Origin of the sequence: Kitasatospora sp. NPDC015120 (assembly GCF_043080305.1) — a bacterium.
GTDB lineage: Bacteria > Actinomycetota > Actinomycetes > Streptomycetales > Streptomycetaceae > Kitasatospora.
In genome coordinates this window covers 173014-257013 of the sequence record NZ_JBIBVJ010000010.1, presented here as the reverse complement: position 1 = coordinate 257013, position 84000 = coordinate 173014, and the positions used below count along the sequence as shown (strand labels likewise).

Genomic DNA, 84000 nt, shown 5'->3' with positions numbered 1-84000 from the left:
GGGCGCCGCCGCCCCCCCGCCCGCCCCCGCCCCCCCCCCCCCCCCCCCCGCGGGGGGCGGGGGGGGGGGGGGGGCGGGGGCCCCGCCGGGGGGGGGGGGCGGGGGGCCCCCCCCCGCCGCTCTGTCGACGGCTCTCGGTGGGCGGTGGCGCGGTCAGCACCACCCGAGGTCGGCGAACGCCTTCCAGGCGGCCTTGGTCTTCGAGCCGGCGATGCCGTCGATGCCGCCGGTGTCGTAGCCGAAGTCGGTCAGGAAGCGCTGGAGGGCGCGGATGGTGTTGGGGCCGACCGCGCCGTCCACCGTTCCGGCGTTGTAGCCCTGGTCGTTGAGGAAGCTCTGCCAGGCCTTCCAGCTGGCGGTGCCGAGCTGGCCGTCGATGGTGCCCGGGTCGTACCCGGCGTCGCGGACGAAGCACTGGACGCTCTTGCCCTCGGCGGTGTTGAGGCCGAGGTTGTTGACGGCCCGCAGGCCGGCCGTGCGGGCGGGGGCCTGCTGGGCGGGCGCGACGGCGGTGGCCGCGGTGGCGCCGGCGAGGGTGCCGAGGCCGAGGGTGGCGGCCGTGAGGATTCCCACCAGCGCCTTGGTGAGCCTGTTCGATGCCATGGGATCTACTCCCTCGTACGGGAATCGGGGCAAGCCGGAAGCTATCACCGATCGCATGCGAAGAACCATGACCTTTTCCGGCCTCCGGCCAGCACCCCGACAGGATCCGGAAAGGCCGGAGCGGGCCCGGTGAACACCGCGTTCCAGCAGGTCGGAAGGGACTGTCCGACGCCGGCCGGGAATCCCGGGAGCAATCCGTACACGGATCGCGAACCGGCGGTCCGCCGCCGCGAATCCCCCGTTCGGCCGAGCGTGCGGCAGGGCGGCTGCGCGCCGGTTGTCCGCCGCGCACCGGTGCACCTACCCTGCTGCTGTGTCCTCGTCAGCGCGGGGTGCCGCAACCACGACCTTCGTGCACGGGAAGCTGCCCGGGGCGGTGCCGGTGCTCGGGCACCTGCCGGCACTGGCACGGGACCCGGCGCGCTTCCTCGGGCAGGTGCACCGCCACGGCGACCTGGTGGAGATCCGGCTGGGACCGCACCGGCTGGTGGTCCCCTGCCACCCCGAGCTACTGCGCCAGGTGTACGCCGACGACCGCACCTTCGACAAGGGCGGCCCGATCTACGCGCGGTTCCGGGAGATCCTCGGCAACGGGCTGGCGACCTGCGCCCACGCCGACCACCGACGCCAACGCCGCATGCTGCAACCGGAGTTCCGGCCCGAGAGGCTGGCCGCCCACGCCGTCGTGATGAGCCGGGAGGCGGACACGCTGGCCGGCTCCTGGCGCCACGGCGAGGTGGTGGACGTCTTCCCCGCCTGCTACCGCTTCACCCTGCGGGTGGTGACACGCACCCTGCTCGGCGCCGAGGTGCCGGACGCGTCGGCCGAGCGGCTGCAGCAGGCCTTCGAGACGGCGTTCGCCGGTGCGCTGCGCAAGCTCTGGATGCTGCCCGCCGGCCCCGGCTACCGGACGGCGGTGCGCACCCTGCGGCGGACCGTCGCCGGGCTGGTGCAGGACCACCGGGCGCACGGCCCGGGCCGCACCGACCTGCTGGCCGGGCTCGTCGCCGCCCGCGACGAGGACGGCTCGACGCTCTCCGACGCCGAACTGCACGACCAGGTCGTCGCCATGCTGCTGGCCGGCACCGAGACCACCGCCTCCCAGCTCTCCTGGACGCTGCGCCTGCTGACGGGCCATCCGGCCGCGCTGGCCGCCGTGCAGGAGGAGGTCGACGCGGTGCTGCCGGACGGCCGGGCCGCCGGATGGGACGACCTGCCGGGGCTCCCCCGCACCGCCCGGGCGCTGACCGAGGCCCTGCGGCTGCGCCCGCCCGGCTGGGTGCTGCTGCGCACCTGCGCCCGGGAGGCCGAGCTCGGCGGGCGCGCCCTGCCGCGCGGCAGCCAGGTGCTGCTCAGCCCGTACGTCGCCCACCACAATCCGCGGATCTTCACCGACCCGGCCCGCTTCGACCCCGACCGCTGGCTGCCCGAGCGGGCCGCCGCGCTGCCGCGCTGGGGGTTCGCCGGGTTCGCCAACGGCCCCCGGCAGTGCCTCGGCGCCGACTACGCCCGCGCCGAGGCCGCGATCGCGCTGGCCACCGTCCTCGCCCGCTGGCACCCCGTCCCGGTGCCGGGCCGGCGCGGGGACGACCGGCCGGTGCGGCTGACCACGGTCCTGCGCCCGCAGCGGCTGCGGATGCGGATGCTCGACCGCGCCCGGAGCGGGGCGGGGAAAGGCGGCTGACGCCGCACCAGGCGGCGATGTCGGACGTCTCCCCTAGCGTCCTCGGCATGACTCCTGTGAGCACCACACCACCGGCCGACAGCACCGCTCACGCCCACCGGGACGGCAGCGGGCACCCCGCCCTCGACGGCGCGCCCGTCGCCCGGCTCTCCGGCAGCCTGCGCGCGGCGCTGCTCGCCCTGGCCGCCCGCCTCGATCCGGCGGGCACGGCGGCCGACCCCGGCTGGGCGGTGTGCCTGGCGCTGCGGCTGGTGGTGGCCGGGGCCTACGACACCGCCGAGCCCGGCGAGGAGCCGGGGATGCTCTACGTCACCCCTCCGGTCGCCGAACTGGGCAGCCGGCCGGTGTGGCTGGAGCGGACCCGGCCCGGCGGGCCGATCACCGCCAGGTTCCCGGCCGACCGCTGCTGACCGGCGGCCACCGGCTTCCACCGGCCACCGGGCCGGGGCCGAGCCGGTTCAGGCCTTCTTGACCACGCTGGACTTGAGCTGCATGGCACCGAAGCCCTCGATCCGGCAGTCGATGTCATGGCCGTCGACGCCGTCGACCAGGCGGATGTTGCGCACCTTGGTACCGGCCTTGATGCCGGAAGCGCTGCCCTTGACCTTGAGCGCCTTGACGACCGTCACGGTGTCGCCGTCGGCCAGCACGTTGCCCACCGAGTCCTTGACCACCCGCCCGCCGGACGCCGCCCCGCCGTCACCGGCGGCGGGGTCCCACTCGTGGCCGCACTCCGGGCAGACCATGAGGGCGTCCATCTCGTAGGTGTACTCGCCGGAGCACTGCGGGCAGGCGGGGAGGTTGTCGCTCATGTGATCGGGGCTGTCCAGTCGTTCGGAGGGCGGTCAACGGGATGAAGGAGGGCCGGTGAGGGGCCGGGGTCGACGACCCGCCGACGGCTCGCCAGCATGTAGGAACATGAAGAATTTTTCAAGTCGCTGATTGCACACCCGTTGGATCCGCACCGTAGCGACGGGGGGTCCGGCCCGGGTGCACCGCTCAGCGGCGATGGCGGCCCCGCCGGCCGCGGGGGCGCAGGGGCGGGGGCGGGAGCAGGGCCCGGACCGGGGCCCTGGCCGCACTCCTGGCCGCGGTCCCGGTGCGGCCCGGAGCGCCGGTGCGGGTCGGAGACGGGGTGCGGGCCGGAGTCCGGGTGCGGGCCGGGAGGAGGAGGCGGGCGGCCTCGCGGCCGAGGTTGACGCCGATGGCGAGTGCCATGGCCATGGCACTGGCCTGGGCCATGCCCCGCAGGCCCGCCTCGGCGTCGCCGCGGACGAAGGCGAGCAGGGCGAAGTAGAGCAGCGAGCCGGGCAGCAGCGGCCCGAGCGCCGCCGTCACGTGCGGGAGTGCCGGGCTGCCGCGGTGCCGGGCCATCACCTGGCCCGCCAGCCCGACCAGCCCCGCAGCCAGGGCGGCGGCGGCGATCGGCTGCTGGCCCGCGCCGACCAGCACCCCGTACGTCGTCCAGCCCGCCGTACCGTTCAGCATCACGGCGGGCAGCGCCCCCGGCTCGGTGTTCAGCATCACCGCGAAGGCCAGGGCGACCAGGACGGCCGCCGTCAGCTGGACCGGCGGGTTCGACGCGCCGACCGGGAGGTCCCGGGCGGCGAGGTCCGCGCCGTGGTTGATGCCCACGTAGAGCACGGCCGTCACCCCGATCACCACGCCGGCCATCAGGAACAGCGCTTCGAGCATCCGGGCGGCGGCCGTGAGGTAGAAGCCCGCGAGCCCCTCCTGCGCCGCGGCGACCAGGCGCCAGCCGGGGAGCAGCGCGTACAGCCCGCCGGTGATCACCGCCGAGCCGCGCAGGTGGAGGCCGTTGAAGGAGAGCAGGATGCCGATCAGCGCGGCCGGGGTGGCGGCCAGGACGAACTGGTAGAACTCCGGGAGGTCGTGGCGCGCCACCAGGGCGGCGAGCCGGTCGCCCACCGAGGCCGCGACGAAGGCGCTGGTGAACACCAGTCCGGCCCGGGCGTCGGTGCGGCCGCCGACCAGCACCGTCGCCGCCCCGGCGAGCAGGCCGCAGGACAGCGCGACCAGCCACCCGGGGTAGCGGTGGCCGGTCCGGAGCCCGGCCGCGAGCCGGCGGTGGGCCTGCTCGACGTCGATCCCGCCCGCCGAGATCCTGGTGACCAGCCGGAAGAGCAGGGCCAGCCGGGCGTAGTCGCCGGCGGGCCGGCGCACCGACCGCTCCGCCGTCAGCGACGGCTCGGCCGGGCCCGGGCGGTAGGAGACGGCGACCCGGGTAAAGGTGACCTGCGGGTCGCACGGGTGGACGCCGTAGGCGCGGGCCACCGCGAGCATCGCCACCTCGACGTCCTCCGCCGCCTCGCCGCTCGCCAGCAGCAGTTCCCCCACCAGCAGGGCGAGGTCCAGCACCGCCGCCACCTCGGCCGGGCCCGGCCGGTGCGCGCCGAGCGGCTCCGGGAGCAGCGGGCGGGCGGCGGTGGGCGTGCGGAGCAGCGGCAGCATCCGGTCGGGCCAGGAGGTCGCGCCGACGCCGGTGACCGCCGGGCCGTCGAGGTCGGCGGGCGGGCGGGGGGCACGGGTCTGGAGCGGCACCTTGTCGGGGCGCGCCGGAAGTTCGGCCGGTCCGGGGTCTTCGGGGGCTTCGGCAGGCCCCCCGGGCTCGGCGCGTGGGCCCAGCTGTTCGTGTTCCGGCATCGCCGCTCCCTGGCCAGAACCCCCCTTTTCGGGTCGCCCAGTGTATGCGAACGGCTACCCGCTGCGACCGTCCGGGAACGCGCCACGCGCACGCAGGCGCGCCGGGGTGGAGTGAGGGCGGGCCGTTCGCGCCGGTCAGGTCCGGACGCGCCACGGTCGCCGCCCTCGCCACCCCGGGGAGACCGCCGGCGGGCGGGGCCGCCGGGGAGCGGCGGGCCGTCAGCCGAGGTGGCGGCCGTCCCGCGCGACCACGCGCCCGCCGCGCACCACGAGCTCGCGCGCCGGGAGGTCCACGACCACCTGCGGCAGGCACTCCCCGGTGACCAGCATGAAGTCGGCCGGGGAGCCGGGCCGCAGGGTGACGCGCGGCAGGCCGAGCAGGTCGGCGCCACCGTCGGCGGCGAGCGCGAAGCAGTCGCCGAGCTCCTGGTCGGTGCGGGCGTCGGTGGTCCAGCCGAGCAGGTGGGCGCGGTGCAGCATGTCGGCGTTGCCGTAGGGGCTCCAGGAGTCGCGCACGCCGTCCGAGCCGAGCCCGACGCGCACGCCGCGCGCCTGCAGCTCGCGGAAGGGCAGCACCTGGTGGGCCGAGGGGGCGACGGTGGTGAGGCCGACGCCGGCCCCGGCCAGTTCGTCGGCGAGCGCGGCGAGCCGGTCGCCGGCGAGCTCCGGCACGCAGAAGGCGTGGCTGACCACGACCCGGCCGGCCAGGCCGGCGGCCCTGGTCCGCGCGACGATGTCGCGCAGCGGGTCCAGGCCGCGTTCGCCCCGGTCGTGCAGGTGAATGTCCAGCCGCAGGCCGTGGCGTTCGGCCAGGCCGAAGACGAGGTCCAGCTGGGCGGGGCCCTCGCCGTCGGGCCCGCCGTCGAAGCCGGCCGGGTCGATCCCGCCGACCGCGTCGATCAGCCCGCTCGCCGCCGCCTCGGCGAGCAGGTCGCCCGCGCCGGGGGTGCGGCGGACGCCGTGCTGGGGGAAGGCGACCAGCTGGACGTCCAGCGCCCCGGCCAGCCGCTCGCGGGCCTCGGCCAGTCCGGTCACCCCGGCGAGTCCGTAGGCGGGGGCGACGTCGACGTGCGCCCGCACGGCCCGGGTGCCGGAGGCGACGGCGTGGGCCAGCAGCCGGTGGGCGCGTTCGGCGAGCGGGGTGGCCTGGTGGCGGTGGAGGTCGACGTCGCCCTCGACGTACTCGGGCAGCGAGGCGGCCGGGCGGCGGCTGTACCAGGGCTCGCCCCAGGCGGTCTTGTCCGGGTGGATGTGCGCGTCCACCAGGGTGGGCAGCGCGATCCGGCCCCCGCCCTCCACGACGACCGGCTCGGCGCCGTCCGGCAGGCGCTCGGCCAGCACGCCGTCGACGGCGAACAGGTCGACGGGCCGCTCGGCGCCGTACGGGCGGACGTTGCGGAAGACGGTGGCGGCGGTTCCGGCCATGGGGGGTCAACCTTCTCTGCGGGCATGGTCGCTGGGGGCGTTCCGCCGCCGCCACGGACCACGGTCCGTCCACGGAGTGTCCGACCATCGTCCAACTGGCGAAACATCCCACCTTTTCTGACAGCAGTCTGTCTATCATCCCCGGGTCCCCCGTTCCCCACCCGGAGCCTCTCCCGCATGACCACGCCGCCCACCGCCAAGGCCCCCGGCCGCATCCGCTGCACGCCCTGCGGGCGTCCGCCTTCGCCATCGGAGCGCTGCTCCTGCTGGCCGGCATCGGTGTGCTGGTCCACCAACCGCTGCTGATCCCGCCGGTCGCGGCCAGCGCGGCCCTGGTCCACGGCGCACCCGGGCTGCCGATCTCCCAGCCCCGCAACCTGATCGGCGGTCACCTGCTGGCCGGTGCGATCGGCTACGCGACGCTCGCCGTCACCGGCAGCACCGCCTGGGGCGCGGCGATCGCCGCCGGACTCGCCCTGGGCGCGATGATGCTCTGCCGCGTCTCGCACTCCCCGGCCGCCGCCAGCGCGGTGGTGGTGGTCCTCCAGGCTCCGCACGCCTGGCCGTTCCTGCCGCTGCTGGCGCTCTCCACCGTCCTGCTGGTGGCGATCGGCCTGCTGCCGGGCCGGATCGGCGGGCATCCGGTGCGCTACCCGCTCTCCTGGTGACGGCGGACCCCGGGGGTCATCCGATCGGATGACCCGTCGGTCCGACGACCGGCCCGCTCGAAGGGGCCGGGCCTCCGATCCCGCGCCGGTCGCCGGGGGCGCAGGCTGGGACGGGTCCGCCCCGTGCCCCCGGAGGAGCCCCGCGATGACCGACCGCCCCTCGCCCCCGGCCGCCGTCGCCGCCGTGCTGGCCGCCGCCGTGCTGCTCGCCGGCTGCGCCGCCGGGACGGCACCCGCGCCCGCGCCCTCGGCGGCCCCCGTCACCGCGACCGCCCCCGCGCCGCCGTCGGCGTCGGCGACAGCGACAGCGACGGCGACGGCGACGGCGACGGCCGCCGGTCCGATGCCCGCGCCGGACCCCTCCTCCCCCACCCTCCTGGTGACCGACTTCGGCGCGGACACCGTCACCTTCGTCGACCCGGCCCGCCCCGGCGCCGCCGCGCTCGGCTCCGTCCGGGTCGGCACCGCCCCGTACGGGCTCGCCGTCGCGGCCGACGGCACCGCCTGGGTGGCCACCGCCGAGGGGGTGGCCGCCGTCGACACCGCCACCCGGACCCGCACCGCACTGATCCCCTACCGGACCCGCACCGGCCCGGTGACCACCGGCGAGTACCGGGGCGGCGGCATGGGCCTCGCGCTGTCCCCGGACGGCCGCCGGGTCTACGTCGGCGTCAACGTGCCGGGCGGCAACGGCACCCTGGAGGTCGTCGACACCGCCACCCGCACGGTCACCGAGGTCGTGCCGGTCGGCCGGCGCCCCTTCGACGTGGACGTCTCCGCCGACGGCGCCCGGGTGTACGTCACCGGCCACGACTCCTTCGACGTCACCGTGGTCCCCACCGCCACCTGGCGGCCCCGCCGCATCGAGGTCGCCCCGTACGGCACCGAGGGCGGCCTCGGCTCCTGGCTCAAGCCGCACTACACCGCCGTCCGGCCGTCCGACGGGGCGCTGCTGCTGCCCTTCGAGGGCGAGCGGCTCGCCGTCGTCGACCCGGCCACCGGCCACGTCGGCGTCGAGCCGATGACCGCCGGCACCCATCAGCACGGCGCCGCCACCGCCCCCGACGGCACCCTCTACGTGGTGGGCACCGGGCCGGCCGGCCCCGCCACGGACGCCGGCCCGTCCCTCACCATCCGCTCCCCCGACGGCGGCGAGCGGGTGGTCCCCCTCGACGGCCCCCACGAGACCGTCACCCTCTCCCCCGACGCCCGGACCGCCTACGTCTCCGGCGGCTTCACCCGTGAGGGCGGCTGGGACGGCCTCACCCTCGTCGACACCGCCACCGGCCGCACCACCCGCCTGCCCGTCGGCCGGCTCCCGCTGGCCGTCGCCGTCCTCCCGGCCCGCACCGGCGGCTGAGCGCGGCGCCTCCCGGCCGACCGCCCTCCGGCCCCGCCGTCGTGATCACGCCGGTCATTGACGTTAATAATGCCCAGTATTAATCTGGGCCGCATGGCAAGGACGTCGGCGGGCCACGAGACCCGCGAGAGGCTGCTGCGGGCGGCGGAGGAACTCTTCGCCACCCGGGGCGTGGAGGCCTCGCTGACCAAGGACATCGTCCGGCAGGCCGGGCAGAGCAACCCCTCGGCCGTGCAGTACCACTTCGGATCCCGCGAGGGACTGCTCGACGCCATCATGGCCGCCCGTCAGGAGCGCACCGAGCGGGCCCTCGCACCCCGGCTGCCCGCCCTCGGGGACGCGGACCTGCCCGCCCTGCTCGGCGCGCTGATCGCCGCCGAGGCCACCGAGCTGCGCACCGAACAGGGCCGGCACTGCCTGCGGATCTCCGCGCAGATCAGCCGCAACAGCGGGGTGCGCACCCGGACCCCGCACCCCACCCTGGCCGGCGGCGGCTACTGGCGGATCATCGAGCGCGCCGAGGAGCGGATCTCCGCCCTGCCGGAGCCGATCCGGCTGGAGCGGCTCGACCTGGTCCTCACCCTGATCGGCGCGGCGCTCGCCGACCGCGCGCAGCAGTACCTCGACGGGTCCGTGCCGCTGACGGACGAGGAGACCTTCCTCGCCGACCTGGTGGCGGTCTCCGCCGCCGTGCTCTCCGCCCCCGCCCCCTCGTCCCCCTCCCCCGCCTCATGAAGGAGCGCGTCATGAACGACCTGACCGGCAAGACCGTCATCATCACCGGAGGCGCCCGGGGTCTCGGCGCCGAGGCCGCCCGGCTGGCCGTCGCGGCCGGCGCCAACGTGGTGATCACCGACGTCCTGGCGGACGACGGCGAGGCCATCGCCGCCGAACTCGGCGAGCGGGCCCGGTTCACGGCGCACGACGTGACCTCCGAGGAGGACTGGCAGCGGGTGGTGGACTTCGCGGTGGCGGAGTTCGGCGCGGTGCACGGCCTGGTCAACAACGCGGGCATCTCCACGGGCACCCCGCTGGTGGAGGAGAGCGTCGAGCACTTCCGGCGGGTCCTGGACGTCAACCTGACGGGGGTGTTCATCGGCATCAAGACCGTCACCCCGGCGCTGCGCGCCGCCGGCGGCGGCTCGATCGTCAACATCTCCTCCGCCGCCGGGCTGATGGGCATGGCGCTGACGGCCGGCTACGGCGCGTCCAAGTGGGCCGTGCGCGGTCTCAGCAAGATCGGCGCGGTCGAGCTGGGCGCCGAGCGGATCCGGGTCAACTCGGTGCACCCGGGCATGACCTACACGCCGATGACGGCCTCGGTCGGCATCCGGCGCGGCGAGGGCAACTTCCCCAACACGCCGATGGCCCGCGTCGGCGAGGCCCCCGAGATCGCCACCGCCGTGGTCTTCCTGCTCTCCGACGACGCCTCCTACGTCACCGGCGCCGAGCTGGCGGTGGACGGCGGCTGGACCGCCGGACCGACCGTCAAGTACATCATGGGCCAGTAGGATCGCCGCCGCCCTCGTGCCGCCCCGCGTGCTCCGCTCCGGAAAACCCGTGGGGCGCCGGGGCGGGTCTCTGCTTGGATGACGGCCATGACTGACGGAGGATCCCGCCGGATCGCGATCGTGCTCTTCCCGGGCGTCGAGGAACTGGACGCCATCGGGCCGTGGGAGGTGCTCGCCTATTGGACGCGCAACTTCCCCGAGGACGGCTGGAGCGTCGGCTGCGTCTCGCGGGACGGGGCCGCGGTGGAGTGCGCGAAGGGCCTGACGGTCCTGCCGCACCACTCCCGGGAGACCATGCCGCCCGCCGAGGTCGTGCTGCACCCCGGCGGACGGGGCACCCGGCCGCTGATGAAGGACGCCGACCACCTCGACTGGGTGCGCGAGCTCTCCGCGAAGGCGTCGCTCACCACCAGCGTGTGCACGGGGGCGCTGGTGCTGGCCGAGGCGGGCCTGCTGCGCGGCCGCGCCGTCACCACCCACCGGACCTCCCTCGACCTGCTCGCCGAGCTGGAGCCCACGGCCGAGGTCCGCCGGGACTCCCGCTTCGTCGACGACGGCGACCTCATCACCTCGGCGGGCATCTCGGCCGGGATCGACATGGCGCTCCACCTCGTGGCGCGGCTGCACTCGGTCGAACGCGCGCGCCAGGTGCGCCACGGCATCCAGTACGACCCCGAGCCGCCGGTCTAGGGGACGGGGCCGACCGCGGCCACCTGCCTCCCGTGCGGCAGCGCGGGCGGGGGTCATTCACCCGCGGCACGGGGCCCTGCTGTTAGAGTGACGGGACCATCGAACTTTCGTCGAGGAGACCGGACATGGTGGTGGACGACGACATCTCCGGGTGATACCCGGACCGACAGGCCGCTCGCCGGTGCGCTGAAGCACCGCTGCCGCGGCCCGGCTGTCGTCCCCTCCTCCCCCCTGTCCATCCAGGGGACAGGTGTGTCCTTCCCTGCCCCTGGCGCCTTCACCCCGTGAGGTCACCTCCATGTCCGGCGCTTCCGTCGTCTGCTCCCACCTGTCCTTCTCCTGGCCCGACGACACCCCCGTCTTCCAGGACCTCTCCTTCGCCGTCGGCTCCGGCCGCACCGGCCTGGTCGCCCCCAACGGCAGCGGGAAGAGCACCCTGCTGCGGCTCGTCGCCGGGGACCTGCGGCCCACCGCCGGGTCGGTCACCGTCGACGGCACCCTCGGGTACCTGCCGCAGACCCTCCCGCTGACCGCCGGCCTCACCGTCGCCGAGGTGCTGGGCGTCGCCGAGGTGATCCGCGCCATCGACGCGGTGGAGTCCGGGGACGTCGACGAGCGGCACTTCACCACCATCGGCGACGACTGGGACATCGAGGAGCGCACCCGCGCCCAGCTCGACCGGCTCGGCCTGGGCGCCCTCGCCCTCGACCGCACGCTGCACACCCTCAGCGGCGGCCAGATCGTCTCGCTCGGCCTGGCCGGCCAGTTGCTCCGGCGGCCCGACGTGCTGCTGCTCGACGAGCCCACCAACAACCTCGACCTGGACGCCCGGCACCGGCTGTACGACACCCTGGAGGACTTCCACGGCTGTCTGCTGCTGGTCAGCCACGACCGCGCGCTGCTCGACCGGATGGAGCGGATCGCCGAACTCGACCGGGGCGAACTGCGGCTGTTCGGCGGCAACTTCACCGCCTACGAAGAGGCCGTGCGGGCCGGGCGGGAGGTCGCCGAGAAGAACGTCCGCAACGCCGAGCAGGAGCTCAGGCGGGAGAAGCGGGAGATGCAGCTGGCCCGGGAGCGGGCCGACCGGCGGCAGAGCAACGCCGCCCGCAACCTGAAGAACGCGGGCCTGCCGAAGATCTTCGCCGGGACCATGAAGCGCGGCGCCCAGGAGGCCGCCGGACGGGCCGGCCAGGTGCACGCCGGGCGGGTCGGCGAGGCGAAGGCCCGGCTGGACGAGGCGGAGCGGGCGCTGCGCGAGGAGCAGCGGATCGTGCTGGACCTGCCGGACACCCTGGTCCCCGCCGGGCGCACCCTGTTCCTCGGCGAGGGACTGCGGGTGCGGCTCGGCGAGCGGGAGGTCTTCGCCGGTCCCGGCGTCGACCTGACCGTCCGCGGCCCCGAACGGATCGCCCTGACCGGTCCCAACGGCGCGGGCAAGAGCACCCTGCTGCGCCTGCTCACCGGTGACCTCGCCCCGGAGGGCGGGGAGCTGCGGCAGGCCGACGGGCGCATCGCCCACCTCTCGCAGCGGCTGGACCTGCTCGACCCGGACCGCAGCGTCGCCGAGAACTTCGCCGCGGCCGCCCCGGAGCGCCCGGAGGCCGAGCGGATGAACCTGCTGGCCCGCTTCCTGTTCCGCGGTGCCCGCGCCCATCTGCCGGTCGGGGTGCTGTCGGGCGGCGAGCGGCTGCGCGCCACGCTGGCCTGCGTGCTGTGCGCGGAGCCGGCCCCGCACCTGCTGCTGCTGGACGAGCCGACCAACAACCTGGACCTGGTCAGCACGGGGCAGCTGGAGAACGCCCTGAACGCCTACCGGGGCGCCTTCGTGGTGGTCAGTCACGACGAGCGGTTCCTGAGCGGGATCGGCGTCACCCGCTGGCTGCACCTGGCCGGGGGCGAGCTGCGGGAGACGGCGGCACCCGTGCGCTGACGGCCCGCCGGCGCCGGGGGAAGGGGCCGTGCCGGACGGCGGCCGGCCCCTTCCCCCGCCCGGCCCTCCCCCCGGTCCGGGCCGCGCACCGCCGGCGGGGCGACTACCCGGCGGTAGCGGTGGGCGGCGCGGTCCGCGGGGGAACGCTGCGCCGGATCGGCGCGGCGCCGCGCCGAAGAGCCCGGGAGCCGTCCATGCCGCCGTCCACCCGCCGCGACCGCCCGGCCGCCGAGCCCGCGGCCGACCGTGCCGGCCTGCGCCGCCTCGGCGAGTGGTGCGCACGCCACTCGCTGCTGGTCGTCGTGCTGTGGATCGTGGCGCTGGCCGGCGTCCAGGCCGCGAACAGGACCGTCGGGGGCACCTACTCCGACGACTTCTCGCTGCCCGGCACCCAGGCGGCGCAGGGCAAGGACGTCCTCCAGGCGCACGAGCCGGCCGCCGCGGGCACCAGCTCCCAGGTGGTGCTGCACGACGCCCAGCAGCTGACCGGCTTCCAACCGCAGATCACCCAGGCCGTCTCCGCGCTGCAGCAGCTGCCGCACGTGCTCGGCGCGCAGAGCCCGCTGCCGCCGCCCGGTCAGCCCGCGCCGCCCGGCGGCCCGCTGTCCACCGACGGGCTGACCGGCTACATCACCGTCCGGTTCGACACCAACCCCACCCTGCTCGGCGACGCGTACCTGACCGGGGTGGACGCCGCCGTCACCCCGCTGCGGCAGGCCGGGGTGCAGGTGGAGTACGGCGGGCCGCTGGGCGAACTGGCCCGGCCGGCGCCGGACGACCGCTCCAGCGAGGCGATCGGCTTCGCGGTGGCGATCGTGGTGCTGCTGGTCGGCTTCGGCAGCCTCCTCGCGGCCGGGCTGCCGCTGCTGACGGCGCTGTTCGCGGCGGTGGTCGGCCTCGGCGTGCTGGGACTGATCGCGGCGCTGTCCACCTTCGCCACGGTCGCGCCCACCCTGGCGACCATGATCGGCATCGGCGTCGGCATCGACTACGCGCTGTTCCTGCTCACCCGGCACCGGCAGAACCTGATGGACGGGGTGGACCCGGTCGCCTCCGCCGGGCAGGCGGTGGCCACCAGCGGCCGCGCGGTGCTGGTCTCCGGCTGCACCGTGATCATCGCGCTCTCCGGGCTGTCGGTGTCCGGCATCTCCTTCATCGCCAAGCTCGGGGCCGCCGCCGGGGTCACCGTGGTGTCGGCGGTGCTCGGCGCGCTGACCCTGCTGCCCGCGCTGATGGGGTTCATCGGCCCCCACATGGACCGCATCGCGATGCGCCGGCCGGTCGCGGAGACCGGCGGCGCCCGGGGTGAGGAGACCACCGGTGCCTGGCACCGCTACGCCCGGCGGGTCGAGGCCCGGCCCTGGCGCTACCTGGTCGCCGGGGTCGTCGTGCTCGGGGTGCTGTCGATCCCGCTGTTCTCCATCCAGCTCGGCCACGTCGGCGACGGCGCCGACTCCACCGACTTCACCGACCGGCGCGCCTACGACCTGATGTCCGAGGCCTTCGGCCCCGGCTCCAACGGGCCGCTCACCCTGGTCGTCGACCAGGGCGCGGTCGCGGCCGGCGACCGTCCCGCCGTCCAGGCCTCGGTGCAGCAGGCCCTCACCGGCCTGCCCGGCGCGGCGAGCGTCGGCCCGCTGCAGACCAGCCCGGACGGCGTGGTGCTGTTCACCACCGTCGTCCCGGCCACCGCGCCGCAGGACCGCGCCACCACCGACCTGGTGAACCGGCTGTCGGACACCGTGCTGCCGGACGCGGTGGCCGGCACCGGCGCGAAGACCTACGTGACCGGCACCACCGCCGCCCAGGTGGACTTCCTGGACATCGTCTCCAGCCGGCTGGTGCTCATCATCGCGGTGGTGGTCGGGCTCGCCTTCCTGATCATCCTCGCCGTCTTCCGCGGCCTGCTGGTCGCCGTCAAGGCCGCGGTGCTCAACCTGCTGTCGATCGCCGCCTCGTACGGGGTCGTGGTGGCGGTCTTCCAGTGGGGCTGGGGCGGGCCGGCGCTCGGGGTGTCCGGGAAGGTGCCGATCGAGAGCTACGTGCCGATGATGATGTTCGCCATCGTGTTCGGGCTGAGCATGGACTACGAGATCTTCCTGCTCTCCCGCGTCCACGAGGCCTGGCTGCGCACCGGCCGCCCCCACGACGCCGTGGCGCACGCCCTGGAGATCACCGCCCGGGTGATCTCCTGCGCCGCGCTGATCATGGTCAGCGTGTTCGCCGCGTTCATCGTCAGCGACAACGTCGTGATCAAGATGATGGGCCTCGGCCTGGCCGTCAGCGTGCTGGTGGACGCCACGATCGTCCGCCTGCTGCTGGTGCCCGCCGTGATGACCCTGCTCGGCGCCTCCGCCTGGTGGACCCCGCGCTTCCTCGACCGGATCCTGCCGCACATCGACACCGAGGGCACCGGCGAGCAGGTGTAGGGCGTGGCCGGCGGATCGGCCCGGATGCGCGACCGACGGGCGTGGAACGGACGGTTCCGGGTAGCGGAGGGGGCATGCTGACACTCGGAGTCGAGGAAGAGTACCTGCTGATCGATCCCCGGGACGGCACCCCGCTGCCCCGGGCGGCCGAGGTGCTGGCCGCCGCCGACCTGGCACCGGCGCTGCGGCCGAGCGAGGCGCAGCACGAGCTGCTCCAGGTCCAGGTGGAGTCGGCCACGCCGGTGTGCGAGGACCTCCCGGCGGTGGTCCGCCACCTGTCGCGGGTGCGCGCGGGGCTTGCCTCGGCGGCGGCGCAGCACGGGTGCCGGGTGGTGCCGGTCGGCGCGGCGCCGTTCGGGCTGGACGACCCGGTGCCGGTCACCGAGGGCACCCGCTACCGCCGGGCCCACCGCCAGGCGCCCGCGCTGGTCGACGACCTGATGCTCAACGGCATGCACGTGCACGTCGGGGTCGAGGACGAGGAGGAGCGCCTCGGCGCGCTGATGCGGGTGCGTCCCTGGCTGCCGGTGCTGATCGCGCTCTCCGCCAACTCGCCCTACTTCCGCGGCCGGGACACCCGTTTCGCCAGCTGGCGCACGGTCCACTTCGACCAGTGGGCGGTGAGCGGCCCGCCGCCCGCCTTCGCCGACGCCGCCGACTACCGGCAGCGGGTGGCGGCCCTGGGGGCGGCCGGTGCGATCGCCGACGAGGGCCAGCTCTACTGGCACGCCCGGCTCTCCGCCCGCTACCCGACGGTGGAGGTGCGCGCGGCCGACGTCCAGCTGACCGTCTCCGACGCCGAACTGTTCGCCGGCCTGGTGCGCGCCCTGGTGGCCCGGGCGCTCCTGGACGAGCGGGCCGGGGAGCCGCGCCCGGCCGTGCCGGAGGAACTGCTGCGTGCCGCCACCTGGCACGCCGCGCGCACCGGGCCCCGCGGCCGGCTGGTCTCGCCGCTCAGCGGGGCGGCCCGGCCGGCGGCGGAGGTGGTGGCGGAGTTCCGGGCCCACGTCGCCCCGGGGCTGCGGGCCGCCGGGGACTCCGAACGGGTCGCCGGGCTGTGGAAGGACTTCGTGCGCGCGGGCACCGGCGCCGACCGCCAGCGCCGCTGGTACGCCGACGGGGGCCGGGAGGGCCTGGCCGAGCACCTGGTGGCCTCCACCGTCCGCCCGGAGCAGTGAGGCGAGGCGGTGAAGCGGTGAGGCGGTGAGGCGTCCGCCGGCCGGCGGCCCGCGCGGGCGGCCGGTCAGCGGACGCCGGTGCCCGTGGGGCCGACCGGGTCTCCCGGGGCGGCCGGCTGCCACTCGATCATCATGATGGTGGCGTCGTCCGAGAGCTTGTTCTCCTGGTGCGCCAGGATGGCGTGGATGAGCCGGCGCAGCGCCTCGGGAGCCTCCTCACCGGCGGCGGTGGCGCGGATGACGAAGTCGGCGAAGCGCTCCAGCCCGAAGAGCTCGCCGGCCGTTCCCCTGGCCTCGGTGACCCCGTCGGTGTAGAGCAGCAGCCGGTCGCCCGGGCGGAGCCGGAAGGTCTGCACGGCGCGCGGCGCCTCGCCGAGCGCACCGAGGCCCAGGGGTGACTCCGGGGTCTGCGTCAGCGCCTCCGTGACGACGTGCTGGTCGCGGATCAGCAGCGGCGGCGGGTGCCCGCAGTTGATCCATTGCAGGGCGCCGTCCGCCACGTCCAGGCGCAGCAGGATGCCGGTGGCGAAGCGGTCGGGCAGCCAGTTCTGCAGGCAGTCGTCGATGACGTCGGCCAGGGCGGGCAGCTCGGCGCCGTTGCGCCGGGCGTTGCGGCCGGCCGCGAGGGCGACCGCGGCGGTCAGTCCGGAGGCGAGGTCGTGACCCATCGCGTCGAGGACGGCGGCGTGCAGCATGCCGTCGGCCAGCGAGTGGTCGAAGGCGTCGCCGCCGAGGTCGTAGGCGGGTTCCAGGACGGCCGTCGACACCACCTGCCGGGTGCGGACGGTGCGGGGCGGCAGGAAGGCGCGCAGCATCTCCGCCGGCAGGCTCATGGTGTCGGCGCGGGTGCCCAGGGCGTAGCTGTCGCTGGTGTCGCGCTTCGAGGTGATCACCATCGCGAGCAGGGCGGCGAGCATCCGGCAGCGGCGCAGTCCCTCGTGGTCCAGCCGCTCCGTGCGCAGGCAGAGCACGCCGAGCCGCACGGCGCCGTCGGTCAGCGGGAACCAGGCCAGCAGTCCCGCGTCGTGGTCCTCGATGACGCGCAGGGTGCCGGTGCGGAACGCCCAGCCGGCGACGGTGCCGTCGATCGGCAGGGAGGGCCCGCCGCCGATCGGGACCAGCCGGTACTGCTGGATGTCGGTGAGGTAGACGACGCTCGACCCGATCCCCAGCTCCCGGGTGTACCGCTCGGCGATCACCGGAACGTCCCGGGGGTCGAGCGTGCACCCCGTGGTGAGGAACTGTTCCAGCAGCCGCTCCCCGAGATTGAGCTGTGGTGTCGCGTCGGCCGATCCTCCGGGCAACCGCATGGCGCACCCCTGTGCTATCCGGTGGACCCGTCCGGCGGCGGGGCCGCGGCCCTCCGGGGGCCGCACCCGAGCACCGCCGTCCGGCTCCACAGCATCGTGGACCGCCTCCTTCCGGGCCCGCGCCCGTCGCACGGCCTGCGTCTGCCCCGGATCGGGAGCGGGAACCGGGCCGCCGCCGTTCGACCCGTCCGGTCCGTTCGACTACGGGACGTGCACACCGGGAACCGGTTCCCGGTGTGCCCCGGCGGCGGGGTCGTGGCGTCTTCCGCCGAGGGCCCGGGGGGACCACCGCTGCGGTGGTCCCCCGGGCCCTCGGCGTTCCGGCGCACGGTCAGGACGTGTCGTCCGGCTCCTCGTCCGGTTCACCGCCATCAGGATCGCCCTCCGGGTCGTCCGCCTCGGACTCGTCGGACTCCTCGGGGTCCAGGCGGCGGGCCCGGCCGGGCTCGACGGTGGTCGCGTCGCCCCCGCCGTCGCCGCCGCCCCCGCCCCGGCCCGGGGCCCGGGGGTCGTGGGTGTTCTCGTCGTCCGGGTCGTGGTGCAGCGGTACTCCGCCCGCGCCGCCCTGCGGGATCTCCTCCACCGTCGTCTCCTCGCCTCGTCGCGGATTCCTCCGGTCGCTTCGCGGGTGCCCGCACCGGCCCGGGTCAATCGGCCTTCCGGCAGCCGCGCAACAGGCCGAAGGACGCCCCCAGGAGCACGGCCCAGCCGCCGACCGCCGGCCAGAACACCCCCGGGGCGCAGCCGCGCAGCCCGGCCGCCAGCAGGCCCAGGGCGAGCAGCCCGAGGGTCAGCACGCTCCGGGGGCGCGCACCGCAGAGCGTCTCCCAGGCCCGGCCGCGCAGCCGCAGTCCCACGCCCCGCAGCACCGGGTGAGGCTGGTACCGGGGCCCGGTCCCCGCCCGGACCGCGAGCACGCCCGCCCCGGCGCTCCCCGCCCCCGCCACCCGTTCCCGCTCGTCCACCGTGTCCGCCTCCTCGCGGTCGCCCTGCGTGCCGGCGCTCGGTTTCCCCGGTTCTCCGGGCGCTAACGTGCGGATCCTGCGGGTTCGCCGGCCCGTGGGCGTACGCGGAGGTGTCCCCGCGCGCGGCGGGGGCAGACGCGCGGCGTGAATCCGGTCGAACGCGTCCTTCGCGCGCTGGACGGCCTCCAGCAGCGCCACCGTCCGCCCGCCGTCGTCTTCGGGGTCGTCAAGAAGTACGGGGACGACCGCGGCGGACTGCTCTGCGCCCTGCTCACCTACTACGGCTTCGTCGCGCTCGTCCCGCTGCTGCTCCTGCTCAGCACCGTGCTCGGCTTCGTCCTGCACGGCCATCCCGGGGCCCAGCGGGCCGTCGTGGACTCCGCGCTCGCCGACTTCCCGATCATCGGCGACCAGCTGCGCCAGAGCACCCACTCGCTCCAGGGCAGCGGTCTGGCGCTGGTCATCGGCGTACTCGGCCTGCTCTACGGCGCGCTCGGCGTCACCCAGGTGCTCCAGCACGCGATGGCCGAGATCTGGAACGTGCCGGGCGTGCGGCGGCCCGGCTACTTCCCCCGGCTGGCGCGCGGACTGCTGCTGTTCGTCGTCCTCGGCACCGGGCTGGTGCTGACCACGGCCGGCGCCGCGCTGGTCGGCACCACCCTGGGCGGGCTGCCCGCCCGGATCGGCGCCCTGGTCGTCTCGGCGCTGCTGAACAGCGCCCTGTGCCTGGCCTGCTTCCGGGTGCTCACCCCGCACGACGTGCCGACCCGGGCGCTGTGGCCGGGCTGTCTGCTGGCCGGACCGCTGTTCACCGCGCTGCAGGCGTTCGGCTCGCTGCTGGTCGCGCACGAGCTGCGGCACGCCGGCCAGGTGTACGGGTTCTTCGCGACGGTGATCGGACTGCTCTCCTGGCTCTACCTCACCGCCCAGGTCACCGTGTACGCGGCGGAGACCGACGTGGTGCTCGCCCGCCGGCTGTGGCCGCGCAGCCTGCTCCAGCCCCCGTTGACGGAGGCTGACGAGCAGGTGCTCGCCTCGGTCGCCCGGCAGGAGGAGCGCCGGCCCGAGCAGCGTGTCGACGTCTCGTTCCACGACCCGGACCCGGACCAGGCCGACGCCGGCGAGGGCGAGGGCCCCGGCCGGCCCAAGGACGCCCCGGAGGGGGTCTAGGGGACGGGGCGCTCCGCGTCCGGGCGGGCGCCGGGGGCGTCCGTCACCGAGACCCGCGGCAGCGCGTACGCGTGGTGGTCCCGCAGGTAGCCGATCAGGTGCTCGCGCAGCTGGCAGCGGAGTTCGTAGGCGTGGTCCGCGTTCGCCGCGGTGGCCAGCGCCCGCACCACGATGGTGGTGGGCGTGGTGTCGACCACCTGGAGGGCGCTGCCCTCGCCGTCCCACAGCGGGTTGCCGGCCAGGTAGGCGTCGAACTCCTCGCGCAGCTTGCCGACCGGGGCGTGATGGTCGAGGTGCAGCAGCGCCGTGCCGGTGATCCGGCTGGAGCGGCGGGACCAGTTCTCGAACGGGCGGCCGACGAAGTACGACATCGGCATCACGATCCGCCGCTGGTCCCAGGTCGCGATCACCACCGCCGTGAGGGTGATCTCCTCCACCGTGCCCCACTCCCCCGCCACCACGACGACGTCCCCGATCCGCGCGAGGTCGCCGAAGGCCATCTGCACGCCGGCGAAGACGTTGGCGAGGGTGCTCTGCGCCGCCACCCCCGCGACCACCCCGACCAGGCCGGCCGAGGCGAGCAGACTGGTGCCGACGCCGCGCACCGCCGGGAAGGTCATCAGGACGGCGCCCAGCGTCACCAGCCCTATCACGGCCTGGCATATCCGGCCGAGCAGGTCGGCCTGGGTCCGGGCGCGCCCCGCCCACGCCGGGTCCCGCCGGTGCACCGCGAGCCGGACGGTGCCGTCCACCAGCAGCGCCACCACCCGGGCGCAGAGCCAGCCGCCGCAGCCGATCGCGGCGATCAGCACCAGGTGCCGCAGGCCGTCACGGGCGGCGGGCGGCGCGTCGATCCACGGCATCGCGCCGAGCACCAGCAGACAGGCCGTCAGCGACAGCAGCGGGCGGCGGCACCGGGCCAGCACGCGCGGCACGCCGGTGCCGCGGCCCCCGGTGGTCAGCCGCCGGGCGGCCGCCCGCGCGGCCCGGTCCGCGCCGTACGCCAGGAGCACCGCCGCCAGGCCCGCCAGCGTCAGCCGTACCAGACTCCACCCCATGTCCCCGCTCTCCTCTCCGTGCTCTTCCGCGCTCTCTCGTGAGCGCCGGGGCGCGAGCACCCGGCCCGCGGCCCGTCTTTCCCGGCTCGGCGCGCCCACACCTGCATGGATCGCCCGGCGCGGGGCACCCGACCACCGGTCCTACGACGGAAGGGAGAAGAGCACATGAACGAGGGCGTCAACCTCTGGCAGTTCCGCGACACGGCCGGCCACACCGCCGGCACCGACCTGATCGGGTTCGACGTGGAGGCCGTCGACGGCTCCGTGGGCAAGGTGGACAAGCTCTCCGAGGAGGTGGGGTCGCAGTACCTCGTCGTCGACACCGGCCCGTGGATCTTCGGCCGGCTGGTGCTGCTCCCGGCCGGAACGGTCATCCGCATCGAGATCGGCGAGCAGAAGGTGTACGTCGACCGCACCAAGGACGACATCAAGAGCAGCCCCACCATGGGCGCGGGCGAGGACGACCTGGGCCCCGACTTCCGCGACCGCTACGCGCTCCACTACGCGCCCTTCTACAGCGGCCGTCTGATGTGACGCCGGCCCGGCCGCCGCGGCTCCCCGGCCCCGCGCCGCTCCCCGCGGTCCGGTGACCGGCCGGGCGGAACCGTTCGAACCGTTCCGCCCGGCCGCCGGGACCGGCATCCTTGGAGCATGCGAGGAACTCCCGGATGACGCGGATCACGGACAGCGACCTCGTCCAGGCGGCGCTGTACGGCGGCCTCACCCTGGTGCTCGACGTGTGGCTGCTGGCCCGCACCGGGTACGACGGGCGCGTCGTGGCGGCGCTCGCCGCGCTGGTCACGGCCGGGGCGCTGGCCGGCCTCGGTCTCGGCCGCGCGAGCGCACGCCGCGCTGCGCGCACCCGCCGCCCCGGGCCGCCCGCGCCGGGCGGCGCGGTCCGCGCGCTGCGGAGCGCGCTGACGGGAAGCCTCTACTTCCACCTCGCGCTGCCGGCCGCCGCGCTGGCCGACCTCGCCCTGCACCGGGACCATCTGCTCGGCTACCTCGGCGGCACCTTCTAGTACTCGGCCGTGGTCCGCGGACCGTGGTCCCGGAGGGGATGGTCAGGCCCGGGGCGCTCCGAGGAAGCGCAGCACGGCCAGCACGCGGCGGTGGTCCACGTCGACCACGGGCAGGTCGAGCTTGGCGAAGATGTTGTTGATGTGCTTCGCCACGGCGCTCTCGCCGACCACCAGCGCCTGCGCGATGCCGGCGTTGGAGCGGCCCTCGGCCATCAGGCCGAGCACCTCCCGTTCGCGCGGGGTCAGCCGCGCGAACGGGTCGTTGTCGCGCCGCAGCAGCAACTGGGCGACGACCTGCGGGTCCAGGGCCGTGCCCCCCTCCGCCACCCGCCGGACCGCCGCCACGAAGTCGGCGACATCGGCAACCCGCTGCTTGAGCAGGTAGCCCACCCCGCTGGTGTTCGCCGACAGCAGGTCGGCCGCGTACCGCTCCTCCACGTACTGCGAGAGCAGCACCACCGCCGTCCCCGGCCAGCGCCGGCGGATCTCCAGCGCCGCCCGCACCCCCTCGTCGGTGAAGCCGGGCGGCATCCGGACGTCGATCAGGGCGAGTCCGGGCCGGTGCTCCGCCACCGCCGCCAACAGCCCCTCCGCGTCGCCGGCCTCCGCGGCGACCTGGAACCCGCCCATCTCCAGCACCTTGATCAGGCCGACCCGCAACAACACCGAGTCCTCGGCGATCACCGCACGCACGGCAGCTCCGCGGTGATGGTGGTGGGCCCGCCGGCCGGGCTGCTGACGTGGAAGGCCCCGTCGAGTGAACCGACCCGCTTGGCCAGGCCGACCAGCCCCGTGCCGGCGGCGTCGGCACCGCCCAGCCCGTCGTCGGTGACGCGCACCCGCAGCACCTCGCCGACCTGGCGGACCATCACCTCCGCACGCATCGCCTTGGCGTGCTTCGTCGCATTGGTCAGCGCCTCCGAGATCACGAAGTACGCGACCGACTCCACGCGGGGCGCCACCCGCTCCTCCAGATCGACCCGCAGCCGCACCGGCAGGGGCGTGCGGGCGGCCAGCCCGGACAACGCCGCGTCCAGACCCCGGTCTTCGAGCACGGCCGGGTGCAGCCCCCGCACCAGGTCGTTGAGTTCGGCGATCGCCTCCTTCGCCTCCAGGTGCGCCCGCGCGATCACCTCGCGGGCATCACTCGACAGGTCCGGGCGGGTGGCCATGGCCAGACCCAGGTTGACCGCGAGGGACACCAACCGCTGCTGGGTGCCGTCGTGCAGGTCGCGCTCGATCCGGCGGCGCTCCGCGTCGACCGCCTCGATCAGGTCGGTCCGGCTCACGGCCAGCTGGTCGACCCGCTCCTGGAGCCGCTGGGCCCGGCTGGGCCCGAGCAGTCCCGCCGCCAGCCGCGCCTCGGCCCGGGCCACTGCCCGCGCGGTCCAGGGCAGGGCGCACAGGAGGAGGAGTCCGGCCGCTGCGCAGGCCGGCAGCCGGGCCGGGAGGCCGGGCCAGTCCTGGCGGATGGCGGTGGGCAGCGCCCATGACCAGGCGCAGGCCGTGACGGCCGCCAGGCACGCCGCTGCCATCGCGAGCACCAGCAGCTCCAGCAGCGCGAGCAGCGGGCCCAGCAGGAGGTGGTAGCCGATCCTGCGCCAGGGCCGCTTCGCCGCGAGCCACCGGGCGGTCGAGGCCCATGTCCGCCGTTCCGGCGCGGTGGGGGTGAGCCGGGGGACGTCCACGCCGATGAGCACCCGGTAGCGGGCCCGCTGAACGGCCGTCAGCACCGGGGTACCGAGCAGGACCAGGGCGGCGGACACGGGAACCGTGAGGAGCCAGTCCCCCGTCCGGGCGGTGGTCGTCGCCGCCCACGCCCACACGGGCACCAGCGCCAGGTGCGGCAGCACACCGGCGGCAAGGAAGCCGGTGTCCCTCCGCGCCCGGAGAACCGTGCGTCTCAGTCCGGCCGGAATCGTCATGGCACGACGCTAGAACACCGCAGGTCGGCGGCGCCATGAATCCTGCACCCGATCTCATGGTGAACCTAGTACCCCAGCCGGCGCGGGTGGCCGGCCCCGGGCGCATGGCGGTTCAGGCCGGGCCGTACCGGTCGGCGTCGCGCGGGCCCTGCGAGGCCTGGCCGACCGCCTTGTGCAGGGTGCGCAGGGCCACCAGGAGCAGCCCGATGTCGTCCAGCAGAATCGGGTCCGGGAGCAGGTCGACGGGGCTGATCAGGTAGGCGATGGACGCCCAGAACAGGACCTTGGCCGACATGGGGACACCGGTCGCCACCAGGAGCCTGCGCACCCGGACCAGCTTCACGACCAGGACCACCGCGACCACCAGGGACACCACCGCCAGGGCGGCGAGGACCCACCACAGAACGTCGCCACCGTTCACCGGCGCACCTCCGCTCTCTTCGCACGACGCTGCCCAGGGTACGGGAGCCGCGCGGAGCAGCCGGTCCGGAGCGCGCTCCGGACCGGCTGCTCGGGGGCCGGCCCGCGTCAGGCGTCGAGGACGCCGCCCGCGCGCCGGACGACCGGCTCCTGCGTCGACCACGGGAAGTTGATCCAGTCGTCGGTCCGCTTCCACACGTACTCGCACTGCACGAGGCTGTGCGACTTCTCGTAGATGACGGCCGAGCGCACGTCGGCCACGTGGCCGAGGCAGAAGTCGCGCACCAGCTTCAGCGTCTTCCCCGTGTCGGCGACGTCATCGGCGATCAGGACCTTCTTGTCGGTGAAATCGATCGCCTCGGGAACGGGCGCCAGCATCACCGGCATGTCGAGGGTCGTGCCCACCCCGGTGTAGAACTCGACGTTCACCAGGTGAATGTTCTTGCAGTCCAGCGCGTAGGCCAGACCCCCTGCCACGAACACCCCGCCACGGGCGATGCTCAGGATGAGATCGGGCTCGAACCCGTCATCCGCCACCGCCTGCGCCAGTTCGCGCACTGCCCGACCGAACGTCGGATAATCCAGGACTTCACGTACATCGCTCACCCGCACATTCTCCACGGTCAACGCCCCGCGGACGAACAACGCACCGGAAGGCCAGGCCCTCCGGCTCGGACCGGCCCCACCGCGACAGGAAATTCTTCGGCCACGAGCGGCTCAAATGAGGTGGCGCCGCCGTCCGGGGACGAAGATTCTTTCGTCCTGCCCCGTCGGACCGTCCCGGCGCGGGCCCCGCTCGGCGGCGTTACCCTCGGCGGTATGGAAGCCTCCGACGCCAGTGCCCCGGAACGCCCCGCCGGCTCCGCGGAGCTCGCGGACCTCACGGGACTGGTGGGGACGCTGGAGCGGCGCGGCGCGGTGGTGCTCAGCGGGGCGGGGCTGTCCACCGAGTCCGGCATCCCCGACTACCGGGGGGCCACCGGTCTCCGCCGCACCGGTACGCCGATGACCTACCAGGAGTTCACCGGCGGCGAGGCCGCCCGCCGCCGCTACTGGGCCCGCAGCCACACCGGCTGGCCCGCCTTCGCCCGGGCCCGCCCGAACGCCGGGCACCGCGCGGTGGAGCTGCTGCGGCGCTCGGGGCACATCGGGGCGGTCATCACCCAGAACGTCGACGGACTCCACCACGCGGCCGGCACCCGTGGGGCGGTGGAGCTGCACGGCGGGCTCGGCCGGGTCGTCTGCCTCGACTGCCGCCGCATCAGCTCCCGGGCCGAACTCGACCGGCGCCTGGAGGAGTTGAACCGGGGATTCCGGGGGGCCGACCCCGTGCTGCGCCCCGACGGTGACGCCCTGCTGCCGCCGGCGCTGGTGGACGGCTTCCGCGTCGCGCCCTGCGCGGACTGCGGCGGCGTGCTCAAGCCCGATGTGGTGTTCTTCGGCGAGAACGTGCCCGCCGCCCGGGTCGAGCACTGCTACGACCTGGTCGACGCCGCCGGCTCCCTGGTGGTCCTCGGCTCCTCGCTCACCGTCCTCTCCGGCCTGCGCTTCGTGCGCCGCGCCGCCCGCGCACGGCTGCCCGTCGTCATCGTCAACCAGGGCCCCACCCGCGGTGACGACCTCGCCGCCCTCCGCCTCGACCTGCCGCTGGGACCGACCCTCACCGAGGCCGCCCGGCTGCTCGGCGCCCACTGAACCGAGCACCCGGGCACGTCCTCGGAGGCCGTCGACGGCCGGCCGGGCCCCCGGGGAGGGTGGTGATCACCGCACCGCGGGGCCGGCACGCACCACCGATGACCACGGGACCGCCGGGCGCCAGGGGCCCGGCGCCCCGGGCTCAGCCGATCGCGCGGCCGGCCGGGAGGACGTTCGCGCACCGGCAGTCCGCCGCCGGCCGGTGGTGCGGCGCGGCGGACCCCCGGGCGCGGCGTTCGCGGTCGCGGTGCGCGCCCTCGACGACCGCCCGGTGGACGGCGCGGGCCAACCGGGCGCCCCACCGGGACCGCGGGCCGCCGAAGGGATCGGCCTCCCGGCGGCCGTCGGGCGTGCGGACGGCCACGCACACCGCGTCGGAGGGGGTGCCGGAGCATGCGTAGCCGGCGTCCAGGAGGGCCTGGACCTTGGCCTCGGTGGCGGTCGCGAGCAGGTTGACGAGACCCGCGTCGGTCACCGGCGCCGGGACCACGGCGAGGATGTTGATCGTGCCCGGAACGTACCGGGCGGGCGCCGGAACGGCCGGCACCCGACCAGCGGGCACCACGGCCACGGGCGGCACGTCGGGCGGCGCGGCGGCCCAGGTCGGCACGCCGATGCCGGTGGTCACCAGGGCGAGGGCGCCGCCGTCCTCGCCCCAGGTGCAGTCGTCGACCTCGGCGGCGGTCATCAGGCCCACCCCCGGGCCGCGCAGCCCCTCGGCCCGCGCCAGCTCCGCCAGGTGCCGGTCCGGATCCAGCCGGTCGTAGCCGGGCCGGACCTGGGCGTTCAGGACCCAGCCGCGCTCGCCGATCCCGCCGCCCAGCACCCCGCTGCTGACCATCCGCCACCCCGGGCCGGCCTCCCACACCAGCAGATGGCGGCAGGAGCCGTCCTCCGTCCGCGCGCCGCGCCGCACGACGGGCGGCCGGCCCTCCGGCGCCGCCCCGGTCACCGGTCCGCGCTCCGGGCACCCTCGGCGCGCCGCTCGATCAGCGCCTCCAGGCCGTCGAGGATGCGCTCCAGGCCGAAGTCCAGCGCCCGGTCGTGGCCGTCCTGCGCGGTCAGGGCCGCCGCGAGGGCGGGGAAGCGGTCGGCGTGCCGGTGCACCAGCGGGCCGAGGACGGCCAGGAACTCCGCCTCGGGCGGGCTGTCCGGTCGGGCCGCGCGGGCCTGCTCGGCGATGCCCCGCACGTGCCCGGCCAGCAGCACGGCGGCGTCCATCCGCTCGGGGCCGGTCAGCCGCCGGCCGTCCAGGGCCGCGACCACCCCCTCCAGCCAGCCGAGTTCCCGGGGGCCCATGACGCGCGGTCCGACGGTGGCGTCCAGCAGCCACGGGTGCCGGGTGAAGGAGGCCTCCAACTGCCGGGCCCAGGCGATGAGCCGCTCCCGCCAGCCGAGCGCGTCCAGCGCCGTCGGCGGCTCGTCGATCGCGGTCTCCACCATCAGCGCGACCAGCTCCGCCTTCCCGGGCACGTAGCGGTAGAGCGACATCTTGGTGAAGTCGAGCAGCCCGGCCACCTTCTGCATCGAGACGGCGCCCAGGCCCTCGGCGTCCGCGATCTCGATGCCCGCCGCGGCGATCCGCGCCAGGCTCAGCGCGGGCTTCGGCCCCCGGGACGGTGTGGCGGGCGGCCCCCAGAGCAGCCGCACCGCCGCGTTCGCTTCCTCGCCCATGCCCGCTCCGTCCGTGGTCCCGGCCGCCCCTTGCGGGGCGGGCCAACTGTGTCTACCGTACACAGCAGTGAACAGTGTCCACCGGACACAGTTCACGGATCCCGCATGGACGACCCCGGATGGAGCGGTCCGCATGAGCACGAAGGTCCTGATCTCGGGCGCGAGCATCGCCGGCCCCGCCCTGGCCCACTGGCTGGGCCGGTACGGGTTCGAGACCACCGTCGTCGAGCTGGCCCCCGCCCTGCGCGGCGGCGGCCAGCCGGTCGACTTCCGCGGCGCGACCCACCTGGGCGTGCTGGAGCGGATGGGCGTGCTCGACGAGCTCCGCGCGCTCGGCACCGGCGGCAGCCCGATGACCTTCGTCGACCCGCGCGGCCGCCGGCTCCTCCACCTGCCCGCCGACTTCGCGGGCGGAGACGTCGAGGTCCCGCGCGGGGAGCTCGCCCAGGTGCTCCACCGGCACAGCCTCCCGCACACCGAGTACCTCTTCGGCGACTCGATCACCGCCCTGGAGCAGACCCCCGCCGGCGTCCGGGCGGCCTTCCGGCACGGCGCCCCGCGCACGTTCGACCTCGTGATCGGCGCGGACGGGCTGCACTCCAACGTCCGCCGGCTCGCCTTCGGCCCGGAGGAGCGCTACGTGCGCCACCTCGGCTACTACGCCGCCACCTGGCAGCTGCCCAACTACCTGGACCTCCCGCCCGGTTCGGTCGGCCTCAACGTCCCCGGACGGCTCGCCTCGGTCGGCGCCGACCCCCGCGACCCGGCCCGGGCGGGGGCCTTCCTCCTCTTCGCCTCGCCCGGACTCCGTTACGACCGCCACGACACGGCGCAGCAGAAGGCGCTGGTCCGGGAGGCCTTCGCGGGCCTCGGCTGGGAGGTGCCCCGGCTGCTGGAGAGCCTGGAGCAGGCCCCCGAGCTGTACTTCGACTCGATCAGCCGGGCCGACGTCCCCGCCTGGTCCACCGGCCGGATCGCCCTGCTGGGCGACGCCGCCTGCGGGGCCACCATCGGCGGGATGGGCACCGGGACGGCCGTGGTGGCGGCGTACGTCTTGGCCGGCGAGCTGGCCCGGGCCCGCGGCGACCACCGCACCGCCTTCACCCGCTACGAGCGGATCCTGCGCGCGTACGCCCGGGGCTGCCAGAAGGGCGGCGACCGCACCGGCCCGTTCCTGGCGCCCGGCACCGCGACCGGGCTGCGGGTGCGCAACGGGCTGCTGAACCGCCGCTGGGTGCTGAACAGGATGCTGGAGCTGGGCAGGCGGGTCAGCAGCCTCGACCTGCCGGACTACCCGGCCGAGCTGTCCGGCGCCCGGCGGGCCTGAGCCCCCCGGCCGGGGCCGCTGGGGCGCCCCGGCCGGGCGGCCGGTCAGAGCTTGCGGGCCGCGTGGACCTCGTGGAGGTGGACGAGGACGTCGTAGGCCCGGCCGACGGCGAGCTCCGGCATCGGGTCGCTGATGAACACCGAGCCGGCGTCGTAGGTGGGGCGGCTGACGTCCAGCCAGTCGCGGGCCGCCCCGGGCACGGTGCGCAGGTCGACGTAGTAGTCGCGGTGGCGGACCCGGTCGAGGGTGTACTCGTTCATCCCCGCGGTGGCCGGCGGAACCGTCACGGACTTCCAGCCGCCGGTCATCACCTCGTCGTTGGTGAGGAAGGCGCCGCGGTCGAAGGTGAAGCCGATGGCCACGTAGCCGCTGCCGTAGGCGTCGCGCAGGTGGGCGCCCTGCGGCTCGGGGTACAGGAAGGTGTCGGTGGCCAGGTACCCGGCGTGCCCGTTGTGCGCCGACAGCAGCACCTTGCCGCCGGTGCGCCGCTGCCACCAGGCGGTGTTGTCGGCCATGGCCCGGTCGCGCAGCTGCTCCGCGGCGGAGACGGACTCCGGGTCGGCCAGGTCGAGGGCGGCGAAGGCGAAGGTCTGGGCGATGTTGCGGGCGTGCTGGACCGCCCATTCGTACGCCTCCTCGCCGGGAGTGCCGCTCGCGGTGACCAGGTCGAGCGCCTGCTGGGCCCGGGCGGCGTTCTCCCGGCGCTCGGCGACCGGGCGGCCGATGTAGGCGATGGTGTCGTCCAGGGGGCGCAGGGCGGCGTAGAGGCCGTCGAGCTGCGGCACGGCGTCCGGCCTGGTCCGCCGGACGGAGGAGACGACCCGTTCGAAGATCCCGTCGCCGAGCTTCGGCGCACCGATGTCGTCGCCCAGGAAGCGGACCGGGCGCCGCGGGTGGCTCCGGTTGTACGCGCGCATCCAGGAGAGGAGGTCGGCGAACTCCTCGCGTTCCCAGGGGCTGCCGCCGAACGCCTCCTTGACGATCCGCCGCGCGTCGCCGGAGCCGCCGCCGAGGACGTACTCGTCGACCAGCAGGCCGCTGGTCCAGCTCGTCTCCAGGGCGAAGGTGGTGAAGCCCTTCTCCTCGACGAGGTGGCGGAAGAGCCGGTGCTTCATCGTGAAGAACTCGTGGGAGCCGTGGGTCGCCTCGCCGAGGCCGACCACCTCGGCGTCGCCGATCATCGCGTCCAGGGCGCGCAGGTCGACGCTGCCGCCGCCGGGTTCGGTGGTGCGCAGCGGCTGGGCGACCCGGTCCAGGGCGCGGACGGCCGCCGCCGCCCGCGCGTCCGCAGGTGCGGCGCCCGCAGGGGCGGCGCCCGCCGTCACCGGGGCCAGCACGGCCGCGGCCGCCGCGGCCGCCGTCGCCGCCAGCAGTCCCCGCCGCCCGATCCGCTTGCTCGCTGCCATCGCTCCGACCACTCCTCACCTCATGGGGCCCGGGAACTCCCCGGTGAGTTGATCATCGCGGTGGCGACGGCGGCGGCGCGCTGGGGACGGCCACCGACTTCCCCGGGGGAAGCCCCCCGGCCGGATTCGGTGGCGGGCCCCCCGCCCGGCGGCGGCCCGCCGTCCGTTACCGGGCCCGCAGCGCCCGTTCGCACTCCCGGCAGCGCTGCTCGGCAAGCGCCGGCGGGTACCACGGCTCGCCCAGGCCCGGCCGGAAGTGCGCGTGCTCCATGTCGGCGGTGTCGCGCCCGCACAGGGTGCGCGGCAGCGGGTCCTCCGGCACGTCCGGGTCCGCCCCGGCGGCGTGCACGGCCACCACGGCGGGCTCGACCCCGTCGGGGCCGAGCGCCCGGGCGGGTTCCAGCTCGTAGAGCACGACGATCGAGGCCATGGCACGAGGATCGTCCGCCCCGGCCGCCGGGACACCCCGGGTGGGCTGTTCGTGGGCCCGCGGTCACCGCCGGGACGCCCCCCGCGGCCCTCACCGGGCCCCTGCGGCCCTCACCGGGGCGCCCGGGCCCTGCCCAGCGGCAGAACGGCCGAAACCGGGACCAAGCGCCCGGCCGGCCCGGGACCTCCGGTCCTCGATCGGGTCCCGGTGGACCGGTCCGCCGCTCCCCCGCCCGGGAGCAGGGTGGTGATCACGGCCCGCGGTGGCCGGTCCGCGGGGTGTCACCCGTCCGGTCCAGCCGCGTTGCCGTCGCAGGGACCGTTGGCGAGCGTGGGCGAGGTCCGCCCGGGCGCGTGAGCGGCTGTTCACCGATCGAAGGAGTGCACGTGTACTGGAGCAGCGGGAACTACGAGGCGTTCGCCAGGCCGCGCAAGCCCGAGCGGGCCGACCGGGCGAGCGCCTGGTTCGTCGGGGCGGGGCTGGCGTCGCTCGCGGGTGCGGCGTTCCTGGTACGCGACGCACAGGTACCCGGCGAGCGGATCACCGTCCTGGAGCGGCTGCGGCTGCCCGGCGGCGCGCTGGACGGCATCAAGGAGCCGGAGAAGGGCTTCGTGGTGCGCGGCGGCCGGGAGCTGGAGGACCACATGGAGTGCCTGTGGGACCTCTTCCGCTCGGTGCCCTCGCTGGAGGTCGAGGGCGCCTCGGTGCTCGACGAGTTCTACTGGCTGAACAAGGACGACCCGAACTTCTCCCTCCAGCGGGTCACCGAGCAGCGCGGCCGGGACGCCCGCACCGACGGCCTGTTCGCGCTGAACGACCGGGCGCAGAAGGACCTGGTGCGGATCTTCCTCGCCACCCGCGAGGAGGTCGAGGGCAAGCGGATCGACGAGGTCTTCGGCCGTGACTTCCTGGACAGCAACTTCTGGCTGTACTGGCGGACCATGTTCGCCTTCGAGGAGTGGCACGGCGCCCTGGAGATGAAGCTCTACCTGCACCGCTTCGTCCACCACGTCGGCGGCCTGCCGGACCTCTCCGCGCTGAAGTTCACCAAGTACAACCAGTACGAGTCGATGGTGCTGCCGCTGACCCGCTGGCTGATGGACCAGGGCGTGACCTTCCGCTACGAGACCGAGGTCACCGACATCGACTTCGACCTCACGCCCGGGCGCAAGCGGGCCACCCGGATCCACTGGACCGAGGCCGGCAAGCCCGGCGGCGTCGAACTCGGCGAGGACGACCTGGTGTTCACCACCATCGGCTCGCTCACCGAGAACTCCGACAACGGTGACCAGCACACCCCGGCCCGGCTGAACGAGGGTCCGGCCCCGGCCTGGGACCTGTGGCGGCGGATCGCCGCCAAGGACCCGGAGTTCGGCCGCCCGGAGGTGTTCTGCGGCAACATCCCGCAGAGCAAGTGGGAGTCCGCCACCGTCACCACCCTGGACCCGCGCATCCCCCGGTACATCCAGCAGGTCGCCAAGCGCGACCCGTTCAGCGGCGGGGTGGTCACCGGCGGAATCGTCACCGCCCGGGACTCCTCCTGGCTGCTGAGCTGGACGGTCAACCGCCAGCCGCACTTCAAGCAGCAGCCGGCCGACCAGATCGTGGTCTGGCTGTACTCGCTGTTCGTCGACCGGCCGGGCGACTTCGTCCGCAAGCCGATGCAGGACTGCACCGGCGAGGAGATCACCCAGGAGTGGCTGTACCACCTGGGCGTCCCCGAGGCGGAGATCCCCGAGCTGGCCGCCGGGGCCGCCCGCTGCGTGCCGGTGATGATGCCCTACGTCACCTCGTTCTTCCTGCCGCGCAAGGCCGGTGACCGGCCGCAGGTGGTACCGGACGGCGCGGTGAACTTCGCGTTCATCGGCCAGTTCGCCGAGACCGGGCGGGACTGCATCTTCACCACCGAGTACTCGGTGCGCACCGGCATGGAGGCCGCCTACCGGCTGCTGGACGTCGAGCGCGGGGTCCCCGAGGTGTTCAACTCGACCTACGACGTGCGCAAGCTGCTCGCGGCGACCAGCCGGCTGCGCGACGGCGCCGAACTGAGCCTGCCCGGCCCGGAGTTCCTGCGCAGGCGGCTGCTCCACCGGATGGAGGCGACCGAGGTCGGCTCGCTGCTGGAGGAGTTCGGGCTGATCGACGAAGGACGGTAGCGGCACGGCACGGACCCGGGGGGGGGCGCCGCCCCGCAGGGGGGGCGGCGGCCCCCCGCGCGCGGCGCCCCCGGCCGGGGGGGGGGGGGGGGGTGGGGGGGGCGGTTCCCTCGGGGGGGGGGCGGCCCGGCCCCCGCGGGGGGGCGGGCGGGGGGGGGGGGGGGGGGGGGGGGCGGGGGGGCCCCCCCCGCGGCCGGAGGTCGGTCGTGGGTCAGTAGTAGTGGCGGCGTCCGCCGACGGCGTGGCCGAGGGCACCGGCCACCCACAGCACGAGGCCGATCACGGCGAGGACGAGGCCGATGGTCCACAGCACCGAGATGCCGGTGACGAAACCGATGATGAGCAGTATGACGCCGAGGACGATCACGGATACCTCCCGGTGGATGCGGACGGGCGGGGCCTCGGAGGGCCGGTGACCTGCCGTTCTCCGGTCAGGCCCTGGCGCTGCGTGTACCACCCTTCCGGGCGGGCAAACACGGCCGGTGCGCGCGGGCCGGCAGCGGCGGCCCGGGGCCGCGCTACGCGGCCCGGCCGCCCGGCGCCGAGGCGTCGGTGAACAGCGCACGCCGGTCCTCCTCCGTCAGCCCGCCCCACACCCCGTAGGGCTCCCGGGTGGCGAGCGCGTACCGGCGGCACGGCACCCGCACCGGGCAACGCGCGCAGACCGACTTGGCGTGCTGCTCGCGCTCCTTCGCGGCGGCGCCGCGCTCGTTGACCGGGTGGAAGAAGATGCTGCTGTCGACGGTGCGGCAGGCCCCCTCCAGCTGCCAGTTCCACTCGTGGTCCACGGCGCCGGGGAGGCGGGAGATGTCGGTCACGGAAGGCCCTTCCTGGTCGCACGACGGCGGTCGGTGTCGGCCTCCGTCTAACCGCGATGCGGAGGTTCATGCGCACCGTCGTCACGGCCGCGCAGCCGCTCCACCGCGTCGAGCGGCACCGGCGGCGGCTGCTTGCGGGCCCGGCGGCGGCTGCCCCACACGAAAGCGGCCAGCAGGGCGCCCACCACCAGGACGGCGGGCAGGACGGTGACGAACAGGACCGGCCCCTGCAGGCCGGCCGCGAGCGAAGCGGTCGTCTCGGACATCGGTTGCACCTTCCGGTCGACGGGGCCCGCCGGCGCTCGGCCCGGGCCGTTACGAACCGCCCGCCTACCCGGGCGCCGCCGCCCCACACCCGGCGCCGGCGGAGGGCGCGCACCGCGCCGGGCCGGGCGGCGGCGGGTTTCCGGCCGGAGCGGCGGGGCAGCCGCCGGACCATGGACCAGTCGCAGGCACCCGTGCTGGAGGCCCTCGCGGCCTACCACGCCAATCCGCTCACCACCTTCACCCCGCCCGGCCACAAGCAGGGCCGCGGCGCCGACCCGCGCACCCTGGCCGCGCTCGGCGCGGACGTCTTCCGCTCGGACGTGCTGGCCACCGGCGGGCTGGACGACCGCACCGCCTCGCGCGGCATCCTGGAGCACGCGCAGGCGCTGATGGCCGAGGCCGTCGGAGCCGACCACACGTTCTTCTCCACCTGCGGCAGCTCGCTGTCCGTGAAGTCCGCGATGCTCGCCGTCGCGGGCCCGCACGAGAAGCTGCTGGTCGGCCGGGACGCCCACAAGTCCGTGGTGGCCGGCCTCGTCCTCGCCGGGATCCGCCCGATCTGGGTGGATCCGCAGTGGGACGCGCAGCGGCACCTGGCGCACCCGCCGTCCGCGGCGTCCTTCCGTGCCGCGTTCGCCGAGCACCCGGACGCCCGTGGCGCCCTGGTCACCTCCCCCACCCCCTACGGGACGTGCGCCGACCTGCCGGCCGTCGCCGAGGTGTGCCACGCGGCGGGCCGGCCGCTGATCGTCGACGAGGCGTGGGGCGCCCACCTGCCCTTCCACCCCCGGCTGCCCACCTGGGCGATGGACGCGGGCGCGGACGTCTGCGTCACCTCCGTCCACAAGATGGGCTCGGCGCTGGAGCAGAGCTCGGTGTTCCACCTGCGCGGCGACCTGGTGGACCCGGCGGTCCTCAAGCAGCGCGAGGACCTGCTCGGCACCACCAGCCCCTCCGCGCTCGTCCACGCCGCCCTGGACGGCTGGCGCCGCCAGATGGTCCAGCACGGGCGCGCCCTCTACGACCGGGCGCTCGACCTGGCCGGCGAGGTGCGCGCGCGGATCGCGGCGCTGGACGGCATGCACGTGCACGGGCGCGAGGACTTCTGCGGCGACGGTCTCGCCGCCGACCTCGACCCCCTGCAGGTGATCGTCGACATCTCCGCCCTCGGCACCACCGGCTACCGGGCCGGGGACTGGCTGCGCTCGCACCACCAGCTGAGCCTGCACCTGTGCGACCACCGGCGGATCAGCGCCCAGCTCACCCACGCCGACGACGCCACCACCGCCGACGCCCTGCTCGCCGGCCTCTCCGAACTCGTCGCGGCGGCGGCCGACCTGCGGCCCGCGGCCGCGGTCCACGTGCCCCGCCCCGACCGGCTGCGCCTGGAGCAGGTCCTGCTGCCGCGCGACGCGTTCTTCGGCCCGACCGAGCAGGTGCCGATCGAGAAGGCGGCGGGCCGGATCGCCGCCGAGATGCTCACGCCCTACCCGCCGGGGATCCCGGCCGCCCTGCCCGGCGAGCGGCTCGACGAGGACGTGGTGGAGTACCTGCGCAGCGGGCGGGCCGCCGGGATGCTGGTGCCGGACTCGGCGGATCCGGCGCTGGGAAGCCTGCGGGTGACCGTCGAGGACGGCGGGCGCTGACCCGGCGGCTCTCCGCCCGGGGGCGCGCCCCTCAGGCGGAGAGCAGGTCGCTGATGCAGCGGTCCCAGTCGATCCGGCAGGACTCCGAGCCGACCGGCACCGCCCGGCCGGTCGCCCGCAGGAAGCGGGCCAGCGGGCGCGCGGGGGCGTTCAGCAGTGCCACCCCGGACAGGCCGCCCAGGGCAATGAACACGTGCTCGCCGGTGCCGCTGGGCTCGATGTGGACGTCGCCCTCGCCCACCGGGCCGCGCAGCCCGGCCGCCAGCAGGTCGCGGGCCACCACCCAGACGGCCCCCTCCTCGGCGCCGAAGTCCAGGTGGACGGCGAACGGGTCGGCGCTCTCGTAGCGGCACTCGACGTCCAGGTCCCGCCCCTGTGCCTCCCCCGTGATCAGACGCATCCTCAGCTGTGCCGCCACCTTCTCCGACATCGGCCTCGCCCTCCCTCGTACCGTCCTGCCGAAACGTTGTGGGCACCGTCTGCCCCGGCGGACCCCGGTCATGCCACGGAATCGGCGGGCGCGCCACCCGGCGGGCGCGCGGACCGCGGCGGACCGGGCGGAGCCGGACGGTAACGGAGGGTTCGCCCCGGTACCGCACGATTCGCCCGCCGCGCAGCGGGCAAGGAAGGCGTATGGAAGACACGCGCAACCGTGAGGTGGACGCCGCGGTCGACCGGGCCGACGCGCGGCGGGTGACGGACGAGCTGCGAGCGGCGGTGGCGGAGCCCCGCACCGCCGCACTGGTACTGACCCGGCGGGTGCGCGCCGCGCACCGGGGCCGGGCGTGGGCGGTGCTGGGGCATCCCTCGTGGGACGCCTACGCCATGGCCGAACTCGGTGTCCCACGGGCCACGGCCTACCGTTTGCTGGACCTCGCGGCCACCGCCGCGGTGATCGAGCAGACCGTGGCCCGCGAGGCCGGACCCTCGCTCGCCCACGCCTGGGACACCTGGGCGGTGCTGGACGTGGGGGCGGTGGTGGACCTGCGCGGCCGGCTGTCCGAGCTGACCGACCTGCTCGCCGAGCGCCTGGGCCGGCTGCGCGCGGACGCCGGCGGGGAGCCCCGGGAACCCGCCCGGGTGGCCGCCGCCGTCGCCGACGCCATCGCCGAGCTCCGCGAGAGCCCGGACGTCCCGCCCGCGGATCTGCGGCGCGTCCCCGGGCCCGACGGCATCGACGTGGAGGCCTGGCGCACCACGGTCGCCGAGGGGCTGGGCGTCCAGCGGCGGCTGCGGGGCGGCTACCGGGAGCTGGGCCTGCTGGCCCTGCGCGTGGCGCCGGGCTACGTCTCGGACCACGACGCCGAGACGGTGCTGCACCTGCTGGGCGAGGAGATCGGCAGCACCTGTGACGAGCTGCTGGCCTGCCGCCGCTACGCGCTCACCGGCGACGCCCGCGCGGTCGAGGGACTGTAGGCGGAGCAGCCGGGCGCCGGTGCGCCCGGCTGCGGTCAGTCACCCCGGCGCAGCCGCGCCGCGTCGACCTCGGCCCAGATCGTCTTGCCCTGGCTGTGCGGCTCGGCGCCCCAGCGGTCGGCCGTGCGCTCCACGATGAACAGGCCGTGACCGCCCGGCAGCGCCGGATCGTGCGGCCGGCGCGGGACGGGCATGACCGGGCTGCGGTCGCTGACCTCGACCCGCAGCCGGGCGCCGGTGACCTCCAGGACCATCTCCAGCGGGCCGTCCCCGTGCAGCATCGCGTTGGCGACCAGCTCCGCCGCCAGCAGCACCACGTCCTCGGCGACCTCGTCGCGGGGGCCGGGCACGGCGGCGGGCGGGAACCAGTCCGCGAGGGCCCGGACGGTGAAGGTCCTGGCGTGCGCGACCGGCTTGGGGAGCCCGGCCAGCGTCAGCCGCCTGCGCTGGCCGCCCGGCGGCGTCACGGGTCCGGCCTGCTGGGGTTCTCCGTCCAGGGTTCCCCGGCTCAGCGTCATTGGAGGGCACCCTTTCGGATCGACGGCGTGGTCCGGTGGTCGGTTTCCCGGCGGTTCCGGAATTATGCCTGCCGCCGGATCCGGAGGGCACCACGGGTGCGCCCGTCCGGATCCGGCGTGCCGGACGGGCCGGCGCGAGCCCTGGCTCATCCCGCCAGGGCCGCGTCGACCGACTCGTGAATGGCGAAGACCGTACGCGCCCCGGTCAGGTCGAGGACCCGCATGACCGTGGCCGGGACGGCGGCGAGCCGCAGTTCCACTCCCGCCCGCTCCGCCGCGAGGCGGGTGCGCAGCAGGACGTTCAGCCCCGAGGAGTCGCAGAAGCCGACCCCGTGCAGGTCGACCACCACGGCCGCGGGCCGCTGGGCGACCAGGTCGGCGAGCGCCTCGGCGGCCGGCGCCAGCGTCTCGACGTCGAGATCCCCGGCCAGCGCGCAGAGCATCACCCCGCCGGCCCCGGAGCGGGTTTCCACCACCAGCTCGGGACGGGGTTGGGAGGCCGCCAGCACAGTCTCTCCCTGGTCGTTGGATGGCATCATCGTCATTCCCCTCCATGTCCGTGCCTTCCGACCATACGGAGGTCACGCCCGCAGGCCAAGTGAGGGGTGGTCGTGCGGGGCCCTCGCGCCCCGGGCGGGGAGCCGCACCGCGTGGCACGCGCGGCACGCTCAGGCCGCCTCCAGGCCCTGGCGCAGATGTCGCAGGGTGCGGCTGAGGAGCCGGGAGACGTGCATCTGGGACAGGCCGAGCCGGGCGCCGATCTGGGACTGCGTCATGTCCTCGCAGAAGCGCATGGACAGGATCAGCCGCTCCCGTTCGGGCAGGGTGGCGATCAGCGGCTTGAGCGCGACCAGGTCCTCGACCAGGGCGAGTTCGCGGTCGTCCTCGCCGAGGTGGTCGCCCAGCGGGCCGGGCCCCTCGCCGTCGTCGTTGCCGCCGTCCAGCGAGCCCGCGGTGTGGGCGTTGGCCGCGGTCAGGCCCTCGACCACCTCCTCGGGGGAAATCCCGACGTGCTCGGCCAGCTCGGCCACCGTCGGGGCGCGGTCCAGCCGCTGCGCGAGGCGTTCCTGGGCCCGGGCCAGGGTGATGCGCAGTTCCTGGAGGCGGCGCGGGACGTGCACGGCCCAGGTGGTGTCCCGGAAGTGCCGCCGGATCTCGCCGAGCACGGTCGGCAGGGCGAAGGTGGTGAACTCCACACCCAGCTCGGGGTCGAAGCGGTCGATGGCCTTGATCAGGCCGACCGCACCGACCTGGAGGAGGTCCTCCTTGGGTTCGCGGTGCGAGTCGAAGCGGCGGATCGCGAACCGTACCAGGGAGAGGTTCATCTCGACCAGTGTGGAGCGGACGTAGGAGTACTCCCGGGTGCCCTCCTCCAGGGTCGCCAGACGGCGCAGCAGCACCTTGGTCAGTTCCCGGGCGTCCGCGGGCGCCACCTCCCGGGGGTCCTCGACCGCCGCGAGCTCGGGCGGCAGCAGGTCCCGCAGTCCGGCCGTGGTCGGGGCAGCGGCGGAGGCGAGCAGTTCACCGGTGGGGGCCACCATGGGAATCCTTCCGTCGTGTTGGTACGGTCCTGCCCCGCTACCCCGGAAGCGCGAAAGGATGCAGTTGCCGTCTGTGAAGGTTTCATGGAGACGGTCTGCGGCGTCCGGAACGGCGGGACCCTGGAAAGGTTGCCCCGGGCATCAACTGTTTTTCAACCGCGGGTAAGGGCTGGGGTAGCCTCCGGGGCGGTACCCACCACGCCCGGGGACCGGTCCGACGACCCGTGCTCGCGGCGTCCAGGATCGGAGGCGAGCGTTCGATGGCCGGCCCCACGACCTTTCAAGGACCCCCGCGGGGGCCCCAGCACGAACCGGACCGAGGGCCCGACAGCGCGCGCGTGGGCGAGCCCGAGCTGAGGCTGCTCCTCGCCGGGCTGACGGCGGTGCGCGACGGCGACTTCGGCACCGAGCTGCCGGACGACGCCGACGGCCTGCTGGGCGAGATCGCCACGGTGTTCAACGGCATGGTGGACCAGCTGTCCCGGTTCACCTCCGAGGTGACCCGGGTCGCCCGGGAGGTCGGCACCGAGGGCCGGCTCGGCGGCCAGGCCCAGGTGGACGGCGTCTCCGGCTCCTGGGCGGACCTCACCGACTCGGTCAACGCGATGGCGGGCAACCTCACCACCCAGGTCCGCGACATCGCCCAGGTGGCCACCGCGGTGGCCAAGGGCGACCTCTCGCAGAAGATCACCGTCGACGCCCGGGGCGAGATCCTGGAGCTGAAGAACACCGTCAACACGATGGTCGACCAGCTCTCCGCGTTCGCCGGCGAGGTGACCCGGGTGGCCCGCGAGGTCGGCACCGAGGGCATCCTCGGCGGCCAGGCCGACGTGAAGGGCGTCTCCGGGACCTGGCGCGACCTCACCGACTCGGTGAACTTCATGGCCGGCAACCTCACCGGCCAGGTCCGGGCGATCGCCCAGGTGGCCACCGCGGTGGCCGGCGGCGACCTGTCGCAGAAGATCACCGTCAACGCGCGCGGCGAGATCCTGGAGCTGAAGGAGACCATCAACACGATGGTCGACCAGCTCAGTTCCTTCGCCGACGAGGTGACCCGGGTCGCCCGCGAGGTCGGCTCCGAGGGCCGGCTCGGCGGCCAGGCCCAGGTGGAGGGCGTCTCCGGCACCTGGAAGCGGCTGACCGAGAACGTCAACCGCCTGGCCGGCAACCTCACCCGGCAGGTCCGGGCGATCGCCGAGGTCACCAGCGCCGTCGCGGCCGGGGACCTCACCCGCTCCATCACCGTGGACGCCTCCGGCGAGGTCGCCGACCTCAAGGACAACGTCAACTTCATGGTCCAGTCGCTGCGCGAGACCACCCGCGCCAACGAGGAGCAGGACTGGCTGAAGACCAACCTCGCCCGCTTCTCGGCGCTGATGCAGGGCCGGCGCGACCTCGTGGTCGTCGCCGAGTCCGTGATGGACGAGCTCGCCCCGCTGGTCGCCGCGCAGTGCGGCGCCTTCTACCTCGCCGAGGAGGGCCCCGAGGGGACGGTGCTGCAGCTCGTCGGCTCCTACGCGTTCCCCGACGGCGAGCGCCCCACCCGCTTCCGGCTGGGCGAGTCCTTCGTCGGCCAGGCCGCGCGCAGCCGGCGGACGATCACCGTCGACTCGCTGCCGGCCGGGTACCTGGCCGCCTCCTCGGGGCTCGGCCGCACCGGCTCGCTGTTCCTGGTGGTGCTGCCGATCGTGGTCGAGGAGCAGGTCCTCGGCGTGATCGAGCTGGCCTCCGTCCAGCCGTTCACCCAGGTCCACCGGGACTTCCTCGACCAGCTGATGGAGACCATCGGCGTCAACGTCAACACCATCATCGCCAACGCCAGGACCGACGAGCTGCTCGGCGAGTCCCAGCGGCTGACCGCCGAACTCCAGGCCCGGTCGGAGGAGTTGCAGGCACGCCAGGAGGAGCTCCAGGCCTCCAACGCGGAGCTGGAGGAGAAGGCCGAGCTGCTCGCCGCGCAGAACCGCGACATCGAGGCCAAGAACCTGCAGATCGAGCAGGCCCGCCAGGAGCTGGAGGACCGCGCCCACCAGGTCTCGCTCGCCTCGACGTACAAGTCGGAGTTCCTGGCCAACATGAGCCACGAGCTGCGCACCCCGCTCAACAGCCTGCTCATCCTGGCCCAGCTGCTCGCCCAGAACCCCACCCGCAACCTGACCGCCAAGCAGGTCGAGTACGCGGGCATCATCCACTCGGCCGGCTCCGACCTGCTCCAGCTGATCAACGACATCCTCGACCTGTCCAAGGTCGAGGCGGGCAAGATGGACGTCAACGTCGAGGCCGTGCCGCTGCGCGCGCTGCTCGACTACGTCGAGGCCACCTTCCGCCCGATGACCGGACAGAAGAACCTCGCCTTCGCCGTCCAGACGGGCGACGGCGTACCCGCCGAACTCGTCACCGACGACTACCGCTTGCGCCAGGTGCTGCGCAACCTGCTGTCCAACGCGGTCAAGTTCACCGAGCAGGGCCGGATCGAGCTGCGGATCGAACCGGCCGCCGCGGCCGAACTCCCGGACGGCATGCGGCGCGACGGCGGCGCGGTGCTCGCCTTCCGGGTGAGCGACACCGGCATCGGCATCGCGCCCCAGCACCTGGAGACGGTGTTCGGGGCCTTCCAGCAGGCCGACGGCACCACCAGCCGCAAGTACGGCGGCACCGGTCTCGGTCTGTCGATCAGCCGCGAGATCGCCTACCTGCTCGGCGGCGCGATCACCGTGGAGAGCACCCTCGGCCGGGGCAGCACCTTCACCCTCTACCTCCCCGCCGCCCGGCCCGGGGCGGCGGCCGGCGCCGACAGCGGTGCGCGCAAGGCCCTGACCGGCGCCCCGGAGCCGGCCGGGGACGAGGACCGCGGCGGCCGGCCGGCCGCCGACGGCCCGCGCCGTCTGCTCGTGGTGGAGGGGCGCCCCAACGGCCTGCTGTCGCTGGTGGCGGAGAACGCCGTGGCCGACCTGGCCCGCTACGCCGGTGCGCAGCGCCAGGTGGAGATCGTCACCGCGGTCGGCGCCCAGGAGGCCGCCGCCGCGCTGGCCACCTCCGCGTGCCACTGCGTCGTCCTGGAGCTCGACCTGCCCGACGGCACCGCCACGAAGCTCCTGGAGGAGATGGAGCGCGACCCGGCGCTGCACGCCGTCCCGGTGCTGGCGCACCACAACCAGGGCGTCGGCGCCCAGGACGAGCACACCGTGCGCCGGGAGGCCGGCCGTCCGCTGGAGTTCCTGTCCAGCCTGGACGAGCTGCGCGAGCGCGTCGCGCTGCACATGAGCGCCGACCGCCCCGGGGCGGTGCTGCCGCTGGTGCGGGGCGCCGAGCGCGACACCTTCTGGAGTCCGCAGGCCGACCCGGTGCTGGCCGGGCGCACCGCGCTGGTGGTCGACGACGACGACCGCAACCTCTACGCGCTCACCAGCATCCTGGAGCTGCACGGCCTGCGGGTGCTCCAGGCGGAGAACGGCCGGGCGGCGCTGGAGGCGCTGGCCGCCCACCCGGGGATCGACGTCATCCTGATGGACGTGATGATGCCCGAGATGGACGGGTACACGGCCACCGCGGCGATCCGCGCGATGCCCGAGCACGAGGGGCTGCCGATCATCGCCGTGACCGCGAAGGCCATGATCGGCGACCGGGAGAAGAGCCTGGCCTCGGGTGCCAGCGACTACATCACCAAGCCGGTCGAGCCGGCCGAGGTGATGGCCCGGATCAAGCACCACCTCGCCCGGTAGCCCCCGCCGCCGGCCCCGAACCCGAGGAGTCACCACCGTGCAGCAACCGCAGGATCCCCCGACCACGGGTCTTCCCGCGCCGTCCGAGCGCGCGCCGAGGGTCGGGCCCCAGCGCGGGCCCGCCCCGGACGGCGCGGCATCCGGCGCGCCGTCCGCCGCGGAGGCGACGGCGCGCGGCGAGGCGACGGCGGTCGGGCGGCTCGCCGGCACGGTGGAGCGGCTGCGGCTGGAGCTCGAACGGGCCCAGGCCCACTCGGCGGGCCGGGCGGTGGTGGAGATGGGCGTCGGCGTGCTGGTCGAGCGGCTGCGCTGCGGGCCCACGGAGGCCGCCGGGCAGCTGGAGAGCCTCGCCGAGCAGGCCGGGGTGTCGACCCTGGCGCTCGCCGCCGACCTGGTCAACCAGGCCGCCGCGGACCAGATATCGGCACTGGCCCGGGCGTTCGTCGAGGGGGCCGCGGTGCCCCCGGACGAACCGGACGAACCGGTGGCGGTCCGGCTGCGCAGCACCGAGGCGGACGCCCTGGCGGGCGGGGACGCCGCGGCGGCCGCCCGGGCCATGCTGGACCACGCGCTGCGCCCGCTGGGCGTCACCGCCGTCGCGGTCTGGGCGGCCCACCCGGACCTCTCGCTGTCGCTGGCCGGGAGCGCCGGCTTCCACGAGGAGGAGGCCCGCCGCTGGCGCCACGTGCCGCCGGGCGTGCCCACTCCGGCCCGCCGCGCCCTGGACGAGCGGGCGGCGGTCGGCTACCCGACCCTCGCCGAGGCCTCGCTGCCCTCCGTCGGCCAGCACGAGATCCGCGGCGGCCGGCTGGCCGTCCCGGCCGGCAAGGGCGGGCGGCTGATCGGGGTCCTGGAGCTCTGCTGGCCGGAGGAACTGCCGGAGCTGTCCCAGCCCCTGCAGCGGCAGTTCGAGGCGCTCGCCGAGGTGGCCGCCGCCACCCTGGAGTCCGCGGGCGGGCGGGAGCCGCGCGTACCGGAGGCCGTCGACGGCCAGTTCGACGAGCTGCGGCAGCTGACCGACGGCCTGCTCGACCCGTGCATGGTGCTGCGGCCGGCGCCCGACGGCGACGACCTGCCGCCGCCCTTCGTGATCCGGCACGTCAACCCGGCGTTCGTCGACTTCGCGGGGCGCCCGACCGGGGTGATCGCCGGTGCCCGGCTGCTGGAGGCGTACCCGCTGGCCGCCGAGCCGGGCGGGCTGGCCGAGAAGGTCGAGCACGTCTTCGCCACCGGCGAGCCGTTCCGCACCCCCGCCCTGCGGCTCGCCGCCCTGGTCGACGGGGTGCCGCTGGTCACCCGGGCGCAGGTGAGCGTCAGCCGCCACGGCAGCCACGTCGCGGTGGTCTGGCGGCTGGACGACGGCACCCCGCGGGTGGCCCGGCTGCTCCAGCACGCGCAGCGGCTGGGCCGGATCGGCGGCTTCGAGGAGGACCTGCGCACCCGCCGGATCGCCTGGAACGACACCGTGTTCGAGCTGCACGGGCTGCCGCCCACCGCGTCGCCGATCGCGCTCGACCAGCTCCCCGACCACGCCCACCCGGACGACCGGCACGCCCTCGGGCGGTTCCTGCGCACCCTGCTGCACCATCACCGCCCGGCGTCCACCGCCTTCCGGCTGCAGCGCCCGGACGGCGTCACCCGGCACATCCGGGTCGTCGCGGAGCCGGTGCACGAGCCGGACAGCGGGCTGCGCACCGTACGCGGTGCCTACCAGGACATCTCCGCCCAGCACTGGACGGAGGTCGCGCTCGCCGCCACCCGGGACCAGCTCGCCCAGAGCGAGCAGCAGGCGGCCGAGCGCAGCCGGCTCGCCCTGCAGCTCCAGCACGCGATCATGCCGCCGGCGCGCGGCCCGCTGGACCTGCCGGACCTGCGGGTGGGCGTGCGCTACCGGCCGGCCGAGAAGGGCCACCTGGTCGGCGGCGACTGGTACGACGCCCTGCCGCTGCCCTCGGGGGACGTCCTGCTGTGCGTGGGCGACGTCGCCGGCCACGGCATCGAGGCCGCCACCGGGATGGTCGCGCTGCGCAACGCGCTGCGGGGGCTGGCGGCCACCGGCGCCGGGCCCGCCCAGCTGCTGGGCTGGCTGAACAGTGTGACCCACCACCTGACCGACAACGTCACCGCCACCGCCGTCTGCGGCCTCTACCGGCCGGGGGCGCGGCGGCTGCGCTGGGCGCGCGCAGGCCACCCGCCGCCGGTGCTGCTGCGCGGGGGGCGGGCGACCACGCTGCCGCAGCTGGGCGGGATCCTGCTGGGCGCCGTCGACCAGGCGGACTACGAGGAGGGCGAGCTGGTGCTGGAGCCGGGCGACCAGCTGGTGATGTACACCGACGGGCTGATCGAGCGCCGCGACGAGTCCTTCCAGGCCTCGCTGGCGGGCCTGATGGCCCTCGCCGAGCAGGCCCGCGGTGCCTCGGCCGGCGGCGCGGACGGTCTGGAGGAGCACCTGGACCACCTGCTGCGGTACAGCAACGCCGACACCGACGACGACACCTGCCTGGTCGGGATCGCCGTCCGCTGACCGGGCGCCCGGCGCGCCGTCCCGTCCTGCCGACGGGACGGCGCGGAGGGTCAGTAGCGCAGGACGGCGGCGATCCGTCCGGCGTCGGACAGGGTGCCGTCGGGCACGAAGCTGACCCGGCCGCCGGTGTCGAGGGTGCGCTCGACCACCTCGTCGACGATGTCCTCGCGCGCGCCGGACTCCTCGGCCGAGGCCGGCACCAGGTGCTCGCCGTCGTCGCGCACGGTGGTGCGGAAGTTCTCCTCGACCACCAGCCGGCCGAGCCGCCCCTCACCGGCGGCCCGCCAGACCTCGTCCAGGCCCGCGGCGAAGGTCTGGCGGCCGCGCGCGGCGTCGAGCTGGGCGAGCGCATCGGTGGTCTCGCGCTCGGCCTGCGCGCGCACGGCGGGCTCGACCGCCTTGCGGACCGTCTCGGCGTCCGCCTGGGCGAGACCGCCGTGCGGAAGCTGCTCGGTGGCCTCCTTGGCGATCGGGCCGACGGCGTCCAGCAGGGCGAGCGCGGCGGCCTCGCCGGTGACGTAGAGCGGGCGGCGGTCGGCCGCGAGCAGCTTGCCGACCTCGGTGTCGGCCTGGCGGAGGAAGGTCTTGGTCTCCTCGTCGCGGAAGGTGCTGGGCGTGTCGCCGATCCGCTCCTGCCGCTCGGGGTCGGGGTTGTCGAAGACCCGTACCAGCGGGAAGCCGTGGTCGTGGACCTCGGTGACCCGTTCGTGGTCGCCGTCCCACAGCACCACCCGGTCGGCGGCGACCGCGAGCACCCAGTAGGGACGCTCGGCGGCCTGGGCGGCGACCAGGTTGCGGGTGAGGTAGGTGTCCGACAGCACCACCCGGGCGGGCGCGGTGCGCCCGAGCGACCAGACCTGGTGCTCGCCGGGGCTGGCGAGGATCGCGAGGCCGTCCTCGGCGTGCACCAGGTCGACCTCGGCGACGGCCCGGTCGAGCTGCTCCAGCACGTCGATCCGGTCCGCACGGGAGACGTCGGGATCGGCCTGGACCTTCTCCTTGGCCTCGGCCAGCAGGTTGCGCAGCCGGACCGGGTCCTGGGCGTTGTCCGGCTCCCGGCGGTGCGTGGGCATCAGGATGGACACCGCCGGGTACGGCCTCGGCCGGCGCAGCTCGGCGAGGACGGCGGGGCTGAGGGCACGCTGCATGGAGACCCTTTCCGAAGGCGGCTCGGCCTTCTTTGCGTGAACACGCTTGGCCCGGGACTGCTCCCGAATGTCCGTGATGCCCTCAATGTACCGACATGCCCCTTCACTCGCCGCCCGCCCGCCGCCCGCCCTCCGGCACTCGGCACGCGTCACGCGTCACGCGTCACTCGATCCAGACCAGCACCCCGTGCCGCCGGGTCGCCACCGCCCGCAGGAAGTCCGCGAGGGCCCGGTACTCCGCCGTCACCAGGTGCAGCGCGTCCTCCTCCGCCCACAGGCCCTGCGGGTACACCCGCGCCCCGGCGAGGTCCGCCGCCGTGACGCCCTCGGTCAGCCGCCCCGGGTCGAGCCCGGCGAGCGCCCCGGCGGCGAGCCGGACCCGCTCCGGCATGATCAGGGACGGCGGCCCGTAGCCCCAGTCGTCCGCCCCCGGCAGCTCCCCCTCGCCGTGCACCAGGTCGACCGGGAACTCCCGGCGGCGGAGCAGGAAGTCCAGCGCCTGCCACGCCTTGCCGGTCTCGTGCAGCCGCGCCCATCCGCCGCCCGCCCGCGCCCCGTCCGCCGCCCCGTCCAGCTCCTCGACGAACTCCTGCGCCCACTCCGGCTCCCGCAGGGCCCGCTCCAACTCCCCGGCGCTGAGCCGGAGGTACCGCCCGATCATGCTCATGGCCGGAGCCTAGGCCAGGCCACCGACAGCGCCCGGGCGGAGGGCTGCCGCGGCCGGCGGGCTCAGGCGGGGTGACCGGCCTCGATGCCGGCGACGTCCCGGAAGGACAGCACCGCGGCGTCGCCGGCGGGCGGGGCCTCCACGGCCACCGGGGCCAGCAGCAGGCCGGTGTGGTCGCCCCAGTCGGCGCAGTCCAGCACCCGGCCGACGAACCAGGCGGGCGCCTCCGCGAGCACCGGCACCCCGTACGGCCCGTGGTACCACTCGATCCCGGCGAACTTGTCGGTGTCGTCCCCGCTGCGGCCGCCGAACAGCGCGGCCAGCCCGTGGCCGTACGGCAGCAGGTGGACGCCCAGCGCGTCGGCCGCCAGGGCCGTGTCATGGGTGTGGTTCGCCTTGGACATCCACACCACGAACCGCACCGGGTCGATCGAGCACTGACCCGCGAACCCGACCAGGCACCCCGCCGGCGGCGGCCCCGGCGCGGTGACCACGTACACCGGGTAGTCCAGCAGGGCCGTGAACCTGTCGAAGTCGCCCATGCCTCCAGCCTAGGAACGCTCCCGCCGGTTCGCACCCGGCCCGGCCTCCCCTCCCCCGGTCCGGCGTGCCCCGGACCGTACAGGGCTTGCCTGACGGTGCACAGGACGGCTGCGGGCCGTGCCGACCGGTGCCCGGGGGGTCCATGCTGGGGTCAGCCGGCCGGAACGCCCCCGATCGCGACCCGGCCGCCCCCCGTCCTCCCTGCTCCACGAGCACGACCGAAAGGCCGTCATGCCCTTCATCACCCTCTCCGACAGTTCCCAGAAGTTCTACAAGGACTGGGGCAAGGGACGGCCCGTCGTCCTGTCGCACGGCTGGCCGCTGAACGCCGACGCCTGGGAGGGCCAGGCCGTGGCCCTCGCCTCGGCCGGCTTCCGGGTCGTCGCCCACGACCGGCGCGGCCACGGCCGCTCCACCCAGACGTGGGACGGCAACCACATGGACCAGTACGCCGACGACCTGGCCGAGCTGATGGACCAGCTCGACCTGACCGACGCGGTGCTGGTCGGCCACTCCACCGGCGGCGGCGAGGTCGCCCGCTACCTGGGCCGGCACGGCAGCTCCCGGGTGCGCAAGGCCGTACTGCTGGGCGCCGTCCCGCCCCTGATGCTGCGCACCGACGCCAACCCCGAGGGCACCCCGCTCTCGGCCTTCGACGGCATCCGCGCCGGTGTCGCCGCCGACCGCTCGCAGTTCTACTACGACCTGAGCGAGGCCTTCTACGGCTTCAACCGCCCGGGCGCGGAGGTCTCCGAGGGCAAGCGCCGCGAGTTCTGGCTGCAGGGCATGCAGGCCGGCCTGAAGAACGCCCTGGACTGCGTCGAGGCGTTCTCGGAGACCGACTTCACCGAGGACCTCAAGAAGATCGACGTCCCGGTCCTGGTCGCCCACGGCGACGACGACCAGATCGTGCCGATCGCCGCCTCCGCCGAGAAGGCCGTCAAGCTGCTCCCCCAGGGCACCCTGAAGGTCTACCCGGGCGCGCCGCACGGCCTGGTCGGCGCCTACGAGGCCGCGTTCACCAAGGACCTGGTGGAGTTCGCCGCCTCCTGACCGTCCGCCCCGTTCCCCGGCCCCGGCCGTGCGGCGTCCTCACCGGCGCCGCACGGCCGGGGCCGCGCGTCAGCGGCCCGACAGCCGTCCGGCCAGGGCCCGCACGGCCTCGGAGCCGGCCGCCTCCGCCACCCGGTCGAGCAGCCCCAGCACCGCCGCGTACTCGCCGCGGGTCAGCGTCACCGGGGCGCCCTCGGCGGCCAGTCCCGCCCGGATCGCGGCCTCGGCGCCCTCGACGGCCGTGCCGGGGTCCGGCCCGGTCGACAGGGTGCCGGTCTGGATCACCCGTCCCGCGATGTGCACCGTGCCCGCGATGCTGTTGGAGACCTCCATCGCCCTTCCCCCTTCCGGTACCGGCTTCCCCCGATCCCGCCCCGGCCCGGTTGTCGGTGCCGGATGGTAGGACACCGCCCATGCCTATCGATCCCACCATCTTCACCGAACCGACGGCCACCGGGCTGAACGACTTCGTCGTCCGCGCCAAGGCCGCGACCTACGCGGGCGGCGGCGGCCGGGTGGCACCGGTCCGGACGAGCTCGCACGACCTGGAGTACCGCGAGGGCGAACTCGTCTACCGGGACAGCTACTTCGGCGGCACCGACTTCCTCGGGCAGGAGACCGTGCACCTCGGGGACCGCCCGCTGTGGGGCATGAACTACTACGGCTACCTGCTCACCGACGGCATCACGGCCTTCACCGCGGGCGAGACCGTCAAGGCGGCGCTCACCGCCCTCTACGCCGAGGGCCGCTTCCTCGGCGGCTTCCGGTACACGGTCGGCGACTTCGGCTACGTCGACGAATCGTCCGGCACCGTCGAGCGGTTCCGGGGCGTCGAGCACATCCTGACCGCGACCGGCGAGCGCGCCTACGAACTGCGCTACCACGGCGGCCGGATCCTCGACTGAGCCGTGCTCGCGTCCGGGGCGTCGCCCGGCGCCCCGGCGCGGCATTCCCTACGCTACGGAATGGACATTCCCCCAGGAAAGGGACCAATCATGCCTTCCGTCCTGAACCCCTACATCAACTACACCGGCGACGCCCGGCCGGCCCTGGAGTTCTACCGCGACGTCTTCGGCGGCGAGTTGAACCTCAACACCTACGGCGACTTCGGCGCCGGGGAGGGCCCCGGCGCCGACCGGATCATGCACGGCATGCTGACGACCCCCGCCGGCTTCACGCTGATGGCCGCCGACACCCCGCCCGGCATGCCCTACACGGCCGGCAACAACATCTCGGTGTCGGTCAGCGGCGACGACGAGGCCGAGCTGCGCGGCTACTGGGAACGGCTCTCCGCCGACGGCACCGTCCTGGTCCCCATCGAGCGGCAGGCGTGGGGCGACGTCTTCGGCATGTGCACCGACCGCTTCGGCATCACCTGGCTGGTCGACATCACCGCGCCCCGCCCCTGAGCCGCCCGCCCCCGCCGGCCCGGCCCGGCGGGGGCCTCTGACAGTGCCGCATGACACAGTTCCGCCCATGAACCTCACGACCACCCTGCACAGTTGGGACGAGTCGGTCGCCCTCTTCGAGCGCCGCGGCCTGCCCCGGGACTCCTACGAGAACCTCTACGAGGAGGAGTACGACGTCCACGCCGGCGACCTCGCGATCGAGGGGCACTTCGACCTCGACACCGCCGGCCTGGAGGGCACCGGCTGCATCGTCGACGGACACCTCACCGTCGACGGCGCGATCCTCAACATCGACGACGGCTGCCCCGCCCTGATCGTCCTCGGCGACCTCCGCGCCGCCGCCGTCTACCTGGAGGGCGACGCCAAGCTCCTCGTCCGCGGGGACGTCCTGGTCGGCGCCTTCGTCGGCAACATGACCGAGAAGCTGGTGATGATCAACGGCGACCTGCGCGCCCAGGTCACCGTGCTGTCCTCCGAGTTCGGCCCGGACCTGATCGGCGGCACCCTGCACGGCCCGGTGCTGGCGCCCGCCTACCTGGCGGCCGGACTGGAGGCCCCGCCGGCCGCCGCCGCGAGCGTGCTCGTGCCCGAGGTACTGCGCGTCGAGGGCGAGGACGACGGCGACGCGCTGCGCCACTTCGACACCCCCGGCGTCCACGGCGGCCGCCTGCTGGAGCGCATCGAGGCCGGCCTTCCCGTCACCCTGCCCACCCCGGAGGCGGCCGGACGCTAGGTCCCCGTCCGGGTGCGACGGGGGCCGCCGCACCCGGAACCGCCCCACGCCGGTGCGATGATGTCCGGCATGACGGATGCGGAGGCCCTCGGCGAGGGCGTGGTCCTGGACGCACTGCTGCGCGAGGCGGACGCCGACCGGGCCGGGGCACTGTGGCGGCTGACCGGTGCCGAGCGCCAACTGGACGCGAACGTGGTCCGGCTGCGGCCCGGGGCGTCGGTGGCCGAGCACGTCGAACCGGACCTGGACGTGCTGCTGCTCGGGCTCGCCGGGCAGGGCACACTGCGGTGCGGCGGCGTCGCGCACGCGCTGGAGCCGGGCGTGCTGCGACTCGTGCCGCACGGCGCGGCGCGCGGCGTGTCGGCGGGGCCGGAGGGCGCCGTCTACCTGACGGTCCACCGGCGGCGGCCGGGCATGACCGTCCGGCCCCGCCCCTGACGCCCGGCCCCTACGCCCCGAGCCCCGCCAGGTAGCCGAGCACCGCCTCGTGGTCGTCCGCCCGGGCGGTCAGGGCGATGTGGTGGTCGGGCCGGACGAGGACCAGGGCCTCACCGGTGATCCCGTACGCCCGGCGGACCGCGCCGTCGGGGTCGTCGACCGCCACCGGGCGGACGTGGCCGGGCAGTCCGGCCGCCTCGGGCCGGGCGCCCGGCCCGAGGCCCAGCAGGGTGAAGTGGTCTCCGGCGAAGCGGTCGAACAGGCGGGCCGGTGCGCCGTCGGGCCCGAGGTAGCGGCTGTCCGGCGCCCGGTCCCCGGCCCGGACCGACCCGGCCCGGTCGACGGCGGCCGGCTCCCCGTCGGTCCGGTCGACGGCCAGGCTGCTCCACCGGTAGCCCAGCGCGAGGCCGGTGAGTTCGCCCACCCGCCCGGCCTCGACCCCGGTGCCGGGGGTGGCGCTCCCCGCGGTGACGGCCGCCATGCCGGCGCTGGTGACGTCGAGCGTCCAGGCCGCGACCGGCAGCCGCTCCTCCTGGTAGGTGTCCAGCAGGCCCGGACCGGCGAACCCGCGCAGCACGTGGCCGAGCTTCCAGGCGAGGTTCCAGGCGTCCTGGATCCCGGTGTTCATGCCGAGCCCGCCGGCCGTCGGGTGGACGTGCGCGCAGTCCCCGGCCAGCAGGACCCGTCCCTCGCGGAAGCGCTCGGCCATCCGGACGTTGACCCGCCAGGTGGACAGCCAGGTCGCGTTGCCCAGCCGGAGGTCCGCGCGGCCGGTGTGCAGCGCCGCCAGCCGCTGGAAGCTCTCCAGCGACGGCGCGACCGGCCGGCCGTCGGCGTCCGTCTCGGGGCTCGCCTGCAGCTGCCAGCGGCGGGTGCCGGGGAACGGACAGAGCATGAACGCGCCCCGGGGCCCGAACCACTGGTGCCAGGCGGCCGGGTCCAGCCCCTCGACCTCCACGTCGCCGCAGACCATCACCGGCTCCGGGTCGCCGTCGCCGACGAAGGGGATGCCGAGCAGCTTGCGCACCGTGGAGCGCCCGCCGTCGCAGGCGACCAGGTACTCGGCGGCGATCCGGCCGCCGCCGGCGAGCCGGACCTCCACCCCGGCGCCGTCCTGCCGGAGGTCCACCAGTTCGGTGGCGAGCTCGACCCGCACCCCGTGGTCGGCGAGCCGCTCGCGCAGCAGCCGCTCCACCCGGGTCTGCGGCAGCCACAGGCTCGCCGCGTACGGGGTGGTGGCGGTGGGCCGGGCGCCGGCGAACGGCTCCGTCTCGTTGACGAACTCGCCGTCGAAGTACTTGCGGAACGGCAGGTGGGTGCGGCCCGCGGCCGCCAGCCGTTCGCCGAGGCCGAGGTCGGCGAGGACCTCCAGGCTGCGCGGGTTGAGGGTCTTGCCGCGCGAGCCGGCGGGGAACCGCTCCGCCCGGTCGATCACCCGCACCGCCACGCCCTGCCGGGCCAGTCCGCAGGCCAGGGTCAGTCCGGTCGGCCCCGCCCCCGCGATCACCACGGTCGTCATGTGTCTCGCCCCTTCCGGTCGTCGATACTCCTCCATGGAACAGCAACCGGGTAATCAATGCAACCGAGTAACAAACATGCCTGGGTTATGATCGGCTCATGGAACTGAACGAGCACGACACCGACCCGGGTCTGCGCACCCTGAAGAAGCAGCGCACCCGCCAGGCCATCGCCAACACCGCCATCGCCCTCTTCCTCGCCCGCGGCTTCGACGAGGTCTCGGTGGCCGAGATCGCCGCCGCCGCCGAGGTCTCCAAGCCGACCCTCTTCCGCTACTTCGCCAGCAAGGAGGAGCTCGTCCTGCACCGCTTCGCCGACCACCTCGGCGAGGCCGGCCGCGTGGTGCGGGACCGGCCGGCCGGCGTCACCCCGCTGGACGCGCTGGAGCGCCACCGCCTGGACGGGCTGGCGGAGCACGACCCCAGCACCGGCATGACCGCCCACCCCCAGGCGATCGCCTTCCTCCGGCTGGTCTACGAGACCCCGAGCCTCTCCGCCCACCTGGTGGACTACCTCGCCGCCGACGCCCGCGCGCTCACCGAGGCCCTGGACCCGGACGGCGGCATGGCGGCCCGGCTGCTCGCCGCCCAGTACGTGGCCGTCCGCCAGGTGCTCGCCCGCGCCGTCTGGACCAGGCTCGCCGACGGTCAGGACGTCGAGGAGGTCGGCCGGATCGCCGCCGCCGAGACGGCCACGGCCTTCGCCCTGCTGCGCGACGGGGCCGCCGCCCTCGGGTTCTGAGCCCGTCCGGGCGCGAACCGGTGAAGCACATCACGGGTGGGCACTGTCGCTTCGCGGGGCCGTGTTGGGTAGGTTCCTGCCCCCGGGGGAGCGAGACTCCTCGGAAGGGCGGATCCCGCCGTCAACGGTTCCTCCGATCAGAGAGGCACGAGTGATGACTGCACAGGGCTCCACGCACCACCCACCGCAGCGCATCGGCGTGGTCGCCGAGTCGACCGCCGGGGAGACCAGGGTCGCCGCGACACCGTCGACGGTCCGGGGCATCCTCGCCCTGGGCTACCGGGTCGTGGTCGAGTCCGGGGCGGGCACGGCCTCCGGCTTCACCGACGAGGCCTACACCGAGGCCGGCGCGGAGACCGGCGACGCCTGGGCGGCCGATGTCGTCCTCAAGGTCAACGCCCCCTCGGCCGCCGAGCTGGCCCGGCTGCGCGAGGACGCCACCGTGATCGGGCTGCTCGCCCCGGCGCAGCGCCCCGAACTGCTGGCGGCGCTGGCCGCGCGCCCGGTCACCGCGCTCGCGCTGGACGCGGTGCCGCGGATCTCCCGGGCCCAGTCGATGGACGTGCTCAGCTCGATGGCGAACATCGCCGGCTACCGGGCGGTGATCGAGGCGGCCCACGCGTTCGGGCGGTTCTTCACCGGCCAGGTGACGGCCGCCGGCAAGGTGCCCCCGGCGAAGGTCCTGGTGGCCGGGGCCGGGGTGGCCGGGCTCGCCGCGATCGGCGCCGCCTCCAGCCTGGGGGCCGTGGTGCGCGCCACCGACCCCCGGCCCGAGGTCGCCGACCAGGTCAGGTCGCTGGGCGGCGAGTACCTGGCGGTGGACGTCGCCCAGGAGGCGGGCACCGACGGCTACGCCCGGGCGACCTCGGCCGACTACGACCGGGCGGCGGCCGAGCTGTACCACGCGCAGGCGCGGGACGTCGACATCGTGATCACCACCGCGCTGATCCCCGGCCGCCCGGCCCCCCGGCTGCTCACGGCGGCGGACGTGGCGGCGATGAAGCCGGGCAGCGTCATCGTCGACATGGCCGCCGCGCAGGGCGGCAACGTCGAGGGCACGGTGGCCGGCCGGACGGTGGTCACCGGCAACGGCGTCACCGTCATCGGCTACACCGACCTCGCCTCCCGGCTGCCGGCCCAGGCCTCGCAGCTGTTCGGCACCAACCTGGTGAACCTGCTGAAGCTGCTGACACCGGGCAAGGACGGGCGGCTGGTGCTGGACTTCGAGGACGTGGTGCAGCGGGCGGTGACGGTGGCCCGCGCGGGCGAGGTCACCTGGCCGCCGCCGCCCGTGGCCGTCTCCGCCGCGCCCGGCCCCGCGCCCTCGACGCCCGCGGCGCCCGCCGCACCGGCCGGCGCGGGCGCGCAGCCCGAGCGGCCCCGGCTCACCCCGGCGGCCCGGTTCGGCCTGATCGGCACCGGGATGCTGGCGGTGTTCCTGCTGGTCGGCTTCGCTCCGGCGCAACTCGCCCGGAACTTCACGGTGTTCGCGCTCGCCGTGGTGATCGGCTACTACGTGATCGGCAAGGTCCACCACGCGCTGCACACCCCGCTGATGTCGGTCACCAACGCGATCTCCGGGATCGTGGTGATCGGCGCCCTGCTGCAGATCGGGCACGAAAGCACCCTGGTGACCGTGCTGTCCTTCGTGGCGCTGCTGCTGACCAGCGTCAACGTCTTCGGCGGCTTCGCCGTCACCCGCCGCATGCTGAGCATGTTCTCGACGACCCCCGAAAGGCGCTGAGACCGATGACCTCCACAACGGCGGCCCACGCCGCGGACCTGGTCGCCGCCCTGCTGTTCATCCTCAGCCTGGCCGGGCTCTCCCAGCACCGCACCTCGCGCGCCGGCGTCGTCTACGGCATCGCCGGGATGGCCCTGGCCCTGGTCGCGACGGTGGTGGTGGCGTCGCGGAGCATCACCGCCGGCGCCGTCGCGCTGATCGTCCTCGCGATGGCGCTGGGCGGCGTGATCGGGCTGTGGCGGGCGCGGCAGGTCGAGATGACGCAGATGCCGGAGCTCATCGCCGTCCTGCACAGCTTCGTCGGCCTGGCCGCGGTGCTGGTCGGCTGGAACAGCTATCTGGAGGTCGAGGCGCACGGCTCGGCCCAGAGCGCCGTCCCCGCCGACCTGCTGACCATCCACCACGCCGAGGTGTTCATCGGCATCTTCATCGGCGCGGTCACCTTCACCGGCTCGATCGTCGCCTTCCTCAAGCTCTCCGCGCGGATCGCCTCGCGCCCGCTGATGCTGCCCGGCAAGAACGCGCTGAACATCGGGGCGCTGGGCGCGTTCGCGGCGCTGACGGTCTGGTTCACGGCCGGCCCGGGGCTCGGCCTGATGATCGCGGTGACGGTGCTCGCCCTGGCGCTCGGCTGGCACCTGGTCGCCTCGATCGGCGGCGGCGACATGCCCGTGGTCGTCTCGATGCTCAACAGCTACTCCGGCTGGGCCGCGGCGGCCGCCGGGTTCCTGCTCGACAACAACCTGCTCATCGTCACCGGCGCGCTGGTCGGCTCCTCCGGCGCCTATCTGTCGTACATCATGTGCCGGGCGATGAACCGCTCCTTCCTGTCCGTCATCGCCGGCGGCTTCGGCATCGAGGCGCCGTCGGGCGGCGGCGGGGAGCAGGGCGAGCACCGGGAGGTGAGCGCCGAGGAGGCGGCCCGGCAGCTGGCGCAGGCCAAGTCGGTCGTCATCACGCCCGGCTACGGCATGGCGGTGGCGCAGGCGCAGCACCCGGTCGCCGAGCTCACCCGGCGGCTGCGCGAGCGCGGCGTGGAGGTGCGGTTCGGCGTGCACCCGGTCGCCGGGCGGCTGCCGGGCCACATGAACGTGCTGCTCGCCGAGGCGAGGGTGCCGTACGACATCGTCCTGGAGATGGACGAGATCAACGACGACTTCGCCGCCACCGGCGTCGTCCTGGTCATCGGGGCCAATGACACCGTCAACCCGGCCGCGATGGACGACCCGGCCAGCCCGATCGCCGGCATGCCGGTGCTGCGGGTCTGGGAGGCGGAGCAGGTGATCGTGTTCAAGCGGTCGATGGCCTCCGGCTACGCGGGGGTGCAGAACCCGCTGTTCTTCCGGGAGAACAGCGCGATGCTCTTCGGCGACGCCAAGCAGAGCGTCGAGGACATCCTGCGCGCCCTGGACGCCGGGCTCCCGCAGGGCGTGGCGCAGGCCGGCGACCGGGCCCGGGTGTAGGCCGGCGACCGGGCCGGGGCGCGGACCGCCCCGGCCCGCGCGGTCACGGCTGGGGCGTGGCCGCGGGAAGCGGCGGGCCGGTCAGCAGGGTGCCGTCCTCGCCGAACGGCCGGCCGTTCGGCACGCAGCCGTGCAGTCCCTTGATCTGCTGCATCATCACCGGGGCGGGCGCCCCCGCGCCGGGGCAGTCGACGTGGCCCTGGCCGAGGATGTGCCCGACCTCGTGGTTGACGGCGAGGGCGTGGTACTCCTCGGGCTGTCCGGTGTAGAACTCCGACAGCTCGGTCCAGCGCTTGAGGTTGATGACGACCTGGCGGTTCGCCGCGCAGTTCACCCAGCCGCCGGTGTCCAGGCCGTACTGGCCGCAGATCCGGTCGGTGGAACCGGGGGTGGCGAGGTAGACGGTGAAGTCCACCGGGTCGGCGGCCACCCGCTGGAACGAAAATCCGCCGCCCGCCGCCCAGCCGCGCCGGACGTCCCCGAGGATCTTGTCCACCTCGGCGGCGAACTGGTCCGGGCCGATCCCGAGGCCGTCCTCCGCCCGGACCTTGTAGCGGTAGAGCTTCCCGCCGGTCCCGGACTGCGCGGTCCCGCCGGCGGCCGTCGTGAACGCCAGCGGCTTGGACGACGGCTCCTCGGCGGCCCACGGCTTCCACCACAGCAGCCCCGCCGTCACGGCGGCCACCACCGCCAGCGCGACCGCCGCGTACCCCGTGCGTCCGCGGAGGGCGCCGGGGCCCCGGGCCCTCACCCGGACCGCCGGGCGAGGGCGGCGGGTATCGCCGCGCGGACGGGCCGCGCGGGGAGGCGGGACGGTGGGAGGGGCAGCAGAACGGTCATGCCTGAAGGGACGTACCGGACCCGCCCCGCGGTTCACCGGCGCGGTCCACCGGGGCGCCGCGCCGGCGCGGCTCAGGACGGCCGCGCGCCGTCCGGGGCGACCGCCATCCAGTGCGCGGGCAGCTCGATCCGTTCGCCTTCCGAGGTGAACTCCGTGGTGGCCAGCGGGAGTTCACCGGAGCCGAGGACGGCCAGGCCGGCCGCGGCGAGGAGTTCGCCGAAGGCCGCGTCGGCGACCCCGGCCGGGGCCAGGCCGTGGGCGAACACCGGGCGCAGCTTCGGGGGCGGGCCGGCCGGGTCGCGGGCGAGGGCGCCGAGGACGCCCTTGGCCGCCTCGGACAGTTCGACGAGGAAGGCCCGGCCGTGCGTGCCGAGCAGCGTGGCCACGGCCTCGGCGACCGGGGCGCGGTCGGCCGGGTCGCTCTGGTGGATCACGCCGCGCAGGTACACGTTGGCGTCGCCGAGTCGCCGGTGCAGCGCCCGCACCGCCGCGGGGTCGGTGGCGTCCAGCCGGAGGTAGGCGGCCCGCTCCCCCGGGTCCGCGCGCCGGGCCAGCTCAACGGCGGCGGCGGACAGGTCGGCGCCGAGGACGCGGGCGAAGCGGCCGGCGAGGAAGCGGGTCTGGGTGCCGTTGCCGCAGCCGAGGTCGACGAGCGGCAGGTCCGGGTCGGCCAGGTACGGCGCGAACAGGGCGAGGTGGCGTTCGGCGGTGAGGGCCGCTCCGGCGTCCCAGATCACCGAGCCCTCGCCCTCGGGCGCGTCGCGCCAGAAGCCCTCCCAGGCGTCCCGGTACCGGTTCGTCACACTCATGGGAGACCTCCCGACCGTCACGGACAGTGCTCTCATCGTACCGCTCCGTCGGCGGGTCCCGCGGCCCGGACGTGTCCTGCGGGCCGTCAGCTGACGGCCCGGGGCCCGGAACGGCGGGCCTGCCGGGCATCCGGTCGGCGGCAATGGCCGAACGGGGGTGTGCTCCGGGCCCGAAGTGGCCTTTACTGGAAGTGAACGCATTCGAGCCGGCGGGCGGCGAAGCGTTTTCACCGCCCCCGGCGGCCCACCGGTTCCCCCCGGTCGCACCCCGGTAGGAGGTCGTGCCATGAGCCCGCCCTCGCAGGACCAGGCCTTACCCCGTCTGATCGTCGACGGCCCTGACCGGCTCCGCGGCCAGGTGTACGAACTCGACTACGAACCCTTACTGGTCGGCCGGGACTCCACCTGCCGGCTGCAACTGGTGGATCCGCTGCTCAGCCGGCGCCACGCCGTGGTGTGGTGGGCGGGCGGGCACACCACCGTGGAAGACCTGAGCTCCACCAACGGCACCAAGCTGAACGGCCACCGCGTCCTCGGGCAGCAGATCCTGCGCACCGGGGACGTCCTGAGTTTCGGACCGCTGGAAGTGCACTACGAGGAGCCGACGGCCGCGGTGACCGAGGTCGCCGGGGCGCCGGGCTCCGCCCGGGAGCCGCCGGGCCCGACGCCGGTCACGGCCGAGGCGCCGGCGGCCTTCCGCGAGCGCGCCGGGGCCGCGCGGGGGCCCGCCCCGAAACCACCCCCGAAGCCGGCCGCGCAGCCGCTCGCGCAGCCCGTGCACGCGGCGGCGCCCGGGCCCGCGGCGGCGCGGGTGGAGACGCCTCCGGAACGGGGGCGCCCCGAGAAGCCGCCCGGACCGGCCTGGCCCGGCCCGGCCGCCCCGTCCGAGACGCCTCCGCCGCCCCCGCCGCCCCCGGTCGTCGGGCCGCCCCCGCCGCCGCAGGCACGGGCGCCCCTGACACCGCTGCCGCGTCTGGACGTCCCGCCCCCCAAGGCCCCCGGGCCCGAGGGAACGCCGCAGCCCCGGTCCGACGCCGGCCGGCAGCGGGCGGAGCCGAACGTCGAGGACGTCGGCCGGAACACGTTCGACGCGGCCTCCCGCTTCGACGTCGACCGGCAGATCGCGGAGGGGAACCTCAGCAATATCGGCCGGGACCAGGTCAACTACATCTACCGCGACGACCACCTCGAAGTGGCCCGCCGCGAGACCTTCTTCCGCAAGATGGCCGCCGCCCGGCTCTGGGCCCGGCACGTGCTGGTCGCGGGCCTGGCGCTCGCCCTGGTCGGCAGCGCCTACCTCGGCTGGGAGCGGGCCAACCCGGACACCCTGGCCGAGCGGATCGGGCACATCGCGCACAACGCCGGCCTCGTGATCGGGGTGGCCGGGGTGGTGCTGCTGGTGGTCGGCGGCGCGGTGATGATCCGGGCCGTGATCCGCCAGCGCCGGTACGAGAAGGACGAGGCGCGCCGGCTCGACGCGAACCCGTCGCCGTCCGGCTGAGGCGGCCCGGATCCCCGGCGAAGGGAGCATCATGGTCTTCAACATCGGCAGCCAGCAGGGCGGCGTGGTCAACAACGTCGCCGGGAACCAGGTCGTCCACGGCGGCCAGAGCGGCCACCTCACGGCCGACGGGCAGGACGTACGGGAACTCCTCGGCGAACTCCGCGCCGCCGTGGAGCGGGCCCCGCTGCCCGGCGCCGTGGCGCCCGAGGTCCGCTCCGAGCTCGACGCGCTGGACACCGAGGCCGCCCGCCCGGAGCCGGACCGCGAGGAGGTGGCGAGCCGGCTCGGCCGGGTCACCCGCCTGCTCAGCTCGGCCGGCGCACTCGTCGCCGCCGGGACGGGCCTGATCGGGCCGATCTCCGCCCTGGCCGGCTGGCTCGGCACCCTGGGCGGCCCGATCCTCCGGGCCATCGGCGGCTGACCGCCGGGCCCACGGCCGCGTCGTCGTCCCGCCACCCGGCCCACACCGGGTGGCGGGGCGCCGCGGGGCCGGTGACAGTCGGACCATGACACAGACCACGTGGACCGAAGCACGCATCCTGTTCGCCTCCGCCACCGAGGGCGGGCATGCCGCGGACCAGGGCAAGGCCCGGATCAGCGAGCAGGGCTGGGTGGACGTCAAGCAGGACGGCGGGGGCTTCACGTCCTATCCGCCGCAGCAGGTCTTCCGGGTCCTCTGGCTGTCCGATCCGTGGACCGAGGACCAGTAGCGCGAGGGCGCCGGGCCCCGGGCGTGCTGCCCGGGGCCCGGCGTCCGCCGTGGCCGGGCCCCGTCCGGGGGCGTGCCCTCAGCCGGGCCCGAGGCGGCGGCCGGTCACCTCGTCCGGGGTGATCCGGACCCACAGGGGGCGGTCGCCGCCCGCCCAGGGTGTCGAGCCGGGAAGCCGGGCCAGCCGCCCCTCCTCCTGCGGGTCGTCGACGTGCTGGGCCGTGCCCAGCATCAGCACGCTCCAGCCCTCGGTCAGCCGGTCGTCGATGTGGTCGGCCTGGAAGGAGACCGGCGAGCCGTCCGGCGCCGCGGCGGCACCCCGGGGCGAGGTGTGGTAGACGACCGTCCGGCCGTCGACGGCGTAGTTCACCGGGTAGACGGTCGGCGCCGGGGTGCCGGGCAGGCCCACCCGGCCGACACCGTGGGTGCCCACGAGCAGCCAGCACTCCGGCTCCGAGAGGTGCAGCAGCAGGGGCCTCGGCGTGCCCTCCGGAGGCAGCGACTGCCCCGGCGGAGCGTCGGTGCGGTCGTCCAGGAGCTCCGCCCAGGTCATCCTGAGGGCGGCCGCGATGCGTACGAACCCGGCCGGGTCGAAGGCCGGGCCGGCCGCCAGCAGGTACCGGAAGTAGGCGGGCGACATGGCCGCCTGGTGGGCCAGGGAGCGGTCGTCCAGGGCCAGCTGGTCGCGGCGCCCGACGATCCGGCGGGCCACCTCGGCGGGGTCCGCCCGCCGGACGGCTTCGAGGTCGGGGGTGCGGTTCACAGGTCGGCTCCTCGGCTCGCGGTCTCCTCGTTGCGTTCCCCCGTCCGGCCCTCTCCCTCCGGGCGCTCGCCGTCCGGCGCTCCCCCTTCGGCCGCCCCCTTCGGCCGCCCCCCTTCGCAGGATCCCCGGCCCGGGCCCGGTCGGCGAGGGGCGTGGGCCGTTCGGACCTGCCCCGCCCCGGCCGGTGCGGGCCCGGTCGGTCCGCAGGCCGGTGGTCCGCTCCGGGCCGCCGGTGCCGGGCACGGGCGGGGCCGCCCCGCGCTACGCCCGGTGCGGGTGCCATTCCGCCAGCAGGATGGTGGCGTCGTCGCGCAGCTCGTGGTCCTGGTGGGTGACCAGGGCGTGGATCAGCTGGCGCAGCGCCTCGGGGGCCGGCTCGCCCCCGGCCATGTGCTGGACGAGGGTGTCGGCCAGGCGGCGCTCCCCGAAGAGCTCGCCGGAGGCCGAGCGGGCCTCGGTGACCCCGTCGGTGTGGACCAGCACCCGGTCGCCGGGCTGCAGCCGGGCGTGGTGCACGGGCTGCGGCCCGCTCTCGTGGAAGCCCAGCCCGAGCGGCAGCTCGGCGGTGCGGACCAGCGCGTCCGGGACGATCCGGCGGTCCCGGACGAGCAGCGGCGCGGGGTGGCCGCAGTTGACCCAGGTCAGCTCGCCGGTGGCGGTGTCGAGGTCGGCGACCACCGCCGTGAGCAGCCGGTCCGGGATCCACCGGGCCAGCGTGCGGTCGATCGCGTGGACGATGTCGGCCAGACCGCCGCCGGCCCGCCGGGTCGAGCGGCAGGCGGCCAGGGCGACCGAACTGGCGCCGCCGGAGGCCAGGTCGTGGCCCATCGCGTCGAACACCGCCACATGCAGGTGCCCCCGCGCCACCGAGTGGTCGAAGGCGTCGCCGCCCACGTCGTAGGCGGGTTCCAGGACGGCGCTGGAGGTGACGTCACGGGTGCCGATGGTGCGCGGCGGCAGGAACGCCCAGAGCAGCTCGGCCTGCAGGCTCATCCGGTGCCTGCGCCCGACCTCGACGATGATGTCGCTGTACGCGCTCTTCGACACCGCCAGCAGGGCCACCAGCGCGGCCAGCGCCTCGAAGCCCGCGGTCGCGTCCGCGCTCCGGGCGCCGCCTTCGATCCGCAGGACGCCGATCCGCTCGACGCCGTCGACCAGCGGGTACCAGCCGACCGCGGGCGAGCCGGTGGAGAACTGGGTCCGCTGCAGGCGGTAGGCGCGGCCGCCGAGCGTCCCCTCGACGTCGACCTCGTCCTCGGGCTCGCCGTCCCCCGCGCCGGGCAGCAGCGGGACGAGGTGGCGCTGCTGGACGTCGGCGAGGAAGATCCGGGCCCCGTCCGCGCCCAGCCCGCGGGCCGCCTCCCGCACCAGCCCGGGCAGCTCGGCGGGCCCGTGCGCCCGCGAGCGGGCCAGCAGCCGGGCCAGCACACCGCCCAGCACCACCTCGTCACGGCCCACCGCCGTCCACCTCCCGTCGGTTCGGCGCCTACCCACCATCGGCCCGATCCTGCTCCCCCGCCAACGGGAGAACCGCACGAGGGCGACGGGCGGCCCGCCGACGGGAGCCGGCGCGCCGGACAGCCCGGCGAGGTCGGTGGAACCCAGCACGCCCCGGCCGGGCACGCGGGGCGCCGACGGCGACGCCTGCGCCCGGACCCGGCACCGCTGCCCACCCGCCCGGTGCCCGGCACGGCGAGGCGGAGCGGGTGGGTGTGCCGGGCACGGAGCGCCCGCCGTGGGCCGCACCCGGCGGCCGCGGCGCGGGAGCGGGTCAGCCGAGCGGCAGCTCCAGGGCGGACTCCTGCCCGGTCTGCGAGCCGACCGTGGTGGTCGTGACCACGGGGAGGTCCATGCTCGCGTACGAGTACAGCGGGTCGCGGCCGTTAACGACCAGCGCCAGCCGGTGCCCGGCCGGCAGGTCGTAGGAGGCGGCCTGGAGCCGCCAGCTGACGCCCGCGTTGACGTTCGGGGTCAGGTCGGTGGCGGTGTACGGCTCGTGGGTGATGATCCGCGCGGTGCCGTCCGGCGCGACGTCGAACAGGTACGCGACCAGGGTGGCGGCGGTGACGCTGCTGCGGACGGTGAGCCGGACGGTGGCGGCGCCCCGGATCCGCCGGGCGACGCCGCCCGAGCCGGAGAGCGGATCGGTCGTCCAGACCAGCAGCCGCGAGCGGTCGAACGTCCCGAGGTCGTAGGACTTGGGGTTGCCGAACCACTCCCTCTGCCCGGTCTTCATGATCGCGTCCACGGCGACGGCGTTCGTCAGGGTGCCCGCCTCGAAGTCCCGCGACCAGCCGGCGGCCGGCTTGTCGGAGAGCCGGCCGTCCACGGAACGCTCGGCGCCCGTGAGGTACCAGGCCTCGGTGGCGGTGGTGAACTCGTTCCAGCTCGCGAGCGGCTCCCGGCGTGCCGGAACGGTGATCAGCCTGCTGCCGCCCGGGATGGGGAGGGTCCGGTAGGTGAACATGGACTGGGCGCTCACCTCCGGCCAGTCCGGCACGCCGTTGTCGGCGTCGAGCAGGTAGTGATCCAGCCACTCGTAGGCCTCCCGCGTCGGAACCGCGATGCCCGGGAACGGCAGGCCGCTCAGCAGGCCGGTCAGGCCGGGGCCCTCGGGGGCGCCGTGGTCGCCGATCCACAGGTTCAGCCGCTTCGGCACGGTGAGCTGCTGGAAGGTGTCGATCACCGGGCCGACCGGGAACAGGGTCTCGTGCCAGGTGTTGGAGATGAAGGTCGGGACGCCGCGGGCGTTGGTGCGGTCCACGTACGTCTGCGGGGAGCGCCTGGTGCCCCAGGCGACCACGGTCTCCAGGTCCCGGCCGGCCAGGAAGTTCCTGAGGATCTCCTGGGTCTCCTCGTCGAACTTCTCCTCCAGCGGGCCGCCGGTGAAGTCGATCAGCAGCCGGACGGCCTCCAGGTGCCGGGTGCCGTTGTCGTAGAGGCTGGTGGCGAGATTGCCCCAGGTGCTCCCCGCGACGACGACGCGGACCCGCTCCGCCGGGTCGTGCGCGGCCACCAGCTGGCTGATCCCCGAGCCGTAGGACAGGCCCAGGAAGCCGACCCGGGTGGGGGCGAAGTACTCCTCGGCGTAGTCGATCACGGCCGAGCCGTCGGTCCAGTCCTTCTCGCCCGCGACGTCGACGAAGCCCTCGGAGGTGGACAGCCAGCCGGGGATGCCGATGCCGCGCGGCGAGTAGGCCAGCACGTGGTAGCCGCGCCGGGCGAGGGTGAGGTAGGCGTAGAGGAAGGGCAGCCATCCGTACGGGTTCCAGCCGGCGGGCACGATCACCACGGGGTGCGGGTCGCCGTCGTTCCGCTTGATGGTGAGCGCGGACAGCCGGAGGTCGCCGTCGTCCCCGGGCACCGTGATGCCGGTGACGTCGACCGTACTGGCCTGCCGGACGTCGGCGGCCAACTCCGCCAGCTCCGCCGGGAGTTCGACGCCAGGCTCGCCCCGGAGGGCCGCCAGCAGCGCCCGGGCCAGGTCGACGACGGACTCGCTGGGAGTGAGGCCCGGGCCCCAGATGCCGTTCGTCGCGATGTCGATGAGCGTCGCGTCGGTGATCGACGCGAGCGGTCCCCCACTGGCAGTGGTCATGCGAGCCGTCCTCTCCGTACCGGTGGCAGGGGGCACCCCGAACCGGGTGCCACCCGGCATCCTGGGCAACCACGCTCGAACAAAACGGACTTGACGCCGAGGTTCACTCGAAGTGCTGTCCTCGCCATCACCGGGTTGACGCCCCGCCCCGGCGGGCCGGAAGGGCGCCCCGACCCGGGACCTTCGGCGGCCGGACGGGGCTGGTCGGACCCTGGGGCCGGGCACCCGCCGGGCGGGACGCTGGTCACCGGAAGGGCCGCGCACACCGGGTGCCGCGGACCTCCGAGGACCGGGGAGGTCACAGGCATGGCGCACAACGTGACGGTGGGGATCGACGGTTCGGTGCCGAGCGCGGCGGCCGCCGAGTGGGCCGCCCGCGAGGCGGCCCGGCGCGGGCTCGCGCTGCGGATGATCCATGTGGCGGGGACGGAGGCCGACGCACTGGAACGCGACCTCGGCGGCGGGACGGCGCTTCCCGCCCCGGTGGCCGACCTCTGCGACGGGATCGCCGCCGCGCTGCCCGGCCTCGACGTCACCTGCGAGGTCCAGCCCGGGCACCCGGCGTACACCCTCGCCGCCGCGAGCGGGCGCGCCGAGCTGCTGGTCCTGGGCTCGCGCGGCCTCGGCGGGTTCACCGGACTGCTGATCGGCTCGGTCGGCCTGCGGACCGCCGCCCGCTCGCAGTGCCCGGTCGTCCTGGTCCGGGCCCTGACGGACCGGCAGGACGGCGGCGCCGCGGGCGACGTCGTGGTGGGGCTGGAGAGCGACCGGCCGAGCGACGCCGTGCTGGAGTTCGCCTTCCGGCAGGCCGCCGACCACGGGACCGGCCTGCGTGCGGTGGAGAGCCGGACCACCTCCCACGACGCCTACGCCACCCGGGCGCCCGTCGGGCAGGCCGAGATCCGCGCGGCGATGGCCGCCGCCGAGCAGCTCCGGCTGGAGGACGCGCTGGCACCGTGGCGGGAGAAGTTCCCGCAGGTCCGGGTGGAGGCCGAGGTGTGCCCCTGGAGCCCGGGCCGGGCGCTGGTGGAGGCCTCGCACGGCGCCTGCCTGGTGGTGCTCGGCCGGCGCACCCCCGAGCACCCGCTGACCGGGCCCCGCCTCGGGCCGGTGGCCCAGTCGGTGCTGCACCACGCGCACGCCCCGGTCGCGGTCGTCCCGCACCCCTGAACCCGGGTGCGGCGGCACCCCTGAACCCGGGTGCGGCGGCACCCCTGGACCCGGCTGCGACGGGACCGGCCGCCCGCCGCAGCAGGGACCTTCGGACCACGGGGAGGTCCCGTTGGGCGGATGCCCGCCCGGCCCCCGCGCAAGGAACCTGGAACCGAAGGCGCCCGCGGCGCCCGATGTCGGACGATGACCCGAAAGGCAGTCCCGCACATGTCGACCCGCCCGAAGCACGACGCGAAGCCGTCGCCCACGAGCGTCCTCGCCGCCCCGCACGACGCCGTCGACCGCCTGGTCGCCGGCGCCCTCACCGCCCTGGAGGAGTACGCCTCCTTCACCCAGGAGCAGGTCGACCACATCGTCAAGAAGGCCTCCCTGGCCGCGCTGGCCCGGCACACCGGCCTGGCGGCGCTGGCGGTGGAGGAGACCGGACGGGGCCTGTTCGAGGACAAGGCCGTCAAGAACGTCTTCGCCTGCGAGAACGTCACCCATGTGATGGCCCGGACGAAGACCGTCGGGGTCGTGCGCCGGGACGAGATCGACGGCATCGTGGAGATCGCCGAACCGGTCGGCGTGGTCGCCGGCATCACCCCGGTCACCAATCCCACCTCCACCACGATCTTCAAGGCGCTGCTCGCCCTCAAGACCCGCAACCCGGTCGTCTTCGCCTTCCACCCGGCGGCGCAGCGCTGCTCGGCCGAGGCGGCCCGGGTCGTGCGCGACGCCGCGGTGGCGGCCGGCGCGCCGGCGCACTGCGTCCAGTGGATCGAGGAGCCGTCGATGGCGGCCACCGACGCGCTGATGCGCCACCCGGGCGTGGCGACGATCCTCGCCACCGGCGGCAACGCGATGGTGCGGGCGGCGTACAGCTGCGGCAAGCCCGCGCTGGGCGTCGGCGCGGGCAACGTGCCGGCGTACGTCGAGCGCAGCGCCGACCTGCGGCGGGCGGTGAACGACATCGTGCTGTCGAAGACCTTCGACAACGGCATGATCTGCGCCTCCGAGCAGGCGGTGATCCTGGACGCCGAGATCCGCGAGGCCGCGCTCGCGGAGTTCCGCACGCTGAAGGCGCACCACGCGAGCCCCGAGGAGAAGGCGCTGCTGGAGCGGCACCTGTTCGGGGCCGGTGACGGGGTGTCGTGCGCGGGCGCGAAGCTGAACGCCGAGGTGGTGGGCCGCACGGCCGCCGAGGTGGCGGCGGCGGCCGGCTTCGAGGTGCCGGCCGACACCACGGTGATCCTCGCGGACTGCGAGCGGGTCGGGCCGGCCGAGCCGCTCACCCGGGAGAAGCTCTGCCCGGTGCTGGCCGTGCTGACCGCGGGCTCCCGCCGGGAGGGCGTCGAACTGGCCGCCGCCATGGTGGAGTTCGACGGGCTCGGGCACTCGGCGGCGGTGCACACCGAGGACGCGGCGTTCACCGAGGAGTTCGGGCACGCCGTCAAGGCCTGCCGGATCATCTGGAACGCGCCGAGTTCGCAGGGCGGCATCGGTGACGTCTACAACGCGTTCACGCCCTCGCTGACCCTGGGCTGCGGCAGCTACGGGCACAACACCGTGGCGGGCAACGTCTCGGCCCTGAACCTGGTGAACATCAAGCGGATCGGGCGGCGCAACACCAACATGCAGTGGTTCAAGGTCCCGCCGAAGATCTTCTTCGAGCGCAACTCCGTCAAGTACCTGGCGAGCATGCCGAACGCGCGCCGCGTCGTGGTGGTCACCGACCACACCATGGTGGCGATCGGTCACCTGGAGCGGATCCGGGGCGTGCTGGACCGGCGCCGGGAGCCGGTCGAGGTGCGGGTCGTCGACTACGTCGAGCCCAACCCGAGCATCGACACGGTGCGCCGGGGCGCGGAGCTGATGCGGGAGTTCGAGCCGGACACCGTCATCGCACTGGGCGGCGGTTCGCCGATGGACGCGGCCAAGGTGATGTGGCTGATGTACGAGCACCCGGAGGTGGAGTTCGCGGACCTCAAGGAGAAGTTCTTCGACATCCGCAAGCGCGCCTTCACCTTCCCCGACCTCGGGGAGAAGGCCAAGCTGGTGTGCATCCCGACCACCTCGGGCACCGGCAGCGAGGTCACCCCGTTCGCGGTGATCACCGACACCGCCACCGGCCAGAAGTACCCGCTCGCCGACTACGCGCTCACCCCGACCGTGGCCATCGTCGACCCGGCCCTCACCACCCGGCTGCCGGCCGACGTCACCGCCGACACCGGGTTCGACGCCCTCACCCACTGCATCGAGACCTATGTCTCGGTCTACGCCAACGACTTCACCGACGGCCTGGCGCTGCAGGGCATCCGGCTGATCTTCGAGAACCTGGAGCGGGCGGTGACCGCCGGGGCGGACGACCCGGAGGCCCGCGAGCGGATGCACAACGCCGGGACGATCGCCGGCATGGCCTTCGGCTCGGCCTTCCTGGGCGCGGTGCACGCCATGGCGCACACCCTGGGCGCCACCTTCCACGTCGCCCACGGGCGGACCAACGCCCTGCTGCTGCCGCACGTGATCCGCTGGAACGGCTCCGCCCCGGCGAAGGTCACCGGCTGGCCCAGGTACCGGAGCTACGTGGCCCCGGAGCGCTACCAGGCGATCGCCCGGATGCTGGGCCTGCCGGCCGCGACCCCGGAGCAGGGCGTGGAAGCGCTCGCGGCGGCGGTCGAGGACCTCCGCGACCGGGTCGGCATCCCGCGCTCCTTCAAGGACGCGGGCGTCGAGGAGGAGGCCTTCCTGGTGGCCCTCCCGCAGCAGGCGATGAACGCCTACGAGGACCAGTGCGCGCCCGCCAACCCCCGGATGCCGCTGCTCGCCGACATGCAGCGGCTGATGCGCCGGGCCTACTACGGCGACCGGGCCTGAGGGCCCGGGAAGGGAGAGACCGAGATGACCACCTCGCAGCAGACCCGGACCGCCCCGGTGGCGGCCGGGGCCTGGGACGGCTTCGCCCCCGGCCGCTGGCAGGACGCCGTCGACGTGCGCGACTTCGTCCAGCGCAACTACACCCCGTACGAGGGCGACGCGGCCTTCCTGGCCGGCCCGACCGAGCGGACCCTCGCGGTCTGGCGGCGGATCACCGAGCGCTTCCCCGAGGAGCGCGCCAAGGGCGTCCACGACGTCGCGTACGACATCCCCTCGACCATCACCGCGCACGCCCCGGGCTGGATCGACCGGGAGCGGGAGCTGATCGTCGGGCTGCAGACCGACGCCCCGCTCAAGCGCGCGATCATGCCCAACGGCGGCTGGCGGATGGTCGCGGGTGCGCTGCGGACCTACGGCTACCCGGTCGACCCGGGGCTGGAGAAGGTCTTCACCGAGTACCGCAAGACCCACAACGCCGGGGTGTTCGACGCCTACACCCCCGAGATCCGGGCCGCCCGCAAGGCCGGCGTGATCACCGGCCTGCCCGACGCCTACGGTCGCGGCCGGATCATCGGCGACTACCGCCGGGTCGCCCTCTACGGCGTGGACCGGCTGGTCGGGGCGAAGCTCGCCGAGAAGGCGGAGCTGGACGCCGCCCCCACCGACCCGGCGCGGCTGGAGGAGACGATCCGCGGGCGCGAGGAACTCGCCGAGCAGATCCGGGCGCTGGGCGAGCTCAAGGAGATGGCCTCGGCCTACGGGTACGACCTCTCCGGGCCGGCCGGCACCGGCCGGGAGGCCGTCCAGTGGCTGTACTTCGCCTACCTGGCGGCGGTCAAGGAGCAGAACGGCGCGGCCATGTCGCTCGGCCGTACCTCGACCTTCCTCGACGTCTACCTGCAGCGCGACCTCGCCGCCGGGCGGCTGACCGAGGAGCAGGCCCAGGAGCTGGTCGACGACTTCGTCATCAAGCTGCGGATCGTCCGCTTCCTGCGCACCCCCGAGTACGACGAGCTGTTCTCCGGCGACCCGACCTGGGTCACCGAGTCGATCGGCGGCATGGGCGCGGACGGCCGCACCCTGGTCACCCGGACCTCCTTCCGCTACCTGCAGACCCTGTACAACCTCGGCCCGGCGCCGGAGCCGAACCTGACCGTCCTCTGGTCGCCGCGGCTCCCCCGGGGCTTCAAGGAGTTCTGCGCCAAGGTGTCGATCGACACCTCCTCGGTGCAGTACGAGTCGGACGAGCTGCTGCGCCCGCGCTTCGGCGACGACACCGCGATCGCCTGCTGCGTCTCCGCGATGGAGGTCGGCCGGCAGATGCAGTTCTTCGGCGCGCGGGTCAACCTCGCCAAGACGCTGCTCTACGCGGTCAACGGCGGCCGGGACGAGAAGTCCGGCGAGCAGGTCGGCCCCGACACCGGCGCGATCACCTCGGAGGTGCTGGACCACGACGAGGTCTGGGCACGCCTCGACGAGCAGCTGGAGTGGCTGGCCGGGACGTACGTGCACGCGCTCAACGTCATCCACTACATGCACGACAAGTACGCCTACGAGCGCCTGGAGATGGCGCTGCACGACCGGGACGTGCGGCGCACCATGGCCTGCGGCATCGCCGGCCTCGCGGTGGCGGCGGACTCGCTGTCCGCGATCAGGTACGCCAGGGTCACCCCGGTGCGGGACGCGACCGGGCTGGTCACCGACTACCTGGTCGAGGGCGAGTACCCGGCGTACGGCAACAACGACGACCGCGCGGACGCGATCGCGGTGCGGCTGGTCGAGGAGTTCATGCGCAAGGTGCGCAAGCACCCCACCTACCGGGGCGCCGAGCACACCCAGTCGGTGCTCACCATCACCTCCAACGTGGTGTACGGCAAGAAGACCGGCAACACCCCGGACGGCCGCCGGGCCGGGGAGCCGTTCTCCCCCGGCGCCAACCCGATGAACGGCCGCGACCGCCACGGGTACGTGGCCAGCGCCCTGTCCGTCGCCAAGCTCCCGTACGCGGAGGCCGAGGACGGCATCTCGCTCACCCACACCGTCGCCCCGGACGCGCTGGGCCGCACCCCGCAGGAGCGGATCACCAACCTGGCCGGGGTGCTGGACGGCTACACCGCCGTCGGCGGCTTCCACATGAACGTCAACGTCCTGAACCGGGACACCCTGCTGGACGCCATGGACCACCCCGAGAAGTACCCCCAGCTGACCATCCGGGTCAGCGGCTACGCGGTCAACTTCGTCCGGCTCACCCGCGAGCAGCAGCTCGACGTGGTCAACCGCACCTTCCACGACGCGCTGTAGGACGTGTCCGCGTGCCGCCGGCACCCCGCACGTCCGGGGTGCCGGCGGCGCACCACCCCCCGAGGGAGATCCCCATGACCGAGGACGTCCCCACCGCGCCGGTGACCGGCATGCTGCACTCCTGGGACCTGTCCACCGGCGTCGACGGCCCCGGCACCCGTTTCGTCGCCTTCCTGGCCGGCTGTCCGCTGCGCTGCCAGTACTGCCACAACCCCGACACCCGCTACCTGGCCGACGGCCGCCCGGTGACCGCCGACGAGGTGGTCCGCGAGGCCGCCCGGTACACCGCCTTCATCCGCGCCTCCGGCGGCGGTGCGACCGTCAGCGGCGGCGAGCCGCTGCTCCAGCCCGCCCTCACCGGCGAGCTGCTGCACCGGTTCAAGCACGAGCTCGGGCTGCACACCGCGCTGGACACCTCCGGCCACCTCGGCGCCCGCGCCACCGACGCCCTGCTCGCGGACACCGATCTGGTGCTGCTGGACCTCAAGTCCTGGGACCGCGCGCTGTACCGCCGGGTGACCGGCCGCAGGCTCTCGCCCACCCTGGACTTCGCCCGCCGCCTGGCCCGCCTCGGCACCGAGGTCCACATCCGCTTCGTGCTCGTCCCCGGCCTCACCGACCCCATCGACAACGTCGAGGGCGTCGCCGCCTTCGCCGCCTCGCTCGGCCGTGTCACCCGCGTCGACGTGCTGCCCTTCCACAAGCTGGGCGCCGCCAAGTGGAGCGCTCTCGGCCTCGACTTCCCCCTCGCCGACACGCCGGTGCCCACCGCCGAGCAGACCGCCGCCGCCCGCGCCGTGTTCACCGCCCACGGTCTGCATGCCGTCTGACGGCGGACCGCGGGGGGCCGCCACTCTTTCGGGTGGCCCGCGCGCGGGTCCTCGCCCGGCCGGACCGGGCGGCGCGTAGAACGTCCGTGTACCGCACACCCCCGCGAAGGACGGACAGCACCGATGACCCTGGAGTCCGGTCCCTACAGGATCCGCAACGCCGGCCGGCCGGTCGGCCGCGCCAGGACGGAGACCTTCGACCTGGCGCCCAAGGCGGTGTTCGCCGCGACCGACGACGAGAACGCGGTGTGGATCGCCGAGGCGCTGCCCGGCGGGCGCCACAGGCTGTACGCCAAGCGCGCCCCCACCGGCATCGGGAACAACGCGCCGGCGGGGCCGCTGGTCGCCCTGCTCGTCGGACAGGAGCACGCCGAGGAGTGGGAGCTGACCGCGGTCGACGGGACCGCGGGCGGCTACGAGGTCCGCTCGCGGCAGGGCGTGGTGTGGCTCGCCCCGGCGGAGGGCGTGCACGGCCCGGTCGAGGTGCTGCCCGCCCTCGACGACCTGGACCGGTCCACCTTCGTGTTCGAGCGGGTCGGGCCGTAGGGGCCCGGTCCCCGGCCGTCGCCCTGGCCGCTCAGTGCGGGACCACCCAGTCCGGCCGCCAGGTGCCGGGGGCGTCGTGACCGGGCGAGGCCGCGGCGAGGTGGGCGCGCAGGGCGGTCAGGGCCGGGTGGGGGTTGTCGCGGTGCCAGAGGAGCGCGTGCGGGTAGACCGGCACCGGGTCGGTCACCGGGATCAGGCGCAGGCCGTGGCCGGCGGGCCAGACCAGACGGGTGAGGCCGCCCATGAAGGTGGCCAGGGCCGGGGTGTCGGCGACGGTGTCGAGGAGGGCGTCGGAGCCGAAGTTCGGGCCGGTCGCCTCGATGGTGAGGCCGAACCCGGCGACCAGGTCGTCGTAGTAGGCGGCCCACTCGGAGCCGGGGAGCAGGCCGGGCATCCAGATCCGGTGCCCGGCGAGCTCGGTGAGGGTCACCGACCGGGCGCCGGCCAGCGCGTGGCCCGGGCCGGTGAGCAGCTGGAGGGGTTCGTCGGCGACCCGGACGGACTCGATGGCGTCCGGAAGGCGTCCGCCGGGCATGGCGACGGCCCGGAAGGACGCGTCGATCGCGCCCGACTCGATGGCGCCGACGGCGGCCTCGATCTCCAGCAGCATCAGCACGTCCAGCTCGATCTCCGGGTGGGCCCGGTGGAAGCCGCGCATCAGGCCCGAGCCCGCGCCGCGTGAACTGATCACATCGACGCGCAGCGGCCGGCGCCCGGCGTGCACGGAGGCGACCGCGCGCTCGGCCACGCGCAGCAGTTCGCGCGCGTGCGGCAGGAACGCCTGACCGTCGATGGTGGGTTCGGCGCCGCGCGGGGTGCGGTGGAACAGCCGTACCCCGAGATCGCGCTCCAGGGCGGCGATGCGCTTGGAGACGGCCTGCTGGGTGATCGACAGGTCGGCGGCGGCCTTCTGGAACTGGCCCGCCCCGGCCACGGCGGCGAAGGTGCGTACGGCTTCGAGGTCCATGGCGGACCACCCTAGAGGACAACCCCTGGTTGTGAAGATCGGGTGGACCGGTTGTTTGACCTGCCGCTTCACGGCCCGCTTGGCTCTGCCCCGGCAACAGTCGTTTGTGCGGGGAGGGTGCGGCATGACGGGCGGAAGAGCGCTGGGCCGGCGGTTCGGCTGGCTCTGGGCGGCGTACGCGGCGAGCGCCTACGGATCCGGTCTCGGGTTCGGGGCGCTGCCGCTGATCGCCGTGCTGGTGGTGCACGCCGGTCCCGCCGAGGTGTCCGCGCTGGCCGCGGCCGGCCCGGCGGTCGGTGCGCTGATCGCGCTGCCGCTCGCGCCGTGGGTGGAGTTCCGGCGCAAGCGGCGGGTGATGATCGCGATGGACCTGGTGAGGTGCGGCGCCATGGCGTCGATCCCGGTCGCCCACGCGTTCGGCCGGCTGGGCTTCGTCCAGCTGCTGGTGGTCTCCGCCGTGGTCGCGGCCGCCAAGATCGCGTTCAGCGCGGCCGGTGGCGCCTTCCTCAAGGCCCTGGTCCGGCCGGAGGACCTGCTGGTGGCGAACGCGCGGTTCGAGTCCACCACCTGGAGCTCCCTCGCGCTCGGGCCGCCGCTGGGCGGGGCGGCGACCGGCCTGTTCGGGCCGGTCGCCACCGTCCTGGCGGACGCGGCCGGCTATCTGCTGTCCGCGCTGGGCGTCACCGCGATCGGCGGCCGGGAGGAAGCGCCGCGACCGGCCGGCGGCGGACGGATCCGGGCGGGCGCGGTCCTCGACGGCTGGCGGCACCTCCTGGGAGATCCCGCGCTGCGGGCGCTCTACCTCGACAACCTGCTCGTCTCCGGTCTGATCATGGCCACCCAGCCGCTGCTGGCCGTCCTGCTGCTCGGCCGGCTCGGCTTCGCCCCCTGGCAGTACGGGCTCGCCTTCGCGGCCCCCTGCCTGGGCGGGCTGATCGGCTCCCGGCTGGCCCCCCGGGTGGTCGCCCGCCACGGCCGGCACCGGGTGTTCCGGGTGGTCGGCAGCCTGCGTGCGGTCTGGCTGATCGGACTGGCCTTCGTGCGCCCGGGGACGGCCGGCCTGCTCACCGTGATCGCCGTCGAGCTGGCGATCATCGTCACCATGAGCCTCTACAACCCGGTGCTCGCCGCCTACCGGCTCGAACGCACGCCCCGGCGGCTCGTCGCCCGCACCCTGTCGGCCTGGTCGATCGGCCAGCAGGCGGCCGTCGCCGTCCTCACCGCGCTCGGCGGGCTGCTGGCCGGCGCCCTCGGCCCCCGCGCCGCCATCGCGGTCGCGGGGGTGCTGGTCCTGGCCGGCCCGCTGCTGCTCACGCGCCGCGGGGACCGGGCGCCGCGGCGCGGGGCGGAACCGTCCCCCGGCCGTTCGTGACCGGGCAGGGCCGGCCCGCCCGGCCACCGCTCCCCGCGGCGGCCGGGCGGGGCGGGTCACGCCTCGCGGCGGCGGCGGAAGATCCGGCGGACGGCGAACACGATCGCCACGACGAGCCCGAGGAAGAACAGCACGATGAGCAGGACGATGACCAGGGCGGCGATGCCCAGCTTCTTGAAGAAGCCGCCCTTCTTCTTCTCGCCGGACGCCGGGGCCGCCGCGAGCGGTGCGGTGCCGGCGGCGGGCCGCACGGCGTCCACGGGCCCCGCGGCCGGGGCGGCCGGGGCGGCTGGCGCCACCGCCGGGGCCGCCACGGCGGCCCGGGGGGCGGCGGGCGCGGCCTGGGCGGTGCCGGGCGCACCCAGCACCAGCCCGACCAGTACGAGGGCGGGGGCGATCTTCGCGATCACACGCGAGCTCACGGCGTCTCCTGTCGTCTCTGCGGTACGGCCGGCGGCCGGGACCCGGGCCACCGGATCCACCGGCGGGACGACGGTGGACCGAGCACCCGGGAGCGGCTCGGCCGGGCCCGCACCGCCGGCCGCCACCAGCCGAAATCTACATGACTGTAGAGGTTCGGGGAACCGGCCCCCGGCCGCACGACCCGCCCCGGCCGCCGGGGAACCGTCGTTCCCTCAGGAGACCGCCGCGGAACGCCTCACATGGTGTTGACGATCAGTCCGATGTGGGTGAAGTAGTTGAGGCCGCCGAAGACGAGGAAGGCGAGCCCGGCGAGGCCCCAGGCCACCCCGATCACCGGGACCGGCCACGCGGCCGGACGGCGCAGCGCGAACGGGAACAGCAGCGCGCCGATGCCGACCAGCACGTACAGCCCCGACATGAAGCTCGCCTCCAGCCACGGCCAGTCCGAGAACTCACCCGAGATCGGCTCCTCCGGCGGGGCCGCGAAGAGCGTGTACTTCCAGCCCGCGGCGGCGATGCCGAAACAGGCGAGGCCCATGCCGAAGACGAACAGCGACACGGGCCCGGCGATCCGGGCGGTGCGGGCCACCCGCTCCTCGCCGAGCAGTTCGGCGCCGCGCTTCCAGAGGTAGAAGGAGGCGGAGAGCAGGAAGACGCCGAAGGCGAGGGCGGGTTCGCCGAAGATGATGTTGTCGAAGGGGAAGCCCTGCCCGGCGAGCGGCCAGGTGAGGGTCATGTGCAGACCGGTGACGACGAGGGTGAAGCCGAGCGCGCCGAAGGCCAGCGCCCAGCCGTCGAGGGTGGCGATCGGCCCGGGTGCCAGGAACCGGCGGCCGAGCGCGACCACGAGGAGCAGGCCGGCGCCGGCGGCCACGGACATGATCGTGTTGTAGGTCGGCATCCTGGCCCAGTCGATCTTCAGACCGTCCGCAAGGAGCGACAGAGCGTGCTGTTCCATGTGCGGATGGTAGGAAGCGGGGTGCGCGCCGCGGCCGTGCCGCTGCCGTCCGGACGGCCGCGCCACCCGGACGGCCGAGGGCGGGCGGTCCCGAAGGCACCGGCGACACCGGCGGCACCGGAGACGGCGGTGGGGCCGGGGGGGGGGGGGGGGGGGGGGGGGGGGGGGGTGGGCGGCGGGCGGGTGGGGCGGGGGGGGGGGGGGGGGGGCGGGGGCGGCCGGGCCGGCCGCGCCCCCCGGCCGGCCGGGGGGGGGGGGCCCCGCCGCCCCGGGCCCCCCGGGGGGCCCGGGGGCGGGGGGGGGCGCGGGCGGGGCCCCGCCCGGGGGGGGGGGGGCCCGGCCGGCTCCGGGCCCGGGGTGATCCTGGCTACGGCACCGGGCTCAGCCGCTTCCAGGGGCGGCCGCCGTTGGCCTCGGCGGTGCCGGGGGTGGCGGTGGTGTACCACTGCGCATACCAGTAGGAGCCCTGGTACTTCACGAACGCGGCCGTCGAGGCGGCCGGGTCACCGGTCAGCAGGTGGGTTCCCCGGCCGGTGGCTCCGCCGGCGACCTCGATGTCGTTGCCCGCGGCGGAACGGAGCTTGAACAGCCCGTTGTGCCTCGGCCCGCCGGGGGCGCCCTCACTGCCGTCGCCGGCGATCGGGACCAGCCGCCACTTCTGCTCGTTCCGCCCGTCGCACGGAAGGGAGGCGACGTCCTGGCGGACGGCCGTGGCGGTCAGGCACCGGCCGCCGCTGCCGACGGTGTGGAAGCCGCCGCCCGCGTCCTGGAACCGCCAGTACTGGTTGGGGTTCTGGTCCATCAGCTCCACCAGGTGGGCCCGGGACTCGTCGGGGTGGTTGTCGATCATCATGGGCTTCCCGGCCGGGCTGTCGCCGTACTCGGCCATCCAGCCCTGGGCGCCCTTGTCGTAGAGCCGCCACAGCCGTCCGCCGTCGGGCCGGTAGACCTGCCCCGGCTGCCAGTCCGGTGCCTGGCAGGAGCTGCCGGCGGCGGGAGCGGGCGGGGTCACCGTCCGCACGCCGCGGCGCTGGTCACCGGTCGAACCGTACTCGCGTCCGCCGATCCGGAAGGTGACGTTCGACGGCCCGGTGACCGGGAGGTAGTACTTGAGGTCGATGTCCCGGGACCTGCCCGGCGCCAGGTCCTCGCAGTAGCCGAGGGTGATGGTCAGCCGGTGGAAGTCCCCCTGGAGGCCTCCCGTGTTGGGCCCGGTGTGGCCGGGGACGAGGCCCTTCAGCTCCTTGTAGTCGTTGTCCTTGACGACGGGCGGCGCCGAGGTGGGCAGGTCGAAGGAGATCTCGGTGCCCTGGGCGAGGGTGACCCCGCTGTCGTTGGTGAGCCGCAGCTTCGGCTGGACGGGGTAGAAGTCCTTCTCCCCGGTCGGGAACTCCACCAGTTCGGCCCTGACGTCGATCACCTCCGCCGGCTGCGGCCGGCCGCCCGCCTTGGTGTTGCCGGTGGCACCGGCGGCCCGGAAGGCGTTGTCCAGCCGGGTGGTCAGGTCGTAGCCCATCCCCCATTCCCCGCCCGGGCGCTGGGCGTAGTCACCGGACAGCTCCCAGATCATCGCCCCGCCGATGCCCTTGTCGACGATGTAGCGGGCCTTGGCGTCGAGCGACTTCTCGTTCTCGGTGGACAGGAACACCTTCTTGGCGTCGTTCCACAGCCAGGGCGCCTGGAGCGCGTCCGAGTACTTCTCCGCGTACGTCCCGGTCAGCCGCCCGCTCGGCAGGCTGGTGTCGACACCGTAGGACCGCAGGTAGCCGGGCGTGCGCCCGTCCTGGAGGTTCTTGGTGTGCCACAGCGGGTTCACCCCGGCGCCGACCTCGCGCTCGTTCTCCACGTCGTGCCAGACGTTGTCGATGCCGACGGCGCCCGTCCCGCAGGACTGCGCGTTGGCCGGGCCGCGGCCGCCGGTGCCCAGCGGGCACTGTGCCTGGTCCGGCATCGCGGCCGTGCCCCAGAGCCCGTCGGTGCCGCCCTGGACGCCGCGCCAGCCGCGGGAGTAGTACGGGATGCCGAGGTTGATCCGGCCGGCCGGCAGGGTGCCGCGGTAGTAGTGGTAGGCCCAGTCGACGTTGAAGTAGCCCTCCTTCCGGAAGTCCTTGGTGGTGGGGGCCGTGTCGTCGTAGATCCCGGCCTCGGCCAGTTCGTTGTCCCGCCCGTCGTCGTAGAGCGGCGCCTGCGGGCCGACGAACCTGTTCCAGGAGCCGTGCAGGTCGTAGGCCATGACGTTGACGTAGTCCTGGTACTGCAGGGCCTGCCCGGCGTCCAGGCCGCGCACCAGGTAGCCGGAGGAGGAGCCCGCCGAGGTCAGCAGGTAGTAGCGGCCCTGGGCGGCGCCGGCCCGGTCGAGGCGCTCGCGCAACGTCTTCATCAGGGCGTTGTAGCCCTGCTGGAGGCCCTTGCGGCGCGGGTTGGAGACGTCCCAGTCCAGCGGGTTGCCGGTGTTGGGCAGCGCGGTCGGGTACTCGTAGTCGATGTCGACGCCGTTGAAGCCGTACCGGTCCAGGAAGGCGGTGACGGAGTCCGCGAAGGTGTCGATGCCCGCCTGGTTGACCGATCCGTCGGCGTTGGTGGCCATCGCGTAGAAGTTCCGCGTGCCCGCCCAGCCGCCGACCGAGATCAGCGTCTTCACCGCCGGGTGCTTCTTCTTGTAGGTGTTCAGCAGGTTGAAGTGGCCCCGGTACGGCAGCGAGCCGTCCATGGCGTTCTTCTCCCCCGGCCAGGTCATCCCGGTCGCCGGGTTGGCCGGGTCGTTCGGGTCGCCGATGCTGATCCGGTTGTCCTGCACGTCGGCGAAGGCGTAGTTGATGTGCGACACCTTCGACCAGGGGATGTTGGACGCCAGGTACTTCGGGTCGCCGGCCGTACCGACGCGCTTGCCGTTGAAGTAGCCCACCACCCGCCGGGTGCGGTTGTCGCCGACCCACTCGCGGCCGGCGCCGTCGTACACGTCGCAGTACCGCGCCGACACGCCCGGGGTGGGGGTCATGCCCTCGGGGCGGCAGTCCCCCGCCGTGGCCGGCTTGGTGCCGCGGTCGTCCGGGGTGGCGTCGAACGGGTCGCCCGCGTCACCGCCGCCGGGCTGGCCGACCGGGCCGGCGGACAGCCGCCACTTCTGGGCGGGGCTCTGGTTGCAGTCCCAGATCTGCAGGGGCCGGGTGGTGTCGGAGCCCGGGACGTCCAGGCACTTGCCGGAGGCCGGGTTCTTCAGCTCCTGGCGCGCCGTGCGGATCCACTGCTGGGCGGGGCTCGCATTGCACTCGTACAGCTGGACGGGCGTGCCGCTGGTGGCGCGCCCGCCGTCGACGTCCAGGCACTTCGACAGCGACTGCAGCGTGCCGTCGGTACCCACCGTCCAGACCTGGCCGTCGGATCCGGCGCAGTCCGCCAGGCGCACCGGGGTCCGGTCCTCACGGCTTCCGCCGCGGGGCTCGGCGCACTTGTCGCCCAGGCCGCGGATGGTGCCGACCTCGCTGCCGGTCCCGTTCTCGCGGAACTTCCACTGCTGGGCGCGGTTGCCGGCGCTACAGGCCGTCACGGCGAGCGGCCGGCCCTCGTCGCCGGCCGTCAGACAGCCGCCGTCGGTGGCGCTGACCAGGGTGTACCAGCCGGTTCCGGCGCCGACGCCCTTCGCCTGCCACACCTGGTTGGCGTTGCCGTCCTCCGCCCGGGTGAGGTGGGTGGTGTGCGGGCCCGGGTTGTGGTCGACGACCATGTCCGGGGCCGCTGCGGCGGCGAACCGCCAGTTGCCGCCGCCGAGCGAGCGGGTGACCCAGCGCTGGGCCGGGGAGCCGTCGGGCCCCCGCGCCTGCACGCCGGTGCCGGCGGTGGTGTCGCCGCCGCTGAGGTCCATGGCCATGCCGGTGGCCGAGCGCAGCTCCATCTGCTGGCCCTCGCGCGGGTTGGTGGCGGTGTCCGGGTCGCGGGGGGTGATCACGATGTCGCCGGGATACTCGATGTACCAGCTCTGCATCTCCCCCAGGCGCTCCGTCGAGCAGCCGAAGACGTTGACCCAGTTCCCGCGTCCGTCCTGGTTGTTCGGGTCCTGGGTGAGGCACTTGGCCGAGTCGCCGATGGTCAGCCTGACCCGGCCGTTCTCCTCCGGCACGACGCTCCAGCCGGCTTCGTCCGAGCCCAGGTACGTCCAGAAGTTGACGCGGTTGCGGTCCAGGAAGCCGCCGGTGCGCTGCGACTGCAAGGAGATCTTCGACCCCACGTTGTGGAGCAGCCACCGCTGACCGGTCCGCTCCACGTCGTCGGGGCGGGTGAGGACGTACTCGTCCTGATCGTCCAGCATCTCGCCCGTCCGGGCGTTGCGCAGGCGGACGATGCCCTCGCGCCGCGCGGCCGTGTCGGGGGTGACGGTCATGCCGTCGCCCGAGGCGGCGCAGTTGTACACGTACCCGTCGCGGTCGGACGCCACCCTCCCGAACGCGGTCAGGCACTGCGACAGCGCCCGCTGGCCGAACGCGTTCGGGTGGACGCCCTCCTGGAGGTGTCCCTGGGAGTTGCCGAGCCAGCCGTACCCGGGGATGTAGGGAACCCACCGGATCCACTCGGCCCTCGCCATCGGCAGCGGCGCGCTGTTGCTGTTCGCGGCCGTCGCCTGCTCCGCCGTCCTGGCGCACAACTCGTGCCCGGCGAAGGCGTCCTGCACGTTCAGGAACCTCGCCCCGACCGAGCCCGCGGCCTGCCGCAGCATGTCGGTGATGCGGGGCACGACCTCGTTGCGGGCCCATTCCGCGTCCACGTCGAGGAAGGGGCACCCGCCCTTCCGGTACCGGTCGCTGGAGAGCGTGCCCTCCTCGTAGCGGAAGTCGTCCTTGCCGGGAAGGGGGCTCGGGTACGACTGGAGCACGAGCTGGTAGCCCTGCTGGCCGGCGGCGGACATGGCACGGCGGATCGCGGTCAGCGTCTTGATGACCTCGGCCCGCACCACGTTCCGCTCCCTGGCGAACCGGTCCGCCTCCACCTCCTTGCAGGGGGCGTTCAGCCGGAAGAAGGCCCTGCCGCAGATCTTCATGAGGTCGGAGAACCGCAGGTCGTTGCCGCCGATGGAGACGACGACCATCCGGATGTCGTAGGCGCGGGCGAGGTCGGCCAGTTGCTGGATCTGCGGCTTCTCGCCCTTGTGCGGGTCCGTGAGGATGTTCGCGGTCGTCGCGCCCGAGCAGGCGATGTTGAACCGCCGCTCCACCGGGATGTCCTCGAACTCCGCTCCCTTGACCGGCGCCACGTCGGAGCGGTCGCACTGGTTGCCGCCGAAGTCGTAGGACGTGGTGTCGTAGACGCAGTCCTGCCCCGGCCGGCACCGCGACCGCCGGTCGGTCCCCCAGACGTCACCGTCCTGCTCGGTCAGGGCGTTGCCCGCCCAGCGGCCGGCCTCACCGGAGATGAAGCTGTCGCCCATGGACACGATGGCCTTCGGCCGGTCGGCGGCGACGGCCGGGGCCGGGGGGAGGACGGCCTGGAGGAGACCAGCGAGGAGGGTGAGGGCGAGCAGGGCGGCGGCCCGGCGCCAGGGGGCCGGCCGAGGGCGTGGTGGTCGGTACGGGGCGGGGCCCGGGCGGTGCGGCGTGGCTTCCATGTCTTTCCTCTCGTCGACGGCGCAGGGCGGCGTGGTCCGCCGGGCGGTGCGGACCCCGGTCGGGCCGGCGCCCGCCGGCCGGCGGTGGGAACGGCGGCGGGGCGGAGGACCGCACGGCCCTGCACGCGGATCGTGGACGGAGGCGGTACACAGCCGGTGGACACGGCGTCAACCGCCGTGTACGGCTCCGGGTGCGGCGCACGGGGCGGGGGCGGCGAGGAGCGCCGGGCCGCCGGCCGGCCCCTCGGGGGCGGGCCGGGGCGGCGGGGCGGTCAGCGGGAGGTGCGGCGGGAGCGGCCCAGGCGGCCGGCCAGCGGGACGCTCACCGCGATGGCCGGCAGGACGGCGGCGAGGACCGCGAGCGCGGTCGGGTCGGTGCGCGCCGTGAGGAGGGCGTCCGCGAGCAGGGGCGGGCACGCCAGCGCCGTCGCCGCCAGCGCGGGCCCGCCCCGCAGTCCGTGACGCCACGTCAGCAGGAGGCCGGCCGCGCCGAGGACGAGCAGCGGCCAGCAGCCGTAGTCGGTGCTGGGCCAGGGCAGCAGACGGGCGTCGAGGACCGCCCGGGGAGCGACCACCAGGGCGATCGCGGCGCCGGCCACGCCCGCCGGACCAGCCGTGCCGCGCCCCGGGCGCCGGTCCGGCGGGCACGCCAGCAGCACGCCCGCCGCCAGCACCGTCGCGGCCGGGGTGACCACCGGGTCGCCGAACGCCGGTCCGCTGACCACCGCGGCCGCGGCGAACGCCAGCAGCCCGGCCACCGTGCAGGGCAGCCCGACCCGCCCCCGCCCGGCCAGCGCCGTCGCCGCTCCCGTGAACACCAGCAGCGCGGCGACGAGCAGGGCGCCCCACGCCCCCGACAGGTCGGCCCGCAGCTGCACCCCGGCCGGCGCGGGCGAGGCGGCGAAGCCCGCGTACCAGCGCAGCAGGTGCAGGCCGCAGGCGGCGGCCGCGGCGGCGAGCACGAAGGGGTACGCCAGGCCGAGCACCCGGGCGGCGGGGGCGGCCGGTCCCGGCCCCAGCCGCACCCTCAGCGCGTGCGCAGCCAGCCCGGCGCCCTCCCGCAACCGCGAGCCCCACGGCTCGCCCGCGGTCATCTCCCGGAAGGTCGCGGCGATCTCCCCGCCGTGGGCCCGCCGGTAGGCGGCGGGGTACAGCCGCAGGACGTGCTCGATCACGTGGCGGAGGCGGACGGCCGCGCGGCGGACAGCCGCCGACGGGCCTCGCGGGCCGTCTCGGCCAGGCGTTCGGCCTCCGCCCCCAGCCGCTCGCGGCCCGCCGGGGAGAGCGCGAAGATCCGCCGGACGCGGCCGTCGACGACCTCCTCGCGGTCGATCCCGATCAGGCCGTCGGCCAGCAGGCGGTCCAGCGCCCCGTACAGGGCTCCGGTGCGCAGCGCGACCCGGCCGCCGGTCATCGCCTTGATCTCCCGGGCGATGGCGTAGCCGTGCCGGGGCTCGTCCGCGAGGGCCGTCAGCACCATCACGGTCGGTTCTTGCATCGCGCGCTCGCTCACCCGACGAAGATAGTCACTCCGCCGGAGCGTCTCAACGCCGGCGGCCGGGCGCACGGCGGGGCCCCGGGAGCGGCATCCGCTCCCGGGGCCCCGGTCGGTCGGGTCAGCGGGACATCAACGGCCCTGGAGGGACTTGACGGTGTCGCCGAAGGACCAGCCCTTCGAGCCGTCCCAGTTGATCGACCAGGTCATCAGACCCTTCAGCTGGCCGCTGAAGGCGCTCCACGACTGGCTGACCAGGCTCGGCGCCATGTAGCCGCCGCCCGCGCCCGGCTGGGCCGGCAGGCCGGGGACCTGCTTGTCGTAGGGCACCTTGATGGTGGTGCCCTGGATCGTCAGGCCGTTGTTCAGGCAGGTGGTCTGCGCGGTGAAGCCCTGGACGGTGCCGGCCTGGTAGGAGTCACCGGAGCAGCCGTACATGCTGCCGTTGTAGTACTGCATGTTCAGCCACCAGAGGCGGCCGTTGTCGATGTACTTCTTGATGATCGGCAGGTAGGAGCCCCAGATCGAGCCGTAGGTGACGCTGCCGCCGGTGACGTACGCGGTCTCGGGGGCCATCGTCAGGCCGAAGCCGGCCGGCATCTGGGCGAGCACGCCGTCGATGATGCGGATCAGGTTGGCCTGGGAGG

Annotated in this window: 76 protein-coding genes and 1 pseudogene (1 of these 77 only partly in view); 37 read left to right on the top strand and 40 right to left on the bottom strand. The window is 75.0% G+C overall.

Annotated elements, in window-relative coordinates; translation table 11 throughout:
* Positions 1-153: 153 nt before the first annotated feature.
* Complete coding sequence (locus ACF1AK_RS23255; protein WP_391500734.1) at positions 154-603, bottom strand: peptidoglycan-binding protein; 450 nt, start codon at positions 601-603, stop codon at positions 154-156.
* Between the two features lie 313 nt (positions 604-916).
* Between ACF1AK_RS23255 and ACF1AK_RS23250 the strand changes: the two genes are divergently transcribed.
* Both ACF1AK_RS23250 and ACF1AK_RS23245 read left to right on the top strand, forming a co-directional pair.
* The gene (locus ACF1AK_RS23250) at positions 917-2287 is read left to right on the top strand and encodes a cytochrome P450 (protein ID WP_391500733.1); all 1371 of its coding nucleotides are present in this window, start codon (positions 917-919) and stop codon (positions 2285-2287) included.
* Between the two features lie 47 nt (positions 2288-2334).
* Entirely contained in the window at positions 2335-2697 is a 363-nt protein-coding gene (locus tag ACF1AK_RS23245) for a hypothetical protein (protein ID WP_391500732.1), read from the top strand.
* Between the two features lie 48 nt (positions 2698-2745).
* Here ACF1AK_RS23245 and ACF1AK_RS23240 read toward each other — a convergent pair whose 3' ends face one another.
* The 3 genes from ACF1AK_RS23240 to ACF1AK_RS23230 form a co-directional block, all read right to left on the bottom strand.
* Positions 2746-3099, bottom strand: coding sequence for a zinc ribbon domain-containing protein YjdM (locus ACF1AK_RS23240; RefSeq protein ID WP_391500731.1), 354 nt, complete (start codon positions 3097-3099; stop codon positions 2746-2748).
* Positions 3100-3286: 187 nt separating this feature from the next.
* Positions 3287-4951 carry a threonine/serine exporter family protein gene (locus ACF1AK_RS23235; protein ID WP_391500730.1) on the bottom strand — a complete coding sequence of 555 codons (1665 nt, stop codon included), beginning with the start codon at positions 4949-4951 and terminating at the stop codon, positions 3287-3289.
* Positions 4952-5170: 219 nt separating this feature from the next.
* The gene (locus ACF1AK_RS23230) at positions 5171-6376 is read right to left on the bottom strand and encodes an amidohydrolase (RefSeq protein ID WP_391500729.1); all 1206 of its coding nucleotides are present in this window, start codon (positions 6374-6376) and stop codon (positions 5171-5173) included.
* Between the two features lie 281 nt (positions 6377-6657).
* On the opposite strand from ACF1AK_RS23230, the gene ACF1AK_RS23225 reads away from it, so the two are divergent.
* From ACF1AK_RS23225 to ACF1AK_RS23190, 8 genes are all read left to right on the top strand, one after another.
* A complete protein-coding gene (locus tag ACF1AK_RS23225; RefSeq protein WP_391500728.1) occupies positions 6658-7044 on the top strand; it encodes an HPP family protein in 387 nt (128 codons plus the stop codon).
* Positions 7045-7189: 145 nt separating this feature from the next.
* Complete coding sequence (locus ACF1AK_RS23220; protein ID WP_391500727.1) at positions 7190-8404, top strand: hypothetical protein; 1215 nt, start codon at positions 7190-7192, stop codon at positions 8402-8404.
* A 93-nt stretch (positions 8405-8497) separates the two neighbouring features.
* Positions 8498-9139 carry a TetR family transcriptional regulator gene (locus ACF1AK_RS23215; protein ID WP_391500726.1) on the top strand — a complete coding sequence of 214 codons (642 nt, stop codon included), beginning with the start codon at positions 8498-8500 and terminating at the stop codon, positions 9137-9139.
* An 11-nt stretch (positions 9140-9150) separates the two neighbouring features.
* Complete coding sequence (locus tag ACF1AK_RS23210; RefSeq protein WP_391500725.1) at positions 9151-9915, top strand: glucose 1-dehydrogenase; 765 nt, start codon at positions 9151-9153, stop codon at positions 9913-9915.
* An 87-nt stretch (positions 9916-10002) separates the two neighbouring features.
* Positions 10003-10605 (top strand): DJ-1/PfpI family protein, encoded by a 603-nt coding sequence (locus ACF1AK_RS23205; protein ID WP_391500724.1) that lies wholly within the window; start codon positions 10003-10005, stop codon positions 10603-10605.
* 298 nt (positions 10606-10903) lie between these two features.
* On the top strand, positions 10904-12538 hold the full coding sequence (locus tag ACF1AK_RS23200; RefSeq protein ID WP_391500723.1) for an ABC-F family ATP-binding cassette domain-containing protein: 1635 nt from the start codon (positions 10904-10906) through the stop codon (positions 12536-12538).
* A gap of 194 nt (positions 12539-12732) precedes the next feature.
* Complete coding sequence (locus ACF1AK_RS23195) at positions 12733-14967, top strand: MMPL family transporter (RefSeq protein ID WP_391500722.1); 2235 nt, start codon at positions 12733-12735, stop codon at positions 14965-14967.
* A 74-nt stretch (positions 14968-15041) separates the two neighbouring features.
* Complete coding sequence (locus ACF1AK_RS23190) at positions 15042-16145, top strand: glutamate--cysteine ligase (protein ID WP_391500721.1); 1104 nt, start codon at positions 15042-15044, stop codon at positions 16143-16145.
* A gap of 65 nt (positions 16146-16210) precedes the next feature.
* Here ACF1AK_RS23190 and ACF1AK_RS23185 read toward each other — a convergent pair whose 3' ends face one another.
* From ACF1AK_RS23185 to ACF1AK_RS23175, 3 genes are all read right to left on the bottom strand, one after another.
* The gene (locus tag ACF1AK_RS23185; protein ID WP_391500720.1) at positions 16211-17455 is read right to left on the bottom strand and encodes a PP2C family protein-serine/threonine phosphatase; all 1245 of its coding nucleotides are present in this window, start codon (positions 17453-17455) and stop codon (positions 16211-16213) included.
* Positions 17456-17786: 331 nt separating this feature from the next.
* Complete coding sequence (locus ACF1AK_RS23180) at positions 17787-18038, bottom strand: hypothetical protein (RefSeq protein ID WP_391500719.1); 252 nt, start codon at positions 18036-18038, stop codon at positions 17787-17789.
* Between the two features lie 64 nt (positions 18039-18102).
* Entirely contained in the window at positions 18103-18420 is a 318-nt protein-coding gene (locus tag ACF1AK_RS23175; RefSeq protein ID WP_391500718.1) for a hypothetical protein, read from the bottom strand.
* 144 nt (positions 18421-18564) lie between these two features.
* Here ACF1AK_RS23175 and ACF1AK_RS23170 point away from each other — a divergent pair, with 144 nt between their 5' ends.
* Positions 18565-19590, top strand: a complete 1026-nt coding sequence (locus ACF1AK_RS23170; protein ID WP_391500717.1) for a YihY/virulence factor BrkB family protein — start codon at positions 18565-18567, stop codon at positions 19588-19590.
* On the opposite strand, the gene ACF1AK_RS23165 is transcribed toward ACF1AK_RS23170, so the two are convergent.
* Positions 19587-20648, bottom strand: coding sequence for a mechanosensitive ion channel family protein (locus ACF1AK_RS23165; RefSeq protein ID WP_391500716.1), 1062 nt, complete (start codon positions 20646-20648; stop codon positions 19587-19589). The two genes, ACF1AK_RS23170 and ACF1AK_RS23165, sit on opposite strands and share 4 nt — an antisense overlap.
* Before the next feature lie 165 nt (positions 20649-20813).
* Between ACF1AK_RS23165 and ACF1AK_RS23160 the strand changes: the two genes are divergently transcribed.
* A complete protein-coding gene (locus ACF1AK_RS23160; protein ID WP_391500715.1) occupies positions 20814-21182 on the top strand; it encodes a PRC-barrel domain-containing protein in 369 nt (122 codons plus the stop codon).
* Between the two features lie 134 nt (positions 21183-21316).
* Positions 21317-21670, top strand: a complete 354-nt coding sequence (locus ACF1AK_RS23155; protein WP_391500714.1) for a hypothetical protein — start codon at positions 21317-21319, stop codon at positions 21668-21670.
* Positions 21671-21712: 42 nt separating this feature from the next.
* Here ACF1AK_RS23155 and ACF1AK_RS23150 read toward each other — a convergent pair whose 3' ends face one another.
* From ACF1AK_RS23150 to ACF1AK_RS23135, 4 genes are all read right to left on the bottom strand, one after another.
* Positions 21713-22363: a response regulator gene (locus ACF1AK_RS23150; RefSeq protein ID WP_391500713.1), complete on the bottom strand. Its 651-nt coding sequence runs from the start codon at positions 22361-22363 to the stop codon at positions 21713-21715.
* Entirely contained in the window at positions 22351-23595 is a 1245-nt protein-coding gene (locus ACF1AK_RS23145) for a sensor histidine kinase (protein WP_391500712.1), read from the bottom strand. Before ACF1AK_RS23145 ends, ACF1AK_RS23150 begins: the two co-directional genes overlap by 13 nt.
* A gap of 112 nt (positions 23596-23707) precedes the next feature.
* Positions 23708-24016, bottom strand: a complete 309-nt coding sequence (locus ACF1AK_RS23140) for a DUF1232 domain-containing protein (RefSeq protein ID WP_391500711.1) — start codon at positions 24014-24016, stop codon at positions 23708-23710.
* A gap of 107 nt (positions 24017-24123) precedes the next feature.
* Entirely contained in the window at positions 24124-24621 is a 498-nt protein-coding gene (locus ACF1AK_RS23135; RefSeq protein ID WP_391500710.1) for a phosphoribosyltransferase, read from the bottom strand.
* Between the two features lie 213 nt (positions 24622-24834).
* Here ACF1AK_RS23135 and ACF1AK_RS23130 point away from each other — a divergent pair, with 213 nt between their 5' ends.
* Entirely contained in the window at positions 24835-25710 is an 876-nt protein-coding gene (locus ACF1AK_RS23130; protein WP_391500709.1) for an NAD-dependent protein deacetylase, read from the top strand.
* A 142-nt stretch (positions 25711-25852) separates the two neighbouring features.
* On the opposite strand, the gene ACF1AK_RS23125 is transcribed toward ACF1AK_RS23130, so the two are convergent.
* The gene (locus tag ACF1AK_RS23125; RefSeq protein WP_391500708.1) at positions 25853-26662 is read right to left on the bottom strand and encodes an adenosylcobinamide amidohydrolase; all 810 of its coding nucleotides are present in this window, start codon (positions 26660-26662) and stop codon (positions 25853-25855) included.
* On the bottom strand, positions 26659-27384 hold the full coding sequence (locus ACF1AK_RS23120; protein WP_391500707.1) for a TetR/AcrR family transcriptional regulator C-terminal domain-containing protein: 726 nt from the start codon (positions 27382-27384) through the stop codon (positions 26659-26661). Before ACF1AK_RS23120 ends, ACF1AK_RS23125 begins: the two co-directional genes overlap by 4 nt.
* A 133-nt stretch (positions 27385-27517) precedes the next feature.
* On the opposite strand from ACF1AK_RS23120, the gene ACF1AK_RS23115 reads away from it, so the two are divergent.
* Positions 27518-28711, top strand: a complete 1194-nt coding sequence (locus ACF1AK_RS23115) for an FAD-dependent monooxygenase (protein ID WP_391500706.1) — start codon at positions 27518-27520, stop codon at positions 28709-28711.
* 44 nt (positions 28712-28755) lie between these two features.
* Here the strand turns inward: ACF1AK_RS23115 and ACF1AK_RS23110 are convergent, their stop codons facing one another.
* Entirely contained in the window at positions 28756-30117 is a 1362-nt protein-coding gene (locus ACF1AK_RS23110; RefSeq protein WP_391500705.1) for an erythromycin esterase family protein, read from the bottom strand.
* 166 nt (positions 30118-30283) lie between these two features.
* Positions 30284-30547 (bottom strand): hypothetical protein, encoded by a 264-nt coding sequence (locus tag ACF1AK_RS23105; protein WP_391500704.1) that lies wholly within the window; start codon positions 30545-30547, stop codon positions 30284-30286.
* A 386-nt stretch (positions 30548-30933) separates the two neighbouring features.
* Between ACF1AK_RS23105 and ACF1AK_RS23100 the strand changes: the two genes are divergently transcribed.
* Complete coding sequence (locus ACF1AK_RS23100; protein ID WP_391500703.1) at positions 30934-32703, top strand: oleate hydratase; 1770 nt, start codon at positions 30934-30936, stop codon at positions 32701-32703.
* A 211-nt stretch (positions 32704-32914) separates the two neighbouring features.
* Here ACF1AK_RS23100 and ACF1AK_RS23095 read toward each other — a convergent pair whose 3' ends face one another.
* From ACF1AK_RS23095 to ACF1AK_RS23085, 3 genes are all read right to left on the bottom strand, one after another.
* Positions 32915-33070: a DUF6131 family protein gene (locus ACF1AK_RS23095; RefSeq protein WP_391500702.1), complete on the bottom strand. Its 156-nt coding sequence runs from the start codon at positions 33068-33070 to the stop codon at positions 32915-32917.
* Positions 33071-33221: 151 nt separating this feature from the next.
* On the bottom strand, positions 33222-33521 hold the full coding sequence (locus tag ACF1AK_RS23090) for a WhiB family transcriptional regulator (RefSeq protein ID WP_391500701.1): 300 nt from the start codon (positions 33519-33521) through the stop codon (positions 33222-33224).
* Positions 33522-33568: 47 nt separating this feature from the next.
* Positions 33569-33787, bottom strand: a complete 219-nt coding sequence (locus ACF1AK_RS23085; protein WP_391500700.1) for a DUF6479 family protein — start codon at positions 33785-33787, stop codon at positions 33569-33571.
* Positions 33788-33958: 171 nt separating this feature from the next.
* On the opposite strand from ACF1AK_RS23085, the gene ACF1AK_RS23080 reads away from it, so the two are divergent.
* Positions 33959-35434 (top strand): aminotransferase class I/II-fold pyridoxal phosphate-dependent enzyme, encoded by a 1476-nt coding sequence (locus ACF1AK_RS23080; protein ID WP_391500699.1) that lies wholly within the window; start codon positions 33959-33961, stop codon positions 35432-35434.
* Positions 35435-35465: 31 nt separating this feature from the next.
* Here ACF1AK_RS23080 and ACF1AK_RS23075 read toward each other — a convergent pair whose 3' ends face one another.
* Positions 35466-35864, bottom strand: coding sequence for an SsgA family sporulation/cell division regulator (locus ACF1AK_RS23075; protein WP_391500698.1), 399 nt, complete (start codon positions 35862-35864; stop codon positions 35466-35468).
* 203 nt (positions 35865-36067) lie between these two features.
* Between ACF1AK_RS23075 and ACF1AK_RS23070 the strand changes: the two genes are divergently transcribed.
* A complete protein-coding gene (locus ACF1AK_RS23070; RefSeq protein ID WP_391500697.1) occupies positions 36068-36850 on the top strand; it encodes a hypothetical protein in 783 nt (260 codons plus the stop codon).
* A gap of 35 nt (positions 36851-36885) precedes the next feature.
* On the opposite strand, the gene ACF1AK_RS23065 is transcribed toward ACF1AK_RS23070, so the two are convergent.
* The 3 genes from ACF1AK_RS23065 to ACF1AK_RS23055 all read right to left on the bottom strand — a co-directional run bounded on the left by ACF1AK_RS23065 (position 36886) and on the right by ACF1AK_RS23055 (position 38909).
* Positions 36886-37368, bottom strand: a complete 483-nt coding sequence (locus ACF1AK_RS23065; RefSeq protein WP_391500696.1) for an ATP-binding protein — start codon at positions 37366-37368, stop codon at positions 36886-36888.
* 146 nt (positions 37369-37514) lie between these two features.
* Entirely contained in the window at positions 37515-37913 is a 399-nt protein-coding gene (locus tag ACF1AK_RS23060) for an STAS domain-containing protein (RefSeq protein ID WP_391500695.1), read from the bottom strand.
* 123 nt (positions 37914-38036) lie between these two features.
* Positions 38037-38909: an RNA polymerase sigma factor SigF gene (locus ACF1AK_RS23055; RefSeq protein ID WP_391500694.1), complete on the bottom strand. Its 873-nt coding sequence runs from the start codon at positions 38907-38909 to the stop codon at positions 38037-38039.
* Between the two features lie 224 nt (positions 38910-39133).
* On the opposite strand from ACF1AK_RS23055, the gene ACF1AK_RS23050 reads away from it, so the two are divergent.
* Together ACF1AK_RS23050 and ACF1AK_RS23045 are read left to right on the top strand one after the other, a co-directional pair.
* Entirely contained in the window at positions 39134-42631 is a 3498-nt protein-coding gene (locus tag ACF1AK_RS23050; RefSeq protein ID WP_391500693.1) for a HAMP domain-containing protein, read from the top strand.
* Between the two features lie 37 nt (positions 42632-42668).
* Positions 42669-45155: a SpoIIE family protein phosphatase gene (locus ACF1AK_RS23045; protein WP_391500692.1), complete on the top strand. Its 2487-nt coding sequence runs from the start codon at positions 42669-42671 to the stop codon at positions 45153-45155.
* A 50-nt stretch (positions 45156-45205) separates the two neighbouring features.
* Here ACF1AK_RS23045 and ACF1AK_RS23040 read toward each other — a convergent pair whose 3' ends face one another.
* The 3 genes from ACF1AK_RS23040 to ACF1AK_RS23030 form a co-directional block, all read right to left on the bottom strand.
* Entirely contained in the window at positions 45206-46303 is a 1098-nt protein-coding gene (locus ACF1AK_RS23040; RefSeq protein WP_391500691.1) for a chemotaxis protein, read from the bottom strand.
* Positions 46304-46466: 163 nt separating this feature from the next.
* Positions 46467-46970 (bottom strand): YfbM family protein, encoded by a 504-nt coding sequence (locus ACF1AK_RS23035; protein WP_391500690.1) that lies wholly within the window; start codon positions 46968-46970, stop codon positions 46467-46469.
* A 62-nt stretch (positions 46971-47032) separates the two neighbouring features.
* Positions 47033-47512 (bottom strand): flavin reductase family protein, encoded by a 480-nt coding sequence (locus ACF1AK_RS23030; protein WP_391500689.1) that lies wholly within the window; start codon positions 47510-47512, stop codon positions 47033-47035.
* A 232-nt stretch (positions 47513-47744) separates the two neighbouring features.
* On the opposite strand from ACF1AK_RS23030, the gene ACF1AK_RS23025 reads away from it, so the two are divergent.
* Positions 47745-48566 (top strand): alpha/beta fold hydrolase, encoded by an 822-nt coding sequence (locus ACF1AK_RS23025; RefSeq protein WP_391500688.1) that lies wholly within the window; start codon positions 47745-47747, stop codon positions 48564-48566.
* Between the two features lie 69 nt (positions 48567-48635).
* On the opposite strand, the gene ACF1AK_RS23020 is transcribed toward ACF1AK_RS23025, so the two are convergent.
* Entirely contained in the window at positions 48636-48899 is a 264-nt protein-coding gene (locus ACF1AK_RS23020) for a hypothetical protein (RefSeq protein ID WP_391500687.1), read from the bottom strand.
* A gap of 80 nt (positions 48900-48979) precedes the next feature.
* On the opposite strand from ACF1AK_RS23020, the gene ACF1AK_RS23015 reads away from it, so the two are divergent.
* From ACF1AK_RS23015 to ACF1AK_RS23000, 4 genes are all read left to right on the top strand, one after another.
* The gene (locus tag ACF1AK_RS23015; protein ID WP_391500686.1) at positions 48980-49471 is read left to right on the top strand and encodes a DUF5680 domain-containing protein; all 492 of its coding nucleotides are present in this window, start codon (positions 48980-48982) and stop codon (positions 49469-49471) included.
* A gap of 90 nt (positions 49472-49561) precedes the next feature.
* The gene (locus tag ACF1AK_RS23010) at positions 49562-49975 is read left to right on the top strand and encodes a VOC family protein (RefSeq protein WP_391500685.1); all 414 of its coding nucleotides are present in this window, start codon (positions 49562-49564) and stop codon (positions 49973-49975) included.
* A 67-nt stretch (positions 49976-50042) separates the two neighbouring features.
* Positions 50043-50708 (top strand): hypothetical protein, encoded by a 666-nt coding sequence (locus ACF1AK_RS23005; protein WP_391500684.1) that lies wholly within the window; start codon positions 50043-50045, stop codon positions 50706-50708.
* 69 nt (positions 50709-50777) lie between these two features.
* The gene (locus ACF1AK_RS23000) at positions 50778-51146 is read left to right on the top strand and encodes a cupin domain-containing protein (protein WP_391500683.1); all 369 of its coding nucleotides are present in this window, start codon (positions 50778-50780) and stop codon (positions 51144-51146) included.
* A gap of 10 nt (positions 51147-51156) precedes the next feature.
* On the opposite strand, the gene ACF1AK_RS22995 is transcribed toward ACF1AK_RS23000, so the two are convergent.
* Positions 51157-52665 carry an FAD-dependent monooxygenase gene (locus ACF1AK_RS22995; protein WP_391500682.1) on the bottom strand — a complete coding sequence of 503 codons (1509 nt, stop codon included), beginning with the start codon at positions 52663-52665 and terminating at the stop codon, positions 51157-51159.
* Between the two features lie 98 nt (positions 52666-52763).
* On the opposite strand from ACF1AK_RS22995, the gene ACF1AK_RS22990 reads away from it, so the two are divergent.
* From ACF1AK_RS22990 to pntB, 3 genes are all read left to right on the top strand, one after another.
* Complete coding sequence (locus tag ACF1AK_RS22990) at positions 52764-53405, top strand: TetR family transcriptional regulator (RefSeq protein WP_391500681.1); 642 nt, start codon at positions 52764-52766, stop codon at positions 53403-53405.
* 154 nt (positions 53406-53559) lie between these two features.
* On the top strand, positions 53560-55149 hold the full coding sequence (locus tag ACF1AK_RS22985) for a Re/Si-specific NAD(P)(+) transhydrogenase subunit alpha (protein WP_391500749.1): 1590 nt from the start codon (positions 53560-53562) through the stop codon (positions 55147-55149).
* Positions 55150-55154: 5 nt separating this feature from the next.
* Positions 55155-56612, top strand: a complete 1458-nt coding sequence (gene pntB / locus ACF1AK_RS22980) for a Re/Si-specific NAD(P)(+) transhydrogenase subunit beta (RefSeq protein ID WP_391500680.1) — start codon at positions 55155-55157, stop codon at positions 56610-56612.
* Positions 56613-56655: 43 nt separating this feature from the next.
* Here pntB and ACF1AK_RS22975 read toward each other — a convergent pair whose 3' ends face one another.
* Both ACF1AK_RS22975 and ACF1AK_RS22970 read right to left on the bottom strand, forming a co-directional pair.
* The gene (locus ACF1AK_RS22975; RefSeq protein ID WP_391500679.1) at positions 56656-57363 is read right to left on the bottom strand and encodes a DUF3152 domain-containing protein; all 708 of its coding nucleotides are present in this window, start codon (positions 57361-57363) and stop codon (positions 56656-56658) included.
* Between the two features lie 161 nt (positions 57364-57524).
* Positions 57525-58262 carry a class I SAM-dependent methyltransferase gene (locus ACF1AK_RS22970; RefSeq protein WP_391500678.1) on the bottom strand — a complete coding sequence of 246 codons (738 nt, stop codon included), beginning with the start codon at positions 58260-58262 and terminating at the stop codon, positions 57525-57527.
* A 286-nt stretch (positions 58263-58548) separates the two neighbouring features.
* On the opposite strand from ACF1AK_RS22970, the gene ACF1AK_RS22965 reads away from it, so the two are divergent.
* The 3 genes from ACF1AK_RS22965 to ACF1AK_RS22955 all read left to right on the top strand — a co-directional run bounded on the left by ACF1AK_RS22965 (position 58549) and on the right by ACF1AK_RS22955 (position 60476).
* The gene (locus tag ACF1AK_RS22965) at positions 58549-59763 is read left to right on the top strand and encodes an FHA domain-containing protein (protein WP_391500677.1); all 1215 of its coding nucleotides are present in this window, start codon (positions 58549-58551) and stop codon (positions 59761-59763) included.
* A gap of 31 nt (positions 59764-59794) precedes the next feature.
* Complete coding sequence (locus ACF1AK_RS22960; protein ID WP_391500676.1) at positions 59795-60187, top strand: hypothetical protein; 393 nt, start codon at positions 59795-59797, stop codon at positions 60185-60187.
* 85 nt (positions 60188-60272) lie between these two features.
* Positions 60273-60476 carry a hypothetical protein gene (locus ACF1AK_RS22955; protein ID WP_391500675.1) on the top strand — a complete coding sequence of 68 codons (204 nt, stop codon included), beginning with the start codon at positions 60273-60275 and terminating at the stop codon, positions 60474-60476.
* A 78-nt stretch (positions 60477-60554) separates the two neighbouring features.
* Here ACF1AK_RS22955 and ACF1AK_RS22950 read toward each other — a convergent pair whose 3' ends face one another.
* From ACF1AK_RS22950 to ACF1AK_RS22940, 3 genes are all read right to left on the bottom strand, one after another.
* Positions 60555-61238 carry a pyridoxamine 5'-phosphate oxidase family protein gene (locus tag ACF1AK_RS22950; protein WP_391500674.1) on the bottom strand — a complete coding sequence of 228 codons (684 nt, stop codon included), beginning with the start codon at positions 61236-61238 and terminating at the stop codon, positions 60555-60557.
* Positions 61239-61499: 261 nt separating this feature from the next.
* Positions 61500-62696 (bottom strand): PP2C family protein-serine/threonine phosphatase, encoded by a 1197-nt coding sequence (locus ACF1AK_RS22945; RefSeq protein ID WP_391500673.1) that lies wholly within the window; start codon positions 62694-62696, stop codon positions 61500-61502.
* A 313-nt stretch (positions 62697-63009) separates the two neighbouring features.
* On the bottom strand, positions 63010-64836 hold the full coding sequence (locus ACF1AK_RS22940; RefSeq protein ID WP_391500672.1) for a CocE/NonD family hydrolase: 1827 nt from the start codon (positions 64834-64836) through the stop codon (positions 63010-63012).
* A 306-nt stretch (positions 64837-65142) separates the two neighbouring features.
* Between ACF1AK_RS22940 and ACF1AK_RS22935 the strand changes: the two genes are divergently transcribed.
* The 5 genes from ACF1AK_RS22935 to ACF1AK_RS22915 all read left to right on the top strand — a co-directional run bounded on the left by ACF1AK_RS22935 (position 65143) and on the right by ACF1AK_RS22915 (position 72542).
* Positions 65143-66006, top strand: coding sequence for a universal stress protein (locus tag ACF1AK_RS22935; RefSeq protein WP_391500671.1), 864 nt, complete (start codon positions 65143-65145; stop codon positions 66004-66006).
* 210 nt (positions 66007-66216) lie between these two features.
* Positions 66217-68865, top strand: coding sequence for a bifunctional acetaldehyde-CoA/alcohol dehydrogenase (gene adhE, locus ACF1AK_RS22930; protein ID WP_391500670.1), 2649 nt, complete (start codon positions 66217-66219; stop codon positions 68863-68865).
* A 24-nt stretch (positions 68866-68889) separates the two neighbouring features.
* Positions 68890-71166, top strand: a complete 2277-nt coding sequence (pflB, locus tag ACF1AK_RS22925; RefSeq protein WP_391500669.1) for a formate C-acetyltransferase — start codon at positions 68890-68892, stop codon at positions 71164-71166.
* Positions 71167-71240: 74 nt separating this feature from the next.
* Positions 71241-71996 carry a pyruvate formate-lyase-activating protein gene (pflA, locus tag ACF1AK_RS22920; RefSeq protein ID WP_391500668.1) on the top strand — a complete coding sequence of 252 codons (756 nt, stop codon included), beginning with the start codon at positions 71241-71243 and terminating at the stop codon, positions 71994-71996.
* Between the two features lie 123 nt (positions 71997-72119).
* On the top strand, positions 72120-72542 hold the full coding sequence (locus ACF1AK_RS22915; protein WP_391500667.1) for an I66 family serine proteinase inhibitor: 423 nt from the start codon (positions 72120-72122) through the stop codon (positions 72540-72542).
* A 31-nt stretch (positions 72543-72573) separates the two neighbouring features.
* Here ACF1AK_RS22915 and ACF1AK_RS22910 read toward each other — a convergent pair whose 3' ends face one another.
* On the bottom strand, positions 72574-73509 hold the full coding sequence (locus ACF1AK_RS22910; RefSeq protein ID WP_391500666.1) for a LysR family transcriptional regulator: 936 nt from the start codon (positions 73507-73509) through the stop codon (positions 72574-72576).
* Between the two features lie 124 nt (positions 73510-73633).
* On the opposite strand from ACF1AK_RS22910, the gene ACF1AK_RS22905 reads away from it, so the two are divergent.
* The gene (locus ACF1AK_RS22905; protein ID WP_391500665.1) at positions 73634-74881 is read left to right on the top strand and encodes an MFS transporter; all 1248 of its coding nucleotides are present in this window, start codon (positions 73634-73636) and stop codon (positions 74879-74881) included.
* A gap of 56 nt (positions 74882-74937) precedes the next feature.
* Here the strand turns inward: ACF1AK_RS22905 and ACF1AK_RS22900 are convergent, their stop codons facing one another.
* The 6 genes and pseudogenes from ACF1AK_RS22900 to ACF1AK_RS22875 all read right to left on the bottom strand — a co-directional run.
* The gene (locus ACF1AK_RS22900) at positions 74938-75303 is read right to left on the bottom strand and encodes a hypothetical protein (protein ID WP_391500664.1); all 366 of its coding nucleotides are present in this window, start codon (positions 75301-75303) and stop codon (positions 74938-74940) included.
* 236 nt (positions 75304-75539) lie between these two features.
* Positions 75540-76262 (bottom strand): DUF981 family protein, encoded by a 723-nt coding sequence (locus tag ACF1AK_RS22895; RefSeq protein WP_391500663.1) that lies wholly within the window; start codon positions 76260-76262, stop codon positions 75540-75542.
* 367 nt (positions 76263-76629) lie between these two features.
* Positions 76630-81858, bottom strand: coding sequence for a glycosyl hydrolase family 18 protein (locus ACF1AK_RS22890; RefSeq protein WP_391500662.1), 5229 nt, complete (start codon positions 81856-81858; stop codon positions 76630-76632).
* A gap of 272 nt (positions 81859-82130) precedes the next feature.
* Positions 82131-83033 carry a hypothetical protein gene (locus ACF1AK_RS22885; protein ID WP_391500661.1) on the bottom strand — a complete coding sequence of 301 codons (903 nt, stop codon included), beginning with the start codon at positions 83031-83033 and terminating at the stop codon, positions 82131-82133.
* Positions 83030-83371 carry a PadR family transcriptional regulator gene (locus ACF1AK_RS22880; protein WP_391500660.1) on the bottom strand — a complete coding sequence of 114 codons (342 nt, stop codon included), beginning with the start codon at positions 83369-83371 and terminating at the stop codon, positions 83030-83032. Before ACF1AK_RS22880 ends, ACF1AK_RS22885 begins: the two co-directional genes overlap by 4 nt.
* 114 nt (positions 83372-83485) lie before the next feature.
* Positions 83486-84000: pseudogene (locus ACF1AK_RS22875) on the bottom strand (chitinase) (its annotated part continues 442 nt past the right edge of the window); the annotation flags it as partial.

Bases quoted from the DNA above. Each gene is read 5' to 3' on its own strand.
- ACF1AK_RS23075 (WP_391500698.1), bottom strand. From the start codon at position 35,864: ATGTCGGAGAAGGTGGCGGCACAGCTGAGGATGCGTCTGATCACGGGG.
- ACF1AK_RS22890 (WP_391500662.1), bottom strand. From the start codon at position 81,858: ATGGAAGCCACGCCGCACCGCCCGGGCCCCGCCCCGTACCGACCACCA.
- ACF1AK_RS23155 (WP_391500714.1), top strand. From the start codon at position 21,317: ATGACGCGGATCACGGACAGCGACCTCGTCCAGGCGGCGCTGTACGGC.
- ACF1AK_RS23110 (WP_391500705.1), bottom strand. From the start codon at position 30,117: ATGGCAGCGAGCAAGCGGATCGGGCGGCGGGGACTGCTGGCGGCGACG.
- ACF1AK_RS23040 (WP_391500691.1), bottom strand. From the start codon at position 46,303: ATGCAGCGTGCCCTCAGCCCCGCCGTCCTCGCCGAGCTGCGCCGGCCG.
- ACF1AK_RS22995 (WP_391500682.1), bottom strand. From the start codon at position 52,665: ATGACGACCGTGGTGATCGCGGGGGCGGGGCCGACCGGACTGACCCTG.
- ACF1AK_RS23030 (WP_391500689.1), bottom strand. From the start codon at position 47,512: ATGGGCGACTTCGACAGGTTCACGGCCCTGCTGGACTACCCGGTGTAC.
- ACF1AK_RS23070 (WP_391500697.1), top strand. From the start codon at position 36,068: ATGGAAGACACGCGCAACCGTGAGGTGGACGCCGCGGTCGACCGGGCC.
- ACF1AK_RS23205 (WP_391500724.1), top strand. From the start codon at position 10,003: ATGACTGACGGAGGATCCCGCCGGATCGCGATCGTGCTCTTCCCGGGC.
- ACF1AK_RS23020 (WP_391500687.1), bottom strand. From the start codon at position 48,899: ATGGAGGTCTCCAACAGCATCGCGGGCACGGTGCACATCGCGGGACGG.
- pntB (WP_391500680.1), top strand. From the start codon at position 55,155: ATGACCTCCACAACGGCGGCCCACGCCGCGGACCTGGTCGCCGCCCTG.
- ACF1AK_RS22970 (WP_391500678.1), bottom strand. From the start codon at position 58,262: ATGAGTGTGACGAACCGGTACCGGGACGCCTGGGAGGGCTTCTGGCGC.
- ACF1AK_RS23115 (WP_391500706.1), top strand. From the start codon at position 27,518: ATGAGCACGAAGGTCCTGATCTCGGGCGCGAGCATCGCCGGCCCCGCC.
- ACF1AK_RS23145 (WP_391500712.1), bottom strand. From the start codon at position 23,595: ATGACGATTCCGGCCGGACTGAGACGCACGGTTCTCCGGGCGCGGAGG.
- ACF1AK_RS23130 (WP_391500709.1), top strand. From the start codon at position 24,835: ATGGAAGCCTCCGACGCCAGTGCCCCGGAACGCCCCGCCGGCTCCGCG.
- ACF1AK_RS22915 (WP_391500667.1), top strand. From the start codon at position 72,120: ATGACCCTGGAGTCCGGTCCCTACAGGATCCGCAACGCCGGCCGGCCG.
- ACF1AK_RS23015 (WP_391500686.1), top strand. From the start codon at position 48,980: ATGCCTATCGATCCCACCATCTTCACCGAACCGACGGCCACCGGGCTG.
- ACF1AK_RS23215 (WP_391500726.1), top strand. From the start codon at position 8,498: ATGGCAAGGACGTCGGCGGGCCACGAGACCCGCGAGAGGCTGCTGCGG.
- ACF1AK_RS23080 (WP_391500699.1), top strand. From the start codon at position 33,959: ATGGACCAGTCGCAGGCACCCGTGCTGGAGGCCCTCGCGGCCTACCAC.
- ACF1AK_RS22965 (WP_391500677.1), top strand. From the start codon at position 58,549: ATGAGCCCGCCCTCGCAGGACCAGGCCTTACCCCGTCTGATCGTCGAC.
- ACF1AK_RS23255 (WP_391500734.1), bottom strand. From the start codon at position 603: ATGGCATCGAACAGGCTCACCAAGGCGCTGGTGGGAATCCTCACGGCC.
- ACF1AK_RS23235 (WP_391500730.1), bottom strand. From the start codon at position 4,951: ATGCCGGAACACGAACAGCTGGGCCCACGCGCCGAGCCCGGGGGGCCT.
- ACF1AK_RS23160 (WP_391500715.1), top strand. From the start codon at position 20,814: ATGAACGAGGGCGTCAACCTCTGGCAGTTCCGCGACACGGCCGGCCAC.
- ACF1AK_RS23230 (WP_391500729.1), bottom strand. From the start codon at position 6,376: ATGGCCGGAACCGCCGCCACCGTCTTCCGCAACGTCCGCCCGTACGGC.
- ACF1AK_RS23105 (WP_391500704.1), bottom strand. From the start codon at position 30,547: ATGGCCTCGATCGTCGTGCTCTACGAGCTGGAACCCGCCCGGGCGCTC.
- ACF1AK_RS23245 (WP_391500732.1), top strand. From the start codon at position 2,335: ATGACTCCTGTGAGCACCACACCACCGGCCGACAGCACCGCTCACGCC.
- ACF1AK_RS22910 (WP_391500666.1), bottom strand. From the start codon at position 73,509: ATGGACCTCGAAGCCGTACGCACCTTCGCCGCCGTGGCCGGGGCGGGC.
- ACF1AK_RS22935 (WP_391500671.1), top strand. From the start codon at position 65,143: ATGGCGCACAACGTGACGGTGGGGATCGACGGTTCGGTGCCGAGCGCG.
- ACF1AK_RS23085 (WP_391500700.1), bottom strand. From the start codon at position 33,787: ATGTCCGAGACGACCGCTTCGCTCGCGGCCGGCCTGCAGGGGCCGGTC.
- ACF1AK_RS22990 (WP_391500681.1), top strand. From the start codon at position 52,764: ATGGAACTGAACGAGCACGACACCGACCCGGGTCTGCGCACCCTGAAG.
- ACF1AK_RS23025 (WP_391500688.1), top strand. From the start codon at position 47,745: ATGCCCTTCATCACCCTCTCCGACAGTTCCCAGAAGTTCTACAAGGAC.
- ACF1AK_RS23120 (WP_391500707.1), bottom strand. From the start codon at position 27,384: ATGGGCGAGGAAGCGAACGCGGCGGTGCGGCTGCTCTGGGGGCCGCCC.
- ACF1AK_RS22905 (WP_391500665.1), top strand. From the start codon at position 73,634: ATGACGGGCGGAAGAGCGCTGGGCCGGCGGTTCGGCTGGCTCTGGGCG.
- ACF1AK_RS23220 (WP_391500727.1), top strand. From the start codon at position 7,190: ATGACCGACCGCCCCTCGCCCCCGGCCGCCGTCGCCGCCGTGCTGGCC.
- ACF1AK_RS22955 (WP_391500675.1), top strand. From the start codon at position 60,273: ATGACACAGACCACGTGGACCGAAGCACGCATCCTGTTCGCCTCCGCC.
- ACF1AK_RS23005 (WP_391500684.1), top strand. From the start codon at position 50,043: ATGAACCTCACGACCACCCTGCACAGTTGGGACGAGTCGGTCGCCCTC.
- ACF1AK_RS23010 (WP_391500685.1), top strand. From the start codon at position 49,562: ATGCCTTCCGTCCTGAACCCCTACATCAACTACACCGGCGACGCCCGG.
- ACF1AK_RS22940 (WP_391500672.1), bottom strand. From the start codon at position 64,836: ATGACCACTGCCAGTGGGGGACCGCTCGCGTCGATCACCGACGCGACG.
- pflB (WP_391500669.1), top strand. From the start codon at position 68,890: ATGACCACCTCGCAGCAGACCCGGACCGCCCCGGTGGCGGCCGGGGCC.
- adhE (WP_391500670.1), top strand. From the start codon at position 66,217: ATGTCGACCCGCCCGAAGCACGACGCGAAGCCGTCGCCCACGAGCGTC.
- ACF1AK_RS22985 (WP_391500749.1), top strand. From the start codon at position 53,560: ATGACTGCACAGGGCTCCACGCACCACCCACCGCAGCGCATCGGCGTG.
- ACF1AK_RS23165 (WP_391500716.1), bottom strand. From the start codon at position 20,648: ATGGGGTGGAGTCTGGTACGGCTGACGCTGGCGGGCCTGGCGGCGGTG.
- pflA (WP_391500668.1), top strand. From the start codon at position 71,241: ATGACCGAGGACGTCCCCACCGCGCCGGTGACCGGCATGCTGCACTCC.
- ACF1AK_RS22895 (WP_391500663.1), bottom strand. From the start codon at position 76,262: ATGGAACAGCACGCTCTGTCGCTCCTTGCGGACGGTCTGAAGATCGAC.
- ACF1AK_RS23240 (WP_391500731.1), bottom strand. From the start codon at position 3,099: ATGAGCGACAACCTCCCCGCCTGCCCGCAGTGCTCCGGCGAGTACACC.
- ACF1AK_RS23195 (WP_391500722.1), top strand. From the start codon at position 12,733: ATGCCGCCGTCCACCCGCCGCGACCGCCCGGCCGCCGAGCCCGCGGCC.
- ACF1AK_RS23055 (WP_391500694.1), bottom strand. From the start codon at position 38,909: ATGGTGGCCCCCACCGGTGAACTGCTCGCCTCCGCCGCTGCCCCGACC.
- ACF1AK_RS23200 (WP_391500723.1), top strand. From the start codon at position 10,904: ATGTCCGGCGCTTCCGTCGTCTGCTCCCACCTGTCCTTCTCCTGGCCC.
- ACF1AK_RS23190 (WP_391500721.1), top strand. From the start codon at position 15,042: ATGCTGACACTCGGAGTCGAGGAAGAGTACCTGCTGATCGATCCCCGG.
- ACF1AK_RS23065 (WP_391500696.1), bottom strand. From the start codon at position 37,368: ATGACGCTGAGCCGGGGAACCCTGGACGGAGAACCCCAGCAGGCCGGA.
- ACF1AK_RS22960 (WP_391500676.1), top strand. From the start codon at position 59,795: ATGGTCTTCAACATCGGCAGCCAGCAGGGCGGCGTGGTCAACAACGTC.
- ACF1AK_RS23210 (WP_391500725.1), top strand. From the start codon at position 9,151: ATGAACGACCTGACCGGCAAGACCGTCATCATCACCGGAGGCGCCCGG.
- ACF1AK_RS23000 (WP_391500683.1), top strand. From the start codon at position 50,778: ATGACGGATGCGGAGGCCCTCGGCGAGGGCGTGGTCCTGGACGCACTG.
- ACF1AK_RS23185 (WP_391500720.1), bottom strand. From the start codon at position 17,455: ATGCGGTTGCCCGGAGGATCGGCCGACGCGACACCACAGCTCAATCTC.
- ACF1AK_RS23035 (WP_391500690.1), bottom strand. From the start codon at position 46,970: ATGAGCATGATCGGGCGGTACCTCCGGCTCAGCGCCGGGGAGTTGGAG.
- ACF1AK_RS23060 (WP_391500695.1), bottom strand. From the start codon at position 37,913: ATGACGATGATGCCATCCAACGACCAGGGAGAGACTGTGCTGGCGGCC.